The organism is Microbacterium sp. ARD31 (genome assembly GCF_031844425.1).
On sequence record NZ_JAUZVE010000017.1, the window covers coordinates 1 to 112,804 of the forward strand.

Annotated in this window: 109 protein-coding genes (1 of these 109 cut by a window edge); 61 read left to right on the forward strand and 48 right to left on the reverse strand. The window is 72.4% G+C overall.

Translation table 11 applies throughout. The annotated features are described in order from the left end of the window. The first annotated feature begins 168 nt into the window (after positions 1 to 168). The 3 genes from Q9S36_RS28755 (at position 169) to Q9S36_RS28765 (ending at position 3,547) form a co-directional block, all read left to right on the forward strand. Positions 169 to 297, forward strand: coding sequence for a hypothetical protein (locus Q9S36_RS28755; RefSeq protein ID WP_311288249.1), 129 nt, complete (start codon positions 169 to 171; stop codon positions 295 to 297). 289 nt (positions 298 to 586) lie between these two features. After that, positions 587 to 1,174 (forward strand): helix-turn-helix domain-containing protein, encoded by a 588-nt coding sequence (locus Q9S36_RS28760; RefSeq protein WP_311288250.1) that lies wholly within the window; start codon positions 587 to 589, stop codon positions 1,172 to 1,174. Positions 1,175 to 1,240: 66 nt separating this feature from the next. Further along, positions 1,241 to 3,547 (forward strand): MMPL family transporter, encoded by a 2,307-nt coding sequence (locus Q9S36_RS28765; protein ID WP_311288251.1) that lies wholly within the window; start codon positions 1,241 to 1,243, stop codon positions 3,545 to 3,547. 7 nt (positions 3,548 to 3,554) lie between these two features. On the opposite strand, the gene Q9S36_RS28770 is transcribed toward Q9S36_RS28765, so the two are convergent. Then, on the reverse strand, positions 3,555 to 4,316 hold the full coding sequence (locus tag Q9S36_RS28770; RefSeq protein ID WP_311288252.1) for an isocitrate lyase/phosphoenolpyruvate mutase family protein: 762 nt from the start codon (positions 4,314 to 4,316) through the stop codon (positions 3,555 to 3,557). Between the two features lie 63 nt (positions 4,317 to 4,379). Here Q9S36_RS28770 and Q9S36_RS28775 point away from each other — a divergent pair, with 63 nt between their 5' ends. Both Q9S36_RS28775 and Q9S36_RS28780 read left to right on the forward strand, forming a co-directional pair. Then, complete coding sequence (locus Q9S36_RS28775; RefSeq protein WP_311288253.1) at positions 4,380 to 5,459, forward strand: NAD(P)/FAD-dependent oxidoreductase; 1,080 nt, start codon at positions 4,380 to 4,382, stop codon at positions 5,457 to 5,459. Between the two features lie 102 nt (positions 5,460 to 5,561). Next, complete coding sequence (locus tag Q9S36_RS28780; protein WP_311288254.1) at positions 5,562 to 5,840, forward strand: hypothetical protein; 279 nt, start codon at positions 5,562 to 5,564, stop codon at positions 5,838 to 5,840. A gap of 21 nt (positions 5,841 to 5,861) precedes the next feature. Here the strand turns inward: Q9S36_RS28780 and Q9S36_RS28785 are convergent, their stop codons facing one another. Beyond that, positions 5,862 to 8,756, reverse strand: a complete 2,895-nt coding sequence (locus Q9S36_RS28785) for an AAA family ATPase (protein ID WP_311288255.1) — start codon at positions 8,754 to 8,756, stop codon at positions 5,862 to 5,864. A gap of 171 nt (positions 8,757 to 8,927) precedes the next feature. Here Q9S36_RS28785 and Q9S36_RS28790 point away from each other — a divergent pair, with 171 nt between their 5' ends. Together Q9S36_RS28790 and Q9S36_RS28795 are read left to right on the forward strand one after the other, a co-directional pair. Beyond that, the gene (locus tag Q9S36_RS28790) at positions 8,928 to 9,227 is read left to right on the forward strand and encodes a hypothetical protein (RefSeq protein WP_311288256.1); all 300 of its coding nucleotides are present in this window, start codon (positions 8,928 to 8,930) and stop codon (positions 9,225 to 9,227) included. Between the two features lie 102 nt (positions 9,228 to 9,329). After that, positions 9,330 to 9,974, forward strand: coding sequence for a DUF1707 domain-containing protein (locus Q9S36_RS28795; RefSeq protein WP_311288257.1), 645 nt, complete (start codon positions 9,330 to 9,332; stop codon positions 9,972 to 9,974). Positions 9,975 to 9,980: 6 nt separating this feature from the next. Here Q9S36_RS28795 and Q9S36_RS28800 read toward each other — a convergent pair whose 3' ends face one another. The 4 genes from Q9S36_RS28800 to Q9S36_RS28815 all read right to left on the reverse strand — a co-directional run bounded on the left by Q9S36_RS28800 (position 9,981) and on the right by Q9S36_RS28815 (position 15,493). After that, on the reverse strand, positions 9,981 to 12,095 hold the full coding sequence (locus Q9S36_RS28800) for an alpha-galactosidase (protein ID WP_311288258.1): 2,115 nt from the start codon (positions 12,093 to 12,095) through the stop codon (positions 9,981 to 9,983). 69 nt (positions 12,096 to 12,164) lie between these two features. Continuing rightward, positions 12,165 to 13,091, reverse strand: coding sequence for a carbohydrate ABC transporter permease (locus Q9S36_RS28805; RefSeq protein WP_311288259.1), 927 nt, complete (start codon positions 13,089 to 13,091; stop codon positions 12,165 to 12,167). Then, positions 13,088 to 14,071, reverse strand: a complete 984-nt coding sequence (locus tag Q9S36_RS28810; RefSeq protein WP_311288260.1) for a sugar ABC transporter permease — start codon at positions 14,069 to 14,071, stop codon at positions 13,088 to 13,090. Before Q9S36_RS28810 ends, Q9S36_RS28805 begins: the two co-directional genes overlap by 4 nt. 93 nt (positions 14,072 to 14,164) lie before the next feature. Further along, positions 14,165 to 15,493 (reverse strand): extracellular solute-binding protein, encoded by a 1,329-nt coding sequence (locus Q9S36_RS28815; RefSeq protein ID WP_311288261.1) that lies wholly within the window; start codon positions 15,491 to 15,493, stop codon positions 14,165 to 14,167. 201 nt (positions 15,494 to 15,694) lie between these two features. Between Q9S36_RS28815 and Q9S36_RS28820 the strand changes: the two genes are divergently transcribed. Continuing rightward, positions 15,695 to 16,702, forward strand: a complete 1,008-nt coding sequence (locus Q9S36_RS28820) for a LacI family DNA-binding transcriptional regulator (RefSeq protein WP_311288262.1) — start codon at positions 15,695 to 15,697, stop codon at positions 16,700 to 16,702. A gap of 136 nt (positions 16,703 to 16,838) precedes the next feature. Further along, on the forward strand, positions 16,839 to 17,924 hold the full coding sequence (locus Q9S36_RS28825; RefSeq protein WP_311288263.1) for a sn-glycerol-3-phosphate ABC transporter ATP-binding protein UgpC: 1,086 nt from the start codon (positions 16,839 to 16,841) through the stop codon (positions 17,922 to 17,924). Positions 17,925 to 18,048: 124 nt separating this feature from the next. Here the strand turns inward: Q9S36_RS28825 and Q9S36_RS28830 are convergent, their stop codons facing one another. Continuing rightward, the gene (locus Q9S36_RS28830; RefSeq protein WP_311288264.1) at positions 18,049 to 19,443 is read right to left on the reverse strand and encodes a glycoside hydrolase family 32 protein; all 1,395 of its coding nucleotides are present in this window, start codon (positions 19,441 to 19,443) and stop codon (positions 18,049 to 18,051) included. Between the two features lie 65 nt (positions 19,444 to 19,508). On the opposite strand from Q9S36_RS28830, the gene Q9S36_RS28835 reads away from it, so the two are divergent. Then, positions 19,509 to 21,365 (forward strand): alpha-amylase family protein, encoded by a 1,857-nt coding sequence (locus Q9S36_RS28835; protein WP_311288265.1) that lies wholly within the window; start codon positions 19,509 to 19,511, stop codon positions 21,363 to 21,365. A 241-nt stretch (positions 21,366 to 21,606) separates the two neighbouring features. Here the strand turns inward: Q9S36_RS28835 and Q9S36_RS28840 are convergent, their stop codons facing one another. The 4 genes from Q9S36_RS28840 to Q9S36_RS28855 are packed head-to-tail and all read right to left on the reverse strand — an operon-like array spanning position 21,607 to position 25,904. Then, positions 21,607 to 22,872, reverse strand: a complete 1,266-nt coding sequence (locus Q9S36_RS28840; protein WP_311288266.1) for a sn-glycerol-3-phosphate ABC transporter ATP-binding protein UgpC — start codon at positions 22,870 to 22,872, stop codon at positions 21,607 to 21,609. Between the two features lie 7 nt (positions 22,873 to 22,879). Beyond that, positions 22,880 to 23,710 carry a carbohydrate ABC transporter permease gene (locus tag Q9S36_RS28845; RefSeq protein WP_311288267.1) on the reverse strand — a complete coding sequence of 277 codons (831 nt, stop codon included), beginning with the start codon at positions 23,708 to 23,710 and terminating at the stop codon, positions 22,880 to 22,882. Beyond that, on the reverse strand, positions 23,710 to 24,660 hold the full coding sequence (locus Q9S36_RS28850) for a sugar ABC transporter permease (RefSeq protein ID WP_311288268.1): 951 nt from the start codon (positions 24,658 to 24,660) through the stop codon (positions 23,710 to 23,712). Before Q9S36_RS28850 ends, Q9S36_RS28845 begins: the two co-directional genes overlap by 1 nt. Continuing rightward, the gene (locus tag Q9S36_RS28855; protein WP_311288269.1) at positions 24,657 to 25,904 is read right to left on the reverse strand and encodes an extracellular solute-binding protein; all 1,248 of its coding nucleotides are present in this window, start codon (positions 25,902 to 25,904) and stop codon (positions 24,657 to 24,659) included. The genes Q9S36_RS28850 and Q9S36_RS28855 overlap by 4 nt, the downstream gene beginning before the upstream one ends. A 162-nt stretch (positions 25,905 to 26,066) precedes the next feature. Between Q9S36_RS28855 and galK the strand changes: the two genes are divergently transcribed. Next, entirely contained in the window at positions 26,067 to 27,161 is a 1,095-nt protein-coding gene (galK, locus tag Q9S36_RS28860) for a galactokinase (protein WP_311288270.1), read from the forward strand. Between the two features lie 9 nt (positions 27,162 to 27,170). Here the strand turns inward: galK and Q9S36_RS28865 are convergent, their stop codons facing one another. After that, the gene (locus Q9S36_RS28865) at positions 27,171 to 28,061 is read right to left on the reverse strand and encodes an alpha/beta fold hydrolase (protein WP_311288271.1); all 891 of its coding nucleotides are present in this window, start codon (positions 28,059 to 28,061) and stop codon (positions 27,171 to 27,173) included. Between the two features lie 130 nt (positions 28,062 to 28,191). Between Q9S36_RS28865 and Q9S36_RS28870 the strand changes: the two genes are divergently transcribed. Beyond that, positions 28,192 to 29,019 (forward strand): alpha/beta fold hydrolase, encoded by an 828-nt coding sequence (locus Q9S36_RS28870; RefSeq protein WP_311288272.1) that lies wholly within the window; start codon positions 28,192 to 28,194, stop codon positions 29,017 to 29,019. Here Q9S36_RS28870 and glpX read toward each other — a convergent pair. The 5 genes from glpX to Q9S36_RS28895 are packed head-to-tail and all read right to left on the reverse strand — an operon-like array spanning position 28,984 to position 32,914. Beyond that, a complete protein-coding gene (gene glpX, locus Q9S36_RS28875) occupies positions 28,984 to 29,982 on the reverse strand; it encodes a class II fructose-bisphosphatase (protein ID WP_311288273.1) in 999 nt (332 codons plus the stop codon). The genes Q9S36_RS28870 and glpX overlap by 36 nt on opposite strands. 10 nt (positions 29,983 to 29,992) lie before the next feature. Continuing rightward, positions 29,993 to 30,982 carry an ABC transporter ATP-binding protein gene (locus tag Q9S36_RS28880; protein WP_311288274.1) on the reverse strand — a complete coding sequence of 330 codons (990 nt, stop codon included), beginning with the start codon at positions 30,980 to 30,982 and terminating at the stop codon, positions 29,993 to 29,995. Next, entirely contained in the window at positions 30,979 to 31,770 is a 792-nt protein-coding gene (modB, locus tag Q9S36_RS28885; RefSeq protein ID WP_311288275.1) for a molybdate ABC transporter permease subunit, read from the reverse strand. Before modB ends, Q9S36_RS28880 begins: the two co-directional genes overlap by 4 nt. Beyond that, positions 31,767 to 32,498 (reverse strand): molybdate ABC transporter substrate-binding protein, encoded by a 732-nt coding sequence (gene modA, locus Q9S36_RS28890; protein ID WP_311288276.1) that lies wholly within the window; start codon positions 32,496 to 32,498, stop codon positions 31,767 to 31,769. The genes modB and modA overlap by 4 nt, the downstream gene beginning before the upstream one ends. Before the next feature lie 8 nt (positions 32,499 to 32,506). After that, positions 32,507 to 32,914, reverse strand: coding sequence for a TOBE domain-containing protein (locus Q9S36_RS28895; protein ID WP_311288277.1), 408 nt, complete (start codon positions 32,912 to 32,914; stop codon positions 32,507 to 32,509). Between the two features lie 107 nt (positions 32,915 to 33,021). On the opposite strand from Q9S36_RS28895, the gene Q9S36_RS28900 reads away from it, so the two are divergent. Then, complete coding sequence (locus Q9S36_RS28900) at positions 33,022 to 33,561, forward strand: DUF4245 domain-containing protein (protein ID WP_311288278.1); 540 nt, start codon at positions 33,022 to 33,024, stop codon at positions 33,559 to 33,561. On the opposite strand, the gene Q9S36_RS28905 is transcribed toward Q9S36_RS28900, so the two are convergent. Next, positions 33,558 to 33,764, reverse strand: coding sequence for an exodeoxyribonuclease VII small subunit (locus Q9S36_RS28905; protein WP_311288279.1), 207 nt, complete (start codon positions 33,762 to 33,764; stop codon positions 33,558 to 33,560). The genes Q9S36_RS28900 and Q9S36_RS28905 overlap by 4 nt on opposite strands. Further along, a complete protein-coding gene (gene xseA / locus Q9S36_RS28910; protein WP_311288280.1) occupies positions 33,757 to 35,007 on the reverse strand; it encodes an exodeoxyribonuclease VII large subunit in 1,251 nt (416 codons plus the stop codon). Before xseA ends, Q9S36_RS28905 begins: the two co-directional genes overlap by 8 nt. 47 nt (positions 35,008 to 35,054) lie before the next feature. On the opposite strand from xseA, the gene Q9S36_RS28915 reads away from it, so the two are divergent. After that, on the forward strand, positions 35,055 to 36,053 hold the full coding sequence (locus Q9S36_RS28915) for a 4-hydroxy-3-methylbut-2-enyl diphosphate reductase (protein ID WP_311288281.1): 999 nt from the start codon (positions 35,055 to 35,057) through the stop codon (positions 36,051 to 36,053). A gap of 3 nt (positions 36,054 to 36,056) precedes the next feature. Beyond that, entirely contained in the window at positions 36,057 to 36,680 is a 624-nt protein-coding gene (locus tag Q9S36_RS28920; RefSeq protein WP_311288282.1) for an L-threonylcarbamoyladenylate synthase, read from the forward strand. Positions 36,681 to 36,773: 93 nt separating this feature from the next. Here the strand turns inward: Q9S36_RS28920 and Q9S36_RS28925 are convergent, their stop codons facing one another. The 3 genes from Q9S36_RS28925 to Q9S36_RS28935 all read right to left on the reverse strand — a co-directional run bounded on the left by Q9S36_RS28925 (position 36,774) and on the right by Q9S36_RS28935 (position 39,442). Beyond that, entirely contained in the window at positions 36,774 to 37,232 is a 459-nt protein-coding gene (locus Q9S36_RS28925) for a DUF6542 domain-containing protein (protein ID WP_311288283.1), read from the reverse strand. A gap of 22 nt (positions 37,233 to 37,254) precedes the next feature. Continuing rightward, positions 37,255 to 38,403: a DNA recombination protein RmuC gene (locus Q9S36_RS28930; RefSeq protein ID WP_311288284.1), complete on the reverse strand. Its 1,149-nt coding sequence runs from the start codon at positions 38,401 to 38,403 to the stop codon at positions 37,255 to 37,257. Between the two features lie 73 nt (positions 38,404 to 38,476). Continuing rightward, on the reverse strand, positions 38,477 to 39,442 hold the full coding sequence (locus tag Q9S36_RS28935) for a helix-turn-helix domain-containing protein (protein ID WP_311288285.1): 966 nt from the start codon (positions 39,440 to 39,442) through the stop codon (positions 38,477 to 38,479). 77 nt (positions 39,443 to 39,519) lie between these two features. Here Q9S36_RS28935 and Q9S36_RS28940 point away from each other — a divergent pair, with 77 nt between their 5' ends. Next, complete coding sequence (locus tag Q9S36_RS28940) at positions 39,520 to 40,815, forward strand: MFS transporter (RefSeq protein ID WP_311288396.1); 1,296 nt, start codon at positions 39,520 to 39,522, stop codon at positions 40,813 to 40,815. Here Q9S36_RS28940 and Q9S36_RS28945 read toward each other — a convergent pair. Further along, a complete protein-coding gene (locus Q9S36_RS28945) occupies positions 40,808 to 41,587 on the reverse strand; it encodes an exodeoxyribonuclease III (RefSeq protein WP_311288286.1) in 780 nt (259 codons plus the stop codon). The two genes, Q9S36_RS28940 and Q9S36_RS28945, sit on opposite strands and share 8 nt — an antisense overlap. A gap of 164 nt (positions 41,588 to 41,751) precedes the next feature. Between Q9S36_RS28945 and Q9S36_RS28950 the strand changes: the two genes are divergently transcribed. Beyond that, on the forward strand, positions 41,752 to 42,573 hold the full coding sequence (locus tag Q9S36_RS28950) for a matrixin family metalloprotease (RefSeq protein ID WP_311288287.1): 822 nt from the start codon (positions 41,752 to 41,754) through the stop codon (positions 42,571 to 42,573). Between the two features lie 108 nt (positions 42,574 to 42,681). Then, on the forward strand, positions 42,682 to 44,493 hold the full coding sequence (locus Q9S36_RS28955) for an acyl-CoA dehydrogenase (protein WP_311288289.1): 1,812 nt from the start codon (positions 42,682 to 42,684) through the stop codon (positions 44,491 to 44,493). On the opposite strand, the gene Q9S36_RS28960 is transcribed toward Q9S36_RS28955, so the two are convergent. Beyond that, complete coding sequence (locus tag Q9S36_RS28960; protein WP_311288290.1) at positions 44,490 to 46,010, reverse strand: PH domain-containing protein; 1,521 nt, start codon at positions 46,008 to 46,010, stop codon at positions 44,490 to 44,492. The two genes, Q9S36_RS28955 and Q9S36_RS28960, sit on opposite strands and share 4 nt — an antisense overlap. Further along, positions 46,007 to 46,510 (reverse strand): PH domain-containing protein, encoded by a 504-nt coding sequence (locus Q9S36_RS28965; protein WP_311288291.1) that lies wholly within the window; start codon positions 46,508 to 46,510, stop codon positions 46,007 to 46,009. Before Q9S36_RS28965 ends, Q9S36_RS28960 begins: the two co-directional genes overlap by 4 nt. Positions 46,511 to 46,713: 203 nt before the next feature. On the opposite strand from Q9S36_RS28965, the gene Q9S36_RS28970 reads away from it, so the two are divergent. From Q9S36_RS28970 to Q9S36_RS28980, 3 genes are all read left to right on the forward strand, one after another. Beyond that, on the forward strand, positions 46,714 to 47,532 hold the full coding sequence (locus tag Q9S36_RS28970) for a M57 family metalloprotease (protein WP_311288292.1): 819 nt from the start codon (positions 46,714 to 46,716) through the stop codon (positions 47,530 to 47,532). A gap of 98 nt (positions 47,533 to 47,630) precedes the next feature. After that, positions 47,631 to 48,707: a redox-regulated ATPase YchF gene (gene ychF, locus Q9S36_RS28975; protein ID WP_311288293.1), complete on the forward strand. Its 1,077-nt coding sequence runs from the start codon at positions 47,631 to 47,633 to the stop codon at positions 48,705 to 48,707. Between the two features lie 114 nt (positions 48,708 to 48,821). Continuing rightward, the gene (locus Q9S36_RS28980) at positions 48,822 to 49,301 is read left to right on the forward strand and encodes a hypothetical protein (protein WP_311288294.1); all 480 of its coding nucleotides are present in this window, start codon (positions 48,822 to 48,824) and stop codon (positions 49,299 to 49,301) included. A 14-nt stretch (positions 49,302 to 49,315) separates the two neighbouring features. On the opposite strand, the gene Q9S36_RS28985 is transcribed toward Q9S36_RS28980, so the two are convergent. The 8 genes from Q9S36_RS28985 to Q9S36_RS29020 all read right to left on the reverse strand — a co-directional run bounded on the left by Q9S36_RS28985 (position 49,316) and on the right by Q9S36_RS29020 (position 55,792). Continuing rightward, positions 49,316 to 49,888: a TetR/AcrR family transcriptional regulator gene (locus tag Q9S36_RS28985; RefSeq protein WP_311288295.1), complete on the reverse strand. Its 573-nt coding sequence runs from the start codon at positions 49,886 to 49,888 to the stop codon at positions 49,316 to 49,318. A gap of 73 nt (positions 49,889 to 49,961) precedes the next feature. Then, positions 49,962 to 50,804 carry an alpha/beta hydrolase gene (locus Q9S36_RS28990; RefSeq protein WP_311288296.1) on the reverse strand — a complete coding sequence of 281 codons (843 nt, stop codon included), beginning with the start codon at positions 50,802 to 50,804 and terminating at the stop codon, positions 49,962 to 49,964. Positions 50,805 to 51,022: 218 nt separating this feature from the next. Beyond that, positions 51,023 to 51,994 carry a GNAT family N-acetyltransferase gene (locus Q9S36_RS28995; protein WP_311288297.1) on the reverse strand — a complete coding sequence of 324 codons (972 nt, stop codon included), beginning with the start codon at positions 51,992 to 51,994 and terminating at the stop codon, positions 51,023 to 51,025. Between the two features lie 57 nt (positions 51,995 to 52,051). Then, on the reverse strand, positions 52,052 to 52,414 hold the full coding sequence (locus Q9S36_RS29000; protein WP_311288298.1) for an HNH endonuclease signature motif containing protein: 363 nt from the start codon (positions 52,412 to 52,414) through the stop codon (positions 52,052 to 52,054). A gap of 37 nt (positions 52,415 to 52,451) precedes the next feature. Next, positions 52,452 to 53,354, reverse strand: coding sequence for a pseudouridine-5'-phosphate glycosidase (locus Q9S36_RS29005; protein WP_311288299.1), 903 nt, complete (start codon positions 53,352 to 53,354; stop codon positions 52,452 to 52,454). Beyond that, the gene (locus Q9S36_RS29010) at positions 53,354 to 54,244 is read right to left on the reverse strand and encodes a carbohydrate kinase family protein (protein ID WP_311288300.1); all 891 of its coding nucleotides are present in this window, start codon (positions 54,242 to 54,244) and stop codon (positions 53,354 to 53,356) included. The genes Q9S36_RS29005 and Q9S36_RS29010 overlap by 1 nt, the downstream gene beginning before the upstream one ends. A 20-nt stretch (positions 54,245 to 54,264) precedes the next feature. Continuing rightward, a complete protein-coding gene (locus Q9S36_RS29015; RefSeq protein WP_311288301.1) occupies positions 54,265 to 55,473 on the reverse strand; it encodes an MFS transporter in 1,209 nt (402 codons plus the stop codon). Continuing rightward, on the reverse strand, positions 55,457 to 55,792 hold the full coding sequence (locus tag Q9S36_RS29020; RefSeq protein WP_311288302.1) for a DUF3054 domain-containing protein: 336 nt from the start codon (positions 55,790 to 55,792) through the stop codon (positions 55,457 to 55,459). Before Q9S36_RS29020 ends, Q9S36_RS29015 begins: the two co-directional genes overlap by 17 nt. 33 nt (positions 55,793 to 55,825) lie before the next feature. Between Q9S36_RS29020 and Q9S36_RS29025 the strand changes: the two genes are divergently transcribed. Beyond that, a complete protein-coding gene (locus tag Q9S36_RS29025; protein ID WP_311288303.1) occupies positions 55,826 to 57,148 on the forward strand; it encodes a cytochrome P450 in 1,323 nt (440 codons plus the stop codon). 27 nt (positions 57,149 to 57,175) lie between these two features. After that, on the forward strand, positions 57,176 to 58,219 hold the full coding sequence (locus Q9S36_RS29030) for a glycoside hydrolase family 43 protein (RefSeq protein WP_311288304.1): 1,044 nt from the start codon (positions 57,176 to 57,178) through the stop codon (positions 58,217 to 58,219). A gap of 42 nt (positions 58,220 to 58,261) precedes the next feature. Here the strand turns inward: Q9S36_RS29030 and Q9S36_RS29035 are convergent, their stop codons facing one another. Continuing rightward, positions 58,262 to 59,368: a hypothetical protein gene (locus Q9S36_RS29035; RefSeq protein ID WP_311288305.1), complete on the reverse strand. Its 1,107-nt coding sequence runs from the start codon at positions 59,366 to 59,368 to the stop codon at positions 58,262 to 58,264. A gap of 42 nt (positions 59,369 to 59,410) precedes the next feature. Here Q9S36_RS29035 and Q9S36_RS29040 point away from each other — a divergent pair, with 42 nt between their 5' ends. From Q9S36_RS29040 to Q9S36_RS29055, 4 genes are read left to right on the forward strand one after another with little or no spacing between them, the layout of a single operon-like run. Continuing rightward, complete coding sequence (locus Q9S36_RS29040; RefSeq protein WP_311288306.1) at positions 59,411 to 59,704, forward strand: hypothetical protein; 294 nt, start codon at positions 59,411 to 59,413, stop codon at positions 59,702 to 59,704. Positions 59,705 to 59,709: 5 nt separating this feature from the next. Beyond that, positions 59,710 to 60,615, forward strand: coding sequence for an N-acetyl-1-D-myo-inositol-2-amino-2-deoxy-alpha-D-glucopyranoside deacetylase (gene mshB / locus Q9S36_RS29045; protein WP_311288307.1), 906 nt, complete (start codon positions 59,710 to 59,712; stop codon positions 60,613 to 60,615). Beyond that, a complete protein-coding gene (locus tag Q9S36_RS29050; protein ID WP_311288308.1) occupies positions 60,612 to 60,986 on the forward strand; it encodes a hypothetical protein in 375 nt (124 codons plus the stop codon). Before mshB ends, Q9S36_RS29050 begins: the two co-directional genes overlap by 4 nt. A 9-nt stretch (positions 60,987 to 60,995) precedes the next feature. After that, positions 60,996 to 62,747: a VanW family protein gene (locus tag Q9S36_RS29055; RefSeq protein WP_311288309.1), complete on the forward strand. Its 1,752-nt coding sequence runs from the start codon at positions 60,996 to 60,998 to the stop codon at positions 62,745 to 62,747. A 136-nt stretch (positions 62,748 to 62,883) separates the two neighbouring features. On the opposite strand, the gene aspS is transcribed toward Q9S36_RS29055, so the two are convergent. Then, complete coding sequence (gene aspS / locus Q9S36_RS29060) at positions 62,884 to 64,230, reverse strand: aspartate--tRNA(Asn) ligase (protein WP_311288310.1); 1,347 nt, start codon at positions 64,228 to 64,230, stop codon at positions 62,884 to 62,886. A gap of 217 nt (positions 64,231 to 64,447) precedes the next feature. Next, positions 64,448 to 65,362 carry a GNAT family N-acetyltransferase gene (locus Q9S36_RS29065; RefSeq protein WP_311288311.1) on the reverse strand — a complete coding sequence of 305 codons (915 nt, stop codon included), beginning with the start codon at positions 65,360 to 65,362 and terminating at the stop codon, positions 64,448 to 64,450. 65 nt (positions 65,363 to 65,427) lie between these two features. Between Q9S36_RS29065 and fdxA the strand changes: the two genes are divergently transcribed. The 8 genes from fdxA (at position 65,428) to Q9S36_RS29105 (ending at position 74,694) form a co-directional block, all read left to right on the forward strand. Continuing rightward, entirely contained in the window at positions 65,428 to 65,754 is a 327-nt protein-coding gene (gene fdxA / locus Q9S36_RS29070; RefSeq protein ID WP_056604759.1) for a ferredoxin, read from the forward strand. Continuing rightward, positions 65,751 to 66,857 carry a succinyldiaminopimelate transaminase gene (gene dapC, locus Q9S36_RS29075; RefSeq protein WP_311288313.1) on the forward strand — a complete coding sequence of 369 codons (1,107 nt, stop codon included), beginning with the start codon at positions 65,751 to 65,753 and terminating at the stop codon, positions 66,855 to 66,857. The genes fdxA and dapC overlap by 4 nt, the downstream gene beginning before the upstream one ends. 217 nt (positions 66,858 to 67,074) lie before the next feature. Further along, positions 67,075 to 68,076: a LacI family DNA-binding transcriptional regulator gene (locus tag Q9S36_RS29080; protein WP_311288314.1), complete on the forward strand. Its 1,002-nt coding sequence runs from the start codon at positions 67,075 to 67,077 to the stop codon at positions 68,074 to 68,076. Further along, positions 68,073 to 69,359: a sugar ABC transporter substrate-binding protein gene (locus Q9S36_RS29085; protein WP_311288315.1), complete on the forward strand. Its 1,287-nt coding sequence runs from the start codon at positions 68,073 to 68,075 to the stop codon at positions 69,357 to 69,359. Before Q9S36_RS29080 ends, Q9S36_RS29085 begins: the two co-directional genes overlap by 4 nt. 1 nt (position 69,360) lies before the next feature. Next, on the forward strand, positions 69,361 to 70,326 hold the full coding sequence (locus Q9S36_RS29090) for a sugar ABC transporter permease (protein ID WP_311288316.1): 966 nt from the start codon (positions 69,361 to 69,363) through the stop codon (positions 70,324 to 70,326). Continuing rightward, a complete protein-coding gene (locus Q9S36_RS29095; protein WP_396653861.1) occupies positions 70,323 to 71,201 on the forward strand; it encodes a carbohydrate ABC transporter permease in 879 nt (292 codons plus the stop codon). Before Q9S36_RS29090 ends, Q9S36_RS29095 begins: the two co-directional genes overlap by 4 nt. A 33-nt stretch (positions 71,202 to 71,234) precedes the next feature. Continuing rightward, positions 71,235 to 72,818, forward strand: coding sequence for a glucoamylase family protein (locus tag Q9S36_RS29100; RefSeq protein WP_311288317.1), 1,584 nt, complete (start codon positions 71,235 to 71,237; stop codon positions 72,816 to 72,818). Position 72,819: 1 nt separating this feature from the next. After that, the gene (locus Q9S36_RS29105) at positions 72,820 to 74,694 is read left to right on the forward strand and encodes a GH39 family glycosyl hydrolase (protein WP_311288318.1); all 1,875 of its coding nucleotides are present in this window, start codon (positions 72,820 to 72,822) and stop codon (positions 74,692 to 74,694) included. Between the two features lie 81 nt (positions 74,695 to 74,775). Here the strand turns inward: Q9S36_RS29105 and Q9S36_RS29110 are convergent, their stop codons facing one another. Genes Q9S36_RS29110 through Q9S36_RS29120 form a run of 3 tightly spaced genes read right to left on the reverse strand, consistent with a single transcriptional unit; the run spans position 74,776 to position 77,284 of the window. Next, the gene (locus Q9S36_RS29110) at positions 74,776 to 75,744 is read right to left on the reverse strand and encodes a hypothetical protein (RefSeq protein ID WP_396653862.1); all 969 of its coding nucleotides are present in this window, start codon (positions 75,742 to 75,744) and stop codon (positions 74,776 to 74,778) included. Positions 75,745 to 75,757: 13 nt separating this feature from the next. Continuing rightward, positions 75,758 to 76,696, reverse strand: a complete 939-nt coding sequence (dapD, locus tag Q9S36_RS29115) for a 2,3,4,5-tetrahydropyridine-2,6-dicarboxylate N-succinyltransferase (RefSeq protein WP_311288320.1) — start codon at positions 76,694 to 76,696, stop codon at positions 75,758 to 75,760. Positions 76,697 to 76,738: 42 nt separating this feature from the next. Further along, entirely contained in the window at positions 76,739 to 77,284 is a 546-nt protein-coding gene (locus Q9S36_RS29120) for a DinB family protein (protein WP_311288321.1), read from the reverse strand. 52 nt (positions 77,285 to 77,336) lie between these two features. Between Q9S36_RS29120 and Q9S36_RS29125 the strand changes: the two genes are divergently transcribed. From Q9S36_RS29125 to Q9S36_RS29160, 8 genes are all read left to right on the forward strand, one after another. Continuing rightward, the gene (locus tag Q9S36_RS29125; protein ID WP_311288322.1) at positions 77,337 to 77,915 is read left to right on the forward strand and encodes a hypothetical protein; all 579 of its coding nucleotides are present in this window, start codon (positions 77,337 to 77,339) and stop codon (positions 77,913 to 77,915) included. A gap of 249 nt (positions 77,916 to 78,164) precedes the next feature. Further along, positions 78,165 to 81,353 carry an isoleucine--tRNA ligase gene (gene ileS / locus Q9S36_RS29130; protein WP_311288323.1) on the forward strand — a complete coding sequence of 1,063 codons (3,189 nt, stop codon included), beginning with the start codon at positions 78,165 to 78,167 and terminating at the stop codon, positions 81,351 to 81,353. Continuing rightward, positions 81,350 to 82,024, forward strand: coding sequence for a VOC family protein (locus Q9S36_RS29135; RefSeq protein WP_311288324.1), 675 nt, complete (start codon positions 81,350 to 81,352; stop codon positions 82,022 to 82,024). The genes ileS and Q9S36_RS29135 overlap by 4 nt, the downstream gene beginning before the upstream one ends. Positions 82,025 to 82,047: 23 nt before the next feature. Further along, complete coding sequence (gene dapE, locus Q9S36_RS29140; RefSeq protein WP_311288325.1) at positions 82,048 to 83,106, forward strand: succinyl-diaminopimelate desuccinylase; 1,059 nt, start codon at positions 82,048 to 82,050, stop codon at positions 83,104 to 83,106. Further along, positions 83,103 to 83,873: a TIGR00730 family Rossman fold protein gene (locus tag Q9S36_RS29145; protein ID WP_311288326.1), complete on the forward strand. Its 771-nt coding sequence runs from the start codon at positions 83,103 to 83,105 to the stop codon at positions 83,871 to 83,873. Before dapE ends, Q9S36_RS29145 begins: the two co-directional genes overlap by 4 nt. Positions 83,874 to 83,886: 13 nt before the next feature. Beyond that, entirely contained in the window at positions 83,887 to 84,228 is a 342-nt protein-coding gene (locus Q9S36_RS29150) for a DivIVA domain-containing protein (protein ID WP_311288327.1), read from the forward strand. 15 nt (positions 84,229 to 84,243) lie between these two features. Next, positions 84,244 to 84,666, forward strand: coding sequence for a hypothetical protein (locus tag Q9S36_RS29155; protein WP_311288328.1), 423 nt, complete (start codon positions 84,244 to 84,246; stop codon positions 84,664 to 84,666). Beyond that, entirely contained in the window at positions 84,666 to 85,424 is a 759-nt protein-coding gene (locus Q9S36_RS29160; protein WP_311288398.1) for a M14 family zinc carboxypeptidase, read from the forward strand. Before Q9S36_RS29155 ends, Q9S36_RS29160 begins: the two co-directional genes overlap by 1 nt. Before the next feature lie 18 nt (positions 85,425 to 85,442). Here the strand turns inward: Q9S36_RS29160 and Q9S36_RS29165 are convergent, their stop codons facing one another. Then, a complete protein-coding gene (locus tag Q9S36_RS29165) occupies positions 85,443 to 86,282 on the reverse strand; it encodes an enoyl-CoA hydratase-related protein (protein WP_311288329.1) in 840 nt (279 codons plus the stop codon). A 183-nt stretch (positions 86,283 to 86,465) separates the two neighbouring features. Between Q9S36_RS29165 and Q9S36_RS29170 the strand changes: the two genes are divergently transcribed. The 3 genes from Q9S36_RS29170 to Q9S36_RS29180 are packed head-to-tail and all read left to right on the forward strand — an operon-like array spanning position 86,466 to position 88,503. After that, positions 86,466 to 86,633, forward strand: coding sequence for a DUF3117 domain-containing protein (locus Q9S36_RS29170; RefSeq protein WP_179617972.1), 168 nt, complete (start codon positions 86,466 to 86,468; stop codon positions 86,631 to 86,633). 2 nt (positions 86,634 to 86,635) lie between these two features. Then, the gene (locus tag Q9S36_RS29175) at positions 86,636 to 88,165 is read left to right on the forward strand and encodes a leucyl aminopeptidase family protein (protein WP_311288330.1); all 1,530 of its coding nucleotides are present in this window, start codon (positions 86,636 to 86,638) and stop codon (positions 88,163 to 88,165) included. Further along, positions 88,165 to 88,503, forward strand: coding sequence for a hypothetical protein (locus tag Q9S36_RS29180; RefSeq protein WP_311288331.1), 339 nt, complete (start codon positions 88,165 to 88,167; stop codon positions 88,501 to 88,503). The genes Q9S36_RS29175 and Q9S36_RS29180 overlap by 1 nt, the downstream gene beginning before the upstream one ends. A gap of 384 nt (positions 88,504 to 88,887) precedes the next feature. Here Q9S36_RS29180 and Q9S36_RS29185 read toward each other — a convergent pair whose 3' ends face one another. Further along, positions 88,888 to 89,547: an O-methyltransferase gene (locus tag Q9S36_RS29185; RefSeq protein ID WP_311288332.1), complete on the reverse strand. Its 660-nt coding sequence runs from the start codon at positions 89,545 to 89,547 to the stop codon at positions 88,888 to 88,890. Positions 89,548 to 89,765: 218 nt separating this feature from the next. On the opposite strand from Q9S36_RS29185, the gene sigE reads away from it, so the two are divergent. The 3 genes from sigE to Q9S36_RS29200 are packed head-to-tail and all read left to right on the forward strand — an operon-like array spanning position 89,766 to position 92,400. Continuing rightward, the gene (sigE, locus tag Q9S36_RS29190; RefSeq protein ID WP_311288333.1) at positions 89,766 to 90,389 is read left to right on the forward strand and encodes an RNA polymerase sigma factor SigE; all 624 of its coding nucleotides are present in this window, start codon (positions 89,766 to 89,768) and stop codon (positions 90,387 to 90,389) included. After that, positions 90,386 to 90,889: a zf-HC2 domain-containing protein gene (locus Q9S36_RS29195; protein ID WP_311288334.1), complete on the forward strand. Its 504-nt coding sequence runs from the start codon at positions 90,386 to 90,388 to the stop codon at positions 90,887 to 90,889. Before sigE ends, Q9S36_RS29195 begins: the two co-directional genes overlap by 4 nt. Then, positions 90,886 to 92,400, forward strand: a complete 1,515-nt coding sequence (locus tag Q9S36_RS29200) for a trypsin-like peptidase domain-containing protein (RefSeq protein WP_311288335.1) — start codon at positions 90,886 to 90,888, stop codon at positions 92,398 to 92,400. The genes Q9S36_RS29195 and Q9S36_RS29200 overlap by 4 nt, the downstream gene beginning before the upstream one ends. Before the next feature lie 25 nt (positions 92,401 to 92,425). Here the strand turns inward: Q9S36_RS29200 and Q9S36_RS29205 are convergent, their stop codons facing one another. Beyond that, entirely contained in the window at positions 92,426 to 92,686 is a 261-nt protein-coding gene (locus tag Q9S36_RS29205) for a helix-turn-helix domain-containing protein (RefSeq protein ID WP_311288336.1), read from the reverse strand. A 100-nt stretch (positions 92,687 to 92,786) separates the two neighbouring features. Between Q9S36_RS29205 and Q9S36_RS29210 the strand changes: the two genes are divergently transcribed. From Q9S36_RS29210 to Q9S36_RS29220, 3 genes are read left to right on the forward strand one after another with little or no spacing between them, the layout of a single operon-like run. Then, positions 92,787 to 93,464 (forward strand): SAF domain-containing protein, encoded by a 678-nt coding sequence (locus tag Q9S36_RS29210; RefSeq protein ID WP_311288337.1) that lies wholly within the window; start codon positions 92,787 to 92,789, stop codon positions 93,462 to 93,464. A gap of 5 nt (positions 93,465 to 93,469) precedes the next feature. Further along, a complete protein-coding gene (locus Q9S36_RS29215; protein ID WP_311288338.1) occupies positions 93,470 to 94,708 on the forward strand; it encodes a hypothetical protein in 1,239 nt (412 codons plus the stop codon). A 59-nt stretch (positions 94,709 to 94,767) separates the two neighbouring features. Next, positions 94,768 to 95,649, forward strand: coding sequence for a calcium-binding protein (locus Q9S36_RS29220; RefSeq protein ID WP_311288339.1), 882 nt, complete (start codon positions 94,768 to 94,770; stop codon positions 95,647 to 95,649). Here the strand turns inward: Q9S36_RS29220 and Q9S36_RS29225 are convergent. Continuing rightward, positions 95,612 to 96,946: a hypothetical protein gene (locus Q9S36_RS29225; RefSeq protein ID WP_311288340.1), complete on the reverse strand. Its 1,335-nt coding sequence runs from the start codon at positions 96,944 to 96,946 to the stop codon at positions 95,612 to 95,614. The two genes, Q9S36_RS29220 and Q9S36_RS29225, sit on opposite strands and share 38 nt — an antisense overlap. Before the next feature lie 2 nt (positions 96,947 to 96,948). Then, positions 96,949 to 97,383 carry a hypothetical protein gene (locus tag Q9S36_RS29230; protein ID WP_311288341.1) on the reverse strand — a complete coding sequence of 145 codons (435 nt, stop codon included), beginning with the start codon at positions 97,381 to 97,383 and terminating at the stop codon, positions 96,949 to 96,951. 104 nt (positions 97,384 to 97,487) lie between these two features. Between Q9S36_RS29230 and Q9S36_RS29235 the strand changes: the two genes are divergently transcribed. The 4 genes from Q9S36_RS29235 to Q9S36_RS29250 all read left to right on the forward strand — a co-directional run bounded on the left by Q9S36_RS29235 (position 97,488) and on the right by Q9S36_RS29250 (position 101,228). After that, complete coding sequence (locus Q9S36_RS29235; protein ID WP_311288342.1) at positions 97,488 to 98,939, forward strand: wax ester/triacylglycerol synthase family O-acyltransferase; 1,452 nt, start codon at positions 97,488 to 97,490, stop codon at positions 98,937 to 98,939. Beyond that, positions 98,936 to 99,280, forward strand: a complete 345-nt coding sequence (locus Q9S36_RS29240; protein WP_311288343.1) for a DUF6912 family protein — start codon at positions 98,936 to 98,938, stop codon at positions 99,278 to 99,280. The genes Q9S36_RS29235 and Q9S36_RS29240 overlap by 4 nt, the downstream gene beginning before the upstream one ends. Positions 99,281 to 99,337: 57 nt before the next feature. After that, a complete protein-coding gene (pruA, locus tag Q9S36_RS29245; RefSeq protein WP_311288344.1) occupies positions 99,338 to 100,966 on the forward strand; it encodes an L-glutamate gamma-semialdehyde dehydrogenase in 1,629 nt (542 codons plus the stop codon). Positions 100,967 to 101,036: 70 nt separating this feature from the next. After that, complete coding sequence (locus Q9S36_RS29250; protein ID WP_311288345.1) at positions 101,037 to 101,228, forward strand: hypothetical protein; 192 nt, start codon at positions 101,037 to 101,039, stop codon at positions 101,226 to 101,228. Here the strand turns inward: Q9S36_RS29250 and Q9S36_RS29255 are convergent. Both Q9S36_RS29255 and Q9S36_RS29260 read right to left on the reverse strand, forming a co-directional pair. Then, complete coding sequence (locus tag Q9S36_RS29255) at positions 101,221 to 101,859, reverse strand: maleylpyruvate isomerase N-terminal domain-containing protein (protein ID WP_311288346.1); 639 nt, start codon at positions 101,857 to 101,859, stop codon at positions 101,221 to 101,223. The two genes, Q9S36_RS29250 and Q9S36_RS29255, sit on opposite strands and share 8 nt — an antisense overlap. Further along, the gene (locus Q9S36_RS29260; RefSeq protein WP_311288347.1) at positions 101,856 to 102,341 is read right to left on the reverse strand and encodes a DUF2505 domain-containing protein; all 486 of its coding nucleotides are present in this window, start codon (positions 102,339 to 102,341) and stop codon (positions 101,856 to 101,858) included. Before Q9S36_RS29260 ends, Q9S36_RS29255 begins: the two co-directional genes overlap by 4 nt. 196 nt (positions 102,342 to 102,537) lie before the next feature. On the opposite strand from Q9S36_RS29260, the gene Q9S36_RS29265 reads away from it, so the two are divergent. Then, positions 102,538 to 107,391 carry an NAD-glutamate dehydrogenase gene (locus Q9S36_RS29265; RefSeq protein WP_311288348.1) on the forward strand — a complete coding sequence of 1,618 codons (4,854 nt, stop codon included), beginning with the start codon at positions 102,538 to 102,540 and terminating at the stop codon, positions 107,389 to 107,391. Between the two features lie 10 nt (positions 107,392 to 107,401). Then, positions 107,402 to 108,370, forward strand: coding sequence for an SDR family NAD(P)-dependent oxidoreductase (locus tag Q9S36_RS29270; protein ID WP_311288349.1), 969 nt, complete (start codon positions 107,402 to 107,404; stop codon positions 108,368 to 108,370). Here Q9S36_RS29270 and Q9S36_RS29275 read toward each other — a convergent pair. Both Q9S36_RS29275 and Q9S36_RS29280 read right to left on the reverse strand, forming a co-directional pair. Beyond that, complete coding sequence (locus tag Q9S36_RS29275) at positions 108,260 to 109,030, reverse strand: sulfite exporter TauE/SafE family protein (RefSeq protein WP_311288350.1); 771 nt, start codon at positions 109,028 to 109,030, stop codon at positions 108,260 to 108,262. The genes Q9S36_RS29270 and Q9S36_RS29275 overlap by 111 nt on opposite strands. Next, positions 109,027 to 109,728: a FadR/GntR family transcriptional regulator gene (locus tag Q9S36_RS29280; protein ID WP_311288351.1), complete on the reverse strand. Its 702-nt coding sequence runs from the start codon at positions 109,726 to 109,728 to the stop codon at positions 109,027 to 109,029. Before Q9S36_RS29280 ends, Q9S36_RS29275 begins: the two co-directional genes overlap by 4 nt. 126 nt (positions 109,729 to 109,854) lie before the next feature. Here Q9S36_RS29280 and Q9S36_RS29285 point away from each other — a divergent pair, with 126 nt between their 5' ends. The 3 genes in view from Q9S36_RS29285 to Q9S36_RS29295 are tightly spaced (at most 2 nt apart) and all read left to right on the forward strand, a layout consistent with a single transcriptional unit that may run on beyond the window. After that, the gene (locus tag Q9S36_RS29285; RefSeq protein WP_311288352.1) at positions 109,855 to 111,252 is read left to right on the forward strand and encodes an SLC13 family permease; all 1,398 of its coding nucleotides are present in this window, start codon (positions 109,855 to 109,857) and stop codon (positions 111,250 to 111,252) included. A gap of 2 nt (positions 111,253 to 111,254) precedes the next feature. After that, positions 111,255 to 112,472 (forward strand): CoA transferase, encoded by a 1,218-nt coding sequence (locus Q9S36_RS29290; protein WP_311288353.1) that lies wholly within the window; start codon positions 111,255 to 111,257, stop codon positions 112,470 to 112,472. Continuing rightward, on the forward strand, positions 112,469 to 112,804 hold the start of the coding sequence (locus Q9S36_RS29295; protein ID WP_311288354.1) for a carboxyl transferase domain-containing protein. 1,137 nt of this gene lie beyond the right edge of the window; 336 of the gene's 1,473 nt are visible here — the first part of the coding sequence; the start codon lies at positions 112,469 to 112,471; its stop codon lies off the right edge, out of view. The genes Q9S36_RS29290 and Q9S36_RS29295 overlap by 4 nt, the downstream gene beginning before the upstream one ends.

Sequence of the window (112,804 nt, forward strand, 5' to 3'; positions counted from 1 at the left end):
CCATCACCAGGTTGACCAACCTCACCGATCAGTACAGCTAGTGGGGGCTTGACGCCCTCCCGATGGTGGCGATCGCCAACGACGGCTCGGCCGACAAGATCGCGCTTGGCTGCGTTCCTTCCCCGACCTCAAGAACGCCGGGAGCGCCTTCTCGTCGTTGACTCCCGCGTGACCTGTCAGCTTGCCGACGGCACGGACGTCGTCGCCCAGCTGGCCAGCGCCGACGCACTCCGGCTCGAGCCGGGTGCCCGGGTGCGGCTCGACGTCGAGCCGTTCCCCGTGCTGGTGGTCGCCTGAGTCCTCTCGCCCGAGTCGTCGGCGGCGGTAGAGCGACATTGTGGGCGGCCGGAGGGTAGGGAGGTATCCGCTGGCGCTCGTGTACGCGGGGGTGGGCCGAGTGGCGGTCCGGTGGGTGGCGGCAGATCGCAGCAACGGCCCGCCGTACCTGCAAAGTGCCGCCACCCTTCGGTGTCGGCTGTCTGGGTGGCGGCAGATCGCAGCGAACGGCCGCCGTACCTGCAAGGTGCCGCCACCCAGCCACCACCAGGATTTGCACCATGCAACCCAGAGTGCAAAACTACACTCTGTGAACGATAGTGCAATCCCGCGTCGAGGCCGGCGTGGCACCGAGCTACGCATCGTCGACGCCGCGCAGCGGCTCGCCGACGAGCGCGGCAGCATCGACGGCTTCACCATGGAGGAGCTGGCCGAGGCGTGCGACGTCTCGCGCCGCACCCTGTTCAACTACTTCCCGAGCAAGGTCGACGCCGTGCTCGGCCCCGACGTCGTGCTGCCCCCCGACGCGATGGACACGTTCCGCGCGGGCGGCCCGTCGGGCGACCTGATCGACGACCTGCAGGCGCTCGTGCTCGCGATCCTCGAGAACGAGGACGTCGACCAGCCCACCATCCAGCGTTTCGACCGGATCGTGCACGCCAACCCCGTCCTGCTCATCACGATCAAGGAGCGGATGCGCCACATGGTCGAGCGCCTCGTCGAGGCCGCCGTCCAGCGCCCCGGTGGCGACCTGCCGCCGCGGGACGTCCAGGTCGCCATCGCCGTGCTCGGCGGCGTCGTCGAGGTCGCCGTCACCACCTTCGTCGACGACCCCGAGCAGGACTTCGCCGAGCTCATCGTCTCCGGCATCGCCACGGTCCGCCGCCTCTTCGGCTGACCCCACCGACCCGATCCACCACGCCCACCCACCCCAGACCACCCACCACTGAGGGACACACCACCCATGGCTCGACTCCTCCACCGCCTCGGCCACACGGCGTACCGGCGCTGGTACGCCTTCATCGCCGCCTGGCTCGTCGCGCTCGTCGCGGTCGGCTTCACCGCCACCGCCATCAGCAAGCCGATGACCGACGCCTTCTCGATCCCGGGCATCCCGTCCGAGAAGGCCGCCGACCTCCAGGAAGAGCTCTTCCCCGACGCCGTCGACGCCTTCGACCAGGCGAGCGTGACCGTCGTGGTCGCCGCGCCCGAGGGCCACACCCTCGCGGAGAAGAGGTACGCCGACCGGGTGACCGCGCTCGTCGAGGAGCTGGCCGCCCTGCCCCAGGCGCCCGCTGCCGAGACGATCGTCGACCCGGTGACCGCTGCTGCCGGCCAGGAGCAGCAGATGGTGGACGCCGTCGTGGAGGCCGGTGGCGACGAGGACCAGGCGCGGGCGGACTTCGCCGCGCTGTCCCCGCTGTCCGACGACAAGCGGATCGGCACCATCACCTACAACCTCGACGTCGACAAGGTCACCGACGTGGAACCCGAGACGGTCGACGCCATCAAGGACGCCGTCGCCGACGCGAACGCCGGTGGTCTGGTCGCCGAGGTCAACGGGTCGGGCCTGGTCTCCATGCCCGAGGGCGGCTCCGCCGAGCTCATCGGCATCGCCGTCGCCGTCGTGGTCCTGCTCGTCGTCTTCGGCTCGGTGGTCGCGGCCGGCATCCCCATCGTCACCGCCCTCATCGGTCTCGGGACAGGCCTGCTCGGCGTCGTGGGCGCCACCGCGTTCTTCGACATCGGGTCGAGCACGCCGATGCTCGCCAGCATGATCGGCCTCGCGGTCGGCATCGACTACGCCCTGTTCATCCTGGCCCGCTACCGCAGCGAGCTCGACCACACCGACGACCGCGCCGAGGCGATGGGCGTCGCAACCGGCACCGCCGGCTCGGCCGTCGTGTTCGCCGGCCTCACCGTGCTGATCGCCCTCGCCGCCCTGTCGGTGGTCGGCATCCCGTTCCTCACCACGATGGGCCTCGCCGCCGCCGGGACCGTCTTCGTCGCCGTGCTCGTCGCGCTCACCCTGCTGCCCGCTGTGCTCGGCATGCTGAAGGGCAAGGCGTTCGGCGGCCGGATCCGCCGCTACCGTCCGAAGCGCGACGAGCGCGGCCGTGTCCTCAACAACGGCGTGCGGTGGGCACGGCTGGTCGGCCGCGCTCCCGTGGCCGCGATCCTGCTCGTCGTCGTCGGCCTCGGCGCGCTCGCCGTACCGGTCAAGGACCTGCACCTGGCCTTCCCCACCGACTCCACCGCGTCGCCGGAGACCACGCAGCGCCGGGCGGCCGACCTGGTCGCCGAGGGCTTCGGTCCCGGCCGCCAGGGTCCGCTGATGGTCGTCGTGGACGCCCGTGACGTCGACGAGGCCGACCGCGGCGCCGCCTTCGGCGACGTCGTCGAGTGGGCCGCCGGCCTCGACGGCGTGGTGAACGCCCAGGTCGTGATGACCAACGCGGAGGGCACGGGCGCTCAGGTGCTCGTCACCCCGAGCACGGGCGCCGACGAGGTCGCCACCGAGGACCTCCTGCACGAGATGCGCGACGGCCAGGCCGGCATCGAGGAGCGGACCGGCACGACCACCGGCGTCACCGGCATCACCGCGATCCAGGCCGACGTCTCCGAGAAGCTCGCCGACGCGCTGCCGGTCTACCTCGCGGTCGTGATCGGGCTGGCGTTCGTGCTGCTGATGCTGGTCTTCCGCTCCATCCTGGTGCCGCTGACCGCCACCCTGGGCTTCCTGCTGTCGGTGCTGGCGACCCTCGGCGCGACCGTCCTGGTGTTCCAGGAGGGGATGTTCGGGATCGTGGAGGGCGCGCCGCTGGTGTCGTTCATGCCGATCTTCCTCATCGGCGTGGTGTTCGGCCTCGCCATGGACTACCAGGTCTTCCTGGTCACCCGCATCCGCGAGGCGCACGTGCACGGGGCGTCGATGCGCGAGGCGGTCGTCGACGGCTTCCGCAACTCGGCCCGCGTCGTCTCCGCGGCTGCGGTGATCATGACCTCGGTGTTCGCAGCGTTCATGCTCACCGACGAGCCGATCATCAAGTCCATGGGCTTCGCGCTCGCGGCCGCCGTGCTGTTCGACGCGTTCGTCGTGCGGATGGTGCTCGTGCCGGCGCTGCTCTACCTGCTCGGCGAGAAGGCGTGGTGGCTGCCCCGCTGGCTCGACCGGCTGCTGCCCGTCATCGACGTCGAGGGCGAGTCGCTCGAGCGCGGCCACGCCTCCGCGCAGTGGCGCGACGAGCGGGAGCCCGAGCTGGTCGGCTGACCCCGGCTCACCGCCAGGGCGCCACCAGGGCCGCGAGGTCGGGGGCCAGCTCCTTCTGCAGGAGCGGCCCGAAGGTCACCCGGTGCACCCCCATGGCCTGCAGGTCCTCCAGCGAGCCCGCGGCCGAGCCGGTGCGGGGGTTGGCGATGACGTTCACCGGCCCCGACAGCGCCTCGAGCAGCGCCTCGAGCGACCCGGCGTCCGGTACGCCGACGGGGTAGACGCAGCGGGCGCCCGCCTCCTCGCACGCGCGGAGGCGGGCGACCGCCTCGCCCACCGGGTCGTCGAACTGCCCCTTCTTGAGGAACACGTCGGTGCGGGCGTTGACCACCACGTCGACGCCCGCGGCGTCGGCGGCCCGGCGGATCGCGCCGATGTAGTCGGCGTGCTCGGACGCCGAGCGCATCCGGCCGCCCTCGGAGTGCACGGTGTCCTCGATGTTGAGCCCGACCGCGCCGGCCTCGAGCATCCGCTCGACCAGCTCGGCCGCGGGCGTGCCGTAGCCGGACTCCAGGTCGGCGGTGACCGGGACGTCGGGCACGGCCCCGCAGATCCGGCGTACGCCGTCGAGGGCGTCGTCGAGCGTCATGTCCTCGTTGTCGCCCTGGCCGCGCGAGTCCGCGAGCGGGTGGCTGCCGATGCTCAGGGCGGGGAAGCCGGCGTCCGCGACGGTGCGGGCCGACCAGGCGTCCCAGACGTTGGGCAGGACCAGCGTGGTGCCGGTGTGGTGGAGGTCGAGGAGGGTGCGCGCGCGCTCGGCGATGTCCATGCCCCGAGGCTGCCACGGTCGCGGTGACGGGCATAGAGGGGCGGGCGTGCGCGTTCAGCACACGTGGAGGTCTTCGAGTCGGTCGTCATCGGTGCCGGGCAGGCCGGCCTCGCGGCGTCGTACTTCCTGCGCCAGCGGGGCATCGAGCACGTCGTGCTCGACGCCAACCCCGAGCCGGGCGGCGCGTGGCAGCACCGCTGGTCCTCGCTGAGCATGGCGGACGTGCACGGGGTCGCGGACCTGCCCGGCTCGGCCGCGCCCGAGGTGTCGCGACGTGCGGCCAACCGCGTGGTGCCCGACTACTTCGGCGACTACGAACGCAGCCAGGGGCTGCCGGTGGTGCGCCCGGTGCGGGTGGACCGCGTCGACAGCGACGGCGAGCTGCTCGTGGTGCACGCCGGCGAGCAGGAGTGGCGCACGCGCACCCTGGTCAACGCGACCGGCACCTGGACCCGTCCCTTCGTGCCGTACTACCCCGGCATCGAGACCTTCCGGGGCGAGCAGGTGCACACCGCGCACTACCCCGGTGTCGACCACTTCCGGGGGCGGCGGGTCCTCGTCGTCGGCGGGGGAGCGTCGGCCGTGCAGTTCCTCGGCGAGCTGGCCCCGGTGGCGGACACGCTGTGGGTCACCCGTCGTGCTCCGGTCTGGCGCGACGAGTTCGACTCCGCCGCCGGCCTCGCCGCGGTCACCGCGGTCGAGGAGCGCGTACGACGTGGGCTCCCGCCCGCCAGCGTCGTCAGCGTGACCGGCTTGAAGCTGCGGCCGCAGGAGCAGGAGGCGGCGCGGCTCGGCGCCTACGAGCGGCTGCCGATGTTCGCCCGTGTCGAGCCCGACGGCGTCCGCTGGGCCGACGGCCGCTTCGAGCCCGTCGACGTCATCCTCTGGGCCACCGGTTTCCGGCCGGCGGTCGACCACCTCGCGCCGCTGGGCCTGCGTAGCCCCGAGGGCGGCATCGCGCTCGTGCCGGTGCCGGGCAACGTGCAGGGCGCGACCACCGCCGAGCGCGACCCCCGCGTTCAGCTCGTCGGCTACGGCCCCTCGGCCAGCACCATCGGCGCCTCCCGCGCGGGGCGCCAGGCCGCGCTGGCGGTCTCCCGCCACCTCGCAGCCCGGCGCGCCGACGCCGCGGCGGCGGGCTGACCGTCAACCTTCGTCAGCCGGCGTCAACCACCCTTCGGCCGGCCGGACGGTTGTCGTGACGCCGTACCCGACCGGGGTCGGCCATCACGAAGGGACTCGACCATGAACACCACCATCCAGACCGGGGACGTCGTCCGCCGGGGCTCCATCGCCGTCGCCGCTGCCGCGGCCTGCTTCGCCTTCGCCGCATGTGGGACCGAGGTCGCGCCACCGACGCAGGACATCGGCGGCACGCAGCAGGAGACGACCGACGCGCCGGCCCAGCCCACGAGGACCTCGCCCACCCGGGGCGAGTTCGGCGACGAGTACGGGACTGCCAGGCCCGGCCAGCGGTCGGGGAGCACGTACGACCCGATCGACCGCACACGGGACTGGCACTGAGGGTCGGGGCACCCCGACTCCCTACCGCGCCGCTGTCCCGGCGATCGCCCGGGACAGCGGCACGTGCTCACGGGTGTCGGCCGCTGCCTTCCTGAGCAGTCGAGCCGCGACGGTGCCCTGGCCGTCCCGCAGGGCGCACTGCGCGGCGCGCCACCGGCAGTACGCCGCGTCGTGCGGACGGTGGAGCTCGTCCCACAGGCTCGCCGTGTGGACCCAGGACTGTGCGTGGTCCCGGACGAGGATCCGGTCGAGCTCGTTGCGCCAGGTCGCGGTGTGCGCCTCGAGGTCCGCCCCGAAGGCCTGCGGCCCGAAGGGGTCCGTCGCGCTGCCCGCGCGCACTGCTTCCGCCTGCCTGCGGAGCTCGGCCCTTCCCGCGTCGTCGGCACGGGAGGCGTCGGCGAGGTCGGCAGCGGTCCGGGCGCGGAGCGCGAACGCTCCGGCGGCCTCGAGAGCCAGCGCGTCGGTGCTCAGGAACCCGAGGGCGCGGTCGAGGCAGCCCGCCGCTGCGGTGGCGTCCCCGGACCAGAGGTGGACGTCGGCGGTCGTGCAGTCGCAGCTGGCCGCCGCCACTGCGTAGTTGTCGATCGAGGTGATCCGCTCGAGCCTGGCCAGCGCCATCCCGGCGTCACCGCGCCGGAGGTCGACGGCCGCCTGCACCCTCTGGCACCTGCGCAGGTCGGTGCCGAGGTCGCCCACGACGCGGGACGCGAGCACCCGGGCGGCCTGGTCGACCGCGCCCTCGCGCAGGTGGGCCTCGGCCGTCCGGGAGAGCACGTCGTCGATGAACACCCCGCGCAGCTGCCAGCGCTCGGCCTGCCTGATGGCGGGCGCCAGCACGGTGGCGACCACCTCGGCCCGGGCGCCGGCCGGGAGCAGCACCTCGGCGGCGTACGCGGCGACCCTGATGGACCCGACCGGGTCGCCCTCCTCGTCGGACGCGGCGACGGCCTCCCGCGCCAGCCGCACGGCATCCTCGGGCTCGTGGTCGACGAGGCGGAGCCAGGCCAGCTGGGCCCGGAACAGCCGTTCCACGTCCGGCGCGCCGATCTCCCGGGCGATGACGAGGCCGTGGTCGACGTCGTCCCGGGTGAGCTCGTGATGCCCCAGCGACGACCTGATGTTGATGCGGGTCTCCAGCGCGTGGGCGGCCTCCCGCGAGGGTGGCTGGCGCAGGTGCATGTCGATCGACTCGTCGAGCTGCCGCAGGCCGAGGTCGAGGTCACCGAACCCGCACTCGAGGTCGGCCGACCGCAGCAGCACCTCGGCCCGGCCGGTGTCGGGCAGCTCCTCGGCCATGGCGTCGTCGATGATGGCCCGCACCGTGTCCACGTCCTCGCCGGAGCGGATGGCCGAGTCGATCCGGTGCACCAGGACTTCGGCGAGGCTCACGCGGTCCGCGCCGTCGACCGCCACGGACGTACGGCAGAGCTCGCGGGCGCGCGTCCACTCCGGGTACGCCTCGCGGGACGCGAAGCGCGCCTCGGCGGACCTCGCGGCCCGGACACGCCAGACCAGCTCCTCCTCGGGTCGGTGCGCCGCCCGCCAGTGGTTGGCGACCTCAGCGGCAGGTGGGTCCGGGAGCGCCGCGAGGACCTCGGCGACGCGGGCGTGCACGCGGGTCGCCTCACCGGGGACGAGGTGCTCCCGCACGGCGGCACCGAGCAGTGGGTGTGCCAGCCGCACCTCGTCGTCGTGGCCGCTGACGATCCGCTGCCGTACCAGCGTGCGAAGCGCCGGGGTGGGGTCGTCGTCGCTGCCGGTCGCCCGCACCAGCTGGTCGACCGTCAGCGACCGGTCGGCGATGCCCAGGGTGCGGGCGAGGAGCCAGGCGTCGGTCCCCAACCCCGTGAGGTGCTTCGCCAGCAGCACGGACAGGGCGTCCGGCAGCGCGTCGTCCGACAGCTCGGTCGTCGCGAGGTGCTCGGTGAACAACGGCCGTCCGAGGCTGCGGGCGTAGATCCGGTCGACCCGCTCACGCGTAGGGGTGGTCCCCTCCGCGAGGGCCAGCTGTGCTGCCGTCTCGTCCCGTGACAGGGGCGCCAGGTGGACCCGTGGAGACCGCGCGCCGACGCGCTCCCACCATGCCAGGTGGTCGTGGCCCGTGTCCGGGTCGCCGGTCCGCCACGTCCCGACGACGGGCACGGACGACCCGCGACTGGCGAGCATCTCCAGCAGGTCGAGGGTGCCGGGGTCCGCCCAGTGCAGGTCGTCGAGGACCAGCGCGAGCGGGCGGTCGGCACGCACGGCGTCGAGCAGGAGCACGAGGGCGCTCATCAGGCGTTGCCGCGCGAAGTCGGTGCCGAGCGTCGGAGGCGCGTCGACCTCGAGCTCGGGCAGCAGCGGTGCGATGGCGGTCGGGACCCACCGTGGGCATCCGCCGAGCACCCTTGCGGACCACGACGCGTCGTCGACCACGCCCAGGTCCCGCAGGAGGTCTGCCACCGGCATCAGCGGGACGGGGGTGGAGAGCGGGCGGCACCGGGCGGTGGCGACGACCACGGCGCACGTCCGGGCCGCCGCCCCCGTCAGCGTGGACTTGCCGATGCCGGCCTCGCCGGTGACGAGGAGGAGGCCGCTTCCGGTCTCCAGGTGACGGCGTACGGCGTCGAGCTCGGCGCGACGGCCGGCGATCCGCGGTGCGGGCGAGCGGGTGCGGTCGGTGGGGGCGGAGGCGGCGAGCCAGAGGTCGTGGAAGTGGGCGGTGTCGCCGTGCATGGCCTCGACCAGGAGCTCGAGGGTGCCCCACGTCGGGAGGGCCGGCCGGGAGAACGCCTTGGAGACGGTGGTGTGCGAGACGCCGGTCTCTCGGGCGAGGGCGCGCAGCGAGGGCCACCCGGCGCGGTGGTGGAGGTCGTGGAGGGCGTCGTTGAGCGTCCGAGACGGACCCGCGAGGTCGGGTCGGGGCAGTGCGCTCATGGGCCCTCCAACCACCCATTCCTGGGTCGAGGATCCTCCGGTGCTCCCTGCTCCGGCAACCCGGTTCTGCGCCGCTGTCAAGGATCGTCACGAGTCGTCAACCCCGGGTGCGGCGGATCGACGGTGGAGGGACACCGCCGGACTCGTCCGGCCCACCCGAAGGAGACCACCATGTCCACCACGCCCACCGCCGCGTGCACCGTCCTGCGACGTGCCGTCGTCACCGTCGCTGCGACCTGTGCCGCCGTGACCGTCACCGCCTGCGGCGCGCAGGTCGAGGCGCCCCGCAACGACATCGGCGGGGTCGAGCCCCAGGAGCCCCGCGCGACCTTCACGCTGGAGGACTGCCTGGACACCACCCGCCGAGCGCCTGTCACCACCTGCCCCTACCCGGTGAAGTCCGGCGACGACTTCGCGGGCTCGGCGAACCGCATGCGCTACGACGACGAGTACGCGCGGCCCGGCCGCTGAGACCTCCCTCGGGGGTGGGCGCGGCGGAGCGGGGGTGCCGCCGCGCCCACCGGCTGACGCACGTCATGGGTCACCGCCGTCCGGGCTCGCTACTCTGGCGCCATGGGGGAGATCGAGAACCGCCCGCACGACCCGTCGCAGATGCGCATCTCCGACGCCGACCGCCAGCGCGTCGCCGACGTGCTGCGCGACGCTGCCGGGGAGGGACGCCTCGACCTCGACGAGCTCGAGGAGCGCCTGGAGCTCACCTTCCAGGCCAAGACCTACGGCGAGCTGGTGCCGATCACCCTCGACCTCCAGGCGACCGGCCCGGTCACGCCCCCGGCCTCCGCGCCCGTGCGCCGGCCGTCACACCTGCCCGCAGTCGGCCACAGCTCCTCGACGGCCATCATGAGCGAGTGCAAGCGCCAGGGCGTCTGGGCGGTGCCCGAGCACCACAGCGCCTTCGCGCTGATGGGCAGCGTCCTCATCGACCTCCGCCAGGCGCAGCTCGCCGGCCACGAGACCCAGATCAACGCCAGCGCGATCATGGGCGAGGTGAAGGTGATCGTCCCGGCCGACATGCACGTCGTGGTCGACGGGACGCCGATCATGGGCGAGTACAACCAGGCCAAGGACAAGGTCCCGGCCGAGCTGCGCCCGGACTCCCCGACGGTGCGGATCCGCGGCATGGCCCTGATGGGCTCGGTCACCGTCCAGCGGCAGCCGCCCCCCGGCACGCCGAAGAAGATCCTCGGCACCTACTGAGCGGGATCACGCCCTCGTGAGGTGCACGAGGGTGACGGTCTCCGGACGGCGCCGCGGGATCCAGTAGCCACGGGTGCCGAGCACCGCCCCGCGGACCGTGACGCCGTCGGTCGGGCCCGCCTCGGGCAGCGCCACGGACCGGCTGACGGCGCGGTGGTCGACGGGCCCCACCCAGCGGAGGTCGTACGACGCGTCCGGCTGCAGGCCCGGCACGCGTACGACGGTGCCGCGGTTGCTCGCCGACTCGTCGAGCTGGACGTGGGCCAGCACCGCCTCGCCGCCGTCGCGCGCCACCACCCCGTGCAGCAGCACGGCCGGGTCCGCGGACTCCGGACGGACCGTCCGCCCGGCGTGCAGGAGGTGCCGCAGCCTCTTGTGCAGGCCCACCCACCCGGCGAGGGCGGTGAGCTCCTCCTCGGTCGCGGTGCTGAGGTCCCACTCCACGCCGAACGCACCGAACAGGGCAGTCGCGGCCCGGAAGTCGAGCGGCAGCGTGCGGCCGGTCTGGTGCGCGACCGGCGCGCTCACGTGGGCGCCGAGGTACTCCGGCGCCACCAGCTGCGTGGTCCAGCGCTGGATGTGCTGGCGGGCCAGCGCGTCGGTCATGTCGGAGGTCCAGACCCGCTGCGTGCGCTCGAGGACACCCAGGTCGATCCGGCCGCCGCCGGACGCGCACGTCTCCCAGTCGATGCGCGGGTGCAGGCGGCGCAGGGAGTCCAGGAGCCGGTAGAAGGCCAGCGTGTGCTCGCGCACCGCCGACGACCCGCCCCGCGCCCCGGACCCGGCCTCGAGCAGCTCGCGGTTGTGGTCCCACTTGACGTAGTCGATCGGTGCGGAGGAGAGCACGGCGTCCACCCGGTCGTGGACGTGCTGCCACACCTCGGGCCGGGACAGGTCGAGCACCAGCTGGTTGCGGTGGAGCTGCGGCACGCGGTCGCCCGCCGACAGGATCCAGTCGGGGTGCGCGCGGTAGAGCTCGGAGTCGGGGTTGACCATCTCCGGCTCGAACCAGAGCCCGAACTCCATGCCGAGGGATCGGACGTGGTCGGCGATCGGTGCCAGGCCCTCGGGCCACACGTCGGGGTCGACCCACCAGTCACCGAGGCCGGCGGTGTCGTCGCGCCGTCCGTGGAACCACCCGTCGTCGAGCACGAAGCGCTCGATCCCGACCCTCGCCGCCCGGTCGGCGATCTCGTGCAATCGGGCGAGGTCGTGGTCGAACCACACCGCCTCCCACACGTTGAGCACGACCGGCTGGTGGCCCGGGTGGGCGGACAGGGAGCGCTCGTAGGTGTGGAACGCCTCGGCCAGGCCGTCGAGCCCGGCCTCGGACGCCCCGAAGACGACCCACGGGGACGTGTACTCCTCCTCGGGCCCCAGCCTCACCTCGCCCGGCTGGAGCAGCTCGCCGCCGCCCAGGGTCGTGCCGAGGTCGGGGGAGCGTTCGGCGCGCAGCAGGCTGTTGCCGCTCCACGCGACATGCACCCCGAGCACGGTGCCGGTGCGGGTGCCGAAGCCGCGCGTGCCGAGCACGGCCATCGTCGCGCCGCCCAGGCCGGGGCGGCCCTCGCGTCCCTCGCGCAGCCACAGCCCGTCGGTGACCGTGTGCCGCTGCGGCGTGCGCTCGCCCTCGTGGCGGCCGGTGAAGTCGAGCAGCTCGACCAGGTCGTCGGCGGCGGGCAGCACGACCTCCAGCCCGGTGAGGACGTAGGTGCCGGGGCCGGTGCTGCGCACCCTGTGGCGCCCGCGGAGCAGGCCCCCGGGCAGCGCCTGGAGCTCGGTGGTCAGCCGCAGCCCGGCCGCGTCGTCGTACGCCGTGAGGGTGAGGGTGTCATCGGTGGCGGACAGGTCCTCGACGATGAAGCGCGTCGACCAGGCCGCGTCGGAGCCGGGCGCGTCGACGCGGTGCCCGCGCAGGTGGGGCCGGGTGAACAGCTCGTGGGCGTGCTCGCCCAACAGCGGCACGCCGGGCCCGCGGAACGTCGACGGATAGCCCGCCGCGCCGGCCGTGGTGGAGGTGGCCGGTCCGGCCCACAGGATGCGTGGGAGGAGCTCACCCGAGGTGTCGAGCTCGAGGGTGAGCCGGCTGGACGCGGAGGGGTGAGGGGGAGGGAAGAGCATCGCTCGCTTCCGGGTGGTCGAGGTGGGGTACGCCGCCCGGCGGCCGGCGCCGGGCAGCGTACGTTGCCGTCACCCCTTGACGGCTCCGGCGGTCAGGCCGCGGACGAAGAACCGCTGCATCAGCAGGAAGACCACGATCGGCAGCACCATGGACAGGAAGCCGCCCGCGGTGATGAGGTGCTGGCCCGACCCGGCCTGGCCCATGAGGTTGTTGCGCAGCGCGACCGTGATCGGCGCGTTGTCGCCGGGGCCGACGAAGATCAGCGCCACCAGCAGGTCGTTCCACACCCACAGGAACTGGAAGATCGCGAACGCCGCCAGCGCCGGCACCGACATCGGCAGCACCAGGCGGAAGAACGTCTGGAAGTGGCTCGCGCCGTCGATCTTCGCCGACTCGATCAGGCTCCTCGGGAGGGTGGCCATGTAGTTGCGCAGGATGTAGATCGCCAGGGACATGCCGAAGCCGATGTGCGCCAGCCACACGGCCGGGAACGTGCCCGCCAGCTCGAGGTCGCCGTAGATGCGCAGGATCGGCACGAACGCGATGTAGTTGGGCACCACCAGCAGGCTCACCACGGCGAGGAACAGGAAGTTGCGGCCGGGGAAGTCCATGAACGTGAACGCGTAGGCCGCGAACGCCGCCACCAGGACCGGGATGAAGGTCGCCGGCAGGGTGATCGCCAGGCTGTTGATGAAGGCCTCTCCGAGCCCACCCCGGTCGATGGCGGTCGTGTAGTTGTCGAAGGTCATCCGGCTCCACGCCGACGGCGTCCAGAACAGGGTCCACCAGCCGGTGTTCTGCGCGTCGTCGCGCGGGCGGAAGGACGTGAGGAGCAGCCCGATCACGGGCACGATCCACAGGAAGCACAGGATGAAGACGACGATCCTGGCGAACCAGCCCGCCTTCTGCGGCTGCCCCTCGCGGGACGAGGTCGCGCGCCGACGGGTCTTCGGCGCCGGTGTGGCCGCCGCCATCGTGGTCTGTGTCTGGGTCATGCCATCGACTCCTCACGGCGGAAGTTGCGCACCTGGTACCACATGATCGGGACCGTCGCGATCATGAGCAGCACGACGATCGCTGCGGCCGCGCCGTTGTTGAAGTTGCTGAACAGCTGGTTGAAGAACTCGTTGCCGATGACGTTGGTGTTGAAGCCGCCGTTGGTCATCACGTAGACGATGTCGAAGATCTTCATGACCCCGATGAGCGTGGTGACGTAGACGGTGAGCACCGATCCCCAGATCTGGGGCACGACGACGCGGAAGAAGATGTCGCGCTCGTTGGCCCCGTCGATCCGTGCCGCTTCGAGCGTGTCCTCGGGGACGCCCTTGACCGCGGCGGAGAGCAGCACCATCGAGAAGCCGGCCTGCGCCCAGAGCAGCATGAGCATGAGGAAGAAGCTGTTGAGGTGGAAGTCGCTCACCTGCAGCCAGGCCACCGGGTCGAAGCCGAGCGCCGTGACGATGGCGTTCTGCAGGCCGATCTGCTCGCGCCCCTCGGGGCGGTAGTTGTAGACCAGCCCCCACACGGTGCCGGCGCCGACGGCGCTGATCGCCATCGGCAGGAAGATGATCGTCTTCGAGGTCCGTTCCCACGTCGGGTTGAGACGGTCGGCGAGCACCGCCATGGCCAGGCCCAGGACCACGACGAGGACCGGCACGACGATCATCCAGAGCAGCGTGTTGAACAACGTGTCCTGGAAGCCCTTGGACTGGAGGAGGCGGCTGTAGTTGTCGAAGCCCACCCACGCCGTGCTCTGGGCATTGGCGAAGCTGAACACGACCGTCTGCACGGCCGGGTAGACGAGGTAGAACACGAGGGCGGCGTAGGCGGGAAGGATGTAGAGGTACGGCTTGATCCGGTCCTCCCAGCGCCCCGGCAGCAGCTCGGCGAGCTTGTTGAGGAGCCAGTAGAGGACGACGGCGGCGGCGACACCCACACCGACCGTGATCAGGGTGTTGAGGATCTTCAGGACCATGTGTCTCGCTCCTGGCAGGGCCGTGAGGGCGGTGGAGGGTGCGGGGACGGGGACGACCGGCCGGCGGCCGTCCCCGTCACGGGACGCGTCAGCTCAGCTGGCGGGCCAGCTCTCGTCGATGTTGGTCAGCGTGGTGTCGAGGTCCTGCTGGTCGCTGATCCACGCCGTCATCTCCTTCCAGAAGCTGCCGGCCCCGACCTCACCGGGCATCAGGTCCGAGCCGTCGAAGAGGAACGGGTCGGCCTGGTAGGCGACGTCGGCGATCTGGCGGGTCAGGTCGCTCGGGTAGAGCGACGTGTCGAACTCCGTGTGCGGTGAGATGAACGAGCTCGTCGGCGCTGCCTCGGTGCCGAGCTCGACGTCGGCGAGGATCTCCATCACCGCGCGCGAGCTCTCGTTGTCCTCGAGCAGCGTGGCGAGGTCGCCGCCGCCCATCACCGGGTTCTCGCCGCCGGCCTCGGCGGGCGGGAAGCCGAAGACGCCGATCCGCTCGTCGACGTTGTCGACCACGTCCTGCGGCATGAAGTCGGCCGAGACGACGAAGTTGCCCTGCTTGAACAGCCAGCAGCCCGGCTCGTCCTCCCACATGGTGTCCTCGGCGTCACCGAAGGCCACGCTCGCGATCGAGTCCCGACCACCGGGGACGCTGTCGTCGGCCAGGACGTTGGTCTCGAGGAAGTCGGCCGCCTGGCGCACGACGTCGGAGTCGAACTTCACCTCGTTGGCGACCCACTGGTTGTAGGTCTCGGCGCCGCCGTAGCGCATGATCAGGTCCTCGAACCAGTCGGTGACCGGCCAGCCCGTGGCGGTGCCGGACTCGATGCCGAAGCACCACGGCGTGCCGCCGTCGCTCTTGATCTGCTCGGTGAGCGCCGCGAGGTCGTCGAGGGTCTCGGGCGCCTCGTAGCCCGCCTCGTCCCACGCCTGCTTGTTGTAGAACACCAGGCTCTTGACGTTCATGCTGATCATCAGGCCGTACTGCGTGCCGTCGATCTGCCCGGCCTCGAGCGTGCCGGGCGTCATGTCGGCGATCGCGTCGGCCGGCACGATGTCGTCGGTGAGCTCGACGGCCTTGCCGCGGTCGACGATCTGCTTGATCACGCCGGGCTGGGGGATCACGGCGATGTCCGGCGGGTCGTTGGCCTGGATGCGGGTGAGGATCAGCTGGTTGATGTTGTCGACGCGCTCCACGTTGACCTCGATGCCCGCCGCGTCGGCCTCCTCCTCGATCTTCTTCTTGAGGCCGTCGAAGACGAGCGGGTCGGTGGTCGCGAGGATGTCGACGACGCCGTCGTCCTCGCCGCCACCACCCCCACTGCCGCCCCCGCCCTCGTCGCTGCCGAGGCATCCGGTGGTGGTCAGGGCGAGGGCGAGCGCGCTGACGCCCAGTGCCGCTCGGCGCCGTGTCGAAGTCAGTCGCATGGGGGTGCCTCCTTGGCTGGCCGGGCCTATCCGCGCCGGACCGGTTCGTCGTACTGTGACCTACGCCACTGCTGAATCGAATCAGCCGCATCATGTGCGGCCGTCGGTCCGGGTGTCAAGCAACGGTTCGGACACGTTCGGCCGACACGCGTCGCGCGCCTGCGGCAGGATCTGGCGCGCCATGAAGGAGGGAGGAGAGCAGTGAAGACGCGACGGGTGGTGCTCTCCGACGTCGCCGCCGAAGCGGGCGTGTCGACCACGACGGCGTCCTACATCCTCAACGGCCGGGCCGACGAGATGCGGATCGCGAGCGAGACCGAGGAGCGCGTCCGCGCCGCTGTCGCGCGTCTGGGCTACCGCCCGAACCGGAGCGCCCGCAGCCTGCGCACCCGTCGTACGGCGACCGTCGGACTGGTCTCCGACCAGATCGCCGGCGAGCAGTACGGCAGCAGCATGCTGACCGGCGCGAGCCTGGCGGCGCGCGAGCTCGACCACCTCGTGGTCATGGGGGAGAGCGGCGGCGACCCCGAGCTCGAACGGCTGCTGATCGAGGAGATGCTCGAGCGCGAGGTCGACGGGGTGGTCTATGCCACCCGCACCGCGCGGACCGTCCACCTGCCCGAGGCGCTGCGCGGCACCCGGTCGGTCCTGCTCAACTGCGAGGACCCCGACCGGACCCTGCCCGCCGTGGTCCCCGACGACGAGGGCGGCGGCCGCCAGGCGGCCGCGGTGCTGCTCGACGCGGGCGTCGACGACGTGTGGGTCGTGGGGGAGGACCCGACACCGGAGGCGACCGCCGGACCACGTCGCATGTGGGGCGTCCGGGCGGGGCTCGCGGCGAGCGGCGTGGCGCTCGGGGGCGTGGTCGCCTGCGACTGGTCGGTCACCGAGGGCTTCGAGGCGACCAGCCGGTGGCTGGCCGAGGGCCACCGCGCCCGCGGGCTGGTCTGCATGAACGACCGGGTCGCGATGGGCGTCTACCAGGCGCTGGCCGAGGCCGGCCTGCGCGTGCCCGACGACGTCAGCGTCGTCTCCTTCGACGGGTCCGCACTGGCCGGCTGGCTGCGGCCCGTGCTGACCTCGGTCGAGCTGCCGTTCACCGAGCTCGGCGCCCTCGCCGTGCGCCGCCTCCTCGACGCCGACGACCGGGGCGGGACGGTCTCGGTGCCCATGACCGTCCGGCACGGCGGGTCGGTCCGGCGGGCCTGAACCGGCCTCGTCGCGGTCGCGCCGGCCGTCCGGCGTGGACACCCGCGTTGCCCGGTCGGACCGCGGAGCCCTACTGTGACTGGCGTCACTTCACTACGGATCGTCCGGCACGTACCTGCCGGTGAAGGAGCAGAAAATGGCATCAGTGACGTTCGAGAAGGCCCAGCGGTGGTATCCGGGGGCCGATGAGCCCGCGGTCCCGGGCATCGACCTGGAGATCAAGGACGGCGAGTTCATGGTGCTCGTCGGCCCGTCCGGGTGCGGCAAGTCCACCACGCTCCGCATGCTGGCGGGGCTGGAGGAGGTCAACGACGGTCGCATCTTCATCGGCGACCGCGACGTGACCAACGTGCCGCCGAAGGACCGGGACATCGCGATGGTGTTCCAGAACTACGCGCTCTACCCGCACATGTCCGTCGAGGAGAACATGGCGTTCTCGCTCAAGATGGCGAAGGTGCCGGCCGAGGAGCGCAAGCAGCGCGTGGCCAAGGCCGCCGAGATCCTCGGCCTGACGGAGTACCTCCAGCGCAAGCCCAAGGCGCTGTCCGGTGGCCAGCGCCAGCGTGTGGCGATGGGTCGCGCGATCGTGCGCGCACCGCAGGTGTTCTGCATGGACGAGCCGCTGTCCAACCTCGACGCGAAGATGCGGGTCCAGACCCGCACCGACATCGCCCGGCTGCAGCAGGACCTCGGCGTCACGACCGTCTACGTCACCCACGACCAGGTCGAGGCGATGACGATGGGCGACCGGGTCGCGGTGATGAAGCTCGGCGTCCTCCAGCAGGTCGACACCCCGCTCAAGCTCTACGACAAGCCCGCCAACCTCTTCGTCGCAGGGTTCATCGGCTCCCCGCAGATGAACCTCCTCGAGGGCGTGGCCGCCGAGGACGGCACCGTCAAGGTCGGCGGCTACAACGTGCCTGTCGACCGCACCGCGGAGAAGAAGATGAGCGGCCGGGTCACCGTGGGCGTGCGCCCCGAGAACTGGCGGCTGGTCTCCGACGGCGAGGGCGGTCTGCCGGTCACCGTGACCGTGGTCGAGGAGCTCGGTGCCGACAGCTTCGTCTACGGCACCTGCGACGTGGAGGGCACGCCCTCCAACGTCATCGTCCGCATCGCCGGCCGAACCCACCCCCAGAAGGGCGAGACGCTCTACGTCACGACCGACACCGAGCACGTGCACGTGTTCGACACCGAGTCGGGGGAGCGCCTCTCCGCCTGATCACCCACCGGTGGTCGGGTAGCACGCGAGCGCCAGCGAGCGGCGTATCGAGACCCTCGACATGGGGGTCTCGATACGCCTCCCTCGTTCCTCGGTCGGCTACTCGACCACCTGCGTCGCGGCGCTACTCGAGCACCGTGAGCGAGCGCACGTGCGCTGTGCCGCCCTCGGCGAAGACCGTGAGCCCGGTGCTGCCCGGGTCGGGCAGGACCTGGTCGGTGAGCACGACCTCGCCGTCGTCGGCGAACACCTCGACCGAGGCCACGTCGACCACCACCTCGAGCCGTACGACGTCGCGCCGGGGCAGGGGGGCGGTGTGCACGGCGGCGAAGGCGGGGTGCGGGCTCGTGCCGGCCTCGGTGCGGTCCACCGCGATCGTCCGGGCGGCCGGGTCGACGACGACGGTGGTCCGCTCGCCCGCACCGACCCGGACCCGCAGCCCGAACCGCTGGGCCGAGCCGGCCTCGAGCTCCGCGACCACCCGGCACGTCCGGGCCGCCACGGGCAGGACCTGCTCACCGTCGACGTCGGTCCCCGCGAGCTCGCAGGCCACCGTGCCCGGACGCACGACCGGGCGCTGCAGCAGGGCCAGCCCGTCCGCATCGGGGCGCAGGACCAGGCGGCGGGCCAGCGTCATCGACCCGCGGAAGTCCGCGGCGGGGATGGTGTCGGCGTACAGCCAGTTGCTCATCCAGCCCTGCACGACGGGGCCCGTGCCGGGGGCGTCGGCGTAGGAGATCGCCGCGTAGCAGTCCGCGCCGTGGTCGCACCACCTCGCCGGCTGGGTCGACCGGAACCCGGCGTCGGTGAGCTCGCCGACGAAGTACTGCATGCCCGAGCCGCCGGCCGGAGCACCCGCCGAGACGCTGACCAGCAGCACGTCCGCCGCCTCGTCCGTGCCCTCCACGGGCACCCGCACGAGGTCGGGGCACTCCCACACCCCCTCGACCGAGCCCTCCGGGCCGAACGACGAGTGGTGCGTCCAGCCGAGCAGGTCCGGCGAGCGGTAGAGGTCGACGACCCGGTCGTCGGCGCGCACGATGACCATGGTCCATCCGTCGCCGTCGCGGTGGACCTTCGGGTCGCGGAACGAGGTGGAGCCGATGTCGAGCACGGGGTTGTCCGGGTGCGGGAGCCACGTGCGGCCGCGGTCGCTGCTGTGCGCCAGCGACTGCGCCTGCCGCAGCGTGGTGGGGTCGAAGCTGGTGTAGAGCGCGACGAGGGGACCGACCCCGTCGGACCCGAGGCCCGAGCTGTTGGTGGCGTCGTGGACGACGCTGCCCGACCACATGTGCTCGTCGTCCGACGCGACCAGGGCGGTCGGCAGCTCGGTCCAGTCCACGAGGTCCGCACTGACGGCGTGCCCCCACGAGATCGGGCCGTGCACCAGGTCGTGCGGGTGGTGCTGGAAGAACAGGTGGTACTCGCCGTCGTGGTGGACCAGCCCGTTGGGATCGTTGAGCCAGCCCCGCCGGGGCGTGAAGTGGTCGCGCGGGCGAACGGTCGGGTCGAAGCTCACGACCGCCCAGCGTAGGCCGCCCGGCGCGGTGACCGAAGGACCTGGCTGTCGCCATACTGAGTGCCGTGCCCGCCACCGACGCCGCCGCTGGGGAAGCCTTCGAGTCCAGGTTGCGCGCCCTCCTGCCCGACCTGCAGGACACGCTGGCGCGGGTCTACGGTCCCGAGGTGGCGCTGCCCACCACCGAGCGGTTGGCCGCGATCGCGCGAGCCGCGCACGACGCCCGGCCGGCAGCGCTGCGCGCCCTCGACGAGCAGCGGCTGCGCACGCCCGACTGGTTCCAGAAGCCGGGGATGGTGGGGTACGCCGCCTACGCGGACCGCTTCGCCGGCACCCTGGCCGGGGTGGGGGAGCGGGCGTCGTACCTGCGTGACCTCGGCGTCGGCTACCTCCACCTGATGCCGCTCCTGACGCCGCGCCCGGCGCCCAACGACGGTGGCTACGCGGTAATGGACTACCGGTCGGTGCGCGCCGACCTCGGCACCGTCGACGACCTGCGCGACCTCGCCACCACGCTGCGGGGCGAGGGGATCAGCCTCTGCCTGGACCTGGTGCTCAACCACGTCGCGCGCGAGCACGAGTGGGCCGTCGCCGCCCGCGCGGGCGACCCGGAGAAGCGGGCCTACTTCCACGTCTACGACGACCGCTCGGTGCCCGACGCCTTCGAGGCGACGCTCCCGGAGGTCTTCCCCGACTTCGCGCCGGGCAGCTTCACCTGGGACGACGAGCTCGCCGGCTGGGTGTGGACGACCTTCAACGACTACCAGTGGGACGTCGACTGGTCGAACCCTGCCGTGCTCTGCGAGTACGCCGACATCATCCTGGGCCTGGCCAACCTCGGCGTCGAGGTCTTCCGCCTCGACGCGATCGCCTTCATCTGGAAGCGCCTGGGCACCGACAGCCAGAACCAGCCCGAGGTGCACGAGCTGACCCGCGCTCTGCGCACGGTGGCCCGGATCGCGGCGCCCGCCGTGCTGTTCAAGGCCGAGGCGATCGTCGGACCGGCCGACCTGCCGGCCTACCTCGGCGTCGGGCGCCACCGGGGCCGGGTGAGCGACCTGGCCTACCACAACGGGCTGATGGTCCAGGTGTGGTCGATGCTCGCCACCGCGGACGTCGCGCTCACCACCCGTGCGCTCCAGCAGCTGCCGCAGCCACCGTCGACCACCGCCTGGGTGACCTACGCCCGGTGCCACGACGACATCGGCTGGGCGATCTCCGACGAGGACGCGAGCGCCGTCGGGCTCGACCCCGCGGCGCACCGCCGGTTCCTCTCCGACTGGTACTCCGGCGCCTTCCCCGGCTCGTGGGCCCGCGGCCTGGTCTTCCAGCAGAACGAGGCGACCGGTGACCGGAGGATCTCGGGGTCGCTCGCGTCGCTGGCCGGGCTCGAGGCCGGCGACCCCGGTGCGACGGCGCGGATCCTGCTGGCGCACGCCGTGGTGCTCTCCTTCGGTGGGCTCCCGGTCATCTGGATGGGCGACGAGCTCGGGCTGACCAACGACACCGGCTGGGCCGACGACCCGGCGCACGCCGCCGACAACCGCTGGGTGCACCGGCCGCGCATGCCGTGGCCGGTGGTGGAGTCAGGCGCTGACCCGCACGGGATCGTCGCCGGGCTGCGCCACCTCGTCGACGTACGCCGTTCGGTGCCGCACCTGCACGCCGCCTCGCCCACCGAGGTGTGGGACCCGCGCGACCCGCGGGTGCTGCTGGTCGTGCGCCGTCACCCACGAGGCCCCCTCCTCGCCGCGGCGAACGCGAGCGGGGAGGAGGCCTGGGTGGCGTCCGACGTCCTGCACTGGCTGGGCTTGCACACCGACGGGCTCCGCGACGCCCTCACGGGTGCGCCGCCCGAGCTGCACGACGGGGCGGTCCGGCTCGCCCCCTACGCCGCCACCTGGCTGTACGACGCCGGCTGAACCTCCTCAACCAGCGAGGGCGCTGAGCATCCACCGATGGTTGAGGAGCGAGCGCAGCGCGCCCTCCCTCGTTGGTTGAGGTGCGAGCGCAGCGAGCCCTCCCTTGTTGGTTGAGGTGCGAGCGCAGCGAGCCTCGAAACCCCTTGGGGATGTGGGGTTTCGAGGCTCGTCGCTGGCGCTCCTCGCACCTCAACCGGCGAGAGGGGCTGGCGCTTCTCGCACCTCAACCGGCGAGGGTGCGTCAGGTGGTCGCCTGGTCCGAACCCGGCTGGACGGCGTCCTGCTGCTCGCCCACCTTCTCCGCCTTCTCCATGGTGTTGCCGCTCGGCACGATGCCGGCCCGGTCGGCGTCCATGGTGAGGTTGTCGCCCGTGGTCGGGTCGAAGAGGTGGATCTTGCGGGCGTCGACCCAGATCTTCGCCTCGTCGCCCTCGCTGATCCGGCTGGCCCCGTCGAGCGAGATGACCAGCTGGGTCCGCAGCGACTCGCCGTCGAGGTCGCGCTCGAGCTGCTGGAGCTGCTTCTCGACCTCCGGCGGCGCCTCGAAGGGGATGTAGGCGTAGGCCTCGTTGCCGAGCCACTCCACGACGTCGACCGTCGCGGTGAAGGTCGCCTCGTCGGTGACCTTGTCGCTGTCGAGGACGCTGGCGTCCTCGAAGTGCTCGGGCCGGATGCCGGCGATGAGCAGCTTCCCCTCGGTCGCCTTGGCGGCCTTGTCGTCGGGGATCGTCACCGTGCCGAACGGGAGCTCGACCTTGTTGCCCGTCACCGTGGCCGGCAGGAAGTTCATCGGCGGGGAGCCGATGAAGCCGGCGACGAAGAGGTTGGCCGGGTTCTCGTAGAGCTCGCGCGGGGTGGCGTGCTGCTGCAGGACGCCGCGCTTCATCACCGCGACCCGGTCACCCAGCGTCATGGCCTCGGTCTGGTCGTGGGTGACGTAGACCGTCGTGATGCCCAGTCGCTTCTGCAGGCGCGAGATCTCGGTGCGCATCTGCCCACGCAGCTTGGCGTCGAGGTTGGACAGCGGCTCGTCGAAGAGGAACGCCTCGGCGTCGCGGACGATCGCACGGCCCATCGCGACGCGCTGGCGCTGGCCACCCGACAGGTTGCCGGGCTTGCGCTCGAGGTGCTCGTCGAGCTCCAGCGTCTTCGACGCCTCGCGGACCTTCTGGTCGACCTCCGAGTCCGGGGCGCCGGCCAGCCGCAGCGGGAACGCGATGTTCTCGTAGACGGTGAGGTGGGGGTAGAGCGCGTAGTTCTGGAACACCATCGACAGGTTGCGGTCGCGCGGCGCGAGGTCGTTGACCTTCTTGCCGCCGATGATCATGTCCCCGTCGGTGATGTCCTCCAGCCCGACGATCATCCGCAGGAGGGTGGACTTCCCGCACCCGGACGGGCCGACGAGGATCAGGAACTCGCCGTCCTCCACGTCGATGCTCACGTCGTTGACGGCCGGGAAGCCGTCGCCGTACTGCTTGACGATGTTCTTCATCTCGATGGCAGCCATGAGCTGATCACCCCTTCACTGCGCCGGAGGTGAGGCCGGCGACGATCTTGCGCTGGAACAGCAGGACGATGACGATCACCGGCAGAGTGACGATGACCGACGCCGTCGCGAGCTGCGCGTACGGCGGGTTGAACGGGTCGGGGCCGACGAAGAACGACATCTGCGCCGGGACCGTCCGGGAGGCGGTGGTGGAGGTGAGCGAGATCGCGAGCACGAACTCGTTCCACGCGAAGAAGAAGGTCAGGATCGCCGCGGTGAAGACGCCGGGTGCGGCGAGCGGCACGATGACCTTCCGGAAGGCCTGCCACGACGTGGCGCCGTCGACCTGGGCCGCCTGCTCCATCTCCCACGGGATCTCGCGGAAGAAGGCGGAGAGCGTCCAGATCGCCAGCGGCAGCGTGAAGGACATGTAGGGGATGATCAGGCCCGGCCAGGTGTTGAACAGGCCGAACGTGGTCCACATGTCGAAGAGCGGGCCGACGAGCGAGACCACCGGGAACATCGCGATCGCGAGCGCCAGGGAGAGCACCAGGCGCTTGCCCTTGAACTCCAGCCGGGCGATGGCGTACGCCGCCAGCGTCGCGAAGATGACCGACAGGATCGTGGCGATCAGCGCGATGCCGAACGAGTTGACCAGCGCCCGGGTGAAGTCCGGGTTGTCGAGGATCGCCTTGTAGTTGTCGATCGTCGGTTCCTTGGGCAGGAACTGCGGGCTGCCCGCACCCGTCTCGCCCTCGGACTTGAAGGACAGCGAGATGATCCACGCCACCGGGAACAGGCACCACAGCATGATCAGGACGAACCCGATCCAGGTGCCGACTGCGTTCTTGCCCTTCATCAGCCCTCACCCCTCGCCTGCGCCAGGTCGACGCGGAACAGCTTGACGATCAGCCATGCCAGCAGCAGGACCGACAGGAACAGCAGCACCGACATCGCCGATCCGAGCCCGAGCTGCATCTGCTCGATCACCTGCCGGTAGGTCAGGAACGAGATCGACTGCGTGCCCTCGGCGCCCTTGGTCATCACGAAGATGTTGTCGAAGATGCGGTAGGCGTCCAGGGCGCGGAAGAGGACGGCGACCATGATCGCGGCCCGCATGTTGGGCAGGATCACCTTGGTGAGCCGCTGGGTCCAGGTGGCGCCGTCGACCTTGGCGGCCTCGAGCATGTCCTCGCTGACCTGCGCCAGGCCGGCGAGCAGCAGCAACGCCATGAACGGCGTGGTCTTCCAGATCTCGGAGACCATGATCGCGAACATCGCGTGCGGGTAGTCGCCGAACCAGTTGGTGTCGTCGGCGATCCACGGCAGCCAGTTGAACCAGGAGTTCACGAACCCGTTGTTGAGGGAGAACGCGAACTGCCAGGCGAAGGCCGAGACCACGGTGATGATGCCGTAGGGGATCAGGATCGAGGTCCGCATCAGGCCGCGGGCGAAGACGATGCGGTGCATCACCATCGCGAACGCGAACCCGATGACGAGCTCGACCGCCACCGTCACCACCATGATCAGCAAGGTGGTACCGGTGCTCTTCCAGAACTGGTCGTCGCTGAGGATCGTCAGGTAGTTGTCGATCCCGACGAACGCCCGGTCGTCGGGCGCCGTGAGGCGGTAGCGGAAGAGCGAGAGGTAGAGCGCCTGGATCATCGGCCACGCGGTGACCAGGAGCATGAGCACGACGGCGGGCGCGACGAGCTTGAGCCCGAGCTTGTTCTCCGCCGCGCTGCGGTCGCTGGCCGCCTTCTTCGCAGCCTTCGTGACGTCCTTCTCCGGAGCGACGGTCGCGGTCACAGCAGGTCACCACCCTTCAGGACGTCCTCGATGAACGTCGTCGACCGCCCGGGGGTGTCGCCGTCGACCGACCGCGGCGGGTGCCAGATGTTCTGGATGGAGCCCGAGACGTCGCTCCAGTACGGCGTCACCGTGCGGGGAGCGGCCGCGTCGACGCTGTCCTGGAAGAGCTGCAGCAGCTCGGGCGGGAAGCTCTCCTTGAGCGCGGGGTACTCGTAGCCCTTGGTGCTGGCCGGCATGTTGCCGGTCATGTCGGCGTTGATGCCCTGCATCTCCGGCCCCACCAGGCAGGCCGCCGCCTCGAGGGCCTGCTCCTTCTGGTCGGAGTAGGCGCTGACGCCGATGCCGATGCCGCCGTAGGGCGGCCGGGACTCCTCGCCCTCCACCGTCTGCGGGTAGCGGGCGTAGCCGATGTCCTTGGCCACGTCGGGCGCGGTCTCGTCGTAGTTGTGCCAGATGTAGGTCCAGTTGACGAGGAACGACCCCTGGTCGGAGCCGAACGTCGAGCCGGCGGTGCCCTCGTTGGAGACGCTGAGGTCCGCGGGGGCCGCCTCGGACGAGGCGAGCTTCTCGATGATCTCGGCCGCCTTCTCGCCGGCGTCGTCGCCGATCGTGATCTTCGCGTCGACGCCCTCGGCGGCGTCCTCGAGGATGTGGCCGCCGGCGCCCTCGACGAGGGCGTTGATCCACACGACGTAGCCCTCGTACTTGTTGGCCTGCACGCCGATCTTGGCGTCGTTCTCGCTGGCCACGTCGATGATCTGGTCCCACGTCACCGGCTGGGACATGTCGATGCCCGCCTTCTCGACGAAGGACTTGCGGTACCAGAGGACCTGGGTGTTGGACCAGAACGGGAAGACGACCAGCTTGTCCTGCCACGTCGCGGCGTCCATCGCGCCCTGGAAGGTGCCCTGCTCCTCGAGCTGGGCCTTGGCGTCCTGAGGGACGTCGGCGAGGAAGCCGGCGTCCGCGAACTCGGCGGTGAACGGCGGGTCGAGGGACATCAGGTCGATCTCGGGGTCCTTGGCGGCGAGGCGTCGGGCCAGCTGGATGCGCTGCTGGCCGGCGTCCTGCGGGAGGACCTGGGTGGTGATCGTGTACTCGTCGGTCGAGCACTTCTCCGCGATGGCGGCCTGGCCGCCCGCGTCGGGGTTGATGTACCAGACCAGCTCGGGCGTGCCCCCCGAGCTGCCGCACGCGGTGAGGAGGCCGCTGGCGAGTGCCAGGGCCGCGAGCGGTGCCACTCCCCGTCTGCCCCTCGGCCGGCCTCGTTGCCGGATCGACGGTTCCCGTGACATCCGCACCCTCCCTCGTCTCGACTTGTGAACCTCTGGTCTAGTGGTCCTCGACACGTTTTGGCAACATGCATCCACACGTTCGGGTGCCTTCGGCATGAGTGAGGTCTGATGGCGGTCTGGCATGCCCCGGGGCGCATCAACCTCATCGGTGAGCACACCGACTACAACGACGGCTTCGTCCTGCCGATGGCCCTGCCGATGGGCTGCACGACCTCGGTCGAGGACGCCGACGACGGCTGGTCGGTGGTCTCCGCCCAGGCGTCGGGGACGGTCACGGTCGCCCCGTCGGGACTGGCCGACCGGGAGCAGGTGCCCGAGTGGGCGACGTACGTCCTGGGGGCGCTGTGGCTGCTCCACGACGACGGCGTGGACGTGCCCCCGCTCCTGATCTCGGTGGACTCCGACGTGCCCACGGGCGCGGGCCTGTCGTCGTCGGCGGCGCTCGTGTGCTCGGTGGTCTGCGCGCTCGACGAGCACCTCGGTCTCGGCCTCGACCCCTCGGGCCTGCTGTCCCTGAGCCGCCGCGTCGAGAACGACGCCGTCGGCGCGCCGACCGGCGGGATGGACCAGCTGGTCAGCCTGCGCGGCGAGGTCGGCCACGCCCTCTTCTGCGACATGCGCGACCTGACGTCGGAGGCCGTGCCCTTCGAGCCTGCCGCGAACGGGCTGACGCTGCTCGTCGTCGACACCCGCGCGCCGCACCGGCTCGTCGACGGGGAGTACGCCGCCCGCCGCCGCGGGTGCGAGGAGGCCGCCCGGCTGCTCGGGGTGCGCGCGCTCCGCGACGTGACCGATGCCGACGAGGCGGTCTCGCGCCTCGACGACGAGGAGCTCCAGCGCTACGTCCGCCACGTCGTCACCGAGGACGCCCGCGTCCTCGCGGCGGTCGAGGTGCTGCGGGCCGGGCGGATCGACGCCCTCGGGCCGCTGTTCACCGCGTCGCACGCCTCGATGCGCGACGACTTCCGGATCACCGTGCCGGACGTCGACACCGCGGCCGAGACCCTGCTGGCCGCGGGTGCGCTCGGGTCGCGGATGACCGGCGGCGGGTTCGGCGGCTGCGTGATCGGCCTGGTGCCCTCCGACGGCGTCAATGCCGCGGGTGAGGCCGTACGCCGTGCCTTCGCCGACGCCGGCCACGGCGAGCCGGCCCTGTTCACCGCCGAGGCGGCCGCGGGCGCCCGCGCCGTCACTGGCCTCTGAGTCGCGGGGTCAGGCTGAGGCCCGGGCGGCCGTGCGGGCGATCGCGTCGACGAAGGTGGGGAAGAGGTCGGCCGGCAGGTCGTGGCCCATGCCGTCGATGAGCACGAGCTCGGCGCCGGGGATGGCGGCCGCGGTGGACCGGCCACCGCTGACGTGCACCATCTTGTCGGCCGTGCCGTGGATCACCAGCGCCGGGACGCGGAGGCTGCGCAGCCGCGGCGTCCGGTCGCCCTGGGTGAGGATCGCCAGCATCTGGCGCACCACGCCGCTGGCGCTCACCCCGCGGTCGAACGTCTCGGTCGCGCGGGCGCGCAGCGCCTCGGGGTCGGAGGGGTAGGCCACCGAGCCGATCAGCGACCACATGGCCAGGCTGCTCTCGATGTAGGCGTCGCGACCCGCCTTGCGTGGCGCGATCAGCCGCGGCAGCAGGGCCGGGTGCTGCCAGCCGACCGTCCGGCGGCCGGTGGTGGAGCTGATGGACGACAGCGACCGCACCCGCGTGGGGTGCTCGACCGCGACGGTCTGCGCGATCATGCCGCCCATCGAGACGCCGACCAGGTGAGCGGACTCGAGGCCGAGGTGGTCGAGCAGGGCCACGGCGTCACCGGCGAGGTCGGACATGGAGTACGGCACCTTCGCCTTGCCGGTCGCGAACGCCCGCACCAGCTGGTCGCGGCGCACCGGGGCCTTGATGCGCGAGGACTTGCCCGTGTCGCGGTTGTCGTAGCGCACGACGTGGAAGCCGGCGCCCGCCAGCTGCTCGCAGAACACCTGGTCCCACCAGGTCATCGGACCGCTGAGGCCCATCACCAGCAGCAGCGGCTCGTCGTCCGGGTCGCCGAACGTCTGGTAGCAGAGCTCGACCTCGTTGCCGACCGGGGCGAGGAGCTCGTCGGACACGACGGGCGCCTGGGATGAGGAGCGGTGGGGCGGGTACATGTCCTCAGTGAACACGACGGCCGTCCCCAATAAAACGCAAAGTGGGTCACATCCCCGATCCCATGCGGGTTCTGGACTACGTTCGGGTGTTGTGACGCATCGCACAGTGGCCGGGTTCCTGACGCCGGACGGCTTCGTCCAGCCGTCGGTCGCGGCCGTGCTGCGTGAGGGCTGGGTCATCACCGAGGCCGGCAGGTACGCCGTGCACGCGCTCGCCTCGCGCGGCTCGCGTCGTACGCCGTGCGGCTCGCACCCGGTCCGGGCGAGCGAGCCGGTGCTGCTCGTGCCGGGGTTCCTCGCCGGCGACTCCTCCCTCGGTCCGATGAGCCGGACCCTGCGTCACCTCGGCCACCGGACCTACCGCGCCGACATCCGCGCCAACGTCGGCTGCACGCTCGCGGCCGCTGCCCAGCTGGAGGAGCGGCTCGAGGGCCTGGCGCAGCGTCGCGGCTCCCGGGTGCGCATCGTCGGCCACAGCCTCGGCGGGATGCTCGCCCGGGGCGTCGCGGCCCGCCGGCCGGACCTGGTGGCGGGGATCGTCACCATGGGCAGCCCGATGCTCGCCCCCGGTGCCCACCACGTCTCCCTGGCCCGCAGCGTCGACCTGCTCGTCCGGCTCAACCGTGCGGGGCTGCGCAACCTCATGGCCGAGGACTGCGTGGCCGGCTCGTGCGCCCAGGAGAGCTTCGACCAGGCCCGCGCGGCGCTGCCCGCGGAGGTCGACTTCACCGCGATCTACTCCCGCCGCGACGGCATCGTCGACTGGCGGGCCTGCATCGACCCGCTCGCCCGTGCGGTGGAGGTGCGGTCCTCCCACCTGGGCATGGCGTTCGACCCGGCCGTCATCGCCGCCGTGTCGGAGGCGCTGCGACCGGCCGCGCCGTCAGTTGTCGAAGTCGATCGCGGAGAAATCGCGTAGCTTCTCCAGCCGGTGCTCGGCGGTGATCGACCGGATCGTGCCGCTGCGCGAGCGCATCACCAGGGAGTGCGTCGTGACGCCGTCGCCGCGGTAGCGGACGCCGCGCATGAGCTCGCCGTCGGTGATGCCGGTCGCCACGAAGAACGCGTCGTCGCCGGTGACCAGGTCGTCGGTGCCGAGGACGTGGTCGGCGTCGAGGTCGTGGCCCGCGTCGAGCGCGCGCTGCCGCTCCTCGTCGTCCTGGGGCCACAGCCGCCCCTGGATCTTGCCACCGAGGCACTTCATCGCGCAGGCCGCGATGATCCCCTCGGGGGTGCCGCCGACGCCGAGGAGCAGGTCGACGCCGGTGTCGGGACGTGCCGCCATGATCGCGCCGGCGACGTCGCCGTCGGCGATGTACTTGATCCGCGCGCCCGTCTCCCGGATGTCCTCCACCAGCTTGGCGTGGCGCGGGCGGTCGAGGAGCACGACGGTGACGTCGTGGCTGGACAGGCCCTTCGCCTTCGCCACACGGGCGATGTTCTCCTTGACCGGCATCCGGATGTCGACGACGTCCGCCGCCTCGGGTCCGGTCACGAGCTTCTCCATGTAGAAGACCGCGCTGGGGTCGTACATCGAGCCGCGCGGGGAGACCGCGAGCACCGAGATCGCGTTGTTCATGCCCTTCGCGGTCAGGGTGGTGCCGTCGATCGGGTCGACCGCCACGTCGCACTCGGGACCGGTGCCGTCGCCGACCTCCTCGCCGTTGAACAGCATCGGCGCGTTGTCCTTCTCGCCCTCGCCGATCACGACCGTGCCGCGCATGCCGATGGTCGAGATCATCACGCGCATCGCGTTGACCGCCACGCCGTCCGCGTCGTTCTTGTCGCCGCGTCCGACCCAGCGACCGGCCGCCATGGCGGCGGCCTCGGTGACCCGCACCAGCTCGAGGGCGAGGTTGCGATCGGGCTTCGTGGCAGTCATGGCGCGCATGTTATCGGCCGGGTCGGGCGGGTCGGTCGCGCGCTCCGTACCTGCTCACGGCCGTGGCCTTGGCCGACAGCCAGACCTCCCGGCCGGGCACCAGCTCCAGCTCCGCGGCGGCCGCGGGGGTGACGTCGGCGAGCAGGTCGGGGGAGGCGTGCACCAGCAGGCGTACGGCGTCGCCGTGCGGCGCGAGCGTGCCCACCCGGCCGTGCCAGTGCAGGCGGCTCGACCCCTCGGGCTCGGTCAGCGAGACCACGACCGCGTCGGGCGTGAAGGCCAGCAGGTCCTCGCCGTCCGGGACCAGGTTGAGCCCGACCAGCCGGGCGACGTGCGACGTGCGGGGCTCCGCGGCGACCTCGGCCGGCGGACCCACCTGCGCCACCCGCCCCTCGTCGAGGACCAGCACCCGGTCGGCGAGGGTCAGCGCGTCGATGGCGTCGTGGGTGACCAGGAGCGCGATGCCCGGGAAGTCGCGGAGGTGGCGGCCGAGCTCGATGCGCAGCGCCATCTGGACCGACACGTCGAGGCCGGTGAACGGCTCGTCGAGGAGGAGGACGTCGGGGTCGGTGGCCAGGGCGCGGGCGATCGCGACCCGCTGCGCCTGCCCGCCGGAGAGCTCGCGCGGCTTGCGGTCGGCGAGGTCGGCGATGCCGAAGCGCTCCAGCCAGTCGCGGGCGACCGCCTCCGCGGCCGCCCGGCCCTGGCCGCGGGCGCGCAGCCCGAAGGCGACGTTGTCGGCGGCCGTGAGGTGGGGGAAGAGCAGCTGGCCCTGGAAGACGAGCCCGACGCGTCGCTCGCGCACCGGCATCCGCAGCAGGTCGGTGCCGCCGAGGAGGGCGGTCCCCTCGGCGCCGACGAGCCCCGCCAGCGCGTGCAGCAGGGTGCTCTTGCCCGACCCGTTGGGCCCGATCACCGCCAGCACCTCCCCGGGCTCGGCGGTGAAGGTCGCGTCGACCCGCCCGGCCACCCGGAGGTCGGCCTCCAGCCGCGCCGTCATGGGGTGCCCAGCCAGTGGTCGCGCAGCGCGACGAGCACGCCGATGGAGACCAGCAGCATGACCAGGCTGAGCGACAGCGCGGCGTCCTGGTCGGCCTGCCGGGTGACGTAGATGAGGGTCGGCATCGTCTGGGTCGTGCCGGGGTAGTTGCCGTTGAAGGTGATCGTGGCGCCGAACTCGCCGAGCGAGCGCGCCCACCCGAGGACCGTGCCGGCGACCACGCCGGGCAGCGCCAGCGGGACGGTGACCCGGCGGAACGTCGTCCAACGGGTGGCGCCGAGCGTCGCGGCAGCGTCGTCGTACCGCGGGTCGGCCGAGCGCAGCGCGCCCTCGATGGCGATCACCACGAACGGCATGGACACGAAGACGTGCGCCAGCACGACGCCGTACGTCGTGAAGGGGAAGGCGAAGCCGGTCCACTCCAGCAGCGGCTGGCCGACCACGCCGGTGCGCCCGAACGCGCTGCGCAGCGCTACGCCGGCGACGACGGGAGGCAGCACGAGGGGCACGGTGACGAGGGCGCGCAGCGCGCCGCGGCCGCGGAAGTCGACGCGCGCGAGCAGCCACGCCAGCGGGAGGCCCAGCACCAGGCAGCACGCGATCGCGACCGTCGAGGTGACCAGGGAGAGGCGCAGGGCATCGAGGGCGGCGGTCGAGGTGAGGTGGCCGGGCAGCTCCTGCCAGCTCGTGCTCGCGACCATCGCCATCAGCGGCACGAGGAGCAGCAGCGTGGCGAGGGCCGCCGGCGCCACCAGCAGCGCGGGCGGGCGCCCGAGGCGGTCCCTCACGGCCGGCCGAAGCCGGCGTCGGCGAGGATGGCCCGGCCCTCCTCCGACGTCACCCACGCGACCCAGTCCGCGGCGAGGTCGGCGTCCGAGGCCTGCTCCAGCGTCGTGGCGTAGTAGGAGGTGGGCTGCTCCTCCGCGCCGGGGATCTCGACAGCGTCCACCTCGTCCGCCGCGGCGACGGCGTCGGTGGCGTAGACCAGGCCGGCATCAGCCTCGCCGGAGACCACCTTGTCGAGCGCGGCGCGCACGTCCTCCTCGAGGCTCGCCGGCTCCGCCGTGACGCCGCCGGCGTCGAGCACCGCGACGGCGACCTTGCCGCACGGGACCTCGTCGGCGCACCGGACCCACGTCGCGTCGGCGAGGTCGTCGAGCGACTCCACGCCGCCGGGGTTGCCCTGCGGCACCACGATCGTCAGCACGTTGGTCGCGAACGTCTCCACCTCGCCCGTGACCCCGGCGTCCTCGGCGAGCCCCATCGACGTGGCGTCAGCGGTGGCCAGGACGTCACCGGGGGCGCCGTCGGCGACCTGCTCGGCGAGGTCGGTGCTGGAGCCGAAGGAGAAGGTGACGTCGGCGTCGTGCTCCTCCTCGAACGGCGTCGCCAGCTGCTCGAAGACGTCGGTCAGCGACGCGGCGGCCAGCACGGTGAGCCGGGTCGGCTCCCCGGCGGAGCCGTCGCTGCCGCACGCCGCCACCGGCAGCACGAGGGCCAGGGCGAGGGCGGGCACGGCACGCCTCACCGGGGGACCTCCACCACGACGTTGGTCGACTTGACGCTGGCGATGGCGCGCACGCCCGGCTCCAGGCCGAGCTCGTCGGCGGCGTCGCTGCTCATGAGCGACACGACCCGGTAGGGGCCGCAGATCATCTCCACCTGGGCCATCACGTGGTCGCGCTTGACCCGCGTGACGATCCCGCTCATCCGGTTGCGGGCGCTCACCGAGCTGGCGCGGGTGCGGTCGCGCTCGGTCGTCTCGGCGTGCTCCACGAGGTGCTCGGCGAACAGGGCGAGGTCCGGGCCCGCCACCGTGGCGCGGCCGTCGGTGGTGCGGGACGGCAGCCGGCCCGCCTCCACCCAGCGGCGTACGGTGTCGTCGCTGACGGCGAGGATCTCGGCCGCCTCCGCGATCCGGTAGGTGATCACGCGAGCAGTATGCCGCACCTGCGGCTATCAGAGGTGATTGCTGCCGCAGTCGCGGACGACCGTGCCCGGTCGTGGGAGCGTGGGGTCCGGCTGGGAGAATGGGGCACGTGAGTGAGCAGCCCAGCCGATACACCCGCTCGTTCAGCGGCATGACCGGCGCGCTGATCGTGACCGTGGTGTTCGTGCTGGCCTTCGTGACCTGGCGCGGGCTGTTCCGCGGGGACACCGACGACACCCCGGCCGCGGTCGACTGGCAGGCCAGCGTCCGGCTCGCCGAGGACGCCGGCTACCGGGCCGTGCACCCGCGTGAGCTGCCGGCCGGCTGGATCGCGACCAGCGTCGACCCGCTGTTCGCCCGTGACGACCCGCGCTGGGGCCTCGGCGTCCTCACCGACGACGGCTCGTTCATCGGCATCCGGCAGCAGGACGCCTCCGTCGCCGAGCTCGTGGAGGAGTACGTCGACGAGAAGGCCGACGCCGGCGAGGACGCGACCGTCACCTCCGAGATCACCGACACGTGGCAGACCTGGTCCGACGCGGGTGGCGACCACGGCTTCTCGACGGAGCTCGGCGACGAGACGCTCCTGGTCTACGGCTCGGCCCCGGTGGCGGACATCGAGGCCTACCTCGGCCTGCTGACGCGCTAGTCCTCGGCGCCCATCGCCTCGTCCAGTCGCTGGCGCGCGCCGTCGAGCCACGCCTGGCAGACCTTGGCCAGCGCCTCGCCGCGCTCCCAGAGCTCGAGCGACTCCTCGAGGGTCGTGCCGCCCGCCTCCAGGGTGCGCACCACCTCGACGAGCTCCTCGCGAGCCTCCTCGTAGCTGGGCTGCGGGCCGGTGGCGTCACTCATCGGGGTCCTCCATCAGGGTGGCTGCTTCGATGCGGTCGGTGGTGGCGTGGACACGGCCGTCGGCGACCCGCACCGAGACGGCGGCGCCGACGGCGGCCTGCTCGACGGACGTGACCACGTGGCCGTCGGCGTCCTGGAGGACGGCGTACCCGCGGCGGAGGGTGGCCAGCGGCGACAGCGCCTGGGCCCGGGCGCGCTGGTGGCCGATGTCGTCGGCGGCGCGGTCGAGCCGGTGCGACAGCGTGCGCCGGGCGCGCGCGAGGAGCTCGTCGAGCTCCTCGGAGCGGGCGGTGAGCAGGTTGCGGGGGTCGGCCATCGCCGGCCGGGAGCGGACCTGCGCCAGCCACTCCTGCTCGCGGCCGATGCGCTGGGTGATGAGCTGGCGGAGCCGGTCGCGCGCCCAGGCCACGCCGCTGGCCTCCTCGGCCATGTCGGGCACCACCAGCTTGGCCGCATCGGTGGGGGTGGACGCGCGGACGTCGGCGACGAGGTCGAGCAGCGGCTGGTCGGGCTCGTGGCCGATCGCGGACACGACGGGCGTGCGCATCGCGTGGACGGCACGGACCAGCGCCTCGTCGGAGAACGGGAGGAGGTCCTCGATCGAGCCGCCGCCGCGCGCGACCACGATGACGTCGACCTCGACGTGGCGCTCGAGGCGGTCGAGGGCCTCCATCACCTCGGCCGCCGAGCGGGTGCCCTGCATGGCGGCATAGGCCACCTCGAACTGCACTGCCGGCCAGCGGCGGCGGGAGTTCTCCAGCACGTCGCGCTCGGCGGCGCTGTTGGGGGCGGTCACCAGGCCCACGCGAGAGGGCAGGAAGGGCAGGTCCCGCTTGAGCTCGGGCGCGAAGAGCCCCTCGGCGGCGAGCAGCTGGCGGCGCCGCTCGAGCCGGGCGAGGAGCTCGCCGAGCCCGACCATCCGGATCTCCCGCGCGGCCAGCGAGAAGGAGCCGCGGTTGGCGTAGAAGCTGGGCCGGGCGTGCACGACGACACTGGCGCCCTCGACGAGGGGCGGGTTCATCGAGTCGAAGAGCGAGCGCGTGCAGGTCAGCGTGACGGAGATGTCGGCGACCGTGTCGCGCAGCGTCATGAAGACGGTGCCGACCCCCGGGCGCCGGTTGACCTGGGCGACCTGGCCCTCGACCCACACGCCGCCGAGCTTGTCGATCCACTGCGCGACGGCGTTGGCGACCGCTCGCACCGGGGCCGGGGAGTCGGCCGTGGCGTCGCGGAGGGAGGGCACGCGGCGAGGATAGGGGAGTGCGGGGACACCTCCGTAGACTCGGCCCCATGAGCACCGACCTCGGCCTGCCCCCGGTCCTGGACCCCGAGACCGCCAAGAACGTCCTGCTGGCGGCCCCGCGCGGCTACTGCGCCGGCGTCGACCGGGCCGTGATCACCGTGGAGAAGGCCCTCGACCTCTACGGCGCACCGGTCTACGTGCGCAAGCAGATCGTCCACAACAAGCACGTGGTGGCCAACCTCGAGTCGCGTGGCGCGATCTTCGTCGAGGAGCTCGACGAGGTCCCCGAGGGGCAGACGGTCGTCTTCTCCGCGCACGGCGTCTCCCCGGCCGTGCACGCCCAGGCCGCCGACCGCGGGCTGAAGACCATCGACGCCACCTGCCCCCTGGTCACGAAGGTGCACCACGAGGCCAAGCGCTTCGCGGGCGACGACTACGACATCCTGCTGATCGGGCACGAGGGGCACGAGGAGGTCGAGGGCACCGCCGGCGAGGCGCCCGACCACATCCAGCTCGTGCAGAGCCCGGCTGATGTCGCGCACATCGAGGTGCGCGACCCGGCCAAGGTGGCGTGGCTGTCCCAGACCACGCTCAGCGTCGACGAGACCCTCGAGACCGTCGCCGCCATCCGGGAGAAGTTCCCGCTGCTGCTCGACCCGCCGAGCGACGACATCTGCTACGCGACGCAGAACCGCCAGCTGGCGATCAAGGAGATCTCCGCCGACGCCGACCTCGTCATCGTGGTCGGCTCGCGCAACTCGTCGAACTCCGTGCGACTCGTCGAGGTGGCGCTCGAGGCGGGCGCCAAGGCGTCGTACCTCGTCGACGACCACACCGAGATCGACGAGGCCTGGCTCGAGGGTGTCGAGACGGTGTCGGTCACCTCGGGCGCCTCGGTGCCGGAGGACCTCGTCGAGGGCGTGCTGGCCTTCCTGTCGGAGCGCGGCTACCCCGATGCCCGGGCCGTGCACTCGGCCGAGGAGTCGCTGATCTTCGCGCTCCCGCCCGAGCTGCGTCGCGACCTGCGCGCCGCGCAGAAGGCCTGAGCCGTGGCCCGCTACCTCGACATCCACCCCGACAACCCGCAGCCGCGGCTGGTCACCCAGGTCGTCGAAGCGCTGCGCGACGACCAGCTGATCGCCTACCCGACCGACTCCGGCTACGCCCTCGGCGCGCAGCTCGGCAACCGGGAGGGTCGTGACCGGATCCTGAGGATCCGGGAGCTCGACGACCGCCACCACTTCACCCTGATGTGCAAGGACTTCGCCCAGCTGGGGCAGTTCGTCCACGTTGACAACGCGGCGTTCCGGGCGATCAAGGCGGCGACGCCCGGCCCCTACACGTTCATCCTCCCCGCCACCGGCGAGGTGCCGAAGCGGCTGATGCACCCCAAGAAGCGCACAGTCGGCGTCCGGATCCCCGACCACAGGCTCGTGTGCGCGCTGCTCGAGGAGCTCGGCGAGCCGATCCTCACCAGCACCCTGATCCTCCCCGGCGAGACCGAGGCCCGCACGATGGGCTGGGAGATCAAGGAGGACCTCGACCACGTCGTCGACGTGGTGGTCGAGTCGGGCGAGGTCACGGCCGAGCCGACGTCGGTGATCGACTGGTCCGACGCGGAGCCTGTCGTCGTACGCCACGGGGCGGGCGACGTGTCGCGCTTCGAGGCTTGACCGGGCACTTCCTCGCGCTGGGGAGGACTGAGCGGGCGCTTCCTCGCGCTGGAATCGCCCGGTCGGCGGGGTGTAGCGCGAGGAAACGCCCGGTCAGCCGGCCTGCCGGCCCAGCTCGCGCTCGAGCTCGGCCGCGATCCCGGCCGCGGACTCCTGCCGCAGCCGCCACGCCAGCCAGCCCAGGCACAGGGCGTAGCCGGCGAACAGGGCGACCCCGTGGGTGGCGACTCCCGAGACCACGGCCTGGAAGACGCTGTCGCGCGGGTCGGCGACCACGTCGCGGGCGACGAGGGCGATGAAGGTGAAGACGAGCGTCATCAGGACCGGCGGCAGCAGCGCGACGACGTAGAAGTCGCGGCGGCGCACCAGCGCGGCCAGCCCGAGGCACAGGGCGACGAAGCACAGGTCGAAGAAGAGCGTCAGCCTGCCGGAGAGCAGCATGTCGACGCTGACCGCGGTCAGCGTGAGGGCAACCCCGAGGGACACCACCTGGCGGCTGGGCTCGCGCCCGACCTGCCAGGGTGTCCGCCCGAACGTGTCGGCCTGCGTCACGACGCTCAACCTAGGCCCGCGGTCAGGCGCCCTCGGCGCGGCGCGCCGGAGCCGGGTCGGGCGGCTGGAGCGCGGTCGCGTCGGGCTGGTCGTCGGTGAGGAGGTCGTCGATCAGGGCGAGCTCGGGGGCGGCGGGCGTGCGCGGGCGGCTCTCCACCTGGCGCGGCTCGTCGAGGGGCTCGGAGGTCACGCCGAGGTCGGCGAAGCGTCGCGCGGACACCAGGACACGCCCCTCAAGCGACCCCATCGCCTGGTTGTAGGCCACCACGCTCGCGTTGAGCGAGCGGCCCACCCGGTCGAGGTGGCCGGCCATCGACCCGAGGCGTGCGTGCAGCTCCCGGCCGAGCCGCTGCACCTGCTGGGCCTGCTCGTTGAGCACCTCGTGCTGCCAGCCCTGCGCCACCGTGCGCAGGAGCGCGATCAGCGTCGACGGGGTGGCGAGCACGACGTTCTTCGCGGTGGCCTGCTCGATCAGGTCGGGCACGGCCTGCAGCGCCGCCTGCAGGATCGACTCGCCGGGCAGGAACAGCACCACGAACTCGGGGGTGCGTGCCTGCGCCTCCCAGTAGCGCCGGGAGCCGAGGTCGGCGACGTGCTTGCGCACGTGCTCGCCGAGCCGGGTGAGGGCACGCTCGTGCTCCTCCGGGTCGTCGCTGCCAGTGAGGTCGAGGAACGCCGCGAGCGGGGCCTTGGCATCGACCGCGATCGTCCGGCCGCCGGCCAGCGAGACGACCAGGTCGGGGCGCAGCCGGCCGTCGTCGTAGGTCACCTGCTCGGCGAAGTCGCAGTGGTCGACCAGCCCGGCCAGCTCGACGGTGCGACGCAGGTGCAGCTCGCCCCACTGCCCGCGCACCTGCGGCTTGCGCAGCGCCGAGGCCAGCGTCGTCGTCTCCCGCCGCAGCGTGTCGGTGGAGTGGCGCATCTCGGCGACCTGCTGGTTGAGCTGGGCCTGCCAGGCGACGCGGTCGTGGGCGAGGTCGCTGAGCTGGTCCTGGAGGCGGTCGAGGCCGTCCTGCACCACGGCGTGGTCGGCGACCCGCTGCTCGAGGGCGGCCAGGGCGGCGTCGTCGGCGGGGCGGCTGCGCGACCACAGCACGCCGATCACCGTGCCCAGCGCGAGGCCGACGGCGAGGACCAGCGCCAGGGTGAGCAACAGGGGGAAGGTGTCCATGTCGCCAGCATGGGGCCGACCACCGACAGTCGGTGGGAGCCGGGCGCCGTGGGCGTCGAGCGGGGGTGGCGGGTCAGGCGCCCCGGAAGGTGCGCCGGTACGCCGACGGCGAGACGCCGACGCTGGCGCGGAGGTGCTGGCGCAGCGAGGCGGCGGTGCCCATCCCCGCGCGGGCGGCGACCTGGTCGACGGGCAGGTCGGTCGCCTCGAGGAGGTGCTGCGCGTGCCGGATCCGCTGCTGGGTGAGCCACGCCCCCGGCGACTGCCCGGTCTCCTCGCGGAAGCGCCGGGTGAAGGTCCGCACGCTCATCGACGCCTGCCGGGCCAGGGTCGCCACGTCGAGCGGGTGGTGCAGGTGGGCCTGCGCCCAGGCGCGTACGTCGCTGGTCGTCTCGTCGCTGCTGCGCGGGACGTGCCGCTCGATGAACTGCGCCTGGCCGCCGTCGCGCCACGGCGGCACCACCATGTGGCGGGCCACGGCGTTGGCGACCGCCGTGCCGTGGTCGGTCCGCACGAGGTGCAGGCAGAGGTCGATGCCCGCGCTCAACCCGGCGGAGGTCAGCACCCGGCCGTCGTCGGTGAAGAGCACGTCCTCGTCGAGCGCGACGGAGGGGTGCAGGCGGCGGAGGTCGTCGGCGTACTTCCAGTGCGTGGTCGCGCGGTGCCCGTCGAGGATCCCGGCCGCGGCGAGGACGAAGGCGCCGGTGCAGATCGACACCCAGCGGGCGTCGGCAGGCACGGTGGCGAGCGCGGCGCGCAGGTCGTCGGGCAGCGAGCCGTCGCGGCGCGGGCCGGCGACCTGGGTGCCGGGCACGATCACGGTCTGCGCCGTGGCGAGCGCCTCGACGCCCGCGGAGGGCGCGATGGCGTACCCCTTGCTGGTGGCGACGGGGGCGTCGTCGACGCTCACGACCTGCACGTCGTAGAGGGGGTCGCCGGCGGCGTCGACCGCCTCGCCGAGGACCTGCGGCGGGATGGTGAGGTCGTAGCCGATGACCGGCGGGATCGCGAGCACCACGACGCGGTGCGGGGACGTCATGGCCGGATTCTTGCACATGTTGGCATTCGGGCCACTCGTGGCCCGGACGCGACGTCCGTGACGCTGGAGCCGTGACGATGACGACTCCGCCCCGCGAGCCTGCCCTCGACCGCCCCCAGCGCCTGCACTGGGCGTGGGTCGTCGCCGCGGTCACGTTCGTGACGCTCGTCGGCGCCGCGGCCTTCCGGTCGGTGCCGGGCGTCCTGATCGAGCCGCTCCACGACGAGTTCGGCTGGTCGCACGGCCTGATCGGGTCGGCCGTCTCGCTCAACCTCATGCTGTTCGGGCTGATCTCGCCGTTCGCCGCCGCGCTGATGGACCGCTTCGGGGTCCGCCCGGTGGTGACCTTCGCGCTCGTCATGGTCGCCGTGGGCAGCGGGCTCACCGTCTTCATGACCCAGCCGTGGCAGCTGGTGCTCTGCTGGGGACTGCTGGTCGGGATCGGCACGGGCTCGATGTCGATGGCCTTCGTCGCCACGATCACGAGCCGCTGGTTCGTCGCCCGCCGCGGCCTGGTCAGCGGCATCCTCACCGCCGGCAACGCCACCGGTCAGCTGGTCTTCCTGCCCGTGGTGGCGTGGTTCGCGACCCACCACGGGTGGCGTACGGCGGCGGTGCTGGCGTCGGCGGCCGCGCTGGCCGTCGTCCCCCTGGTCCTGCTCCTCCTCCGCAACCACCCGGCCGACCTCGGGCTGCGGGCGTTCGGGGCCACCGACGCCGACCCCGGCCCGCCGCCCCACCAGCACGTCGGCTCGAGCGCCGGCCGGGCGATCTCGGTCCTGGTCGACGCGGCGCGCAGCCGGACGTTCTGGTTGCTGGCCGGCGGCTTCGCGATCTGCGGGATGACCACCAACGGCCTCATCGCCACCCACTTCGTGCCGGCCGCCCACGACCACGGCATGCCCGCGACCACCGCGGCCTCGTTGCTCGCCGTCGTCGGGATCTTCGACGTCGTCGGCACCATCGCCTCGGGCTGGCTCACCGACCGCTGGGACCCGCGCTACCTCCTCGTGGGCTACTACGCGCTGCGCGGCGTCGGCCTGATGACCCTGCCGGCGCTGCTGTCGCCCCACGTCGCGCCCAGCATGTGGGTCTTCATCATCGTCTACGGCCTGGACTGGGTCGCGACGGTGCCGCCGACGGTCGCGCTGTGCCGCGACCGGTTCGGCGCCGCGACCGGGCCGATCGTGTTCGGGTGGGTGTTCGCCAGCCACCAGGTCGGCGCAGCGGTCGCCGCGACCGGCGCGGGGGTCGTGCGCGACCTGACCGGCGGCTACGACCCGGCCTTCTACGCCGCGGCCGGCCTCTGCGCGGTCGCCGCCCTGATGTCGTACGCCATCCGCAGCACGCGGCAGCCGGTGCAGGTCAGCTGAGGTCGACGACGACCGGCGCGTGGTCGGACGGCGAGCCGGTGCCCTGGGCGGGGTCGCGCTCGTCGCGGTCGACGAAGGCCCCGGTGACCCGCGACGCGAGCGTGGGAGAGGCGAGCACGAAGTCGATCTTGAGCCCGCGGTCGCGCTCGAAGCGCTGGCGGTAGTAGTCCCAGTAGGTGTAGCCGGGGGCGTGCGCGCGGGTGACCTCGGCGTAGCCGTCGTCGAGGAACGCCTGGAAGGCGGCGCGCTCGGGCGGCGTCACGTGGGTGGACTTGGCGAACTGCTTCACGTCGAAGACGTCGTCGTCGGTGGGGCAGATGTTCCAGTCGCCGACCAGGGCGGTCTCGCCGTCGAGCCAGCCGCTCGCGGTGGCGCGGAGGCGGGCGAGCCAGTCGAGCTTGTAGACGTAGTGGGGGTCGTCGGGCTTGCGGCCGTTGGGGACGTAGAGCGACCAGATCCGCACGCCGCCGCAGGTGGCGCCGATGGCGCGCGACTCGGCCGCGACCGGGTCACCCCACCCCGGCATGTCGGCGAAGCCGACCTCGACGTCCTCGAGACCCACGCGGGACAGCAGCGCCACGCCGTTCCACTGGTTGAGGCCGGCGACGGCGATGTCGTAGCCGAGCGCCTGGAGGCCCATCAGCGGCAGCTGGTCCTCGCGCGCCTTGGTCTCCTGGAGGGCCAGCACGTCGATGTCGTGGCGTTGCACGAAGGCCTCGACACGGTCGATGCGGGAGCGGAGGGAGTTGACGTTCCAGGTGGCGATGCGCACCCGCACACCCTAGGAGGCCGTCGCGCAACCCCCGAAGGGAGCCTTGCCAGGCGCAGGCGGCCGGGAGAAGGTACCCAGCACGCATCGACCTCGGGACCGGTTGCGTGATCCGTACGGCCCCGGGACTGGTGTGCCCCCACAACACATCTCGGAGGTTCCATCACATGAAGCGCATCCGCCTCGGGGCGATCGCACTCGGGTCCGTCGCCGCCCTCGGCCTCGGCCTCGCCGCACCCTCGATCGCCGCTCCGGAGGCCGGCACCACCGTGCCGACCTTCCAAGAGTTCAAGGCGTCGACGTTGTACGACGTCGACAAGCAGTACATCGTCAACGGTGACGAGCCGGTCAGCACGACCGGCGACCTCAGGGCCTACTACGACCGGATGGTCCACGGCTCCGAGGAGGCCATGGAGAACGGCCTCGTCGTGAACACCGTCGGCGGCGTCCAGGACAAGTGGTCGCTGTCGCAGGTCGGCAACCTGACCTACTGCGTGAGCACGAAGTTCGGCTCGCGCTACACCGACGTCGTCAACGCGATGGCCGCCGGTGCTGCCCTGTGGGAGGGCGCGTCCAACCGCATCAACTACGTGCACGTGTCGTCGCAGGACGGGAGCTGCACGACGCGCAACAACAACGTGCTGTTCTCCGTCGAGCCGGTGCAGACCACCCAGTACATCGCCCGTGCGTTCTTCCCCAGCACCTCCAAGCGCTCGCGCAACGTGCTCGTCGACGACTCCATCTGGACCGCCGGGTCGTGGACTCCGGCCAACATCATGGGTCACGAGCTCGGCCACACGCTGGGGTTCCGCCACGAGCACACCCGGCCCGAGGCCGGCACCTGCTTCGAGGACAACAACTGGGTCCCGCTGACGCCGTACGACTCGGCGTCGATCATGCACTACCCCCAGTGCAACGGCACCTCGAACAACCTCAGCATGACGAGCACGGACCGTCAGGGAGCGGCGGCGGCCTACCCGCCCGCCTGACGCGCGTCGTCACCTGATCGGCGAGCGCCCCTTCCGTCCCGAGCGGAGGGGGCGTTCGTCATGCCGGGGCACTCCACCCGGCCGGCTACCTCCGGGTAGCGTCTGCCCGTGCCCACGCCCGCCCAGTCCTCCACCGTCCTCTCCGCGCGCGACCTGGAGTTCATGCTCTTCGAGTGGCTGGACGTCGAGCGGCTCAGCGAGCGGCCCCGGTTCGCCGAGCACGACCGCGACTCCTACGCGGCGCTCCTGGCGCTCTGCGAGGAGTTGGCCACCGAGCGGTTCGCGCCCCACTACCGCCGCAGCGACACCGAGGAGCCGTCCTTCGACGGGGAGCGGGTGCACCTCATCCCGGAGATCGCCGAGGCGCTCGAGGCGTTCGCCCGCGCCGACCTCCTGACCCTGACCCTCGACGAGGAGCTGGGCGGCCACCAGGTCCCGCACGTCGTCGCCGCGGCCTGCATGGCGTGGTTCACGGCCGCCAACATCGGCACGGCGGCGTACTCCTTCCTCACCATGGCCAACGCGGCGCTGCTGCTCGAGCACGGCACGCCCGAGCAGGTCGAGCGCTACGCCAAGCCGATGCTGGAGGGCCGCTTCTTCGGCACGATGACGCTCTCCGAGCCGCACGCCGGCTCCAGCCTGGGCGACGTCGCGACCCGCGCGGTGCCCGCCGACGACGGCACCTACCGCATCTTCGGCTCGAAGATGTGGATCTCCGGCGGCGACCACGAGATGGGCGACAACATCGTCCACCTGGTGCTGGCCAAGCTGCCCGACGCCCCCGACGGCACCCGCGGCATCTCGCTGTTCGTCGTGCCCAAGCACCTCGTGGCCGAGGACGGCTCGATCGGCGAGCGCAACGACGTCGCGCTGGCCGGCATCAACCACAAGCTGGGCAGCCGTGGCACGGTCAACACGGCCCCGGTCTTCGGCGGCGGCGCGTTCACGCCGGGCGGCACGCCGGGCGCCGTGGGCTACCTCGTGGGGGAGCCGCACCGCGGCCTGTCCTACATGTTCCACATGATGAACGCCGCGCGGCTCGGGGTCGGCATGTCCGCCACCACGACCGCCTACACCGCCTACCTCAAGTCCCTGGCGTACGCCCGCTCCCGACCCCAGGGCCGCCGGCTGGGCGCGGCCGACCCGACGGCGCCGCAGGTGCCGATCATCGAGCACGCCGACGTGCGGCGGATGCTGCTGGCGCAGAAGTCCTACGTCGAGGGCGCGCTGGCGCTGAACCTCTACTGCTCGCGCCTGCTCGACCTCCAGGCCACCGCCCACGACGACGACGAGCGCACCGAGACCGGCCGGCTCCTCGACCTGCTCACCCCGATCGCCAAGTCCTGGCCGTCCCAGTGGGGGCAGGAGAGCAACAGCCTGGCGATCCAGGTGCTGGGCGGGTCCGGCTACACCCGCGACTTCGACGTCGAGGCGCACTGGCGCGACCAGCGGCTCAACCCGATCCACGAGGGCACCCACGGCATCCAGGCGCTCGACCTGCTCGGCCGCAAGGTCCTCGGCAGCGGCGGCGCATCGCTGCTCGCGCTCGCCGCTCGCATCGAGCGGACCGTGGTGAGGGCGACCGACCTCGGTGGGGAGGCTGCCGATCACGGTGCCGCGCTGAAGGCGACGGTCGACCGGCTGGGCGAGGTCACCATGGCGCTGGCCGGGCTCGGCGACCCGGAGCGGACGATGGCCAACGCGACGGTCTACCTCGAGGCGGCCGGCCACGTCGTCGTCGCCTGGATGTGGCTCGAGCAGCTCGTCGCCGTCGGCGAGCGCAGCGGCGACTTCTACGACGGCAAGCGAGCCGCGGCGCGCTTCTTCTTCCGCTGGGAGCTGCCGAAGGTGGGCCCGATGCTCGACCTGCTCTCCTCCGGCGACACCACGACGCTGGAGATGCGCGCGGACTGGTTCTAGACGGGCTGCACGGTCCCCTGCACGAAGGGCGTCAGCAGCCCCGGCGTGGCCCGGTCGGCCAGCGCCACCGCGACGTCGAGGCCGACGTCCTTGACCAGCACCCGCTCGTGGCCGGCCGCCGTCGTCGCGGTCAGGTCGGCCAGGCCGATGCGCCGCTGCCACCACGACTGCTCCAGGACCCAGCCGATGATGCCCTCGGTCTCCAGGACGGTTCGGACGCGTGCGAGGTCGCCGCTGCCGGCGACCAGGTGACGGTCGGTGAGGGTGTGCCCGAGGTGGCGGTACGACGCCTCGCCCACGAGCGCTGCCGCGACGAGCAGCACCACGGCCAGCGCGGCGACCCACGCCCCCGAGACGTCGAACCACCAGGCCGCGACCGCCGCGACGACGACCACCACGAGGGCGGCGCGCAGCTGCCGGAACCACGCCCGGCGGCGGGCCGTCGGGCCGTGCGCGACGAGCGGCACGGTCAGACCTCCGGCGCTCTCCAGCACGGCGCCGCCGACGCCGACGGCGACGTCGCGCGGGCACGGCGGGAGCACCTGGGTGACGCCGTCCTCGACACCGGTCGCCAGCGTCGCCAGCTCGGCCCCGCCGACGATGCGCAGCAACGCCGGCTCGGTCAGCTCCACCCCGCGGACCTTGGCCTCCTCGACCGTGATCGACCGGGTGGTGAACAACCCGTGGGTCAGGTGGAGCGACCCGTGCTCGCGGACGAGCAGGAAGCCCCACCACTGCACGACGTAGCCGCCGACCGCGACGACGACCCACCCGGCCAGGCCACCGAGGAGCAGCACGAGGACGACGGCGACGACGGCGAACTGGGTGATCCAGCTCCACACGGAGGTCGCGGTCTCCTCGTTCCAGATGGGCAGCTCGTCGGCGAACTGCGAGAAGACACCGAGCGCGCCCGCGACGATCACCAGCCGGCTCAGGCTGAACGGGGCGAAGCGCAGCCACGACCAGTCGATCCGGGCGAGGAGGGCGGGCGCCGGTGGGGGGACCGGGGGCAGGTCGGGTGCCGCATCCGCCGGGGCGCCCGCCTCGGCCGGGTCACCGACGGGTGGCGCCTCGCGCCGGCGCAGCAGCGTCGTACGCAGCGCCTGGGCGTCGGCGGCCGCGAGGGCGTCCAGCGTGATCCGGTCGTCGTCGACGCCCGTGCCGACCTGCACCTTCTGCAGGCCCAGGATGCGGTGGAGCAAGGACGCCTCGAGGTCGACGCTGCGCACCCGCTCGAGCGGCGCGGTGGAGGTGGTCTTGTTGAGCAGCCCGCTGCGGACCTGGATCTGCGCCTCGGTCAGGCGGTAGTGGGTGGTGAGCCACGGGATCGCGCCGAACGCCAGCGGCGCCAGGATCGCCAGAGGCAGGAAGAACGGCCACCAACGCATGTCGCTCTGGCTCACCCCGACCAGCGCGACCACGACCGGCACCACGGCCTGGCCGACGGCCTTGACCGGGTCGAGCAGCAGCTTGCGGGGGCTGAGCCGGACCCAGCCGTCACCGGGGGAGGGGATCACGTGGCGTCGCCCTCCGTGGCGGCAGTGATCGCGGTGAGGCGGGCGACGACCTCGCGGGCCACGGCGTCGTCGAGGCAGTCGATGGTGATCGGTCCCGCGGCCGAGGCGGTCGTCACGGTGATCGAGGCCAGCCCGAACATCCGCATCACGGCGCCCTGGCGCGAGTCGACGGTCTGCACGCGGCTGATCGGTGCGATCCGGCTCTGGCGGCCGATCCAGCCCTCGCGCGTGTGCACCGCGGTGTCGGAGACCTCCCAGCGGTGCACCCGGAACCGGATGCGGGGCATCACCAGCACGTGGACGGCCGCGAGGAGCGCGAGCAGCAGGACCACGAGCCCGACCCAGCCGGGCACGCCCGGGACGAGGACGTAGGCGACCGCGGCGCCGATCACCAGCACCGCGTCACCGACGAGGGCCGAGACCGTCCAGTACGGGATCGCCCGCGGCGAGACCTGGTGGCTCGGCGCGCGCAGGACCGGCGTACCCCCGCTGTCACTCATGGGACGAGTCTTGCAGGTGGGGGAACTGCTGCCGGTGTCGCGCCCGAGGCAGAAATGTGCAGTTCGCGTGCGGCGTCGGCGGGTCCGGGGCTTTCTGCAACTTCGTGCAATGCATCTTCCTGACCGATCGGTCGCCTTCCGCTCATGGTCTAGACCGGGTTTGTTGGAGGGGCCAACCGAATCCAACCGGAAGAAGTGAAGCAATGCTGAAGAGTTCGTTCAGTCGGATCGCGACCGCCACGCTCGGGGCCACCGCCCTGGCGTTCTCGGTGGCGCCGGGCGCCAACGCCGCCCGTGCGCAGGAGGACGTGCCGACCTTCCAGGAGTTCAAGGCGGCGACGTTCCAGGACGTCGGGGGTCAGTACGTCGTGAACGGCGACGAGACCATCGCCACCACCAACGAGCTGCGCGCCTACTACGAGCAGATGGTGAACTCCCGCGACACCGACTCACAGTCCCTCGTGGTCAACACGGTCGGCGGTGCCGACGACGTGTGGTCCGCCAGCCAGGCACAGAACCTCACCTACTGCGTGAGCGACGACTTCGGGGCCGACAAGTCGGCCATGGTGTCGGCGATGCAGTCCGGTGCCGGTCAGTGGGAGGCCGCCTCGAGCGGGGTGACCTTCACCTACGTGCCGTCCGCGGACGCGAACTGCACCGTCTCCAACAGCGCCGTGCTGTTCTCGGTCGAGCCGATCGAGACCTCGCAGTACATCGCGCGTGCGTTCTTCCCGAGCAGCCCGTCCTCCCAGCAGAACGTCCTGGTGGACGACTCGATCTGGACCTCGGGCTCCTGGACGCCGTCCAACATCATCGCCCACGAGCTGGGCCATGTCCTCGGCTTCCGCCACGAGCACACGCGGCCCGAGGCCGGCACCTGCTTCGAGGACAGCAACTGGCGCCCGCTGACGCCGTACGACTCGGCGTCGATCATGCACTACCCGCAGTGCAACGGCTCGTCGTCCGACCTGTCGATGACCGACACCGACCGCCAGGGCGTGGCCTCCGTCTACGGCTCCTGACCGAGCCGTCACCCATCGGGGGGAGGGCCCGGCCCGTCACGGGCCGGGCCCTGTCTCGTTTCGTCCGGCGGTCGGCGCCCGCCGTAGACTCCCCGCCCGTGGCTCTCACCATCGGCATCGTCGGACTCCCCAACGCGGGCAAGTCGACGCTCTTCAACGCACTGACCAAGAACGACGTGCTCGCGGCGAACTACCCGTTCGCGACGATCGAGCCCAACGTGGGCGTGGTGGGCGTGCCGGACGAGCGGCTCCCGCAGCTCGCCGAGCTCTTCGGCTCGGCCAAGGTGCTGCCCGCCACCGTCGAGTTCGTCGACATCGCGGGCATCGTCGCCGGCGCGTCGCAGGGTGAGGGCCTGGGCAACAAGTTCCTCTCCCACATCCGTGAGTCCGCCGCGATCTGCCAGGTGACCCGCGTCTTCCGCGACGAGGACGTCACCCACGTCGACGGCAAGGTCGACCCGGCCTCCGACATCTCCACGATCTCGACCGAGCTGATCCTCGCCGACATCCAGACGGTCGAGAAGGCGATCCCGCGGCTTGAGAAGGAGGCGCGCGGCAACAAGTCGCTCGCCGCCACCGTCGACGCCGCCAAGGAGGCCCTGTCGGTCCTCGAGTCCGGCACCCGCGTGATCGACTCCAAGGTCGACGTGGACCTGCTGCGCGAGCTGTCGCTGCTGACCGCCAAGCCCTTCATCTTCGTCTTCAACTGCGACGCCGACGAGCTCGCGGACGACTCCCTGAAGGACCGCATGCGCGAGATCGTCGCGCCTGCCGAGGCGATCTTCCTCGACGCCAAGTTCGAGGCCGAGCTGGCCGAGATGGACGACGACGACATGGCCCACGAGATGCTCGCCGAGATGGGCATCACCGAGTCCGGCCTCGACCAGCTCGCCCGCGTCGGCTTCGACACCCTCGGCCTGCAGACCTACCTGACCGCCGGCCCCAAGGAGACGCGGGCCTGGACGATCCGCAAGGGCGCCACCGCCCCCGAGGCCGCCGGTGTCATCCACACCGACTTCCAGAAGGGCTTCATCAAGGCCGAGATCGTCTCCTTCGACGACCTCATCGCCGCCGGCTCGCTCCTCAAGGCCCGCGAGCTCGGCAAGGTCCGCATGGAGGGCAAGGACTACGTCATGGCCGACGGCGACGTGGTGGAGTTCCGCTTCAACGTGTGACCGACCGTCCAGCGTCCTGCCACCCGGTGTGGACGGGCGGCGTGAATGCAGGGCGCAGGTCGTGATCTCGTACGCTGCCGGTGACCCCGCCTCGGCGGAAGTGAGGAGACGGACGTGTTGAGCCAGGACCACGAAGGCATCGGCAACGATGTGGACGAGCGCCACGAGGGCGACGCTGCGGGCCGTGTCGCGGTGCCGGGGCCGCGTTCGCCCTCGGCGGCGCGGCTGCTCGAGATGACTGCTCGCGAGACCGACCAGTGGCGTACGGACGCTCGTGCCGAAGCGGCTGAGGTCGTCGCCGCGGCACGAGAGGAGTCGGACGCGCTGGTGCGTTCGGCCCAGCGGGAGGCCCACGACCTGGTCGAGACCGCCAGGCGCGAGGCCGAGCGGATCGTGGGTGAGGCGCGGGCGACTGCGGAGGAGGTGCAGGTCGCCTCCGACAGGCGGCGCACGGAGGCAGAGGCGGAGGTCGCCCGGCTGCAGCAGGTGGCGGCGGACCACTCGGACTCCCTGCGCCAGCACCTGAACGACGTGCTCGACCGACTCGACGGCGTGCCGCCTCGGCAGGGTCTGCGCAGGCGCGACGACTCCTGACGGTTGGGCGCCGGCTAGGAGACCGGTGCGGAGGGGGTCGCGCGCTCGATGAGCACCTCGGCGGCAGCGCGAGCCGCCGAGGCCGCGCCGGCGTCGCCGGAGATGGCTGCGGTCGTCTGCGCGCCTTCCGCGAGGATCGCCAGCTGCGGGCCGAGGCCTCGGTCGGCTCCGGCCTCGACGACCAGCCGGTCGACGTAGGCCTGGAAGGACCGCTTGTGCTCGCGGACCGCGTCGGCCACTCGCGGGCTGGCCGCCCCGAGCTCGCCGAAGGCGTTGATGAAGCCGCAGCCGCGGAAGTCGGACTCGCCGAACCAGCCGGCGAGGTGGTCGTAGATGGCCAGCAGCCGGTCCCGGGCGTCGGGCACCCCGGCGGTGGCGGCCGCGAGCCCCGACGTCCACATCTCGTGCCGGTGCTCGAGCACCCCGAGCACGAGGTCCTCCTTGGACGGGAACTCCCGGTAGATCGCCTTCAGCGACACCCCCGCCTCGTCGCGCACGGCGTCCATCCCGACCTGGCCGATGCCGCGGGCGTAGAACAAGCGGTCGGCAGCGCCGACGATGCGCTCGCGGACGTCCGGGGCTGTCATGGTGACCACGATACCCGGCCGGAGAACGCGTGTTCTCCGACCGGGCTCGGCGTGGCTCGACCGGCTCTCGTCGTCAGGCCCGGACGAAGCGGAGCAGCGCCTCGTTGACCTCGTCGGCATGGGTCCACAGCAGGCCGTGCGGCGCGCCGTCGACCTCGACGTACTCGGCGTCCGGCACCAGGGCGTGGAAGCGCCGCCCGGTGGCGTCGATCGGCAGGATGTTGTCGGCCGTGCCGTGCAGGATGAGCGTGGGCAGTGCCGCGTCGCGGACGGCCTCCACGTCCGGCCGGAAGTCCTCGATCCAGGCCGGCACGACGGCGTACGCCGCGACGGGCGCGCTGCCGACGGCCGTGCTCCAGTTCGCCCGCACGACCTCCTCGCTGATGCGCGAGCCGAGCGTCTCGTCGAGGTTGTAGAAGTCCTTGTAGAACTGGGTGAACCAGGCGTAGCGGTCCGACCGGGCGGCCTCGACGATCCCGTCGAAGACGTCCTGCGGCACGCCCTCCTGGTTGTCGTCGCGCTGCACGAGGAAGGGCTCGAGAGAGGCGAGGAACGCCAGCTTGGCGATGCGCTCGGTGCCGTAGGTGCGGGTGTAGCGCGCGAGCTCGCCCGTGCCCATGGAGAAGCCGACGAGGATCACGTCGCGGAGGTCGAGCGTCTCGAGCAGCGTGTTCAGGTCGGCGGCGAACGTGTCGTAGTCGTAGCCGGTGCCGACCTTCGAGGAGGCGCCGAAGCCGCGGCGGTCGTAGGTGATGACCCGGTACCCGGCGCTGATCAGCTCGCGCGACTGCAGCTCCCAGCTGTCGCCGTCGAGGGGGTAGCCGTGGATGAGGACGACGGGCTGACCCGTGCCGTGGTCCTCGTAGTGGAGCTCGATGTCGGTGGAGTTCTCGGTGCCGACGGTGAGGGAAGCCATGGTGACGCCTTTCGGTCAGGGAGAACGGTCGTTCTCCAGTGCCACTGTAGAGAACGGGCGTTCTCCGCGCAAGGGCGATGTGGCGCGGACCACACCGGGCTCGTCCTCCCGGCCGCGGCCGGATCCGTCATCCGAACCCGCACCCATGCGGTCGGACCTGCATGACGGATGGCTCCGACACGCTCGGAATGCGGGGAGTCTCTGAGCCTGACCGCGCCTCAGCGGACGCGCCACTCCTCGTCGAGGAGGGCGAAGACGAGCTGGGTGACCCACGCGCCCTTGAAATGGACGCCGTCGACGAAGCGCGCCTCCTGGCGGAAGCCGAGGCGCGTCAGGAGGCGGGCCGAGGGGGCGTTGCCCTCCACGACGACGGCGGTCACCCGGTGGAAGCCGAGGTCGTCGAAGGCCAGGCGCAGGATCGCGGAGGCCGCCTCGGCGGCGTACCCCTGGCCCTGCGCGTCGCGCGCGAACGCGAAGCCGACCTCGCCCTGCCGGTCGGACGCCCACTTCAGCAGCACCTCCCCGACGACGCGGCCGGTGGCCCGCACCTCGACGGCGAGCACCAGCCACTGGCCGTGGGCAACGAGCTCGGTCTGGGTGAGCTTCACCCGCAGCGTCTCCTCGGTGGCCGCGCGGTCGCGGACCGGCCACGGGACGTAGCGCACCACGTCGGGGTCGCCGTGGAAGCGCTCGAGGTCGTCGAGGTCGTCCATGCGGTGCGGGCGGAGGATGAGCCGCTCGGTCTCGATCGGGAGGTCGAGCGCCAGCCCGCTCACAGCGAGAAGTGGCCCGGAGCCAGGCTGCGCAGCACGCAGAACTCGTTGCCCTCGGGGGTCGGCGAGCACGGTCCACGACTCCCCGCCGGTCTGGCCGACGTCGGCGCGGGTCGCGCCGAGGGCCAGGATCCGCTCGACCTCCTCCTGCTGCGACACGTCGACGGGGGAGACGTCGAAGTGGACCCTGTTCTTGGCGACCTTGTCCTCGGGGACCTGCGCGAAGAACATCGTCGGCACGACCGGTCCCGAGCGGACCGCCTCCAGCAGCGCCGCGTCGTCCGGCGGCGACTCGGCGATCTCGACCAGTCCCGATTCCTGGTGGACGACGACCCAGCCCAGGACGGCGCACCAGAAGGAGGACAGGCGCTCGGGGTCGTGGCAGTCGACGGAGATCTCGGTCATCTGGGAGGCCATGCGAGCGATCCAAGCACGTCGGTCCACTGGACGCGGCCCGTCGCGGTCGACGCCGCGCTACGACGTGCCGGTGGCCCTCGTCGTGTCGGCGACCGCCCTGCCGATGGCACCGTGGCGGACGAGGAAGGCGCGCTCGTCGAGCCTCTTGCGGCGCATCCACGTCGTCACCTCGGTGTTGCACTTGCTGGCGTTGCACGACCGACAGGCGGGGACGACGTTGTCCAGCGTGTAGCGACCGCCCCGCGAGATGGGCAGCAGGCAGTCCTTCTCCCACGGCCCGATCGCAGAGCCGCAGTAGGCGCAGCCGCCCCAGGCCTCCTGGAGGGCGGTCCACTGGGCGGGGGTGAGGTCGTGCTCGACCGCGGCCATCCGTCGCCGCCGACGACGTGCGTACGTCGCGGCGCGGGTGCGTGCTGCCATGGACGGAGCGTAGACCGGGGCTGCGGTCCGCGGGTCGCTACCGCGCGGCGTGCTCCCGGGCGATCGCCGCGCCGAGCCGGGCGTTGTGCTCGACAAGGGCGATGTTGGCCTTCAACGACTCCCCGTCGGTGATCTCGACGATGCGCCCCAGGAGGTACGGCGTCGCGTCCTTGCCGCTGATGCCGAGCCGGTCCATGTCGGCCAGGGCCTGCTCGATGATCGCGCCGATCTCGTCGGCCGGGATCTCCGCGGACTCCGGGATCGGGTTGGCGACGACGACGCCTCCCTCGAGCCCGAGGTCCCACTTGGCCCGCATCAGCGACGCGACCTCGGCGGGCGTGTCGACGCGCATCGGCGCGGGAAAGCCCGACGAGCGCGAGAAGAACGACGGGAACTCGTCGGTGCCGTAGCCCAGCACGGGCACGCCCAGCGTCTCCAGCTTCTCCAGGGTCAGGCCGATGTCGAGGATGCTCTTCACGCCGGCGCAGACCACGGCCACCGACGTGGTCGACAGCTCGGTGAGGTCCGCCGAGACGTCGTACGACGTCTCCGCGCCGCGGTGCACGCCGCCGAGTCCGCCGGTGACGAACACGCGGATCCCGGCGAGGGCGGCCAGCCGCATCGTCGAGGCGACGGTCGTCGCGCCGTGCAGCCCGCGGGAGACGACGTACGGGAGGTCGCGGATGGAGACCTTGACGACCGACTCGTCGGAGGCGAGCAGCTCGAGGTCGTCGGCGGAGAGACCGATGGTGGGCTTCCCGTGCAGCACGGCGATGGTGGCGGGCACGGCGCCGCCCTCGCGGACGATGCCCTCGACGGTGCGTGCCATCTCGACGTTCTGCGGGTAGGGCATGCCGTGGCTGATGATCGTGCTCTCGAGCGCCACGACGGGCTGCCCGGACGCGAGCGCGTCGCGCACCTCGTCGGTGATGGTCAGCATCAGGTGTCCTCCCTCAGGACGTCGGCGAGATCGGGCCGGACGGTGTGGCCGCTCTCGATGGTGGCGGCTGCGGCACGGTGGCCCTCGCGGGCGGCCTCGACGGGGTCGGCCCCGCGCAGCCACGCGGCGACCCAGGCGGCCAGCATCGCGTCGCCGGCCCCGGTGACGTCGACGACGGTTGCGGGGACGGCCGGCAGGTGCACCGGGTCCTGGCCGCGGGAGCAGACCCAGGACCCGTCGGCGCCGCAGCGCAGCCAGACGTGCTCGACGCCGCGGGCGTGGAGGTCGGCCACGGAGTCTCGCCACTCGTCGGCGGGCCGTCCGGTGAGCGCGGCGAGCTCGTCGGTGTTGGGAGTGACGAGGAGGAGGTCGTGCACCAGCTCGGCCGAGCGCGCTGCCTTGGCGACCGAGACCGGTTCGAAGGCGACCGGCACGCCCGCCGTGGCCGCGGCCGCGAAGGCGCGCGCGACCTGGGCGGCGGCGAGGTTGCCGTCGACCACCACCAGCGCCGCGTCGGCGAGGTGGAGGGTCTCCAGCTCGAGCGCGTCGACGGTGGCCATGTCGGAGACCGCGGCCACCAGCTCGCCGCGGTCGTCGAGGACGGCGGTGTAGGTGCCGGTCGCGCCGGGCACGCGTCGTACGGAAGAGACGTCGGCGCCGCAACCGGCGGTCACCCGCAGCACCTCGTCGCCGAAGGCGTCCTCACCCACCGCCGAGACGAGCCGGACGGGCGCGCCGAGCAGGCCGAGGGAGGCCGCGATGTTGCGACCGACCCCGCCGGGGGAGATGCGGGTGTGGCCGGGGTTGCTGGTCGCGGGCACCAGCGGCGCGGACGTGCGTGCGACGACGTCCATGTTCGTCCCGCCGACGACCACCACCCATTGGTTCACGCGCAGATCCTGACAGACGATCAGATCTCGTCGTCGACGTACGACGGTCGCGCCACCCGCAGCCCCGCGAGGGTCAGCGGCACCGACGTGAGGGCGAGCAGCACGATGACCAGCGACCAGCCGTCGGTCGCGTCGTGGACGAGTCCGACGACGAAGGGTCCGACGGCCGCGAGCGCGTAGCCGATGGGCTGCACGAAGCCGGACAGCTGCGCGGTCACCGACGGGTGCCGGGTGCGGGCCGTGATGAGGGCGATCGCGGTCGGGAAGGCGAGGCCGGACAGGCCGAGGAGCAGCGCCCACAGCCAGGGCACGGTGGCGGGCGCGACCAGCAGGCCGAGGTAGCCCAGCGCGAGGGAGACGCCGAAGGTCACCATCCACGCGTGCAGGCCCTGGCTCCGGGCGATGACGGTGGGCATGGCCAGCGCGCCGAGTATCCCGACGCCGGAGAGCAGCGCCTGGAGGGCGCCGGCGGTCGAGGCGGACAGGCCGGCGTCGCGGTAGATCTGCGGCACCCACCCGAACTGGACGTAGGCGTGCATCGACTGGATGCCGAAGAGCACGGTGAGCGCGACAGCGGTCGGCGAGTGCGCCATCCGTCCGCTGGGCGGGGCGTCGCCGCTCACGCTGTGCTCGGCCGGCGAGCGCCGCTCGTGCAGCGCGAGCCACGCCCAGAGCGGGAGGGCGAGGAGGAGCAGCGCCCCCCACATGCCCAGCCCGGTGCGCCACGAGCCGGTGGACTCGGTCACCGGCGCGGTCGCGAGCGCGCCGATGGTGCCGCCGACCACCAGGCCGGTGCCGTAGACCGTCATCAGCACGACCGCGTGGCCGTGGGCCTTGACCCAGGCAGGCACGAGCACGTTGCCGACCGCCATGCCGGCCAGCGCAAGGACGGAGAGGAGCAGGAAGAGGGGGACGCTGTCGGTGGTCACCCGCAGCAGCAGCCCGGCCGCGGCGGCCAGCAGGCCGAGCGCGATGCCCGTCGTCATGCCCACCCGCCGGGCGAAGCCCACGGCCAGGGCGCCGACGAGCCCGAAGCAGAGGCCGGGCAGGCCGGTCATCGCGCCGGCGATGCCGGCACTCATGTCGAGGCCGCGGCGTACCTCCTCGAGGACCGGCCCGGGGGAGGAGGCGCCGGGGCGGAGGTTGACCGAGACGAGGACGACGGCGGCGAGCAGGACGCCGAAAGGGAGCGCGGTGGAGCGGGGGCGGGCGTCATCGGCGTCGGGCACGTGCAACGACTCTAGGCAGCAGGAGCAGCAACCCGAGCACGAGGGTCGCGACCACGACGAACGCGGTGGCGGTGCCCTGGCCGCTGGCCTGCCGCAGCACCATGCCGCCGACGAGCGCACCGAGCCACACCACGACCCCCGAGCCGACGGCCGCGGGCGGGCGGCGCGTCGCTGCGAGCGCCGCCCAGGCGAGCAGGGTGCCGGCGAGGAACGGCCACGCCGTGCTCCACCAGCCGCCGACCGTGAGCGTGTCGTAGTGGGAGAGCCGGCCCACCACGGCGAAGGCGCCGACGAGCAGGAGGTCGACGGCGAGCCACATGGCCCCGAGCCTAGGCGGACTACCCTCGGCACCATGACCTCCGTCGTCGTACGGTCCGTGCCACCGGCCGTCCGGTCGAGCGTGCACTGGGGAGTGGCCCACGGCCTGCCCACGCTGGTCCTCCGGCGCGCCGCCGAGCGCGGGGACCTGCAGGCGCGGCTGATCCAGGTCGGGGCGCGCGGCACCGACGACGTCTTCGACCTCGTCGAGGAGATCCGGTCGCGCGGCCCGCTCTACCGCTCCCGCATCGGGTACGTCGCCACCAGCCACGCCGCCGTACGACAGCTGCTCACCAGCGACGACTTCCGCTCCGGCTTCCCGACCAACGAGGGCCCGCTCGGGAAGGTGGCGCGGTGGGCGGCGCCCCGGACCCTGCACCCGGTCGAGCCGCCGTCGCTGCTGGTCACGGAGCCGCCCGACCACACCCGCTACCGCCGGCTCGTCACCCGCGTGTTCACGATGCGCGCCGTGGAGCGGCTGCGCCATCGCACCGAGGAGATCGCCGCGGACCTGCTCGACGCGCTCGAGCCACGCGCAGCCGGGCCGGTCGACCTGGTGGAGTCCTACTGCGCGCTGCTCCCGGTGACCGTGATCGCCGAGATCCTGGGCGTGCCGGAGGAGGAGCGGGCACGGGTCCTGGACTTCGGCTCCGCTGCCGCGCCCAGCCTCGACCTGGGGCTCGGCTACCGCCGCTACCTCGCGGTGTCGCGGGCGCTGACGCAGTTCGACGCCTGGCTGAGCCGCCACCTCGACGCCCTTCGCCGCGAGCCCGGCGACAACCTGCTCAGCGAGCTCGTCGCCGTGCGCGACGAGGGGGAGGGGCTCGACGAGTCGGAGCTCAAGGCGACGGCGGGACTGGTGCTCGCGGCCGGGTTCGAGACCACGGTCAACCTGCTCGGCAACGGCATCGCGCTGCTCCACGACCACCCCGACGAGCGGGCCCGCGTCGAGGCCGACCCGTCGCTGTGGCCCAACGTGGTCGAGGAAGTCCTGCGCCTCGACCCGCCCGTGCTCCTGACCGGGCGGATGGCGGTCCGCGACACCGAGCTGGCCGGTGAGTCGATCCGGGGTGGGTCGATGGTCACCGCGATCCTCGGTGGCGCCAACCGCGATCCCGACGTCTTCGCGGACCCGTTGCGCTTCGACGTCGCCCGCGCCAACGCCCGCGACCACATCGCGTTCTCGGCCGGACGCCACCACTGCCTCGGCGCCCAGCTGGCCCGGATGGAGGGCGACGTCGGCCTGCGGGCCGTCTGGGAGCGGTTCCCCGGGCTGCGGCTGGAGCCGGGGGCCCGCCGGCGGGAGACCCGCATCCTGCGCGGTTTCGAGACGCTCCCCGCCGTCCTCCGCCCCTGAGCGGCCCGGAGGCGGTAGGTTCCCCCGGTGCCGAACCGGGGAGCAGCGCGCCTGCTCGTGCTGCTGCTCACGACCGTCCTGCTGGCCCTCGGTGGTCGCGCCGCCGCGGACGACGCCGTCCCGCAGCCGGTGCTCAACGCCGACTTCCCCGACCCGGCCGTGGTCGCCGCCCCCGGCGGCCTGGTCGCCTACTCCACCGGGGACCGCGTGCCCCACGCATGGGCCAGGCGTGCCGACGGCACCTGGCAGCGCGGCCGCGGCGTGCTGACCCACCGGCCGTCGTGGTCGCGCGAGGGCGGGATCTGGGCCGTCGACGTGGTGCGTGTGGGCGGCCGGTGGCTGCTCTACTACGCCACCCCGGTGCAGGGGATGGGCGAGCACGGGCGCTGCATCGGCGTGGCGCGCTCCGCCTCGCCGCGCGGCCCGTTCCGCCCGGTCGGCAGCCGGCCCCTGGTGTGCCCCTCCTACGCCGGCACCCCGCTCGCCCAGGACCCGCTCCTGCCGCGCGACCCGACGCTGCCGCGGGCGGGCGTGATCGACCCGTCCTACTTCCGCGACCACGGCGGGGCGTCGTACCTCGTCTACAAGACCGACCGGAAGCCGTCCACGATCCGGCTGGTCCAGCTGACCGACGACGGGCAGGCCGTGGCGCCCGGAGCGGTCAGCGCGGAGCTGGTCCGCTCGCCGGGGGTGATCGAGAACCCGTCGATGGTGTGGCGGGCCGGCGGCTACGTCCTGCTGCTGTCGGAGGGCGACTGGACGCGCTGCGGCTACCGCACCCGCTGGCTGCGCTCGGCCTCCCTCCTCGACTGGACCGCCGCGTCGACGGGCATGCTGCTCGACACCGCCCTGACCGGGCTGTGCGGACCGGGTGGTGCCGACCTCGTGGACGGCGGCGCGACCCGGCTGTTCCTCCACGGCTGGACCTGCCGGGGCACGCGGCAACCCTGCGAGGGTCGCGGCAAGTGGGACCACAAGCCACGGCAGCGGGGCATCCGGTCGATGTACGCCGCCACGCTGCACTGGCCCGGTGGTGTGCCCGAGGTCACCGGCTGGCTCGGGCCGCGCTGAGCCCACCGCATCCGCAACGTCGCCGGCGGTCCGGGAGGACGGTCAGTCGAACCACGTCCGGTCCATCGCGACGATCCAGCGGCGGCGGGGGTGCTCGGTGAGCGACCAGATCCGGTCGGTCGAGGGCCAGTAGCTGAGGTCCTCCGGACCCATCGGCAGTGCCCAGCGGCGTACGCGCATCGACCCCGGCTGGCCGGCGCAGACCGTGCCCGGCATCCACGGGCCGTGCGAGACCGTCACGTGGTAGCGCCCGCCGGCGATGACGGCGCCCTGCATCTGGCGCACGCCGCCGTCGTCGAGGGCCAGCGGCCGGGAGAACCCGTCGTCACCCACCGCGAGCTGCCAGGTCGCGGGGTCGAGGGGGTAGCGCGCCAGCCGGGTGGTCGCCCCGGACGCGACGGCGTACTCGCCCGCGACCAGCGCGGGCGGCTCGGAGCGACGGTCGAGAGACAGGAAGGAGTAGCGCAGCTTGTCGTGGCCCTCGTCGGTGAAGGCCTGGTAGGTGAAGCGGACCGGCAGGACGTAGCGGTGGCCGAAGGAGTGGAACCGGTTGCCCTCGAGGCCGAACTTCTCCGGGTGGTCGTCGTCGCCGGCGACCCGCATGATGTCGTCCACCCGGGCGGTCACGAACCCGCGGCTGGTGGCCGCGACGTGGAGGTACGAGCCGGCCCAGACGATGCCGCCGGCGTGGATGTTCATCGGTCGGAGGGTGAGCCGCCCGGTCTTGTCGAAGACGGGGACGACGAGCAGCACGTGGCGGTACTTCCGCGAGTCGAGGTCGACGAAGGTGACCCGGGAGCCGCGCTTGATGCCGTCCTTGCCGGTCGAGTACCACGTTGTCACCACCACCTTGCGGCCCCCGACGTCCTCGGTGTCGGAGGAGTCGGCGCTGGTGGAGATGCCCTGCGGGTACCAGAGCTCGTCCCGCTCGTCGTAGGCGTCCCACCGGTAGGCCTTGCGCACCGCCCGGCCGAGGAGGCGCGGCACGACCCGCGCCGGACGCACGTCGTACTTCAGGTCCGCGAGCAGGCCGTCGAGGCCGGTGGGCTCGCCCAGCACCTCGGCGAACGCGGCGATCTCCCGCACGTTCTCGTCCGTGCGCTGCAGGTGGACGCCCTGGACGTACGGCGACTCGGACGCTGTCGACATTCCCCGACCCTAACCACCGAGGGGTGTGGAGAATGGACACCCGTGAGGGCGATCTTCTTCGAGGAGGACGACGCGCGGGCGGTCGTCGCCCGGTTGCGCGCGGACGGGTTCGAGGCGCGCGCGGAGCGCGAGCGGCTGGCCGGTGAGGACGACGACGAGGACCACCCGTGGGCGGTGGTGAGCGACGCCCCCGCCTTCATGCTCGAGGTCCTCGTGGACACCCACGACGGCTGGCTCGACAGCGAGGACGACGAGGCCGAGGAACAGAGCGCCCCCGTCGAGCCGTTGCACCTCCCGACGGCGCCGAAGCGGATCAAGCGCCCCGACCTAGATTGAGGCTCATGACCACCGATCGCCACCTGCTGCTCGTGCACGCGCACCCCGACGACGAGTCCATCAACAGCGGCGCCACCATGGCGCGCTACGTCGACGAAGGGGTCGGTGTCACGCTCGTGACCTGCACGGCCGGGGAGATGGGCGAGGTGCTCGTCCCCGAGCTGGGCCACCTGGCCTACGACGAGGAGGGCGGGCTGGGGGAGCACCGGCGCGAGGAGCTCGTCGAGGCGATGAAGGTCCTCGGCGTCAGCGACCACCGCTTCCTGGGCGGCTTCGGCCGCTTCCACGACTCCGGCATGGCCTGGCACGAGGAGGGCCACGCCATCCCGGCCGAGACCATCCCCGACAACGCCTTCTGGAACGCCGACCTCAACGAGGCCGCCGACGAGCTGGTGAAGGTGATCCGCGAGGTCCGCCCGCAGGTGCTGGTCACCTACGACCAGTTCGGGGGCTACGGCCACCCCGACCACATCCAGGCCCACCGCGTCGCGATGTACGCCGCCCAGCTCGCCGCCGCGCCGTCGTACAAGCTCGAGCTCGGCGTCCCGCACGACGTCGCGAAGATCTACTGGACCGCGATGAGCGAGTCGCGGATGCGCGAGAGCCTGCGCCAGCTGCGCGAGTCCGGCGACACCGAGACGTTCAAGGGCATGGAGCCCGACGGCAAGCTGCCGCCGTTCGTCACGCCGGACGAGCTGATCAGCGCCCGCGTCGACGGCACGGCCACGGTCCAGCGCAAGATGGAGGCCCTCGCCAAGCACGCGACCCAGGTGGAGCAGGACGGGCACTTCTTCTCCGGCGCGGAGAGCGGTCACTCCTTCTGGTCGGACGAGTACTACCGGCTGGTGAAGGGCGCCGAGGGCCCGAAGGACGCCGACGGCTTCGAGCCGGACCTCTTCGCCGGTCTGTGAGGGCGCTCGCCGCGCTCGCGGCGGTGGTCGCCGGGGTGCTCTCCGGAGCGGCCGGCACCGTGCTCCACCAGACCTGGTGGGGGCTCGCGCTGGGGCTCGGCACGGCGCTCGTGGTGCTGGCCTGCCTGCCGCCGGGCGGCGTACGCCTGGCCTTCGCGCTGGGGTGGTGCCTGCCGGGGCTGCGGGGCGTGCTGGCCAAGCCGGCGGGCGGCTTCCTCGTCGGCGCGGACGCCATGGGCTGGTCGTTCGTGGCGGGGTCGCTGGTGCTGCTGGTGGCCGCCCTCGCGACCGTGCGGTCCGGCACTCCTCGGCGCGGCGGGACCGTCCCGGGGAGCGTCGGCGATCCGGGCGAACGAGGTCCGTCCTCCTAGACTCGCCGCGTGCCGAAGAACCAGCGCAGTGACGGGCCGGCTCGCGAGAAGGCGGGCGGCAAGGTCGTCGCGTGGCTGCTGCTCGGCCTCGTGGGGGTCTTCGGCGGGCTCTACGTCGCGGCCCACTACGTCGCCGGCGACAAGGTCCCGCGGGGTACGACGGTCTCCGGCGTGCGCATCGGCGGGCACTCGCAGGGCGAGGCGGCCGAGGTGCTCCGGGCCGGGCTGGCCGACAAGGTCGCGCGCGACATCGAGACCACCGTCGAGGGCCAGCAGGTCGCGATCGACCCGGCCGAGGCCGGGCTGGGCGTCGACTACGACGCCTCCGTCGCCGAGGCCGGCGGCGAGGAGAGCTGGGACCCGGTCCGGCTCTGGAACTACTTCACCGGCGGCGACGACACCGAGGCCGAGGTGACGGTCGACGAGCCCACCTACAACGCCTACCTGGCGCGGCTCGACGAGCAGTACGGCGCGACCGCGCGCGACGGCGCGATCGCCTTCGACGGCGAGCGCATCGAGAAGACCGAGCCGCAGACCGGCGCGGCACTCGACCCCGCCGACACCCTCACCGCGCTGGAGTCGGCGTTCCTCGCCGACACGCCCGACGAGGTGGCGCTCGAGATGGCGACCGTGCAGCCCGCCATCGACGCCTCCGACGTCCAGGAGGCGCTCGACGGCTTCGCCTCGCCAGCCGTCGCCGCGCCGGTGACGCTCGGCTTCGAGGGATCGACGGTCAAGGTCTTCCCCGCCGACTACACCGCCGCGCTCAGCCTGGTCCCGACCGACGGCGAGCTGGTGCCGACGCTGGACCCGGAGAAGCTGACCGAGGTCGTCGGCGCCAAGATCACGACGGGCGCCCCGGTCGACGCCACGGTCACCCTCGTCGACGGCAGGCCGCAGGTCGTCCCGGCCAAGCCCGGGGTGACCTTCGACGAGGCGCAGCTCGAGGCGGCCTTCCTCGACACCGTGGCCAAGCCGCAGGGCGAGCGCACCATCACCCTCGAGTCCAAGGTCGCCCAGCCCGACTTCACGACCAAGGAAGCGCGGGCGCTGAAGGTCCGCGAGCGGGTGTCGACGTTCACGACGTACTTCCCCTACGCCGAGTACCGCAACATCAACATCGGCCGTGCCGCCGAGATCATCGACGGCACCCTCCTCAAGCCCGGCGAGACGTTCTCCCTCAACGACACCGTGGGGGAGCGCACGGTCGAGAACGGCTTCACCAAGGGGTACGTCATCAGCGACGGCATCCTCATCCAGGACCTCGGCGGCGGCGTCTCGCAGATGGCGACCACGCTGTTCAACGCGATGTTCTTCGCCGGCCTCGAGGACGTCGAGCACAAGCCGCACTCGTTCTACATCGACCGCTACCCGATCGGCCGGGAGGCGACCGTCGCGTGGGGTGCGGTGGACCTCCGCTTCCGCAACGACACCCCCTACGGCGTGCTCATCAAGACCAGCGTGACCCCGTCGACCCCCTCGTCCTCGGGCGTGGTGACCGCGTCGATGTACTCCACCAAGTACTGGGACATCACCACCACCACCAGCGAGCGCTACAACTTCACGAAGCACAAGACCCGCCGCATCGACTCGCTCACCTGCCACCCCAACGAGGGCTTCGGCGGCTTCGACATCGACGTCACGCGCTACTTCGAGCCGGTCAACGGCAACACCGAGACCCGCGACGACGAGGTCTTCCACACGACGTACACGCCCAGCGACACCGTCATCTGCACCAACCCCGACGCCGTCGACGAGTGAATTTGCGCCTCCGCAGGTCGAGCAGCGAGCGCCCTCTCGCCCCGCCGGTTGAGCAGCGAGCCCCAGCGAGCGTGTCGAAACCAAGGCCATGACCTCGGTTTCGACACGGGCGCGGGGCGCCCTGCTCAACCAGCGGTCACGGGGAGAGGCGGTGGAGGTCGCGCGGGAAGAGGGTGACCTCGCGGACGTTCGCCGCCTCGACGAGGCGGCCCACCCAGCGCTCGAGCCCGATGGCGAAGCCGCCGTGCGGCGGCATCCCGTGCCGGAAGGCCTGGAGGTACGCCGCGTGGTCGGCCGGCTCCTCGCCGCGCGCCCGGAGCGCCTCGTCGTACGCCGTCGCGGTGTGCAGGCGCTGCCCGCCGGTGACCAGCTCGAGCCCCCGGAACAGCAGGTCGAACGAGTTGCTGTGCTCGGTGGTTGAGGTGCGAGCCGAACCCCCGGTGGTTGAGGTGCGAGCGGAGCGAGCCTCGAAACCACTCCCCGTCCACGGGTGCGTGTAGAACGGCCGCTTGGCCATCGGGTAGCCCTCGACGGCGAGGAAGTCGCTGCCGTGCTCGGCGAGCGCCCACGCGCCGAGCGCGCGCTCGTGCTCGGGGGCCAGGTCCGGCTCGTCGGCCGGTGCGCCGACGAGGGCGAGCGCGTCGGCGAAGTGGATGACCGGGACCTCCTCGGGCACGACGGGGAGCCGCGCCCCGGTGCGGGCGACCGCGTCCTCGCACGCCGCCACCGCCGCCACCATCCCGGCCAGCACCTCCCGGAGCACGGCGAGCACGTCGCGGTGGTCGCGGACGAAGCCGAGCTCGACGTCGAGCGAGCGGTACTCCGCGAGGTGGCGCACCGTGTCGTGCGGCTCGGCGCGGAAGACCGGCCCGACCTCGTAGACGCGCTCGAAGACCCCGACCAGCTGCTGCTTGTAGAACTGGGGGCTCTGCGCGAGGTAGGCCGGGCGGCCGAAGTAGTCGATCGCGAAGACGTTGGCGCCGGACTCCGTCGCCGACTCCACCAGCTTGGGGGTCGTCACCTCGGTGAAGCCGAGGCCGTCGAGGGTGGTCCGGAAGCCCCGCAGCGACGCGGCCGCCAGCTCCCACCGCGCCCGCTGGGCCGGGTGGCGCCACAGCACGGGCGCGTGGTCGAGCAGCGTCGGCAGGCTCGCGTCCAAGGTCGGGCGCCACAGCTCGACGGGCGGCGTCGCCGCCGGCTCGGTGAGCAGGTCGACGACCGCCTCGGTCACCTCCACCCCGCCCGGCGCCTGGGCGTTGGCGGTCGCGGTGCCGGTGACCCGGACGACCGTCTCCTCGGGAGGCACGACGGTGCCGGCCGGCAGCACGACCTGCGCCAGGCCGCTGCGGTCGCGCAGCACGAGGAAGGTGACGCGCGCGAGCTCCCGGCGCCGGTGGACCCAGCCCTCGAGCGTGACGGTCGAGCCGGGCTCGGCGGCGGCCAGGGACGAGCAGAGCGTGCGGGCGGTCGGTGGCGTTCTCATGGTGTCCTCCAGGTGGATGAGGCCCTGGAGGTGTGGGCGGGGGCTAGGTCGCGGTGCCACCACACCTTCGCCGGGCTGGCTCGCTCGAGGTGCCCGGCCTCTCGTCGGTGACGTCGTACGCACGGTCGCCGCTGCTCTGCCGGTGTGCAGGGGGTGTGTCAGGCCCCGCGGTCGTCGGGGGAATGGTGCGACGCCCGACCGCTGCCGGGCAACCCGATTAGCCGACGAGGTACCGATTGGTGTGGTGCGTGACGAAGCCGTGCCGCTGGTAGAGCGCGATCGCCCCGGCGTTCACCGTCTCGACGTGCAGCATCGCCGTGGTCGCGCCGCAGGAGGCGCCCCAGTCGAGCACCTCCGCGAGCGCGGCGGTCGCCAGCCCGCGTCGGCGCCGGGCGGGGTCCACCGCCAGGCCCTCCACGAGCAGCCAGTCTCCGGAGAGCACCCCGCGACAGGTTGCCGCGCCGCCGTCCAGCGTGACGGTCACGTCGGCGGGGGAGCCGGCCAGCTCGGAGGGCACCTCGGGTGCGGAGCGTCGTACGGACCGGAGCGCGCGTGCCACCGACGCGAGCTGGGCGTGCGCGTCGCCGTCGCCCGTCGACGAGAAGCCCAGGGGAGCGAGGGTCCGCTCGACGTGCGACCCGCGCTGCACCTGGACGTACGCCGGCTGCTCCCGCGCGGCGTAGAACTCACGCACCCGCCAGGCGGCGTCGGCCCAGCCGATGCCCGGCTCGTCCATCGCCAGGGCCGAGTTGCCGCGCCGCCGCAGGCGTCCGCCGTGGGGAGGGGAGGCGCGCAGCAGCCAGTCGCCGAGCGGCTCGGTCTCGACCGAGGTCCACAGCGCCCCGACGTGCACCTCGACCTCGCGGGGCGAGACCCGCGCCCGCACCGACGCGCGCGGGGGGACGGGCTTGCCGGTGACCACGTCGGCGAGGGCGACGACGACCGGTCCGTGGCCCTCGCGGTCGATGGTCAGGGTGTCCGCGCCCCACTCCGTGCAGGTGCCGAGGACGTCGGTCGCGCGGCCGTCCGGGAGCAGGTGGCGGACCACCACGCGCTGGCCGACGACGTGCGGGCCGAGCATGTGGCTGCCCACCCCCGTCTCGTCGGTGTGGGGTTCTGACGGATCGGGCACCCACGGATACTAGAGTGAGTGGTCACGTTCCCCATCCGTGCCCATCCCGTGTTCAGGAGGACCTGGTGACCTACGTCATCGCCCAGCCGTGCGTCGACCTCAAGGACCGCGCGTGCGTCGACGAGTGCCCCGTCGACTGCATCTACGAGGGCAAGCGGATGCTCTACATCCACCCCGACGAGTGCGTCGACTGCGGCGCCTGCGAGCCGGTCTGCCCGGTCGAGGCGATCTTCTACGAGGACGACACCCCGGAGGAGTGGAAGGGCTACTACGACGCCAACGTCCACTTCTTCGACGACCTCGGCTCGCCCGGTGGCGCGGCCAAGATGGGCGTCATCGACAAGGACCACGAGCTCGTCGCCGCACTGCCCCCGCAGGAGCACGACGAGTGACGTCGCAGCCGGTCTCCGGCCGGCTCCCGGACTTCCCCTGGGACAAGCTCACGACGTACGCCGCGACGGCGCGCGCCCACGCCGACGGGGTCTGTGACCTCTCGGTCGGCACGCCCGTCGACCCCACGCCCGCAGTCGTCCGGGAGGCCCTGCGGGCCGCCGCCGACTCGCCCGGCTACCCGACCACCATCGGGCTCGAGGCGACCCGGCAGGCGGCGATCGACTGGCTCGCCCGCCGCCACAACGTGACCGGCCTCGGACTCGACGGGGTGCTCCCGGTGATCGGCTCGAAGGAGCTGATCGGCTCGATGGCGGTGCACCTCGGCATCGGCGCCGGCGACCTCATCGGCTACCCCGCCCTCGCCTACCCGACCTACGAGGTGGGCGCCGCGCTGGCCGGCGCGGAGAGCCTGGCGACCGACTCGCTCACCGCGTTCGGCCCGCGCACCCCCAGGCTGCTGTGGCTCAACAGCCCGGCCAACCCGAGCGGTCGCGTGCTGCCGCTCGACCACCTGCGCAAGGTCGTCGACTGGTGCCGCGAGCGCGGCACGATCCTCGTCTCCGACGAGTGCTACATCGAGTGCGCCTGGGAGGGCGAGCGGCCGCTGTCGATCCTCGACCCGCAGGTCAACGGCGGCTCCCACGACGGCGTCCTCGCCGTCCACTCGCTGTCCAAGCGCTCCAACCTCGCCGGCTACCGCTGCGCCTTCGTCGCCGGCGACCCGGCCCTCGTGGGCGAGCTGCTCGCCGTGCGCAAGAACCTCGGCCTCCAGATGCCCGGCCCCCAGCAGCGCGCGATGGTCGCCGCCCTCGACGACGACGCGCACGCGAGCGAGCAGCACGCCCGCTACGCCGCGCGCCGCGCGAAGCTGAAGGAGGCCCTCCTCCGGGCCGGGTTCACCATCGACCACTCGGAGGCCTCGCTGTACCTCTGGGCCACCCGCGGCGAGCACTGCTGGACGACCGTCGCGGACCTCGCAGACCTCGGCATCCTGGTCGCGCCCGGGGAGTTCTACGGCGCCGCCGGCCGCGAGCACGTCCGGGTCGCCTTCACCGCCACCGACGAGCGCATCGACGCCGCGGTCGCCCGCCTCGCCGGCTGACGTACACCCGAGCGTCGGGGTTGTCAGGCTCTTCCTGAACATGTCGGCCCGTGCACGGCCTGACATGTTCAGTGATCCCCGGTCAGCCGGGGATCACTGGGAGGGAACCGACCCCCGCCGGCGCGCGATCCGCAGGGGAGGGGTTGACAGACGCGTGTGATCGGGGTCACGGTTGTAACCGGTTTCAGTAACCGGTTACAGACCTCGGGAGGTCCGCATGGCGTCGACGATCCGCGACGTGGCGAGGCAGGCCGGCGTCTCCATCGCCACCGTCTCGCGGGCGATGCGCGACCCGTCGATCGTCAGCGAGCAGACGTTGCGCCGGGTGCAGGCGGCCGCCGACGAGCTCGACTACACGCCCTCCCACCTCGGCCGCCAGCTCGCCGAGCGCCGCCACGCCGCCAACGGCATCGTCTTCCCCGACCTCTCCGGTCCCTACTACGCGGAGGTCGTCCTCGGCTACGAGGGCGTCGCGGCCGAGCTCGGCCGAGCGGTCCTGATCCTCGCCACCCACGGCCGACCGGCCGCCCCCGAGATGATCATCCGCCTCGCCGGGCGCTGCGACGGCCTCGTGGTGCTGGCCGGCCACACCGTCCCCGACGAGGTGCTCGTCGGGCTGGCCGAGCGCGGCGTGCCGTTGGTGATCGCGGCACGACCCGCCGTGCCCGGCGTCGACTCGGTCCGCGCCGAGAACCGGGCGACCGCCGAGGCGCTCGCCGCCCACCTCGTCGCGTCGGGGGCCCGCTCGATCACCTTCCTCGGCGACCCGGAGGGCGCGCCCGACGTCGCCGAGCGCCTCGCCGGGATCATCGCGGGCGCCGACGCCGCCGGGCTCGAGGTCCGGGTCCTCCCCGTCCCGAGCATGGACGAGCAGGGCGGTGCGCGGGCGGGGGAGGACCTCTGCCAGCGTCCGGACCGCCTGCCCGACGCCATCGCCTGCGCCAACGACGAGCTCGCGCTCGGGCTGATGACCTCCCTGCGCGCCCGCGGGGTCGTCGCACCGCGCGACGTGCTGGTGACCGGGTGGGACGACATCATGGCCGCCCGCTACGCCGAGCTGACGACCGTGCGCCAGCCCCTCCACGACCTCGGCGCCACGGCGGCGCGCTTCCTCGACGACCTCATCGAGGGACGTCGGGCCGAGCCGCGCCACGAGGTGCTCCCCACCGAGCTGATCGTCCGATCCAGCAGTTCCCCCGCGAAAGGTGAAGATCAATGACCAGTTTCCGCAGCACGGCCCGTGCCGGCGCGGCCCTCGGGCTGGCATCCCTGGCCCTGGTGGCGTGCGGCCGCGACTCCGGTGGCGACGGCCCCGTCGAGCAGGGCGAGGCCGTCGGGGACGGCCCGGCCACCGGCACCATCGAGGTCTGGGCGATGGGCACCGAGGGCGAGGTCCTCGGCGACTTCGCCACGGCCTTCACCGAGGACAACCCCGACGCGGAGGTCGAGGTCACCGCGGTCCCCTGGGAGAGCGCGCACGAGAAGATCGCCAACGCGATCGCCGCGGGCGAGACCCCCGACGTGACCCTGGTCGGCACGACCTGGATGGGTGAGTTCGCCGAGGCCGGCGGCCTCGACCCGCTGCCCGAGGACCTCGTCTCCTCCTCCGACTTCTTCGAGGGTGCGTGGGGCAGCACCGAGGTCGGCGGCACGTCGTACGGCGTCCCCTGGTACGTCGAGACGCGCGTGCTCTACTACCGCAAGGACCTCGCCGAGAAGGCCGGCTGGGACCAGCCGCCGGCCACGTGGGACGAGCTCAAGCAGTTCGCGCTCGACCTGCAGGACAAGGGCGGCGCCGAGTACGGCATCCAGCTGCCTGCCGGCGGCACCGGCTCGTGGCAGACGATGCTGCCCTTCGCCTGGTCCAACGGGGCCGGCGTGACCAACGACGACGGCACCGAGTACACCCTCGACAGCCCGGAGATGACCGAGGCGCTGGAGTACTACAAGGGCTACTTCGACGAGGGCATCTCCCCGACCCGCCTGCTCGACGCCGGTGAGCTCGAGAGCGGCTTCGCCGACGGCACCTACGGCTCCTTCATCTCCGGCCCCTGGCACACCGGCCTGGTCGAGGACCAGGGCGTCGACGAGGACCAGTACGCCGTCGCGGTGCTGCCCGGCAAGGACAGCGCCCCCGGCACGTCGTTCGTCGGCGGCGGCGACCTCGCGGTCTTCGCGGACTCCGACAACAAGGAGAGTGCCTGGAAGCTCGTGCAGTGGCTCGCCGACCCGGAGACCCAGCAGGACTTCTACGACGAGATGGGCGACCTGCCGGCCGTCTCCTCCGCCTGGGACTCCGGCGAGCTCGCCGAGGACCCGCAGCTGAGCGTCTTCGGCGACCAGCTCGACAACGCCCTCGCCCCGCCGGCCGTGCCGACGTGGGAGGAGGTCGCCACCGTCATCGACAGCGAGGTCGAGAAGGCGACCAAGGGCGACACGTCCGTGGAGGACGCGGTGGCCGAGATGCAGCGCCAGGCTGCCCAGATCGGCACCGGACTGTGACATGAGCGCCCCCACCAGCGCCCCTCCGGTGCCCGGGCCGCCCCGGGCACCGGAGCGGGGCACGCCCTCGCGCCACGTCGACCCGACGCGTCGGCAGCAGGCCGTGGCCGCGTGGGTGCTCGCGCTGCCGTTCGTGGTGCTGTTCGTGGTGTTCAGCCTGGGGCCCGTGCTCGCGAGCCTGGGGATGAGCTTCACCGACATGCGGCGCACCGACATCCGCGACCCGTTCGCGGTCGACCCCGTCGGCCTCGACAACTACGTCGCGCTGGTGCAGGACCCGCTCTTCCGCAAGGTCACCCTCAACACCCTGCTCTACCTGCTGCTCGGCGTGCCCCTGACCATGGCGGTCGCGCTGGCCGTCGCCGTCGGCATCAACCGCATCGAGCGGTTCCGCGGCTTCTTCCGCGTCGGCTACTACCTGCCCGTCGTCACCAGCATCGTCGCGGTGTCGGTGGTGTGGAAGTACCTCTACCGCGACAACGGCGGCCTGTTCAACACTGTCCTCGGCTGGGTCGGCATCGACGGCCCCGGCTGGCTCGACAGCACCACGCTCTCCCTGCCGTCGCTGGTCCTGATGGCGGTGTGGCGCAACTTCGGCACGCTGATGGTCATCTTCCTGGCCGGCCTGCAGACCATCCCGCAGGAGGTCGCCGAGGCGGCCGAGGTCGACGGCGCGAGCGGGTGGTCGCGCTTCCGGCACGTGACGCTGCCGATGCTGCGCCCGACCCTGCTCTTCGGCGCGGTGATCACCGGCCTGGGCTACCTCCAGTTCTTCGAGGAGGCGTTCGTGATGACCAAGGGCGGCCCGCTCGACGCGACGCGCTCGATCACCTACTTCACCTACGACCAGTTCGGCTTCGGCAACTACGGGTACGCCGCCGCCGCGAGCTACCTGCTGTTCCTCGCGGTCGTGCTCCTCACCTGGGTGCAGTTCCGCTGGCTCGGCGAGAGGGAGGCGGCGCGATGAGCGTGGTCGCGAAGACCCCGGCTCCGGCCGCGCCGCCCGCCTCGCGCGAGGGCGGGGAGTGGCGTCGTACGCCGCGGTGGATGTACGCCGTGCTCGGCGGCGGGCTGCTGCTGGTCGTGCTGCCCTTCGTGTGGATGCTCGTCTCGAGCATCAAGCCCGAGGCCGAGGTCCGGGCCGTGCCGCCCACCTGGTGGCCGGAGACGCTGACCCTCGACAACTACGACACCCTGTTCACCAAGCTCGACTTCCCGACGTACTTCCTGAACTCGGCGATCGTCGCGCTCGCGGTCACCGCCGGCAACATGGTGTTCTGCTCGATGCTCGGCTACGCGCTCGCCAAGCTCGACTTCCCCGGCAAGCGCGCGTTGTTCGCGATCGTGCTCGGCACGCTGATGATCCCGGGCGTCGTGACGTTCGTGCCGCTCTTCGTGCTGACCACGAACCTCGGGCTCTCCAACACCCTGCTCGGCATGATCCTGCCGTTCCTGGCCGGCCCGTTCGGGGTCTTCCTGATGCGGCAGTACATCCAGTCGCTGCCCGACGAGCTGATCCAGGCCGCCCGCATCGACGGCGCCGGCGAGCTGCGCATCTTCTTCTCCGTGATCCTGCCGCTGTGCGGACCCGCGCTGGCGACGCTCGGGATCCTGACGTTCCTCACCTCGTGGAACAACTTCTTGTGGCCGCTCGTCGTGGCCCAGACCGAGGACAAGTACACGCTCCCCGTCGCGCTCGCCCTCTACTCCGTGGGCCAGAACGCCACCCAGTACGGGCTCCTGCTCGCCGGCTCCGTGGTCGTCGTGCTGCCCGTGCTCGCCATCTTCCTGGTCCTGCAGCGCCACATCATGCAGGGCATCGCCATGACCGGAATCAAGTAACCCAACCGCCCTCTCGGGCCTGGAGGCACCCCCATGAGAGTCCGCTCACCCCTGGCCGCGGCGGCCACCGCCGTCGCCGCGACCGCCCTGCTGGCGGTCCCGACCACGACCCCGGCGATCGCGCAGGACCGCACGCCTGGCACCTCGACCCGCGCCGTCCTCGAGGGCTACCTCGCCGACAGCTGGGACTCGATGGCCGCGATGACCGACGAGACCACCGGCCTGCCCGCCGACAACATCGGCGGCGACCTCGACGCCGCCACCCGCAGCGGCTACACCTCGCCGACGAACATCGGCGCCTACCTGTGGAGCACCGTCGTCGCGCGCGACACCCGCCTGATCTCGCGCCGGGAGGCCACGGAGCGCGCGCGCACCACCCTGCGCTCCGTCGCCGGGCTGGAGAAGCACGAGCCGTCGGGGATGTTCTACAACTGGTACGACCCCGCCACGGGCGCGAAGCTCACCACGTGGCCGGAGAACGGCGACCCGGTCCACCCCTTCGCCTCCAGCGTCGACAACGCGTGGCTCGCGACCGGGCTCCTCGTCACCGAGCGCGCGATCCCGCAGCTGGCCCGCCAGGCCCGGGCGATCCGAGCCCGGATGGACTTCGGCTACTACTACAACCCGGCCGAGGGCGTCCGGAAGGACCCGGCCGACACCACCACCCCGGTCGGTGGGCAGATCCGCGGCGGCTTCTGGGTCGACCCGCCGCCCGGGTGCTCGGTCGCCGGCAACTACCGCGGCGGCGAGGACGTGTACTACACCTGCCACCACTACGGCGCGTTCAACACCGAGCCGCGGATGGCGTCCTACCTCGGCATCGCCGCGGGCCAGATCCCGCAACGCCACTACTTCGGCACCATGCGGACCTTCCCGCCCACCTGCGACTGGTCGTGGACCGAGACGAAGCCGACCGGCGTCTGGCGCCGCTACCAAGGTGTCGACGTCTTCGAGGGCACGCTGCCCTACCGGGGGACCAAGGTCGTCCCGACGTGGGGCGGCAGCATGTTCGAGGCGCTGATGGTGCCGTTGTTCGTGCCCGAGGAGCGCTGGGGTCCCCGGTCGTGGGGCGTGAACCACCCGCTCTACGTGCAGGGCCAGGTCGAGCACGGCCTCGAGGAGGCCGGCTACGGCTACTGGGGCTTCTCTCCCTCCAACGACCCGGCCGGCGGCTACCGCGAGTACGGCGTCGACCCGCTCGGCATGGACGGTCCCGGCTACACCTCCGACCAGGAGCGGACCGACTGGGACCAGCCCTACGAGGGCTGCCCGGACCGCGCCGGCGAGCCCGCCCCGACGACGTACGGCGACGGGGTGGTGACGCCGCACGCGTCCTTCCTCGCGCTGCGCTACGCACCGCGTGAGGCGCTGGCCAACCTGGCCAACCTGCGGGAGGACTTCGATGCCTACGGCCACGGTGGCTTCTACGACGCCGTGGCGGTGCGCAGCGGCACGGTGTCGCGCGAGTACCTCGCGCTCGACCAGGGCATGGTCGTCGCCGCCCTCGGCAACGCCCTGACCCGGGACTCGCTGCGCGACTACGTCAGCCGCGGCGCCATGGAGTGGAAGCTGCGCCCCCTCATGCACGAAGAGGTCTTCACCTCGGAAGGACGATGACGTGACCCAGACCAGCCCTGCCCAGCACGACGCCCGCACCGACTGGGAGAACCGGATCGGCCAGCGGACCGACCCCACCTTCGGTGGCGACGCGCCGCGGCTCGAACCGCCGCCCCGGATCCGCGCCGAGGCCGGAGGACAGCAGGTCACCGTGACCTGGGACGAGGTGCCGGGGGCCGTCGGCTACCAGGTCTACGCCGCCGACGAGCCCTACGGCGACTACCAGCCGCTCGACCACGCCGGCCGCGACGTGCTCGCGGTGCCGCACCCGCCGTACGCCGACACGACGGGCACGCCGGAGCGTGAGCGGTGGTACCGCGTCGCGACCCTCACGGACGTGCACGTGCAGGGCGAGCTGTCCGGCCCGGTGTCCGCCGCGCCGCTGCCGGCCGCGTCGGCACCGGTCGTGGTCGCGGTCGACGCCGCTCGCCCGACCGGCGAGCTGCCCCGTCCGTGGCGGCCGATGATCGGCAGCGAGCACCTGTCCTACGCGCTCTCCACCGACACCGTCGGCGGGCGCGTCATCGGCGAGGAGCTATCCGCGGCGCTCTCCGCCGCGCGCCGCGAGCTCGGCGTCACCCACGTGCGGGCGCACGCGATCCTCAACGACGACAACGGCGTCTACCGCGAGGTCGACGGCGAGCCGGTGCACGACTTCTCCGGGGTCGACCGGGTCTACGACCACCTGCGCAGCCTCGACCTCTACCCGGTCGTCGAGCTCTCCTTCATGCCGCACGACCTCGCCTCCGACCCGTCCACGACGGTCTTCGAGTACGCCGCCATCGTCTCGCCGCCCAAGGACTGGCAGCGCTGGCACGACCTGGTCCGCGACCTCACCCAGCACCTCGCGGACCGCTACGGGCTGGAGGACCTCGTCGAGCACTGGTCCTTCGAGGTGTGGAACGAGGCCAACCTCGAGGTCTTCTGGTCCGGCACCCCCGCGGAGTACCTCAAGCTGTACGACGTCACCGCCGCGGCCGTGAAGTCCGTGGACCCACGGCTGCGGGTCGGCGGGCCGTCGTCCGCGGCGTCGGGGTGGGTCGAGGAGCTCCTCACCCACGCCGACGAGTCGGGCGCACCGGTCGACTTCCTCACCACCCACACCTACGGCTCGCCGCCGCTCGACTTCCGTCCGGCACTGGAGCGGCACGGCCGCGACGGGGTGCCGATCTGGTGGACCGAGTGGGGCGTCACGCCCACCCACTTCCACGAGGTCAGCGACGCCGTCTTCGCCGGCACCTTCCTGCTCCGCGGGATGGCCTCGGCGATGCGCGAGCGCCGCATCGAGGCGCTGTCCTACTGGGTCGTCTCCGACCACTTCGAGGAGCTCGGCCGGCCGCCGGAGCTGCTCCACGGCGGCTTCGGCCTCCGCACCGTCGGCGAGCTGCGCAAGCCCCGGTGGTGGGCGCTCGCCCTGCTGGAGAGCCTCGGCGAGCAGCAGCTCTCCGTGGAGCTGTCGGGCGACGGGGCGGACTCGCTCGTCGAGGCGCTCGCGGCGACCGAGGACGGCGGCGAGGTGACCGTCCTGACCTGGAACCTCACCCTCGACCAGACCAAGGCGTCGGGCGCCCCCGGGCTGGCCCGCCACGTCCGGGTCGAGGTGCACGGCCTCGCCCCGGAGGCGTCGTACACCCTGCGGCACGAGCGGGTCGACGACCAGCACTCCGACATCGCCGCGGTCTGGGGCCGGATCAAGGCCGACGACCAGGCCTGGCCGACCGAGGAGCAGTGGGCCACGCTGCGCGAGGCCGACCGGCTCGACGTGCTCGAGCCCGACATGGAGGTCACGGCCGACGCCGACGGCACCGTGGTGGTGGAGTACGACCTGCCGATGCCCGCGATGTCGCTGCTGACCCTGAGCCCCCTCGCCGGTTGAGGTGTGGAGCGAGGCCTCCCTTCCGGTGGTTGAGGTGCGAGCGGAGCGAGCCTCGAAACCACGCCCCCGCGAGATCGCGCCTCAGTCGATGACGTCGACGTGGACGTGGTCGCGGTGCTCGAGGATCCTGCGGTCACCGCGCGAGGACGACGGCACCCGGTAGTCGGTCCAGCCGTCGTCCGAGCGCGATCCGGCGTGCCAGATCCGGTCGTCGAAGATGATCGTCTTGATGTCGAGGCGGTCGGCGTTGGCGACCAGCCAGGTCGCCATCGCCCACCCGCGCTGCTTGTTCTCCGCGTTGATCGGCCGGAAGAAGACGTCGATCGCGCGGCCCTCGTAGTGCGCCGACCCCTCCATGTGGCCGCTCGAGATCCCGCCGGGCTCGAACCCGCCGAGCGACAGCGTGCCGAAGACCTCCTCCAGCTCCTGCCGTACGACGCTCGCGCGGGGCACCAGCCCGCTCGCGTCGAGCTCGTCGGTCGCCTCGTCGGCATCGCCGGGGACGTCGCACCACATCCCGCGCGGCGAGTTGCCGGTGAGGGCCGAGGCGAGGGCGCGGCCGTCCTCCTCGTGGTCGGCGTACGCGTCGGGGTAGGCCGAGCGCTGCACCGCCTGGGCAGCGTCGGTGATCTCCATCTCGCGGTAGCCGTCCACCTTGGCGAGGGCGTCGTAGAAGGCGTGGGTCGCGTAGACCGGGTCCGTCAGCTGCTTCACCGAGCCCCACCCCTGGGACGGTCGCTGCTGGAAGAGGCCGACGGAGTCGCGGTCGCCGTAGTCGATGTTGTAGAGCTTCGACTCCTGGAAGGCGGTCGCGAGCGCGATGCTGGCGGCCCGTGCGGGCATGCCGCGCTCGATGGAGATCGCGGTGATCAGCGCAGCGTTCTCCGCCTGCTCGAGGTCGATCTCCACGGTGTGGCCGTCGACCTCGGCCGTGCAGCCGCTGGTGTCGAGCAGGCTGGGCACGCCGCCCCGGTCCACGAGCACGTACCCGGCCGCCACCGCGCCCAGGACCGCCACCACGCCGACGGTGGCCGCACGCAACGACGGCACGCTCCCTCCCGCGCTAGTTGGCGTGGAGGGCGGCGTTGAGGGCGATGCCGTCGCCCTTCCACGCCACGGCCTCGACGGCACCGCTCACCGAGTTGCGGCGGAACAGCACGTTGTCGGCCCCCGACAGCGTCGCGGCCTTGACCACCTGCGGCTTGCCGTCCAGGTCCTTGACGGTGACCTTGGTGCCGGCGGTGACGTAGCAGCCGGCCTCGACCACGCAGTCGTCGCCGAGGGAGATGCCGATGCCCGCGTTGGCGCCGATCAGGCAGCGCTCGCCGACGGAGATGACCTCCTTGCCGCCACCGGACAGGGTGCCCATGATCGAGGACCCGCCCCCGACGTCGGAGCCGTCGCCCACGACGACCCCGGCGGAGATGCGGCCCTCGACCATCGAGGTGCCGAGCGTGCCGGCGTTGAAGTTCACGAAGCCCTCGTGCATGACGGTGGTGCCCTCGGCGAGGTGGGCGCCCAGGCGGACGCGGTCGGCGTCGGCGATGCGGACGCCCGTGGGGAGGACGTAGTCGGTCATCCGCGGGAACTTGTCGACGCCGAAGACCTGCACGACGTGCCCGGGCACGACGGTGCGCAGCTTCGCGCGGACCTGCTCGAAGCCCTCGACCGCGCACGGGCCCGCGGAGGTCCACACGACGTTGGAGAGCAGGCCGAAGATGCCGTCGAGGTTCACGCCGTGGGGCTTCACCAGGCGGTGGGAGAGCAGGTGCAGGCGCAGCCAGACGTCCTCGGTGCTCGTCGGAGCGGAGGCCAGGTCGGCGATCTCCACCAGGCGTACGACGCGGGTGACGCCGCGCAGCTCGTCCTCACCGCCGTCGAGGTAGGCGAGCTCCTCGGAGGGGTCGCCCTCGGTCGCCCCGAGGACGGGGGAGGGGAACCACGCGTCGAGGACGGTGTCGCCGTGGAGGGTCAGCAGGCCGTAGCCGGAGGCAGCAGTCACCCGACAAGCGTACGGAGGCGCTCCACCCGGGCCGGGGAGGGGCTACTGGCCGGCGCGACCGTCGATGCACTCGCGGACCAGGTCGGCGTGGCCGCAGTGGCGGGCGTACTCCTCGACCATGTGCACCACGATGTCGCGCACCTCCGTGGGCTCGCCGTGCACGTCGACGACGGCGTCGAGCTCGGTGCGGTCGAGGACCTCCCGGGCGTAGGCGATCTCGTCCTGCCACAGCGCGTGCGACTCGCGGACGAGGTCGTCGTCGGTCTCGGGGAAGTTGAAACCGGCGTCCTCCGACTCGTCCGCGAACAGCCGCGGGATGTCCATCCGGGCCTCGATGACGCGGCGGAACCAGCTCTGCTCGACGCGCGCCATGTGGCGCACGAGCCCGAGCAGCGAGATGTTGGATGGCGGCACCGCCTTCGTCGCCAGCTGCTCGGCGCTGAGCCCGTCGCACTTCAGCGCGAGGGTCTGCCGGTAGTGCTCGAGGTAGCCGACGAGGCACTCGCGCTCGCCGCGCGTCGGTCCCATCTGCATCCTCGGGTCCTGGTCGCTGGGGAGCCACATGCCGTCGTACCCGGGGTTCGCCATGGGCCAAGCCAACCGCACGCCGGCGTGGTTCGCGAGCACATAACCTGCGGGCATGACCGTCGGCGAGCTCCTCGTGCTGTTCGGCCCGCCTGCTGTCGGCAAGATGACCGTCGGGCGTGCGGTGTGCGCGGCCTCGGACTTCCGGATGTTCCACAACCACCACACGATCGAGCCGCTCCACGAGGTCTTCGGCCAGCAGAGCCCGGCCTTCCGCACCCTCAACGGGGAGTTCCGCCGCCGGGTGATCGAGGAGGCGGCTGCCCACGGCGTACGCCTGGTGTTCACCACCGTGTGGAACCTCGCCGGCGAGCGTGACGGCGAGTACGTCCGCGGCCTCGTCGCGCCGTACGTCGACCGCGGCCTGCCGGTGCGCTTCGTCGAGCTGTACGCCGACCTCGACACCCGGCTGGCCCGCAACGACGGCCCGGACCGGCTGGCCGCCAAGCCGTCCAAGCGCGACCTCGCCCACTCCGTCGCCCACATCCGCGAGCGGGAGGCGACCTTCACCATGAACACCGTGCCGGACACCCCGCTCCCCGGCGACCGGGTGCTCGCGGACTTCCCCCACCTCCGGCTCGACACCACCGACCTCTCCCCGGCCGAGGCCGCCGCCCGCATCCTCGGCAACTGATTGGCGCGCCCCCGAGCGGGCGCCGTACGATCGGGGCAGGCGCTTGAGCCGTCATCAGCGGCGAGCCTCGGGAAGAACAGGTGCGGCGAGCCGGCCGCCACCCCAGTAGAACCCGACGGGTACGGCCCGACACAGCCGCAACGAAGCGGTCCGTCCGAGCAGGACGGGCAAGCGAGGTGGTACCGCGGCAGACGTCGTCCTCGTGTCACACCGACCGAGACGTACGACGCACCGAGAGGAGCACCCCAGATGGCCTACCCCAAGGTCTCGCACACCGGCGCCACGACCGTGGCCAGCAGCCCGCGCTTCCCCGACATCGAGGAGGCGGTGCTGGCGTACTGGGAGTCCGACGACACGTTCCGCGCGAGCGTCGAGCAGCGTGACGCCGGCGACGACGGGGGCAACGAGTTCGTCTTCTACGACGGCCCGCCGTTCGCCAACGGCCTGCCGCACTACGGCCACCTGCTCACCGGCTACGTCAAGGACCTCATCCCGCGCTACCAGACGATGCGCGGGCGCCGGGTCGAGCGCCGCTTCGGCTGGGACACCCACGGCCTGCCGGCCGAGCTCGAGGCGATGCGCCTCAACGGCATCAAGACCACCGACGAGATCGTCGAGCTCGGCATCGAGAAGTTCAACGAGGCCTGCCGCCAGTCGGTGCTGAAGTACACCGGCGAGTGGCGCGACTACGTCACCCGCCAGGCGCGCTGGGTCGACTTCGACAACGACTACCGCACCATGAACCCCGAGTTCATGGAGTCGGTCATCTGGGCCTTCAAGCAGCTGCACGAGAAGGGCCTGGTCTACGAGGGCTTTCGCGTGCTGCCCTACTGCTGGCAGGACGAGACGCCGCTGTCCAACCACGAGCTGCGGATGGACGACGACGTCTACCAGATGCGCCAGGACCCGGCCGTCACCGTCGGCTACTCCGTCACCACGCCCGGCGACTTCGAGGGCGTCAAGGTCCTCGTCTGGACGACGACCCCGTGGACCCTGCCCTCCAACCTCGCCGTCATGGTCGGCGAGGACATCGACTACGTCGTCGTCGACGTGGACGGCACCCGCTACCTCATCGCCGAGGCCCGCCTGGCGTCGTACGCCCGCGAGCTGGGCGACGACCCGCAGGTCACCTGGCGGGGCAAGGGCGCCGACCTCGTGGGGCTCGAGTACGCCCCGCCGTTCTCCTACTACGCCGGTCACGCCAAGGCCTTCCGCCTGGTGCCGGCGGAGTTCGTCACCACCACGGACGGCACCGGGCTGGTGCACACCGCCGGCGCCTTCGGTGAGGACGACAAGGTCGTCACCGACCGCGAGGGCATCGAGGCCGTCATGCCGGTCGGCAAGGACGGGCGCTTCACCTTCCCCGTCGTCGACTACGAGGGCATGCAGGTCTTCGACGCCAACCTCCAGGTCATCGACCACCTCAAGGCCGCGACCTCGGGGTCGGGGGAGACCGGTTCCGTCACGCCCGGCACCGTGCTGCTGCGCCGCGAGACCTACGACCACTCCTACCCCCACTGCTGGCGCTGCCGGCAGCCGCTGATCTACAAGGGCGTCTCGTCGTGGTTCGTCGAGGTCACCAAGGTCAAGGAGCGCCTGATGGCGCTCAACCAGGACATCCGCTGGGTGCCCGACCACATCAAGGACGGCCAGTTCGGCAAGTGGCTGGAGAACGCCCGCGACTGGTCGATCACCCGCAACCGCTTCTGGGGCTCCCCGGTGCCGGTGTGGAAGTCCGACGACGAGCACTACCCCCGCGTCGACGTCTACGGCTCCTTCGAGGAGATTGAGCGCGACTTCGGCCGGCTGCCGCGCGGCAAGGACGGCAACCCCGACCTGCACCGGCCGTTCGTCGACGAGCTCACCCGCCCCAACCCCGACGACCCGACCGGGAAGTCCACGATGCGGCGCGTGACCGACGTCCTGGACGTGTGGTTCGACTCCGGGTCGATGAGCTTCGCCCAGGTGCACTACCCGTTCGAGAACAAGGACTGGTTCGAGCACCACTTCCCGGGCGACTTCATCGTCGAGTACATCGGCCAGACCCGCGGCTGGTTCTACACGATGCACGTCCTCGCGGGCGCGATCTTCGACCGCCCGGCGTTCTCGACCTGCCTGAGCCACGGCATCGTGCTCGGCAACGACGGCCAGAAGATGTCGAAGTCGCTGCGCAACTACCCCGACGTGCGCGAGGTCTTCGACCGCGACGGCGCCGACGCGATGCGCTGGTTCCTCATGTCGAGCCCGATCCTGCGCGGCGGCAACCTCATCGTCACCGAGCAGGGCATCCGCGACTCGGTCCGGCAGGTGCTGATCCCGCTGTGGAACAGCTGGTCCTTCTTCAGCCTGTACGCCAACGCGGCCGGAGACGGCTACGACGCGAGGTGGCGCACCGACAGCGCCCACCCCATGGACCGCTACATCCTGGCCAAGCTGCGCGACCACGTCGCCGCGATGACCGACCAGCTCGACAACTACGAGGTCGCGGCGGCGTGCGACTCCACGCGCGGCTTCCTCGACGTGCTCACCAACTGGTACATCCGTCGCTCGCGCGACCGCTTCTGGGACGAGGACGCCGACGCCTTCGACACCCTCTACACCGTGCTCGAGGTGGTCTGCCGGCTGACCGCGCCGCTGATGCCGCTGACGACCGAGGAGGTCTGGCGGGGGCTGACCGGCGAGCGGTCGGTGCACCTCACCGACTGGCCGTCCGTCAACGACCTGCCCGCTGACGACGCCCTCGCTGCGTCGATGGACACCGTCCGCGACGTCTGCTCGGCCGGCTCGGCGCTGCGCAAAGCCGCCAACCTCCGCAACCGCCTGCCCCTGCAGTCGCTGACCGTCGTGGTGCCCGACGCCTCGTCGCTCGCCGGCTTCGAGCAGCTGGTGGCCGACGAGCTGAACCTCAAGCAGGTCGGCCTGCTCGACCTCGACACCCCGGAGGCGGCGTCGTACGGCGTGGAGCAGCGGCTCACCGTCAACGCCCGCGCCGCCGGACCGCGGCTCGGCAAGGACGTCCAGCTCGCCATCAAGGGCTCGAAGACCGGCGACTGGTCGGTGGCCGAGGACGGCACCGTGACCGCGGGCGGCCTGGAGCTGGTGGAGGGGGAGTACGCCCTCGACACCGTCGCCGGCGACTCGTCGGGAGGCACCGCGACCGGCGTGCTCCCGCGCGGCGGGTTCGTCGTGCTCGACACCGACGTCACCCCCGAGCTCGAGGCCGAGGGCACCGCCCGCGACCTGGTCCGCGCGGTCCAGCAGGCCCGCAAGGACGCCGGCCTGGCCGTGTCCGACCGGATCGCGCTGACGCTCTCCGGGCCGGCGGCGACGCTCGAGGCGGCGCGCACCCACGAGGCGCTTCTCGCCGAGGAGACCCTCGCGACCAGCGTGTCGTACGCCGACGCCGCGGAGGTCGCCGTCGAGGTGGCGCGCGCATGACGCTCGCCACCTGGCAGGACCTGTGCGTGGACGCACGCGAACCGCGCCGGATGGCCGACTTCTGGGCGGCGGTCATCGGGCTCGCGCCCCGCGACGGCGAGCCCCCGGTCGCGCTCGACGGGCCGACGGACGGCCACCGGGTGTGGGTCAACCCCGTCGAGCACCCACGGACGGCGAAGAGCCGGGTGCACCTGGACGTCTACGCCCGTGCGATCGCCGACCTCGAGGCCCTGGGCGCGACCGTGGTGCTGCCCGCGGAGGAGAGCGGGTTCGGCTGGACGGTCATGCGCGACCCCGAGGGCGGCGAGCTCTGTGCGTTCGTCCGCGAGGAGCCGCCGGCGTACCGCCTGCACGGGGTCGTGGTCGACTGCGCCGACCCGGCGGCGACCGCCTCCTGGTGGGGTGACGTCTTCGGCGTGCCGGTGACGACCCACGAGGGGCACGACTGGCACACGCTCGAGCGGGTCACGCCCGACGAGGTGCTGACGCTGGACTTCGTGCCGGTGCCGGAGCCGAAGGTCGGCCCGAACCCCGTCCACTGGGACGTGCAGGGCGAGGTCGAGGCGCTGCTCGATGCCGGCGCGACGCGCCTGTGGGACACCGGGCGGTGGACGGTGCTCGCCGATCCCGAGGGCAACGAGTTCTGCGTGTTCCCGCCGACGGGCCGCTGACCGGGGCTGGTTGAATCGTGGCCATGGCCCACCTCGACCTGTCCGCCGACGTCGCCACCTTGACCCAGCAGCTCGTCGACATCGAGTCGGTGTCCCACCACGAGCAGGAGATCGCCGACGCGGTGGAGGAGGCGCTGCGGGCGCTGCCCCACCTCACCGTCACCCGGCGCGGCCACACCGTCGTCGCGCGCACCGACCTCGGCCGGCCCGAGCGCGTCGTCATCGCCGGACACCTCGACACGGTGCCGCTCAACGACAACCTGCCGTCGCGGCGCGAGGACGGGATCCTCCACGGTCTCGGCACGTGCGACATGAAGGGCGGCGACGCGGTGATGCTCAAGCTCGCCGCCGACCTGCCCGAGCCCAACCGCGACCTCACCTTCATCTTCTACGAGGCCGAGGAGGTCGACTCGGTCCACAACGGGTTGCGCAAGCTCACCGAGAGCGACCCCGACCTGCTGGAGGCCGACTTCGCGATCCTCATGGAGCCCAGCAACGCCGCGATCGAGGCGGGCTGCCAGGGCACCATGCGCGTCGACGTACGCACCACCGGCGAGCGCTCCCACAGCGCCCGCAGCTGGAAGGGCGTCAACGCGATCCACCTCGCCGGCCCGGTGCTGGCGCGGCTCAACGACTACGTCGCCCGGCAGCCCGAGATCGACGGCCTGACCTACCACGAGGGCCTCAACGCCACCGGCATCCGCGGCGGCGTCGCCGGCAACGTGATCCCCGACGAGTGCGTCGTCGAGGTGAACTTCCGCTTCGCCCCCGACCGCAGCGAGGCCGACGCCGAGGCGTTCGTCCGCGACTTCTTCGAGGGGTACGACGTCACGGTGACCGACATGGCCGCCGGCGCCCTTCCCGGGCTCGACCGTCCCGCGGCGAAGGCGTTCGTCGACGCCGTCGGCGGCGAGGCGGCCCCCAAGTTCGGCTGGACCGACGTCGCGCAGTTCACGAAGCTCGGCGTCCCGGCCGTGAACTACGGGCCCGGCGACCCGATGTTCGCCCACAAGCAGGACGAGCACGTCCCGCTCGAGCACGTCGAGCGCTGCGAGCGCACCCTGAAGGAGTGGCTGGCATGAGCACCCCGCACGGTGACCGCATGAAGGGTCCGGTCGTCGAGCGCCGTGGGCAGGTCACCGAGGGCAGCACCACCGACCAGCGGCTGCTCGACTCGCGTGGCCCGACCGACTGGGTGCACACCGACCCGTGGCGGGTGCTGCGGATCCAGGCCGAGTTCGTCGAGGGCTTCGGTGCGCTCGCCGAGCTCGGGCCGGCGATCGGCGTGTTCGGGTCCGCGCGCACCCGGGCCGACCACCCGCACTACGCGATGGCCGAGGAGGTCGGCCGCCGGCTCGCGGAGGCCGGCTTCGCGGTGATCACCGGTGGTGGCCCCGGCGCCATGGAGGCCGCCAACAAGGGCGCCTGCGAGGCCGGCGGGGTGAGCGTCGGGCTCGGCATCGAGCTGCCCTTCGAGGCCGGGCTCAACCAGTGGGTCGACAAGGGCATCAACTTCCGCTACTTCTTCGCCCGCAAGACCATGTTCGTCAAGTACGCGCAGGGCTTCGTCGTGCTGCCCGGCGGTCTCGGCACCTTCGACGAGCTCTTCGAGGCGCTCACGCTGGTCCAGACGCGGAAGGTGACCTCGTTCCCCATCGTGCTGCTCGGGTCGGCGTACTGGAAGGGGCTCATCGACTGGATGCGCGACACCGTGCTGGCCGAGGGCAAGATCAACCCGGCGGACCTCGACATGATGGTCGTCACCGACGACGTCGAGGAGGCGGTGGCGCTCATGGTCGCCGCGCGCGAGGACCGGTGGCCGACGCCGTCGCCCGAGCGGCCCGAGTGAGGGGGATCGGCCGATGATGTGGCTCTTCGCCGTCCTGGTGGTGCTGGTGATGGGCGGGGTCGCGGTGGTGGCCTCCGGCCGCGGCGGGTCGATGGCGCCGGCGTACGACGACCGGCCCGACCTCGCGCTGCCCGACGACCGGCCGATCGACGCGCAGGTCCTGCGCACCGTGCGGTTCCCGCTCGCGGTGCGCGGCTACCGGATGTCCGACGTGGACGCCCTCCTGGCGCGCCTGGCAACCGAGCTCGAGGACCGCGAGCAGGACCGGCGGCAGGACCGCGAGCAGGGCACGGACCCCGGCCTCGACGGGTCTGGACCTGCGCAGGGCTCGTCTGGCGACCCCGGACACTCCTAGGGCAGGATGCCTCGAATGTCGTTCCCGATCGTCGTGTGGATCCTCACGGCCCTCGCGGCCGTGGTGGTCGTGCTGACCCGTCTCCGCCTCAGCGGCGAGGAGGCGGCCGGACGGTTCTCCATCAGCCGTCGGATCTCCCTCGCCCACTTCGGCGCGGGCCTCGTCGCCCTCGTGCTGTGGCTCGGGGTGCTCGTGGCGCCGGAGGACTCCTTCCTCGGCGGACCCCTCGTCGGGATCGTCGCGATCGCCGCCTGGTGGATCACCGCCGCCTGCGGCCTGCTGATCCTCGCGCGCTGGCTCCCGGCGAAGGGACGCCACGTGCCGGAGGCCTCCGGCGACGGGTGGAGCGACGGCCCGGGGCTCTCGCTGCTCGCGCACCTCGGCATGGTGGTCGGCGTGCTCGTGTTCACCTACGCCTACCTCACCGCGGCCGTGTGATGCGGCGCCTGGTCCTGGCCCTCGGCCTGCTCGCGGCCGGCCTGTCGGTCCCGGTGACGACCTCTCCGGTCGGCGCCGCCGAGGCGGACGCCCCGCACCGCCCGGCGGTCGTGGAGGTGCGCACGATCGGCCACTCCGTGCGCGGGCGCCCGATCCGCGCCTGGCGCCTGGGCGAGCCCGGCAAGCGCCCGATGGTGCTGGTCTCGACCATGCACGGCAACGAGCCGCACACCCGCCGGATCCTGGAGACGCTGCGCGACGGCCGGGCGATCCGCGGCGTCGACCTGTGGGTGATCCCGACGTACAACCCCGACGGGCTCGCGCGAGGCACCCGGCGCAACGCCCGCGGCGTCGACCTCAACCGCAACTTCCCGCACAGGTGGGCCGACCTCGACGGCAGCTACGAGTCCGGCCCGCGGCCCGCCAGCGAGCCCGAGACCCGGGCGGTGATGGCGTTCCTGAGGGAGATCGACCCGCGCCGGGTGCTGAGCTTCCACCAGCCGCTCGTCGGCGTCGACACCGACACCAAGGACGCCGGCTTCGCCCGCCGCGTGGCCCGCGCCCTCCGGCTGCCGCGCAAGACGCTGAACTGCGGAGGGCTGTGCCACGGCACCATGACGATGTGGTTCAACCACCACTTCGCCGGCTCGGCGCTCACCGTCGAGTACGGCGCGCGCCCGCCGCGCCATCGCATGGTCGTGCAGGCGCCGCGGCAGGTCCTCGGCGTGCTGGGCGCCCACCGCACCCGCCGCGGCTGATCCCCGGCGCCTGCGGGGTCAGCGCCCTCGGAAGACCGGCTTCTCCTTGGCCACGAAGGCGTCCACGGCAGCCAGGTGGTCCTCGGTGCCGCCGGTGAGCGCCATCTTCTCGGCCTCGAAGGCCAGCGACTCCTCGAGCGGGTGCGCGGCGGAGTGCGCGACCGCTTGGCGGATCGACCCGAAGGCGACCGTCGGCCCGGCGGCGAGGCGGGTGGTGAGCTCGCCCACCGCGGCGGCCAGCTCCTCCTGCGGCACCACCTGGGTCGCCAGCCCGAGCTCGAGGGCCTCCTGCGCGGAGACGGTGCGCGGGAAGTAGAGCAGCTCCATCGCCTTCGCGCGGCCGACGAGGCGGGGCAGGGTCCAGCTCGAGCCGGTGTCGCACGACAGCGCGACGCCCGCGAAGGACGTGTTGTAGCCGGCGGTGTCGACCAGGATGCGGAAGTCCGCGGCGAACGCCAGGCTCGCGCCGGCGCCCGCGGCCACACCGTTGACGGCGGCGACGACGGGCTTCGGCATGGTCGCCAGCGCCAGCACGATCGGGTTGTAGTGCTTCTCCACCGTGTCCGACAGCGGGATGTCGGCGTCGCCCTTGAGCCCGGCCAGGTGCTCCTTGAGATCCTGGCCGACGCAGAACGCGCGTCCGTTGCCGGTCAGCACGACGCACCGCACCTCGGGGTCCTCGGCCACACGTCGTACGGTCTCGAGCAGCAGGTCCTTGGTGGCCACGTCGAGGCCGTTCATCGCCTCGGGACGGTTGAGCGTGATCGTGGCGACGGAGTCGACGACCGAGAGCAGGACCGGAGCGGTCTCGTCGGTGGTGGCGTCGGTGGTCGCGTCGGCGGTCGGGGGAGCAGTCATGGGGGCAGTCTGCCGGACGTCCGGCCCCCGTCCGTGCGCCCTGTGGTGCCGATCACGTGCCTCATGGGGGATACTGGGACCGTACGACGCCGATCGGGGCGGCCAGGAACGACTCAGCCGCCTCGATTCGCATGTGAAGAGCCACCATCGTCACCAGATGGCTGAACAGGAAGAGGTGCGCCGATGGCCGCCATGAAGCCCCGCACGGGCGACGGACCCCTCGAGGTCACCAAGGAGGGTCGCGGCATCGTGATGCGCGTCCCGCTCGAGGGCGGTGGCCGACTCGTGGTCGAGCTGAACGCCGAGGAGGCCACGTCGCTCGGTGACGCCCTCAAGGACGTCGTCGGCTGATCGTGGCCACGTCTGCGCAGCTGCCCACGCAGGTCTCTCCACCCGAGTTCGCACTCAGCCCGGCCCTGCCGCACCAGATCGGCGGGGCCGAGGTCTGGGCCTTCCCGGTCCTTCCGGACCCGGACGGACTCGTCCTCGGCCCCGGCGCCGACGAGGCCTCCGAGGTCCTCGGCCTGGACCTCCTCGCAGCGCTCGACGCCGCGCGCGCCACCGGCCGCGCCGGTGAGGTCACCACCGTCCCGGTGGCCGGTCCTGCCGAAGCCGCGAGCCTGGTGCTCCTCGTCGGGGTGGGCGACGGCACGGTCACCGACTTCCGGCGTGCCGGTGCCGCCCTGGCCCGCGCCACCAAGGACCGGGCCAGCGTGGTCACGACGCTCGCCGCGATCGCCCCCGACGAGGGCCTCGCCGCCTTCGTCGTCGGCGCGATGCTCGGCTCCTTCTCCTTCCACTGGCGGTCGACGGGCCCGCAGGAGCGTCCCGTGGCGCGCATCGTGCTCGCCGACGTCAGCGACGACGGCGCCGACGACGAGCTCGCCCGCGCGATCGCCCTCGGCGGTGCCGGCTGGCGCTCGCGCGCCCTGGCCACCGTCCCGGCGAACCTCAAGACGCCGGCCTGGCTCGCCGACCAGGCCGTCGAGGTCGGCGAGGCTGCCGGCCTCACCGTGCAGGTCTGGGACGAGGAGCAGCTGCGCGCCGAGGGCTTCGGCGGCGTGCTGGCCGTCGGCGGCGCCTCGGCCAACCCGCCCCGCCTGATCCGGATGGACTACACCCCGCGCGGCGCGACGAAGAAGATGCCGACGGTGGTCCTCGTCGGCAAGGGCATCACCTTCGACACCGGCGGCCTCGACATCAAGCCCAGCGAGTCCATGCTGACCATGAAGCGCGACATGAGCGGCGGAGCCGCCGTGATCGCCGCGATGGCGGCGCTGCGCGACGTCGACTGCCCGGTGCGCGTGGTCGGGCTGGTGCCCGCCGCGGAGAACGCCATCAGCGGCTCGGCCATGCGCCCGGGCGACGTGATCACCCACTGGGGCGGTCGCACGTCCGAGGTCAACAACACCGACGCCGAGGGTCGCCTCGTCCTCGCCGACGCGATGGCGTACGCCGTCTCGGAGCTGAAGCCGGCCGTCCTGCTCGACATCGCCACCCTCACCGGCGCGATGAAGGTCTCGCTGGGCCAGTGGACCGGCGGCTACTTCGCCAACCACGAGGGCCTCGCCGCCCAGGTCGAGACCGCTGCCCGGGAGTCCGGCGAGAACGTCTGGCGGATGCCGCTGGTCAAGGACTACGAGGAGAAGGTGACCTCGAAGATCGCCGACGGCGACAACGCCGCGGGCGGTGCGGGGGCCATCACCGCCGCGCTGTTCCTCCAGCACTTCGCCGGCGACGTGCCGTGGGCCCACATCGACTTCGCCTCGGCCGCGGAGTCACCGGCCGACCGGCACGAGTGGACGGCCGGCCCGAGCGGCTACGGCCCGCGCCTGCTGCTCAGCTGGCTCGGCTCCGACGACCCCCTGGACGGGATCGCCTGATGCTCGGCCTCACGGTCCGCTGGTCCCTCGCCGACGCCGCCGACGGCGTCGAGGACCGGCTGGCCACCTACGTCGCCGAGACCTCGCACGCCCGCTTCACCGGGATGACCGGGCTCCGCTTCAAGACCTGGCGGATGGTCCGCGGCGAGTGGTTCGAGGGCTGCTACGTCTTCGCCACCGACGAGGCGCGCGCGGAGTTCCAGCGCACGTTCACCGAGACCGCCGACGACTCGCCAGGCTCGCAGATCATCGGCTCGCCGCCGATCCTCGTCGAGGCCTGCGACATCGTCGCCGTCGCCGAGGGCTGGGACGGCTTCGCGGCTTCGCCGCGCGCCTGACGTCGTACCCGCCGGGTGCCGCACGTGCGGCGGTCGTGGCCGCCCGACGGGCCGCGCCGGGGCAAGTTGCGCCGCACGTGCGGCGGATGTGGTCGCCGGACGCTTGCTCTCAGGGCCAGAACCGCCACACGTGTTGGCGACACCGCCCTCGGATGTCCAGGTCGAGGACAACATCCCGGACACGTGTGGTCCGGGCAGTATCCGCCGCACGTGCGGCGGATGTGGCCGCCGGACGGGCCGACTGGTGGCCGGATCCGCCTCACTTGCGACCGATCGCGGGCGCGGTGGCTGAGCACGGCCTCATCCACCTCGGTGGTTGAGGTGCGAGCGCAGCGAGCCTCGAAACCACGCTCCCTCACGTGGTCGGGCAGCGCGCAGCCAGCATCACCCCTCCTCGGGGGCCCACTCCTTCTTGGCGGCCAGCAGGCCGTCGCCGACGGGGAGGAGGACCGGGACGAGCGCCTCGTGCTCGAGGACGGCCCGGCCGAGGTCGCGGATGGTGACGGTCTCCTCGTCGCGTTGGGCGGGGTCGGCGACCCGGTCGTGCCAGAGCGCGTTGTCGAACGCGACGATCCCGCCGGGCCGGAGCAGGCGCAGCGCCTCCTTGAGGTACGCCGCGTACTCGCGCTTGTCGCCGTCGCAGAACACCAGGTCGTAGTGGCCGTCGGTGAGGCGGGGGAGCACGTCGAGACCCGCGCCGGCGATCGTGCGGGCGCGGTTGCCGGGGATGCCGGCCTCGGTGAAGGTCTCCTTGGCGAGGCGCTGGTGCTCGGCCTCGATGTCGACCGTGGTGAGCACGCCGTCGGCGCGCATCCCTCGCAGCAGCCAGAGGCCCGAGACGCCGGTGCCGGTGCCGATCTCGACGACCGCACGGGCGTCGAGGACCGAAGCGAGGAACCGGAGCGCCGCGCCGGTGCCGGAGCCGATCGGCGACACACCGACCTCCTCGGCGCGGCTGCGGGCCGCGGCCAGGACCTCGTCCTCGGCCACGAAGTCCTCGGCGTAGGTCCAGCTCGCGGTCTTGATCGGGGCAGTGTGGGGCACGAGCGGACTCTATCGCGCGGGGACTGCCGTCCGTGGCCGGGAACACACGGGCCCCGTCGGTCGTTGGACCGCTCGTCGGACGCCGAGGGCCTCCCCGGAAGTTCTTGGTCGTCGCGCATGAGGTTCACAGGGAACTCTCAGGCGCGATCCCTAGCGTCAGGAAGGACAGCGAACCGTTGCAGCTGCGGTCGAGGAAGACGACGAGCCAGGGGGCACCCGTGGGTGACCAGGTCGAGACCACCCAGGGGGCCGGCCCCGAGCAGGGCGCGGTCGCGGGTGGCGTGCCGAGCTGGGACGAGGTCGTCGAGCAGCACTCCGACCGGGTCTTCCGCCTCGCCTACCGCCTCACCGGCAACCGTCCCGACGCCGAGGACCTCACCCAGGAGGTCTTCGTCCGGGTGTTCCGCTCGCTCGACACCTACACGCCCGGCACCTTCGAGGGCTGGCTGCACCGCATCACCACGAACCTCTTCCTCGACGGTGCGCGGCGCAAGCAGCGGATCCGTTTCGACCCGCTCTCCGACGAGCGGGCCGCCCGGCTGACCAGCCCGGTCGCCGGTCCCGAGCTCGCGCTGGCCGACCAGACCTTCGACGACGACATCGAGACCGCGCTCGCCACGCTGCCCCCCGACTTCCGTGCCGCCGTCGTGCTGTGCGACGTCGAGGGCCTCAGCTACGAGGAGATCGCGGAGATCATGGACGCCAAGCTCGGCACCGTGCGCTCGCGCATCCACCGCGGCCGCACCATGCTCCGCAAGGCGCTCGCGCACCGTGAGCCCGCTGCCGGCCGACAGCGCTACTCCGGTCCGACCGCGGCCAGCCCGCGTGGGTCGGTGTCGTGATGTCGCACCTCGGCTCCCGCGTCAGCGCCCTCCTCGACGGCCGGCTGGCCCCCGAGGAGGAGGAGCGCTGCTGGGTCCACGTGCAGTCCTGCCATGCCTGCCGTGACCTCGTCGAGCAGGAGGGCCGGGTCAAGACCCAGCTCGCCCGGCTCTCGATGGGTGGCTCGACATGCTCGCGCGACCTCAAGTCATCCCTCCTCGGCAGCTGCTCGACCCTCGCCCCGCAGCCGTTCCCGACGTCCGGACCGCGCTCGCGTCGCGGCCTGGTGGCGATCGGCGGCGGCGCCGCCAGCGCCTGCGTCGTCGGGGTGCTCGCCCTCGGCGTGGCCGGCGCTCCCCGGATCGAGCCCCGCCCGCCGGCGACCGACCTCAGCCGCCCCGCCGGCCCCGTCGCGCCGGCGACCACCACGGACGACCGGTCCGCCCGCACCCCGGTCTCACCCTCCCGGACGCCCCTGGCCGAGCGCTTGGTCGCGATCCGGGAGAAGATTGCTCCGTGAGCGATGACGACAGGCCCGTAGCGCAGGGACCCGACGAGCCGACGCAACCCCTCGCGGGCTGGCGTCCGCAGGAGCCCCGCACCGCCCAGCCGGACGGCCAGGCCTACGGCGAGGAGCGCGCGGAGTCACCCGCACCCGAGCCCGACCGCGCGCCCCCGTCCGAGCCCTCCGCCGAGTCCTCCGTCGAATTCTCCGCCGAGCCCTCCGCCGACGACCACCTGGTCGCGGGCCCGCCGCCTGCCAGCGCCCCTCAGCAGGGTCCGCAGCCGACACCCCAGCCGGGCGCCCAGCCGCCTCGCCAGCCGGCTCCCCCCACCGTGCCGATGGCGCCCCACCCCGGCCCGCCCGCAGGTCCGGCGTACTACGGTCCGGGTCCCTACCCGCGCCCCGACTACGCCCGGCCGGCCCCGGCCCGCAAGCTGCCGCTGTGGTCCTGGCTCGCCGTGGCCGCGGTCGCCCTCGTCGTGGGCGTCCTCGGCGGCCTCGCCGGCGCAGCCCTGCAGGACGAGCTCGCGTCCTCGGGGGGCATCGTCGACGACGGCCTCGACGGCGTGCGGACCCAGAGCGCGGCGCCGCTCGACGCCGACAACGGGTCCGTGCCCGCCGTCGCCCAGGCCCTGCTGCCCAGCACCGTCCAGATCGTCGCCGAGTACGACGGCGAGTCGGGCGGCGCGACCGGCTCGGGCTTCGTGCTCGACCGCGACGGTCACATCGTCACGAACAACCACGTGGTCGCCTCGGCCGCCGAGGAGGAGGGCCCGATCGTGGTCATCGACCACGCCGGCGACCGCCACGACGCGACCATCGTGGGCCGCAGCTCGGTCTACGACCTCGCGGTGCTGCAGGTCGAGGACGCCCGAGGGCTCGAGCCCGCGGCGCTCGGCGCCTCCCAGGTCCTGCACGTCGGCGACCCGGTCGTGGCGTTCGGCGCCCCGCTGGGCCTGAGCCAGACGGTCACCTCAGGCATCGTCAGCGCGCTCAACCGGCCCGTGACCACGGGCGACTCCGCCGACGACTCCTCCTACATCAACGCCGTGCAGACCGACGCCGCGATCAACCCGGGCAACTCCGGCGGACCGCTGGTCAACCTCGCCGGTGAGGTGGTCGGGGTGAACTCCGCCATCGCCACGACGGGCGGGGCGACGACCGAGTCCGGCAACATCGGCGTGGGCTTCGCGATCCCGATCGAGCAGGTCCGCACGACCGTCGACCAGATCCTGCGCACCGGCAGGGCCGAGTACCCCGTCATCGGTGCGCAGGTGCGCACCGGCGGCGAGCAGGAGTCGCAGGGCGCGACGATCACGGAGGTCATGCCGGACACCCCGGCGGAGCGGGCGGGGTTGAGGAAGGACGACGTGATCACCCGGGTGGGCAACCAGCCCGTCAACGACGGCATCGCCCTCATCGTGGCGATCCGGACGCACCGGCCCGGCGAGACCGTCGAGATGTCGGTGGTGCGCGGTGGCGAGGAGCAGGTCGTCGAGGTCGAGCTCGACGGCAAGGTGGGGTAGCGCCGCACGACGCCGACCGGTCCGGCTAGGGGGTGGAGGACTCGCCGTCGACGGGCGCTGCCTCGGAGTCCACGAACGGGTGCTCGGCGACGAAGGACCGGGTCTCGGCGTACATCCGCTGGATGAAGTCCTCGAGCTGCGACCGCTCGACCCGCCACTGCCCGCGGCCGCCGATCTTGATCGCGGGCAGCTCGCCACGACGGACCAGCGCGTAGACCTGCGCGCTGGAGGTGTTGAGGACCTCCGCCACGTCGGCGAGCGTGAGGAAGCGTGGGTCGTCGGGCATGGGGTCATCGTGCCACCTGCCCGGGCGCTCCCGGCGGCGACCGGCACGGGCCTGTGGACAGGCAGGTGTGAAGTCGGCGCCGGGCGGCAATGATGCTCGCGTGTCTCGGAAACCCTCTCGGGCGTCGTCGCGCGACGACCGGCTCCTCGACGTGCCAGCCGCCACCCGCACCCGGTCGCCCGGGTGGCGCGACCCTCGACTGTGGATCGGGGTGGCGCTCGTGACCGGGTCGGTGGTGGCCGGGGCGCGCATCATGGCCGCGGCCGACGACATGACCTCGGTGTGGGCCGCCTCCGGAGACCTCGCGGCCGGCGAGACGCTGCAGGCCGACGACCTCTCGGCCACCCGGGTGCGCTTCGACGACGCGGCCGACGAGCAGCGCTACCTCGCCGTCGACGACGAGCTGCCGGCCGACCTGACCCTGACCCGACCGCTCGCCGAAGGCGAGCTCGTGCCCGCGGGTGCCCTCGGCGCGGCCACGGCCGGCGACACGGTGTCGGTGTCGATCGCCGTGCCGGCCGAGCACGTCCCGACGGGCCTGGCCCGGGGGTCGCGGGTCGACGTGTGGGTGCTGGGCGAGGACCGGCGCTCGCGAGCCGCGGCGGAGCTGGTGCTCGGCGACGTGGTGATCCTCGACGCCCCGGTGGTCTCCGACGCGTTCGCCTCCGCGACGACCCGCCAGCTCGTGCTCGCCGTCCCGCAGGCCGACGACGAATCGCTCGCGGCGGTGCTCGCCGCGAGCGGTGACGACCGCGTCCGTGTCGTCGGCCGGGGCTGACGGCCGTGATCTGCGTGCTGCTCCTCGCCGCGGGGGAGGCGTGGGAGTCCCCGGCCCTCGCCGACCTCGAGGCCCACCCGGGCGTGGTGGTGCTCAAGCGCTGCGTCGACGTGGACGACCTGCTGGCGTCGGTGACCAGCGGCCAGGCCGACGTCGCGGTGCTCTCGCTCGACGCGCCCGGGCTCGACCCGGCCAGCATCGCGCACCTGCGCCGTCACGCCGTGCGTCCCGTGGGCGTCACCACGGCCGTCGCCGAGGACCTCGACGTGCGCGAGCACGCGCAGCGCCTCGGCATCTCGGCGGTGGTCGGCGCGGGTGGGCTCGCGACGCTGCCCGAGGTGGTGACGACCGTCGAGGACGTCGCCGACACCCGGTCCCGCGAGGCGGAGCCGCTGCCGGCGCCGCTCGTCGAGGAGGCGTCCGGCGGCCGCGTGGTGGTGGTCTGGGGCCCGGCCGGCGCCCCCGGTCGTACGACGGTCGCCGCCAACCTCGCCTGCGAGCTCGCCCGGCGGTCGAGGGGCGTCGTGCTCGCCGACCTCGACCCCTACGGCGGCGCGGTGGCCCAGCAGCTCGGCGTCCTCGACGAGGTGTCGGGGCTGCTGTCCGCCGCGCGGCTGGCGGGGACCGGGCAGCTCGAGGACCGGTTCGCGTCGGTGTGCCGCGCCATCGGGGAGCACCTCGCGGTCGTCACCGGGCTGCCGCGCCCCGACCGCTGGCGCGAGGTCCGCGCCGCCCACGTCGACCAGCTGCTCGAGCAGGCCGCGCGGCTCGGTGACGTGGTCGTCGACACCGGGTTCAGCCTCGAGGACGACGGCGGCTCCGACCTCGGCGGGCGCCCGGGCCGCAACGCGCTCACCCTCGCCGCCTTGGAGCATGCCGACGAGGTCGTGGTCGTCGGTGCCGCCGACCCCGTCGGGCTCACCCGCCTCGCCCGCGGCCTGGTCGACCTCAGGGACCGCGTCGGCGCGGTCCCGGTCCGGGTCGTCGTCAACCGGATGCGTGGGTCGATCGGCTGGTCGGAGAAGGACATCGCGGGGATGGTGGAGGGGTTCAGCCGGGTCGCCGGACTGCACTTCCTGCCCGAGGACCGGGTCGCCACCGACCGTGCCCTCGTGACGGGTCATCCCCTGGTCGAGGGTGCGGAGTCCTCGCTGGTGCGCAGCCTGACCGCCCTCGCCGACGCCGTCTTCCCGGCGAGCGCCCAGCCGTCCGCGTCGCGCGGTCGCCGACGCCGCAACCGGTAGAAAATTCTGGTTTTCGTCAAGAGTTCGTTAACTTGGAGTCTACTTTCAAGGAGACTCCGATGGTTGACACCATGCGCACGACTGGCCTCGCCCTCGTCGCCCTGTCCCTCACCCTCGCCGCGACGCCCGCGCTCGCGAAGCCCCAGGGAACCACGGGCAACGACGTGATCTCCGGCAACGCCCGCGCCAACCACATCATGGCGCTGGGCGGTCGCGACCGCGTGACGGCCAACGGCGGCAACGACACCGTCTACGCCGGCAAGGGCAGCGACACCGTCACCGGCGACGACGGCGACGACTGGATCACCGCACAGCCCGGCAACGACTGGGTCGCCGGCGGGCTCGGCAACGACCGCGTCGACGGCGGCCAGGGCGACGACACCCTCTACGGCGGCGAGGGCGACGACGTGCTGTCGGCCAACGTCGGCAACGACGTGGTCCACGGCGAGGCCGGCAACGACACCCTCGGCGGCAACGACGGCAACGACCAGCTCTTCGGTGGCGACGGCACCGACAAGCACATCGGCGGCGCCGGCACGGACTGGATCGACGGCGGTCCCGGCGACGACGGCGCGATCCAGGGCGGCCCCGGCGACGACGTGCTGATCGACGGCGACGGCAACGACACCAAGGTCAAGGGCGACGAGGGCGACGACGTCGTCTTCCTCGGCCCCGGCCGGGACAAGGTGTTCGGCGAGCAGGGCAACGACACCATCTACGTCTACCCCGACGGGGTCGAGGACCGCATCCACTGCGACGACCCGACCCAGCACGACTCCGGCAACGCCGACAGGGTCGTCTTCGTCGGTCGCCGCGACCCCGCCGACGTCATCGACTACCGCGGCTCGTGCGACATCATCGAGGTCGTGCAGGCCGCGCCCGCCGGCTGGCCCTACGGCCCGGTCACGCCGCGAACAGCAGGTACAGACCTCCCGCGGTGAATCCGACCATCGCCAGCAGCAGCGGCAGCTGACCGGTGAGGTGGTGGCGCGGCGGGAGCAGCTTGATGGCACGGTCGTGGGCCGCGATCACCCCCACCACGTGGCCGAGGACCACCGCGAGGACCTTGGTCACGGCCAGGAACGTCGGGTGGAGCGAGAGCCAGTAGTTCACCTGCAGGTCGGCGGTGCCGACGTAGTCGTCACCGCGGCTGAACGGGTCGCTCAGCTGGATGAGCGTCTGCTGGCCGTACTCGACGAAGAACGTCAGGTAGTGGGCCACGATGTAGCCGACGATGATCGGCACCACCGAGTGCGCGAACAGGTCGGGCAGCGCGCGGCGGGGCGTGTCGCTGGTGACGCCGGTCGCCATGGTGGCCGCCGTCAGGACCAGCGCCACCCCTCCGGAGAACGCGACCAGCGCGAGCGTGTCGGGGACGATCCGGTCGATGGACATCGACTGGACGAGGCCGAGCCACTCGCTCGACTCGCGGAAGGAGTCGAAGGCCGTGCTGCCGAACAGCACGCCGACCACCGCGACCAGCCCGGGAGCGGGGACGACCGTGTCGAGGTTCGCCAGGGGGCTGCGCACGACGAGCGCCCCGTCGCGACGCCCCCAGATCGACAGCTTGGCGACCAGCGACGAGTAGACCTCGAACGGGTCGGCGCGCTCGAGGAACGCCGTGCCCCACACGGCCGAGCCGATCAGCATGATCCCGAGGTAGGCGGCGCACCACAGTCGCACCGGCCCGAGGTCGGTGGAGTGCGGGTAGACCAGCTCGAGCCAGACGAAGGAGAACAGGCCGAGGGCCGCCGGCCAGTAGCCCAGCCGGGCGGGGTAGGCGTACAGCCCCTGCCCCTCGGGTACGCCGGACACCTTCGCGAAGAGCATGCTGATCGTGCGGGCCGGGCTGACCGCCTTGAAGAACGGACCGAGCAGCAGGGACGCCGGCACCAGGCCGACCCAGAGGATGACGTAGAACGTCCCGAGGAACGGGTTGATCAGGGTGTCCTTGCCGAACACCGCGGCGGCGCCGACGTACAGGAAGAACGCCATGCCCAGCACGCGCAGCGCGGTCGCGAGGCCGCGCGAGGACGCGAAGCGGTCCAGCCACGCCGGGGCCGGGCGACCGCTGGTCGCGGCGTCGTAGCGCGGCTCGCGCCAGGCGACGGCTAGCACGGTGAAGGAGACGACCAGGGCCGCGACGGCACCGGCGATGGCCAGCTCCGAGGGGATCGGCAGGTCCTTCGCGCCACCGAGACCGTGGGCGGAGATCCGGCCCGCGTCCAGCGGGGCCACCGTCAGCGGACCTCGAGCTGCAGGACGATCGAGTCGGGCTCGTGGCTCTCGACCTCGACGACGCCCGGCCGGTCGATGGTGAGCTGGTGCTCGCTGGTCCCGGCCTCGTAGGCGATCTCCTGCTCCGGGGTGCTGTGCACGTGGAGCTCGCCGGCCGCGTCGGAGGTGATGGTGAGGTCGAGCGTCTGGCCGACCTCGAGCTCCACCCGCTCGCCGTTGGGCGTGAACGTGTCACCCTCGCGGGTCACCGTGAGCGCGACCGTGTCGCCCTCGTCGCTCGACGGGCTGTCGCTGGGGGAGTCGCTGGGGGTGCTGCTGGGGGAGCTGTCGCCCTGGGTGGTCGTCGGCTCGTCGTCACCTCCGTCGCCGCACGCGGAGAGCCCGAGGGCCAGCACGAGGGTGAGGGGGACGAGGCGCGACAGGACGCGACGGGACACGGACTTCTCCTTCAAGAACCGACAGGCGGTGGCCACGGACGCAGCGTGCCACTGGCTCTGCCAGAATCCCATGCGGGACAAAGTCATCGACGAGAGGGCAGCACATGAGCGAGCGGCTCATGCCGCGGGACCTGGCCATCCTGGCCGCCGAGTCCCCCACGACGCCCATGCACAACGCCACCGTCGAGGTGTTCGAGCCGGGCGGCTCCGGCTTCGACCACGACCGGCTCGTCGAGCTGATCGCCGACCGCATCGCGTTCGTCCCGCGCTACCGCCAGCGCCTGCAGCTCGTGCCCGGCCGGCTGGCGAACCCGGCGTGGGTCGACGACGAGAACTTCGACCTCGGCTTCCACGTACGTCGCTCGGCGCTGCCGCGGCCCGGCAGCATGGACCAGCTGCGCGAGCTCGTCGCCCGCATCGCCTCCCGGCCGCTGGACCGGAGCCGGCCGTTGTGGGAGTGCTACTTCGTCGAGGGCCTCGAGGGCGGCCGGGTCGCGCTGCTGACCAAGAGCCACCAGATCCTCGTCGACGGGCGCGAGACCGTCGACATCGGCCAGGTGCTGCTCGACACCTCGCCCGACCGCTCCACCCTCGGCCACGACGACGACTGGCGTCCCCGCCGCACCGCCGGCCCGGTGGCGGCCGCCCTCAACGCGGTGACCGACAGCCTGGAGAGCCCACGCACCCTCTGGTCGACGACGCGGGCCAATGCCGAGGCGCTCGCCCGCCAGGCGTCCACCACCGGCTCCCGGTTCGCGGAGGTCGCCAACGCCCTCGCCGGGCGGGGGCCCGTGCACTCCACGCCGGTCCACCGCCGGCTCTCCCAGCAGCGGCGCTTCCTCGCCCTGCGCACGGAGCTCTCCGACTACCGCGCGATCCGTGAGGTGCACGGTGGCACCGTGAACGACGTCATCCTGGCCACGCTCGCGGGCGGGCTGCGCGGCTGGTTGATGACCCGCGCGGAGTCGATGGGCGGGCTCCGCACGATCAAGGCGATCGTCCCGATGTCGGTCATCGACGACGAGCTCGAGGCGACGTCGCTCGGCAGCCAGGTCAAGGGACACCTCGTTCACCTCCCGATCAACGAGCCCAGCCCCGTGGTCCGGCTGCACCAGGTCAGCTACGACCTCAAGGCGCACCGCGACGACGGCCGGGCGGTCTCCGCGCGCCGCCTGTCGGGGATCTCGGGCTTCGCGCCCACGACCTTCCACGCGCTCGGGTCCCGCGTCGCCGCGGCCGAGCTGCGGCACGGCTTCCACATCTCGATCACCAACGTGCCCGGCCCGCAGTTCCCGCTCTACGCCGACGGCGCGCGGATGCTGGAGTCCTACCCGGTCCACCCGCTGCTGCCCGACCACCCGCTGGCCATCGGCGTCACGTCCTACGACGGCGGGGTGTTCTACGGCATCACCGCCGACCGGGACGCCGTACCTGACGCCGACACCCTGGGGCAGTGCGTGCTGGAGGCCCTCGACGAGCTGAAGGACTCCGCGTCCGACACCCGGCCGCGAGCCCCGCGTGGCCGGTCGCGGTCCAGTCGGAAGGCGCGCACGTGACCCGCCGCTACCTCCCGACCACGCTGCCGCGCCTCGCCGCGGCCCGCGACGCCGACGGCCCCGAGGTGCTCGACCCGGTGGTCGCGGAGGACGACGCCGAGGAGACGGAGTACGCCGCCCTCATGACCGCCGCGGACGCCTCGGCGGAGCTGCTCGGCGGCCTGCCCGACGGGCAGCGCCGCCGCGTCGTCGTCGTCGCCGAGACGACCACCGCCGGAGCGTCGGTGGCATGGCGCGACGTGGTGGCCGTGCACGCCGACGACCACGACGACGCCGACCCCGACGACGACCTCGCGTGGTGGGCCACCCAGGAGATCGACGACCTCCTCGGCTCCGCCTGACCTGCTCCCGCTCCAGCCCTTTTGAGGCGCGCGTCGGTCTCTGACACGATCAGGCGCATGGACGCGATCACCTTTCCTCCGGCTCCCACCAACGAGCCGAACCTGACCTATGCGCCCGGCACCCCGGAGCGTGAGGCACTGGTCACCGAGCTGGCCCGTCTGGAGGGCGAGCACCACACCCTGCACGCCGTCATCGGCGGCGAGCACCGTGAGGGGGGTGGCACGGAGACCGAGGTCGTGCAGCCGCACGACCACCAGCACGTCCTGGGCACCTTCCGCGGTGCCACGACGAAGGACGCCGAGGACGCCATCGCCGCGGCCGCGGCCGCGGCACCGGACTGGCAGGCGATGCCGTTCGACGAGAAGTGCGCGATCATCCTCAAGGCCGCTGACCTGCTGGCCGGCCCCTGGCGGCAGCGGCTCAACGCCGCGACGATGCTGGGGCAGTCGAAGACGGCGTTCCAGGCCGAGATCGACGCAGCCTGCGAGCTGATCGACTTCTGGCGGTACAACGTCCACTACGCCAAGCAGATCCTCACCGACCAGCCGATCGCGAACAGCCCCGGCATCTGGAACCGCACGGACCACCGTCCGCTCGAGGGCTTCGTCTACGCGATCACGCCGTTCAACTTCACCGCGATCGCGGGCAACCTGCCGACGGCGCCGGCGCTGATGGGCAACACGGTGATCTGGAAGCCGTCGCCGACCCAGCAGCTGGCCGCCTCGCTGACGATGGAGCTGCTCGAGGAGGCCGGCATGCCGCCGGGCGTGATCAACATGCTCCCCGGCGACGGCCTCGACGTGTCCAAGGTCGCGCTCGCGCACCCCGACCTGGCCGGCATCCACTTCACCGGCTCGACGCCCACCTTCCAGCACCTGTGGCGCACGGTCGGGGAGAACATCACCGGCTACCGCGCCTACCCGCGCATCGTGGGGGAGACCGGCGGCAAGGACTTCATCGTCGCGCACCCCTCGGCCGACCCCGACGTGCTGCGGGTGGCGATGATCCGCGGTGCGTTCGAGTTCCAGGGCCAGAAGTGCTCGGCGGCGTCCCGCGCCTACGTCCCGCGGTCGGTGTGGACCACCATCAAGGACCAGCTGATCGCGGACACCGAGGCGCTGTCGATGGGTGACGTCACCGACCTGTCGAACTTCATGGGTGCGGTGATCGACGACCGCGCGTTCGCCAAGCACCAGAAGGCGATCGCGCGCATCGAGGGCACCGACCACCTCACCCTGCTCGCGGGCGGCCAGACCGACGACTCGGTCGGCTGGTTCGTGCGGCCGACGATCGTCGAGTCGAGCGACCCGACCGACCAGATGTTCTCCGAGGAGTACTTCGGTCCGATCCTGGCCGTCCACGTCTACGACGACGACCGCTTCGAGTCCGTGGTGGCGCAGATGGAGAGCTTCGCGCCGTACGCCCTGACCGGCGCGATCATCGCCCAGGACCGGTCCGCGATCGCGTGGGCCCGCAAGACCCTGCGGTTCGCGGCCGGCAACTTCTACATCAACGACAAGCCCACCGGTGCCGTCGTCGGCCAGCAGCCTTTCGGCGGTGGCCGCGCCTCGGGCACCAACGACAAGGCCGGCGCCGCGGTCAACCTGCTGCGCTGGACCTCGCCGCGCTCCATCAAGGAGAACTTCGTGCCCCCGAAGGAGCACCTCTACCCCCACCAGGGCTGAGCACCGCCCGGCTCGAGCGGGGACGTCCCCGCTCGAGCGGGCGCGGGCACGGGGTGGGAGGATCGGGGACGTGATCCCCCTCCACATGGGCGCACTGCACCCCTTCGAGCAGGCGCTCACGCTCCTGCTCGCGTTCGGGCCGTTCGTGCTGCTCGGCGTGGTGATCTGGTGGCGCCGCAGCCAGGAGCGCCGGGAGGACGAGCTGGCGGCGCACGACGAGCGGGCCGGCGAACAGGTCGCCGATCCCGACCGCCTCAGCTGAAGACCGGCACCGACAGGCCGCCGAGGTCCCGGCGCTCGTCGGGGCTCGGCGCCGCGCGCCCGGTGCCGACCAGCGCGACCCGCTCGTCCGGCCAGCCGTCGAGGTCGCAGCCGAGCAGCGCCTCCACGACCCGCCGGACCTCCGCGAGCCCGGTGGCCGTGGGGCCGGGGGAGTCGAGGTGCGCGACCAGGTCGGCGTGGTGGAGCGTGGCCTCGACCGCGAGCGTGCTGGCGAGGTCGGCCGCGCGCAGCGCGTGGCCCTGGGTGGCGACCACCTCGTCGCCGGGCAACGCCGCGAGCGCGCGCACCGCCGCGGCCGCCGCTTCGAGGTGGCCGGTGCGGAGGTCGTCGAACCCGTGCAGCCCCGCCTCGACCCGTGTCATCCGGCGGTTGCGCTCGTCGGCCTCGGGATTGCTGCCCCAGGCGCGCCAGTAGTCGACCTCGTCGCAGTCGGCGGGGCGACCGGCCCGCGTGTGGGCGGCGACCAGGCCGCGCACGGCGTCGGCACGCAGGTGCCAGAGCAGGTCACGCACGGTCCAGCCGGTGCACCCCGTGGGCGCCCAGGCGTCGTCCTCGCTGAGCCCGCCGACGACGCCGGCGAGGGCGTCGTACGCCTCCGCGAGGACCGTCATCGGCCCGCGAGCCACGCCACCCCGGTCTCGTGCTCCTTGTCGAGCGCCTTGCCCAGCATGTCGGCCACCAGCCCCTCGATCTTCCCGCCCACGAGCGGCAGCCGGACGGTGACCTCGAGGTCGACCCGCTCGGTGGTGCGGCCGGCGGCCTCGGTGAGGGTGGCGGTGCCGGCCATCTCACCGGGCTTGCCCGGGATGGTGACCTCGACGTCGGCGTGCTCGGGCGTGCGCCACGCCTCGACCTGATGGATGCGGATCTCGTCGCCGACGAGCTTGGTCGCGAACGACGGCAGGCCGGAGGCGGACTGCACCTGGTCGATGGTGACGACGGTCCCGTCGCTGCCGCTCGCCACCGTCGCAGACCCCCGCAGCACCTGCATCCGCTCGAGCACCCGCTCGCGGAAGGCGGGGTCGGTGAGCATCGCCGCCACGTCCTCCAGCGGCGCGTCGTAGGTGAGCTCCTTGACCACACGCTTGCCCATCGTCGGGTCCTCCTGGTGTCTGCTCGAGTGCCTGCTCGGGTGGGTGTCCGGGTGGGTGTCCGGGTGGTCGACATCATGTCGGACGGGGTGCCGCGGGGCGAGGACGGGGAGGCCCGCGCACACCCGCACGGGGGAGGTGACCGGCGGGTACCGACCCGTGTTGTGAGGCTCACACCACGGGTTCTAGGGTCGGAGCGTGGCGACGCCCGAGGAGACCAAGGACCAGCAGCTCGACGCAGCGACGCAGGGGCGGCCGGAGTGGGCCGAGCTGCTCCGCGCCTACTACCGGCACGTCGCCCCCGAGGAGGTCGCCGAGCGGTCTCCGGAGGACCTGTTCGGCGCCCTCGCGTCCCACCGCGAGCTCGCCTCGACGCGGCCGCAGGGCACCGCAGCCGTCCGCGTCGTCACGCCGACGATGGCCGATGCCGGCTGGTCCGCCTCCGGCCGCTCGGTGGTCGAGGTCGTCACTGACGACATGCCCTTCCTCGTCGACTCGGTGACGATGGAGCTCAACCGCCTCGGCCACAACGTGCACGCGGTGATCCACCCCCAGTTCAACGTCGAGCGCGCGATCACCGGCGAGCTGCAGCACGTCCACGCCCACGAGCCACAGGCCGGCGACCAGGCCAGCGTCGAGTCCTGGATGCACGTCGAGGTCGACCGCACCGACGAGCAGGAGGCCGCGGAGATCACCGCCGGCCTCCAGCGGGTGCTGCGCGACGTCCGAGAGTCGGTCGAGGACTGGGAAAAGATGCACGCCCAGGCCCTCGCCGTGGTCGCCGAGCTCGACGAGCACCCCCCGCCGCTGCCGGCCGCCGAGCTGCGCCAGGGCCGCGACTTCCTGAGGTGGCTCGCGGACGACCACTTCACCTTCCTTGGCTACCGCGAGTACCACCTCGAGTCCGAGGAGGGGCACCCCGACGAGTGCGGCCTGCGGGCCGTGCCCGGCTCCGGGCTCGGCATCCTGCGCCACGACCAGGACCTCTCCAGCGCGTTCGCCAAGCTGCCGCCGCTGGCCAAGGCGAAGGCCCGCGAGAAGACCCTGCTCGTGCTCGCCAAGGCCAACTCCCGGGCCACCGTCCACCGTCCGGCCTACCTCGACTACGTGGGGGTCAAGACGTTCGGCCCCGACGGCGAGGTCGTCGGCGAGCGCCGCTTCCTCGGCCTGTTCTCCAGCGCGGCCTACACCGAGTCCGTCACCCGGATCCCGGTGCTGCGCGAGAAGGTCGACGAGGTGATGCGCCGCGCCGAGTTCGATCCGCGCAGCCACGCCGGCAAGGCCCTGATGGACACGCTCGAGAACTACCCCCGTGACGAGCTGTTCCACACCTCCCCGGCCGAGCTGGCGCCCGTCGTCCAGGACGTGATGTTCGCCCGCGAGCGCCGCCAGCTGCGGGCCTTCGTGCGCCGCGACACCTACGGCCGCTACGTCTCCGTGCTGGTCTACCTCCCGCGCGACCGCTACAGCACGGCGGTGCGCGAGCGGTTCTCCGACATCCTGCGCGAGGACCTCGGCGGTGAGCACGTCGAGTTCACCGCGCGGGTCAACGAGTCCACCACCGCCCGCGTGCACTTCGTGGTGCACCCGCCCAAGGGCTCGCACATCCCCGAGATCGACGTCGCGGAGCTCGAGCGCCGCCTGACCGAGGCGTCGCGCTCCTGGCGCGACGACTTCGTCGCGGCGGTCGTCGCCGAGCACGGGGAGGACCGCGGCTCGCGCCTGGCCCGGGCGTGGGCGAACGCCTTCCCCGAGGCCTACAAGGAGGACTACGCCCCGCAGCGCGGCTCCGCCGACCTCGGCCGGATCGAGGCCATCGAGGGCGAGGAGGGCATCGACCTCGCGCTGTTCGACCAGGACGAGAAGGCCGGCGTCTACCGCCGCGGCGAGTCGCGGCTCAAGGTCTTCCGGGTCGGCGAGCCGCTCTCGCTGAGCAGCATGCTGCCGATGCTCACCTCGATGGGCGTCGAGGTCGTCGACGAGCGCCCGTACGAGCTCACCGGCCTCGCGCGACCGACGTACATCTACGAGTTCGGGCTGCGCCACGGCCGCGTGCTCCCGCCCCACGAGCGCAAGCTGTTCGCCGAGGCCCTGCGCGCGGTCTGGGACGGCTACAACGAGATCGACGGGTTCAACCAGCTGGTGCTGGCCGCCGGGCTCACCTGGCGGCAGGCGACCGTGCTGCGGGCCTATGCGAAGTACCTCAAGCAGGGCAACTCGCCCTTCGCGCTCGACTACATCGAGGAGGCGCTGCGCAGCAACGTCGACATCACCCGGCTGCTCGTCGACCTGTTCGAGTCGCGCTTCGACCCCGGCCGCGGCGACCGCGCGCTCGAGGCCGGCGCGGAGGCGCGGATGGCGAAGGTCGAGGCGATCGAGGAGCGGCTCGCGAAGGCGCTCGACGACGTGGTCAGCCTCGACCACGACCGCATCCTGCGGTCCTACCGCACGCTGGTCCGCGCGACGCTGCGCACCAACTTCTTCCAGCGCACCGAGGCCGGGGAGGTGCACCCCTACATCTCGTTCAAGCTCGAGCCGTCGGCGATCCCGGACCTGCCCGAGCCGCGGCCGCGCTACGAGATCTTCGTCTACAGCCCTCGCGTCGAGGGCTCCCACCTGCGCTTCGGTGCGGTGGCCCGCGGAGGCCTGCGCTGGTCCGACCGACGCGACGACTTCCGGACCGAGGTGCTCGGACTGGTCAAGGCGCAGATGGTGAAGAACACCGTCATCGTGCCGGTCGGCGCGAAGGGAGCGTTCTTCTGCAAGCAGCTGCCCGACCCGTCCGACCGCGACGCCTGGCTGGCCGAGGGCGTGGCCTGCTACAAGACGTTCATCTCCGGGCTCCTCGACATCACCGACAACCTCGTCGACGGCGAGACCGTGCCGCCGCGCGACGTGGTGCGCCACGACGGCGACGACTCCTACCTCGTGGTCGCGGCCGACAAGGGCACCGCGACGTTCTCCGACATCGCCAACGGTGTGGCCAAGGACTACGGCTTCTGGCTCGGGGACGCCTTCGCCTCCGGCGGCTCGGTCGGCTACGACCACAAGGCGATGGGCATCACCGCCAAGGGCGCGTGGGTCTCCGTGCAGCGCCACTTCCGGGAGATGGGCGTGGACTGCCAGGCCGAGGACTTCACCGCCGTCGGCATCGGCGACATGTCCGGCGACGTGTTCGGCAACGGCATGCTGTGCTCCGAGCACACCCGCCTGGTGGCCGCATTCGACCACCGCGACATCTTCCTCGACCCCGACCCGGACGCCGCGTCGTCGTACGCCGAGCGGCGGCGGCTGTTCGAGCTGCCGCGCTCGAGCTGGAAGGACTACGACTCCTCGCTCATCTCCGAGGGTGGCGGGGTCTGGCCGCGCTCGGCCAAGTCGATCCCGGTCTCGGCGCAGGTCCGCACGGCGCTGGGCCTCGGCGCCGACGTCACCGCGATGACCCCGGCCGAGCTGATGAAGGCGATCCTGGTCGCGCCGGTCGACCTGCTCTGGAACGGCGGCATCGGCACCTACGTGAAGTCGTCGGAGGAGTCCCACGCCGACGCCGGCGACAAGGCCAACGACGCGATCCGCGTCAACGGCGAGGACCTCCGCGCCAAGTGCATCGGCGAGGGCGGCAACCTCGGCTTCACGCAGCTCGGCCGGGTCGAGTACGCCCGGTTCGGCGCCAGCGGCCAGGGCGGTCGGATCAACACCGACTTCATCGACAACTCCGCCGGCGTCGACACCTCCGACCACGAGGTCAACATCAAGATCCTGCTCGACGAGGTCGTCCGCTCCGGTGCGATGGACGAGCCGGCCCGCAACGAGCTGCTGGCCGAGATGACCGACGAGGTGGCCTCGCTGGTGCTGCGCGACAACTACGAGCAGAACCTCGCGCTGGCCAACGCCGAGGCGCACGCCCCGTCGCTGCTGCACGTGCACGAGGACTGGATGCGCGCGCTGGAGAAGCGCGGCGTGCTGAACCGCGAGCTCGAGGGGCTGCCGTCCACGCGCCAGGTGCGCCGTCGGCTCGACCGCAAGCAGGCGCTGTCCGCGCCCGAGCTCTCCGTCCTGCTGGCGTGGACGAAGATCGTGCTCGCCGACGAGCTGATCGAGTCCGACCTGCCCGACGACCCGTACCTCCGCGAGGACCTGCTGGCCTACTTCCCGAGCCGGATGAAGCCCGAGCTCGAGGCCGCCATGGAGGAGCACCCGCTGCGCCGCGAGATCATCGTGACGCAGGTCGTCAACGACCTCGTCAACGGTGCCGGCATGACGTTCTGGCCGCGCCTGGCGGGGGAGACCGGGGCCAGCCCCGCCGACCTCACCCGCGCCAACTTCGTCGCGCGCGAGATCTTCGGGTCGCTGCAGCTGCGCCAGGAGATCGCCACCCTCGACAACCAGGTGCCGGCCGACCGCCAGACGCGGATGCGGATCGAGATGCGCACCCTCGTCGAGCGGGCCTCCCGCTGGCTGGTCACCAACCGGCGCCCGCCGCTCGACTCCGTCGCCACCGTCGACTTCTTCCGTGCGCGGGTGCAGGCGGTGATGGCCGAGCTGCCCGACATCATGAGCGGGCGCGAGCTCGACGACTACGTCGCCCGCGCGAAGCGGCTGACCCAGCAGGGCGTCTCCGACGACCTGGCCTCGCGGGTCGCGGTGCTGGCGCCTGCCTATGCGCTGCTCGGCATCGTCGAGACCGCCGACCGGCTCGGGCTCGACCCGGTCGAGGTGGCCCGCGTCCACTTCGCGCTGGGGGAGCGGCTCGGGCTGCCGGCCCTGGTCGAGCGGATCTTCGCGCTGCCGCGCGACGACCGCTGGCAGACCATGGCCCGCGCCGCGGTGCGCGACGACCTCTACGGCGTGCACCAGCAGCTCACCGCGCAGGTGCTCGAGACGACCAGTGCCGACGACCCCGCCCCCGCCCGGGTGGCCCAGTGGGAGGACTCCGACGAGGAGCTCGTGGGCCGCTCGGCCGCGACCCTCGAGGAGATCTGCCGCGAGGAGACCGCCGAGCTGGCCCGCCTCTCGGTCGGGCTGCGCGTGGTGCGGGGCCTGCTGTCCTGATGGTGTCGTGATGGGGCTGCTCTGGGTCACGCCCCGGGCCAGGCTGCGGAGGCTGGTCGCGCGCGACGCGGCCAGTGTGCTGGCCGGCCGGACGGTGCTGGTCACCGGCGCCAGCTCGGGCATCGGTGAGGCGACCTCGGTCCTGGCCGCCGCGCGCGGCGCCCACGTCCTGCTGGTGGCGCGGCGGGCGGACGAGCTCGAGCGGGTCCGGGCGGCGATCGAGGCGGCGGGCGGCCGGGCGTCGACGTACGTCGCCGACCTCACCGACCTCGACGCGATCGACGCCCTGGTGGCGCGGGTGCTCGCCGAGGTCGGAACGGTCGACTACCTCGTCAACAACGCCGGCCGCTCCATCCGCCGCTCGCTGGAGCTGTCCTACGACCGGTTCCACGACTTCGAGCGCACGATGGCGATCAACTACTTCGGACCCGTGCGGCTCACCATGGGGCTGCTGCCCGCGATGCGCGCCCAGGGCTTCGGGCGCGTCGTCAACGTCGTCACGTGGGGCGTGCAGATGAAGGCACCCAAGTTCGCCGCCTACATCGCCTCCAAGACGGCGCTCGACACGTGGTCGCGGATCGCCGGCCGGGAGACGTACGCCGACGGGGTGACGTTCACGAACATGCGGTTCTCCCTCGTCGCCACCGCGATGGTCGTGCCGACCGACGCCTACGACAACCGGGCGAGCATGAGCGCCGAGCAGGCCGCGGCGAAGGTGGTGCGGGCACTGGAGGACCGGCCGGTCACGTGGGACACCGTGCCGGGCCGCGTCGGCGCGGTGGTCAACGTCGTCGCGCCGCGGCTGAGCGACGCGCTGATGGCCCGCTTCCACCGCTCGGTGCCGGACTCGGCGGCCGCGCGGGGCGGGTCAGAACAGCAGGAGCGCCGCGACGACGCCGGCCGCGACCACGGCCCAGCGGAAGGCGGCGTCGGGCAGCTTCCGGCCGACCCGCGCGCCGACGTAGCCGCCGACCAGTGAGCCCGCGGCGAGCAGCACCACGGCGTCCCACCGAGGATCGGCGACGACGACGAAGATGAGCCCGGCGACGACGTTGCCGACCATCAGCGACAGCGTCTTGAGGCCGTTGACGATCCGCAGCTCGAGGTCCGTGCCGATGCCGAGGACGGCCACCATCATCACGCCCGCACCTGCGCCGAAGTAGCCGCCGTAGACGCCCGTGATCGTCGCGAAGACCGTGGTCACGGGCGACATCCGCCGCCGCTCGGCCAGTGCCTCGCCGTGCCGCTGCTCGTGGCGCGCCCGCAGCCACCGGGCGATCCGCGGCTGGACGCCGACCAGCAGGCACGTGAAGAGGATCAGGAACGGGACGATCGCCTCGAACACGCCCGGCGGCAGGCCGAGCAGGAGGGCCGCGCCGATGACGGCGCCGAGGGCGCAGACCACCACGATCGCCTTCGCGATGGGACCGGCCTCGCGCACCTCGTCGCGGTAGCCGAGGACGCCGCCGAGGCCGCCCGGGATCAGGCCGAGGGTGTTGGACACGTTGGCGACCACCGGCGGGAGACCGAGGCCGACCAGGACGGGGAAGCTGAGGAGCGACGCGACGCCCACCGTGGAGGAGAGCACACCGGCGCCGAACCCGGTCGCGAGGACCAGGAGCGCCTCGAGTGCGGTCACGGCTGCTCGCGCAGGAGGGCGACGTCGCTGACCATCGCCACGTGGGCGTGCATCGCCTCGGAGGCGGCCTCGGGGTCGCCGGCGCGGATCGCCTCGGCGACGGCGCGGTGGCCGGCGAGCGAGTCCTGGGGCCGTCCCGGCTGGCCGAGCGACTCGATGCGCGTCTCCTTGACCAGGTCACCGATCTCGTCCATGAGGCGCGCGAGCAGCAGCGAGTGGGCCGCCGCGGTGACCGCGCCGTGGAAGCGCTCGTCGCCCTCGACGCCACGGCCCCCGGCCTCGATGTCGGCCTCCATCGCGGCCAGGGCGTCGTCGATGCGGGCGAGGTCGTCGTCGGTGCGGCGGGCGGCGGCGAGCGCCGCGATCTTGGTCTCCAGGGCGTCGCGGGTCTCGATCACCTCAGGCAATCGGTCGGCGTGGCTGCGGATGGCCTCGACGATGCGGGTCGCCTGCTGCTGGCGCGCCGTGACGACCGTCCCGTCGCCGTGGCGGACCTCCACCACCCCGACCACCTCGAGCGCGACGAGCGCCTGGCTGAGGGTCGCGCGGCTCACCCCGAGCCGCTGCGCGAGCTCGCGCTCCGGCGGCAGCCGGTCGCCCGCCCGCAGGCCGTTGTCGGCGATCCAGGTCGAGATCTGGCCGGCCACCTGCTCGTAGAGCCGGGTCCGCATCAGGCGCGGAGGGAACGAGTCGGACATGGGGACAGACTATTGACGATCGGCTCATTGTCCTATTGGCTAGGCCACTGAGCCAGCCACGTGATGGGCGTCACCCCCGCCGTCCGCCGTCCTGGCCTGACTCTGGACATGACTCGGAGGTGGACCATGGGTCCGGAATGGATTGCGATCCTCGCGCTGGTCGCCCTGTTCGTGGTCGGCACGGTGCTGCCGATCAACATGGGTGCGCTGGCCTACGTCGCGGCGTGGCTGGTCGGCATGTACTCGCTGGGACTGGACGAGAAGGAGATCCTCGCCGGCATCAGCGCCGACCTGGTCCTCACCCTGATCGGCGTGACCTACCTGTTCGCCATCGCGCGGCAGAACGGGACCGTCGACCTGATCGTGCGCACGGCCGTGGCCTCGGTCGGCGGCCGCGTCGCGCTGATCCCGTGGGTGATGTTCGCGGTCACCGCCGTGATCACCGCGATCGGTGCGGCCAGTCCGGCCGCCTGCGCGATCATCGGCCCGATCGCCCTCGGCTTCGCCGGCCGCTACGGCATCAGCCCGCTGATGATGGGCATGTTCGTCGTGCACGGCGCCCAGGCGGGTGGCTTCTCGCCGATCTCGATCTACGGCACGATCACCAACTCGGTCATGGAGGACGCGGGCCTCGGCGCCTCGCACCTGACGATCTTCTTCTCCAGCCTCGCGGTCAACACGGTCATGGCGGCGATCCTCTTCGTGGTGCTCGGCGGCCGGAAGCTGATGCGGCTCCGGATGGACGCCGACGGCGGGCTGGTGGAGGCAGGAGCCACCACCACCACCACCACCACCACCAGCACCGGCGCCACCGCCGCCGGTGCCGCGGGCGGTGCGCCGCGCGTGCACCCCGACCGGTCCGACGCCCGCTCGGCCACCGGCGCCACGCCCACCACCGGCACCCCGAACCCCGGCGACGCCGGTACGACGCTCGAGCACACGCTCACCCTCCTGGCGTTCCTGGCCGTGGCGCTCGTCGCGCTGGTCTTCGACAAGAACATCGGCTTCGCCGCCATCACGGCCGCCGTCGTGCTCTCGATCCTCACCCCGAAGGCCTACAAGGACACCGTCAAGCAGATCGCCTGGCCGACCGTGCTGCTCGTCGCGGGCGTCAGCACCTACGCCACGATCCTCACCACCGCGGGCTCCCCGGAGTTCGTCGGCAGCTGGGCCGCCGGCCTCGGTGCGGCCGCCATCGGCGCGCTGATCCTCTGCTACGTCGGCGGCGTCGTGTCGGCGTTCGCGTCCTCGACCGCACTGCTGCCGGTGATCATCCCGATCGCGATCCCGCTCGTCGCCGAGGGCGGCCTGTCGGCCGGCTTCTTCGTGGCCGCTCTCGCGGTCAGCTCCACCATCGTCGACGTCAGCCCGTTCTCCACCAACGGTGCGCTGATGCTGGCCAACCGGCCGGACACCATCGACGAGAGCACCTACTACAAGCAGATCCTCGGCTACGCCACGATCGTCACCGTCGTCGGCCCGCTCCTCGTGTGGGCCGCCCTCGTCCTCCCCGGATGGAGCTGACCATGACCACCTCTCCGAACACCTCTCCGAACACCTCTCCGACATCGACCGGCCCGCTCGCCGACCTCCTCGTCGTCGACCTCACCCGGGCCCTTGCGGGACCGCACGCCACCCAGATGCTGGGCGACCTCGGCGCCCGGGTGATCAAGGTGGAGGCGCCGGGCAGCGGCGACGACACCCGGGGCTGGGGCCCGCCGTTCGTCGGCGAGCCGGACGCCCGCCAGTCGACGTACTTCCTGTGCACCAACCGCAACAAGGAGTCCATCGCCCTCGACCTCAAGGACGCGACCGACAAGGACGTCCTCCTCGGGCTCGTCGACCGCGCCGACGTGCTGGTGGAGAACTTCCGCACCGGCGTCCTCGAGCGGCTCGGCCTCGGGATCGAGGAGCTCATGCGCCGCAACCCGCGGCTCGTCGTCCTCTCCATCACCGGCTTCGGCCACGACGGTCCCGAGGGCGGGCGTGCGGGCTACGACCAGATCGCCCAGGGCGAGGCCGGCCTGATGTCGCTGACCGGCTCGGGGCCTGACGACCCGCAGCGTGTCGGCGTGCCGATCGCGGACCTGCTGTCGGGGATGTACGGCGCGTACGGCATCCTCGCCGCGCTCCACGAGCGCGAGCGCACCGGCAAGGGCACCGTGGTCCGGACGTCGCTGCTGGCCTCCGTGGTCGGTGTCCACGCCTTCCAGGGCACCCGGTGGACCGTGGCCGGCGAGGTCGGTCGCGCGCAGGGCAACCACCACCCCTCGATCGCGCCCTACGGGTTGTTCCACTGCCGCGACGGCGCGGTGCAGATCGCGCTCGGCAGCGAGGGGCTGTGGAAGAAGTTCTGCGCCGGCTTCGGGCTGGACCCCGACGCCGAGGGACTCGCCACCAACGGCGAGCGCGTCGCGCGGCGCGAGCAGGTGATCGAGGTCGTCGAGCAGGCCTTCGCCGAGTGGGACGCCGAGCCGCTGCTCGCCCGGCTCGCCGAGGTCGGCGTGCCGGCCGGCAAGGTGCGCACCCTCGACGAGGTCTACGGCTGGGACCAGGTCGCGAGCCAGGGGCTGCTCGTCGACGTCGAGCACCCGACCCTGGGGGCGCTCACGCTGCCCGGCCCGCCGCTGCGCTTCTTCGACGCCTCCGGCGACGAGGTCACCCGCCGCGACCACGTCGCGCCGCCGCTCCTCGACCAGCACGCCGACGAGATCCGCTCGTGGGTCGGCGGGGGTGGGGCATGACACCCGTGACGGCGGCCGTGACGGCCCGGCGCTGGACCGCGCCCGAGCTGCTCGACCTGGTGCTCGACGCCGGCACCTTCACCTCGTGGGACGAGCCGGTGGACCTGACCTACGCCGACCCCGACTACCGCGCTGCCCTCGAGGCGGCCGCGGTGAGGGCCGGCACCGACGAGTCCGTGCTCACCGGCCGCGGCGAGGTCCGCGGCCGGCCCGTGGCCGTGGTCGTCAACGAGTTCCGCTTCCTCGCCGGCTCGATCGGCCGGGTCGCGGCCGACCGGATCACCGCCGCCGTGCGCCGGGCCACCGCCGAGGGGCTGCCGCTGCTCGCCAGC

Bases quoted from the DNA above. Each gene is read 5' to 3' on its own strand.
- Q9S36_RS28970 (WP_311288292.1), top strand. From the start codon at position 46,714: ATGCTGAAGAGTTCGTTCAGTCGGATCGCGACCGCCACGCTCGGGGCC.
- Q9S36_RS29255 (WP_311288346.1), bottom strand. From the start codon at position 101,859: ATGACGGTCCTCGCGGAGGCGTACGACGCCCTCGCCGGCGTCGTCGGC.
- Q9S36_RS29220 (WP_311288339.1), top strand. From the start codon at position 94,768: ATGGTTGACACCATGCGCACGACTGGCCTCGCCCTCGTCGCCCTGTCC.
- ileS (WP_311288323.1), top strand. From the start codon at position 78,165: ATGGCCTACCCCAAGGTCTCGCACACCGGCGCCACGACCGTGGCCAGC.
- Q9S36_RS29085 (WP_311288315.1), top strand. From the start codon at position 68,073: ATGACCAGTTTCCGCAGCACGGCCCGTGCCGGCGCGGCCCTCGGGCTG.
- Q9S36_RS28950 (WP_311288287.1), top strand. From the start codon at position 41,752: ATGAAGCGCATCCGCCTCGGGGCGATCGCACTCGGGTCCGTCGCCGCC.
- Q9S36_RS29135 (WP_311288324.1), top strand. From the start codon at position 81,350: ATGACGCTCGCCACCTGGCAGGACCTGTGCGTGGACGCACGCGAACCG.
- Q9S36_RS28940 (WP_311288396.1), top strand. From the start codon at position 39,520: ATGACGACTCCGCCCCGCGAGCCTGCCCTCGACCGCCCCCAGCGCCTG.
- Q9S36_RS28845 (WP_311288267.1), bottom strand. From the start codon at position 23,710: ATGAAGGGCAAGAACGCAGTCGGCACCTGGATCGGGTTCGTCCTGATC.
- Q9S36_RS28840 (WP_311288266.1), bottom strand. From the start codon at position 22,872: ATGGCTGCCATCGAGATGAAGAACATCGTCAAGCAGTACGGCGACGGC.
- Q9S36_RS28785 (WP_311288255.1), bottom strand. From the start codon at position 8,756: ATGAGCGCACTGCCCCGACCCGACCTCGCGGGTCCGTCTCGGACGCTC.
- Q9S36_RS28795 (WP_311288257.1), top strand. From the start codon at position 9,330: ATGGGGGAGATCGAGAACCGCCCGCACGACCCGTCGCAGATGCGCATC.
- aspS (WP_311288310.1), bottom strand. From the start codon at position 64,230: ATGAGAACGCCACCGACCGCCCGCACGCTCTGCTCGTCCCTGGCCGCC.
- Q9S36_RS28965 (WP_311288291.1), bottom strand. From the start codon at position 46,510: ATGAGTGACAGCGGGGGTACGCCGGTCCTGCGCGCGCCGAGCCACCAG.
- Q9S36_RS29235 (WP_311288342.1), top strand. From the start codon at position 97,488: ATGAGCGAGCGGCTCATGCCGCGGGACCTGGCCATCCTGGCCGCCGAG.
- Q9S36_RS29080 (WP_311288314.1), top strand. From the start codon at position 67,075: ATGGCGTCGACGATCCGCGACGTGGCGAGGCAGGCCGGCGTCTCCATC.
- Q9S36_RS29180 (WP_311288331.1), top strand. From the start codon at position 88,165: ATGCTCGGCCTCACGGTCCGCTGGTCCCTCGCCGACGCCGCCGACGGC.
- mshB (WP_311288307.1), top strand. From the start codon at position 59,710: ATGACCACCGATCGCCACCTGCTGCTCGTGCACGCGCACCCCGACGAC.
- Q9S36_RS29100 (WP_311288317.1), top strand. From the start codon at position 71,235: ATGAGAGTCCGCTCACCCCTGGCCGCGGCGGCCACCGCCGTCGCCGCG.
- Q9S36_RS29150 (WP_311288327.1), top strand. From the start codon at position 83,887: ATGATGTGGCTCTTCGCCGTCCTGGTGGTGCTGGTGATGGGCGGGGTC.
- Q9S36_RS29160 (WP_311288398.1), top strand. From the start codon at position 84,666: ATGCGGCGCCTGGTCCTGGCCCTCGGCCTGCTCGCGGCCGGCCTGTCG.
- Q9S36_RS29020 (WP_311288302.1), bottom strand. From the start codon at position 55,792: ATGTGGCTCGCCGTCGACCTCCTGCTCGTCGGCGCCTTCGCCGTGGTG.
- Q9S36_RS29090 (WP_311288316.1), top strand. From the start codon at position 69,361: ATGAGCGCCCCCACCAGCGCCCCTCCGGTGCCCGGGCCGCCCCGGGCA.
- Q9S36_RS28985 (WP_311288295.1), bottom strand. From the start codon at position 49,888: ATGACAGCCCCGGACGTCCGCGAGCGCATCGTCGGCGCTGCCGACCGC.
- Q9S36_RS29285 (WP_311288352.1), top strand. From the start codon at position 109,855: ATGGGTCCGGAATGGATTGCGATCCTCGCGCTGGTCGCCCTGTTCGTG.
- Q9S36_RS29025 (WP_311288303.1), top strand. From the start codon at position 55,826: ATGACCTCCGTCGTCGTACGGTCCGTGCCACCGGCCGTCCGGTCGAGC.
- Q9S36_RS29005 (WP_311288299.1), bottom strand. From the start codon at position 53,354: ATGCTGACCATCACCGACGAGGTGCGCGACGCGCTCGCGTCCGGGCAG.
- Q9S36_RS29270 (WP_311288349.1), top strand. From the start codon at position 107,402: ATGGGGCTGCTCTGGGTCACGCCCCGGGCCAGGCTGCGGAGGCTGGTC.
- Q9S36_RS28935 (WP_311288285.1), bottom strand. From the start codon at position 39,442: ATGACGTCCCCGCACCGCGTCGTGGTGCTCGCGATCCCGCCGGTCATC.
- Q9S36_RS28915 (WP_311288281.1), top strand. From the start codon at position 35,055: ATGAGCACCGACCTCGGCCTGCCCCCGGTCCTGGACCCCGAGACCGCC.
- galK (WP_311288270.1), top strand. From the start codon at position 26,067: ATGGCGGTCTGGCATGCCCCGGGGCGCATCAACCTCATCGGTGAGCAC.
- Q9S36_RS28765 (WP_311288251.1), top strand. From the start codon at position 1,241: ATGGCTCGACTCCTCCACCGCCTCGGCCACACGGCGTACCGGCGCTGG.
- Q9S36_RS28790 (WP_311288256.1), top strand. From the start codon at position 8,928: ATGTCCACCACGCCCACCGCCGCGTGCACCGTCCTGCGACGTGCCGTC.
- Q9S36_RS29205 (WP_311288336.1), bottom strand. From the start codon at position 92,686: ATGCCCGACGACCCACGCTTCCTCACGCTCGCCGACGTGGCGGAGGTC.
- Q9S36_RS28810 (WP_311288260.1), bottom strand. From the start codon at position 14,071: ATGGTCCTGAAGATCCTCAACACCCTGATCACGGTCGGTGTGGGTGTC.
- Q9S36_RS28990 (WP_311288296.1), bottom strand. From the start codon at position 50,804: ATGGCTTCCCTCACCGTCGGCACCGAGAACTCCACCGACATCGAGCTC.
- Q9S36_RS28815 (WP_311288261.1), bottom strand. From the start codon at position 15,493: ATGCGACTGACTTCGACACGGCGCCGAGCGGCACTGGGCGTCAGCGCG.
- Q9S36_RS28995 (WP_311288297.1), bottom strand. From the start codon at position 51,994: ATGGCCTCCCAGATGACCGAGATCTCCGTCGACTGCCACGACCCCGAG.
- Q9S36_RS29145 (WP_311288326.1), top strand. From the start codon at position 83,103: ATGAGCACCCCGCACGGTGACCGCATGAAGGGTCCGGTCGTCGAGCGC.
- Q9S36_RS29125 (WP_311288322.1), top strand. From the start codon at position 77,337: ATGACCGTCGGCGAGCTCCTCGTGCTGTTCGGCCCGCCTGCTGTCGGC.
- Q9S36_RS28880 (WP_311288274.1), bottom strand. From the start codon at position 30,982: ATGACGGCGCGGCTGGAGGCCGACCTCCGGGTGGCCGGGCGGGTCGAC.
- Q9S36_RS29120 (WP_311288321.1), bottom strand. From the start codon at position 77,284: ATGGCGAACCCCGGGTACGACGGCATGTGGCTCCCCAGCGACCAGGAC.
- Q9S36_RS28825 (WP_311288263.1), top strand. From the start codon at position 16,839: ATGGCATCAGTGACGTTCGAGAAGGCCCAGCGGTGGTATCCGGGGGCC.
- Q9S36_RS29165 (WP_311288329.1), bottom strand. From the start codon at position 86,282: ATGACTGCTCCCCCGACCGCCGACGCGACCACCGACGCCACCACCGAC.
- pruA (WP_311288344.1), top strand. From the start codon at position 99,338: ATGGACGCGATCACCTTTCCTCCGGCTCCCACCAACGAGCCGAACCTG.
- Q9S36_RS29260 (WP_311288347.1), bottom strand. From the start codon at position 102,341: ATGGGCAAGCGTGTGGTCAAGGAGCTCACCTACGACGCGCCGCTGGAG.
- Q9S36_RS28930 (WP_311288284.1), bottom strand. From the start codon at position 38,403: ATGGACACCTTCCCCCTGTTGCTCACCCTGGCGCTGGTCCTCGCCGTC.
- Q9S36_RS29000 (WP_311288298.1), bottom strand. From the start codon at position 52,414: ATGGCAGCACGCACCCGCGCCGCGACGTACGCACGTCGTCGGCGGCGA.
- glpX (WP_311288273.1), bottom strand. From the start codon at position 29,982: ATGACTGCCACGAAGCCCGATCGCAACCTCGCCCTCGAGCTGGTGCGG.
- Q9S36_RS28905 (WP_311288279.1), bottom strand. From the start codon at position 33,764: ATGAGTGACGCCACCGGCCCGCAGCCCAGCTACGAGGAGGCTCGCGAG.
- Q9S36_RS28805 (WP_311288259.1), bottom strand. From the start codon at position 13,091: ATGACCCAGACACAGACCACGATGGCGGCGGCCACACCGGCGCCGAAG.
- dapE (WP_311288325.1), top strand. From the start codon at position 82,048: ATGGCCCACCTCGACCTGTCCGCCGACGTCGCCACCTTGACCCAGCAG.
- Q9S36_RS29280 (WP_311288351.1), bottom strand. From the start codon at position 109,728: ATGTCCGACTCGTTCCCTCCGCGCCTGATGCGGACCCGGCTCTACGAG.
- Q9S36_RS28800 (WP_311288258.1), bottom strand. From the start codon at position 12,095: ATGCTCTTCCCTCCCCCTCACCCCTCCGCGTCCAGCCGGCTCACCCTC.
- Q9S36_RS29290 (WP_311288353.1), top strand. From the start codon at position 111,255: ATGACCACCTCTCCGAACACCTCTCCGAACACCTCTCCGACATCGACC.
- Q9S36_RS29095 (WP_396653861.1), top strand. From the start codon at position 70,323: ATGAGCGTGGTCGCGAAGACCCCGGCTCCGGCCGCGCCGCCCGCCTCG.
- Q9S36_RS29170 (WP_179617972.1), top strand. From the start codon at position 86,466: ATGGCCGCCATGAAGCCCCGCACGGGCGACGGACCCCTCGAGGTCACC.
- Q9S36_RS28770 (WP_311288252.1), bottom strand. From the start codon at position 4,316: ATGGACATCGCCGAGCGCGCGCGCACCCTCCTCGACCTCCACCACACC.
- Q9S36_RS29155 (WP_311288328.1), top strand. From the start codon at position 84,244: ATGTCGTTCCCGATCGTCGTGTGGATCCTCACGGCCCTCGCGGCCGTG.
- Q9S36_RS29035 (WP_311288305.1), bottom strand. From the start codon at position 59,368: ATGTCGACAGCGTCCGAGTCGCCGTACGTCCAGGGCGTCCACCTGCAG.
- Q9S36_RS28780 (WP_311288254.1), top strand. From the start codon at position 5,562: ATGAACACCACCATCCAGACCGGGGACGTCGTCCGCCGGGGCTCCATC.